The organism is Microbulbifer sp. CNSA002, from assembly GCF_047324085.1.
GTDB lineage: Bacteria > Pseudomonadota > Gammaproteobacteria > Pseudomonadales > Cellvibrionaceae > Microbulbifer.
The window spans coordinates 1,900,595-2,015,937 of record NZ_CP172449.1; the positions used below are offsets into that span (position 1 = coordinate 1,900,595).

At 47.1% G+C, this 115,343-nt stretch carries 104 protein-coding genes (2 of these 104 running past the window's edge); 48 read left to right on the forward strand and 56 right to left on the reverse strand.

The window, feature by feature from the left end; translation table 11 throughout:
- The 14 genes from ACG1BZ_RS08510 to ACG1BZ_RS08575 form a co-directional block, all read right to left on the reverse strand.
- A protein-coding gene (locus ACG1BZ_RS08510) for a hypothetical protein (protein WP_413665219.1) crosses the window boundary here: on the reverse strand, positions 1 to 591 show its 5' portion. Its footprint begins 483 nt before the window's first position; only the first 591 of its 1,074 coding nucleotides appear in the window; the start codon lies at positions 589 to 591; its stop codon lies off the left edge, out of view.
- Positions 588 to 1,289 (reverse strand): flagellar motor protein MotB, encoded by a 702-nt coding sequence (locus tag ACG1BZ_RS08515; protein WP_413665220.1) that lies wholly within the window; start codon positions 1,287 to 1,289, stop codon positions 588 to 590. Before ACG1BZ_RS08515 ends, ACG1BZ_RS08510 begins: the two co-directional genes overlap by 4 nt.
- Positions 1,282 to 2,592, reverse strand: a complete 1,311-nt coding sequence (locus ACG1BZ_RS08520; protein ID WP_413665221.1) for a MotA/TolQ/ExbB proton channel family protein — start codon at positions 2,590 to 2,592, stop codon at positions 1,282 to 1,284. Before ACG1BZ_RS08520 ends, ACG1BZ_RS08515 begins: the two co-directional genes overlap by 8 nt.
- Positions 2,592 to 3,824, reverse strand: a complete 1,233-nt coding sequence (locus ACG1BZ_RS08525; RefSeq protein WP_413665222.1) for a hypothetical protein — start codon at positions 3,822 to 3,824, stop codon at positions 2,592 to 2,594. The genes ACG1BZ_RS08520 and ACG1BZ_RS08525 overlap by 1 nt, the downstream gene beginning before the upstream one ends.
- Before the next feature lie 70 nt (positions 3,825 to 3,894).
- The gene (locus tag ACG1BZ_RS08530; protein WP_413665223.1) at positions 3,895 to 4,509 is read right to left on the reverse strand and encodes a bactofilin family protein; all 615 of its coding nucleotides are present in this window, start codon (positions 4,507 to 4,509) and stop codon (positions 3,895 to 3,897) included.
- A gap of 1,062 nt (positions 4,510 to 5,571) precedes the next feature.
- On the reverse strand, positions 5,572 to 5,871 hold the full coding sequence (locus ACG1BZ_RS08535; RefSeq protein WP_413665224.1) for a hypothetical protein: 300 nt from the start codon (positions 5,869 to 5,871) through the stop codon (positions 5,572 to 5,574).
- A gap of 302 nt (positions 5,872 to 6,173) precedes the next feature.
- Positions 6,174 to 6,446, reverse strand: coding sequence for a helix-turn-helix transcriptional regulator (locus ACG1BZ_RS08540; protein WP_413665225.1), 273 nt, complete (start codon positions 6,444 to 6,446; stop codon positions 6,174 to 6,176).
- Positions 6,447 to 6,929: 483 nt separating this feature from the next.
- A complete protein-coding gene (locus ACG1BZ_RS08545) occupies positions 6,930 to 7,715 on the reverse strand; it encodes a PhzF family phenazine biosynthesis protein (RefSeq protein WP_413665226.1) in 786 nt (261 codons plus the stop codon).
- A gap of 186 nt (positions 7,716 to 7,901) precedes the next feature.
- Positions 7,902 to 8,519 (reverse strand): hypothetical protein, encoded by a 618-nt coding sequence (locus tag ACG1BZ_RS08550; RefSeq protein ID WP_413665227.1) that lies wholly within the window; start codon positions 8,517 to 8,519, stop codon positions 7,902 to 7,904.
- Positions 8,520 to 9,164: 645 nt separating this feature from the next.
- The gene (locus ACG1BZ_RS08555; RefSeq protein WP_108732723.1) at positions 9,165 to 9,581 is read right to left on the reverse strand and encodes a YbaN family protein; all 417 of its coding nucleotides are present in this window, start codon (positions 9,579 to 9,581) and stop codon (positions 9,165 to 9,167) included.
- 239 nt (positions 9,582 to 9,820) lie between these two features.
- Complete coding sequence (locus ACG1BZ_RS08560; RefSeq protein WP_413665228.1) at positions 9,821 to 10,657, reverse strand: energy transducer TonB; 837 nt, start codon at positions 10,655 to 10,657, stop codon at positions 9,821 to 9,823.
- The gene (locus tag ACG1BZ_RS08565; protein ID WP_413665229.1) at positions 10,654 to 11,088 is read right to left on the reverse strand and encodes a biopolymer transporter ExbD; all 435 of its coding nucleotides are present in this window, start codon (positions 11,086 to 11,088) and stop codon (positions 10,654 to 10,656) included. The genes ACG1BZ_RS08560 and ACG1BZ_RS08565 overlap by 4 nt, the downstream gene beginning before the upstream one ends.
- Positions 11,088 to 12,041: a tonB-system energizer ExbB gene (exbB, locus tag ACG1BZ_RS08570; RefSeq protein WP_413665230.1), complete on the reverse strand. Its 954-nt coding sequence runs from the start codon at positions 12,039 to 12,041 to the stop codon at positions 11,088 to 11,090. The genes ACG1BZ_RS08565 and exbB overlap by 1 nt, the downstream gene beginning before the upstream one ends.
- Before the next feature lie 31 nt (positions 12,042 to 12,072).
- Positions 12,073 to 12,705: a biliverdin-producing heme oxygenase gene (locus tag ACG1BZ_RS08575; RefSeq protein ID WP_413665231.1), complete on the reverse strand. Its 633-nt coding sequence runs from the start codon at positions 12,703 to 12,705 to the stop codon at positions 12,073 to 12,075.
- 227 nt (positions 12,706 to 12,932) lie between these two features.
- Here ACG1BZ_RS08575 and ACG1BZ_RS08580 point away from each other — a divergent pair, with 227 nt between their 5' ends.
- From ACG1BZ_RS08580 to ACG1BZ_RS08595, 4 genes are all read left to right on the forward strand, one after another.
- Positions 12,933 to 13,448 carry a sigma-70 family RNA polymerase sigma factor gene (locus tag ACG1BZ_RS08580; protein ID WP_282933363.1) on the forward strand — a complete coding sequence of 172 codons (516 nt, stop codon included), beginning with the start codon at positions 12,933 to 12,935 and terminating at the stop codon, positions 13,446 to 13,448.
- A gap of 29 nt (positions 13,449 to 13,477) precedes the next feature.
- On the forward strand, positions 13,478 to 14,464 hold the full coding sequence (locus ACG1BZ_RS08585) for a FecR domain-containing protein (protein ID WP_413665232.1): 987 nt from the start codon (positions 13,478 to 13,480) through the stop codon (positions 14,462 to 14,464).
- A gap of 216 nt (positions 14,465 to 14,680) precedes the next feature.
- A complete protein-coding gene (locus ACG1BZ_RS08590; protein ID WP_413665233.1) occupies positions 14,681 to 17,398 on the forward strand; it encodes a TonB-dependent receptor domain-containing protein in 2,718 nt (905 codons plus the stop codon).
- An 18-nt stretch (positions 17,399 to 17,416) separates the two neighbouring features.
- Positions 17,417 to 19,843, forward strand: a complete 2,427-nt coding sequence (locus tag ACG1BZ_RS08595; RefSeq protein WP_413665234.1) for a PKD domain-containing protein — start codon at positions 17,417 to 17,419, stop codon at positions 19,841 to 19,843.
- Between the two features lie 114 nt (positions 19,844 to 19,957).
- On the opposite strand, the gene ACG1BZ_RS08600 is transcribed toward ACG1BZ_RS08595, so the two are convergent.
- From ACG1BZ_RS08600 to ACG1BZ_RS08615, 4 genes are all read right to left on the reverse strand, one after another.
- Complete coding sequence (locus tag ACG1BZ_RS08600; RefSeq protein WP_413665235.1) at positions 19,958 to 21,439, reverse strand: ricin-type beta-trefoil lectin domain protein; 1,482 nt, start codon at positions 21,437 to 21,439, stop codon at positions 19,958 to 19,960.
- A 295-nt stretch (positions 21,440 to 21,734) separates the two neighbouring features.
- Complete coding sequence (locus tag ACG1BZ_RS08605) at positions 21,735 to 22,016, reverse strand: 2TM domain-containing protein (protein WP_413665236.1); 282 nt, start codon at positions 22,014 to 22,016, stop codon at positions 21,735 to 21,737.
- A 165-nt stretch (positions 22,017 to 22,181) separates the two neighbouring features.
- Positions 22,182 to 22,811, reverse strand: coding sequence for a maleylacetoacetate isomerase (gene maiA / locus ACG1BZ_RS08610; protein WP_413665237.1), 630 nt, complete (start codon positions 22,809 to 22,811; stop codon positions 22,182 to 22,184).
- A 76-nt stretch (positions 22,812 to 22,887) separates the two neighbouring features.
- Positions 22,888 to 24,018: a homogentisate 1,2-dioxygenase gene (locus tag ACG1BZ_RS08615; RefSeq protein ID WP_413665238.1), complete on the reverse strand. Its 1,131-nt coding sequence runs from the start codon at positions 24,016 to 24,018 to the stop codon at positions 22,888 to 22,890.
- A 273-nt stretch (positions 24,019 to 24,291) separates the two neighbouring features.
- Between ACG1BZ_RS08615 and ACG1BZ_RS08620 the strand changes: the two genes are divergently transcribed.
- From ACG1BZ_RS08620 to ACG1BZ_RS08655, 8 genes are all read left to right on the forward strand, one after another.
- A complete protein-coding gene (locus ACG1BZ_RS08620) occupies positions 24,292 to 24,792 on the forward strand; it encodes a MarR family winged helix-turn-helix transcriptional regulator (protein WP_282933355.1) in 501 nt (166 codons plus the stop codon).
- A gap of 26 nt (positions 24,793 to 24,818) precedes the next feature.
- The gene (locus tag ACG1BZ_RS08625; RefSeq protein ID WP_413665239.1) at positions 24,819 to 26,009 is read left to right on the forward strand and encodes an aromatic amino acid transaminase; all 1,191 of its coding nucleotides are present in this window, start codon (positions 24,819 to 24,821) and stop codon (positions 26,007 to 26,009) included.
- A 69-nt stretch (positions 26,010 to 26,078) separates the two neighbouring features.
- On the forward strand, positions 26,079 to 27,470 hold the full coding sequence (locus ACG1BZ_RS08630; protein WP_413665240.1) for a class II 3-deoxy-7-phosphoheptulonate synthase: 1,392 nt from the start codon (positions 26,079 to 26,081) through the stop codon (positions 27,468 to 27,470).
- Between the two features lie 221 nt (positions 27,471 to 27,691).
- Positions 27,692 to 28,300, forward strand: a complete 609-nt coding sequence (locus tag ACG1BZ_RS08635; RefSeq protein WP_413665241.1) for a hypothetical protein — start codon at positions 27,692 to 27,694, stop codon at positions 28,298 to 28,300.
- An 87-nt stretch (positions 28,301 to 28,387) separates the two neighbouring features.
- Positions 28,388 to 28,612, forward strand: coding sequence for a hypothetical protein (locus ACG1BZ_RS08640; protein ID WP_413665242.1), 225 nt, complete (start codon positions 28,388 to 28,390; stop codon positions 28,610 to 28,612).
- 260 nt (positions 28,613 to 28,872) lie between these two features.
- Positions 28,873 to 29,235 (forward strand): hypothetical protein, encoded by a 363-nt coding sequence (locus ACG1BZ_RS08645; protein ID WP_413665243.1) that lies wholly within the window; start codon positions 28,873 to 28,875, stop codon positions 29,233 to 29,235.
- Positions 29,236 to 29,564: 329 nt separating this feature from the next.
- Positions 29,565 to 30,272 carry a hypothetical protein gene (locus tag ACG1BZ_RS08650; RefSeq protein ID WP_413665244.1) on the forward strand — a complete coding sequence of 236 codons (708 nt, stop codon included), beginning with the start codon at positions 29,565 to 29,567 and terminating at the stop codon, positions 30,270 to 30,272.
- 95 nt (positions 30,273 to 30,367) lie between these two features.
- A complete protein-coding gene (locus tag ACG1BZ_RS08655) occupies positions 30,368 to 31,183 on the forward strand; it encodes a DUF817 domain-containing protein (protein ID WP_413665245.1) in 816 nt (271 codons plus the stop codon).
- A 28-nt stretch (positions 31,184 to 31,211) separates the two neighbouring features.
- On the opposite strand, the gene ACG1BZ_RS08660 is transcribed toward ACG1BZ_RS08655, so the two are convergent.
- A complete protein-coding gene (locus ACG1BZ_RS08660; protein WP_413665246.1) occupies positions 31,212 to 32,282 on the reverse strand; it encodes an alkene reductase in 1,071 nt (356 codons plus the stop codon).
- Positions 32,283 to 32,377: 95 nt separating this feature from the next.
- On the opposite strand from ACG1BZ_RS08660, the gene ACG1BZ_RS08665 reads away from it, so the two are divergent.
- From ACG1BZ_RS08665 to ACG1BZ_RS08675, 3 genes are all read left to right on the forward strand, one after another.
- Complete coding sequence (locus ACG1BZ_RS08665) at positions 32,378 to 33,349, forward strand: LysR family transcriptional regulator (protein WP_413665247.1); 972 nt, start codon at positions 32,378 to 32,380, stop codon at positions 33,347 to 33,349.
- Positions 33,350 to 33,497: 148 nt separating this feature from the next.
- Entirely contained in the window at positions 33,498 to 33,866 is a 369-nt protein-coding gene (locus ACG1BZ_RS08670; protein WP_413665248.1) for a VOC family protein, read from the forward strand.
- A gap of 11 nt (positions 33,867 to 33,877) precedes the next feature.
- Positions 33,878 to 34,264, forward strand: coding sequence for a RidA family protein (locus tag ACG1BZ_RS08675; protein ID WP_413665249.1), 387 nt, complete (start codon positions 33,878 to 33,880; stop codon positions 34,262 to 34,264).
- Positions 34,265 to 34,373: 109 nt separating this feature from the next.
- On the opposite strand, the gene ACG1BZ_RS08680 is transcribed toward ACG1BZ_RS08675, so the two are convergent.
- Together ACG1BZ_RS08680 and ACG1BZ_RS08685 are read right to left on the reverse strand one after the other, a co-directional pair.
- On the reverse strand, positions 34,374 to 35,336 hold the full coding sequence (locus tag ACG1BZ_RS08680; protein WP_413665250.1) for a right-handed parallel beta-helix repeat-containing protein: 963 nt from the start codon (positions 35,334 to 35,336) through the stop codon (positions 34,374 to 34,376).
- Positions 35,337 to 35,643: 307 nt separating this feature from the next.
- Complete coding sequence (locus ACG1BZ_RS08685) at positions 35,644 to 36,594, reverse strand: right-handed parallel beta-helix repeat-containing protein (protein WP_413665251.1); 951 nt, start codon at positions 36,592 to 36,594, stop codon at positions 35,644 to 35,646.
- 885 nt (positions 36,595 to 37,479) lie between these two features.
- On the opposite strand from ACG1BZ_RS08685, the gene ACG1BZ_RS08690 reads away from it, so the two are divergent.
- Positions 37,480 to 39,696: a M3 family metallopeptidase gene (locus ACG1BZ_RS08690; protein WP_413665252.1), complete on the forward strand. Its 2,217-nt coding sequence runs from the start codon at positions 37,480 to 37,482 to the stop codon at positions 39,694 to 39,696.
- 325 nt (positions 39,697 to 40,021) lie between these two features.
- Here the strand turns inward: ACG1BZ_RS08690 and ACG1BZ_RS08695 are convergent, their stop codons facing one another.
- The 5 genes from ACG1BZ_RS08695 to ACG1BZ_RS08715 all read right to left on the reverse strand — a co-directional run bounded on the left by ACG1BZ_RS08695 (position 40,022) and on the right by ACG1BZ_RS08715 (position 45,564).
- Positions 40,022 to 40,654 carry a GyrI-like domain-containing protein gene (locus tag ACG1BZ_RS08695; protein ID WP_413665253.1) on the reverse strand — a complete coding sequence of 211 codons (633 nt, stop codon included), beginning with the start codon at positions 40,652 to 40,654 and terminating at the stop codon, positions 40,022 to 40,024.
- A 604-nt stretch (positions 40,655 to 41,258) separates the two neighbouring features.
- Complete coding sequence (locus ACG1BZ_RS08700; RefSeq protein WP_413665254.1) at positions 41,259 to 41,714, reverse strand: hypothetical protein; 456 nt, start codon at positions 41,712 to 41,714, stop codon at positions 41,259 to 41,261.
- 286 nt (positions 41,715 to 42,000) lie between these two features.
- On the reverse strand, positions 42,001 to 42,474 hold the full coding sequence (locus ACG1BZ_RS08705) for a GNAT family N-acetyltransferase (protein WP_413665255.1): 474 nt from the start codon (positions 42,472 to 42,474) through the stop codon (positions 42,001 to 42,003).
- Positions 42,475 to 42,677: 203 nt separating this feature from the next.
- On the reverse strand, positions 42,678 to 44,330 hold the full coding sequence (locus ACG1BZ_RS08710; RefSeq protein ID WP_413665256.1) for an amidohydrolase: 1,653 nt from the start codon (positions 44,328 to 44,330) through the stop codon (positions 42,678 to 42,680).
- A 67-nt stretch (positions 44,331 to 44,397) separates the two neighbouring features.
- Positions 44,398 to 45,564: a PQQ-dependent sugar dehydrogenase gene (locus ACG1BZ_RS08715; protein WP_413665257.1), complete on the reverse strand. Its 1,167-nt coding sequence runs from the start codon at positions 45,562 to 45,564 to the stop codon at positions 44,398 to 44,400.
- Positions 45,565 to 45,686: 122 nt separating this feature from the next.
- Between ACG1BZ_RS08715 and ACG1BZ_RS08720 the strand changes: the two genes are divergently transcribed.
- Entirely contained in the window at positions 45,687 to 45,893 is a 207-nt protein-coding gene (locus tag ACG1BZ_RS08720; RefSeq protein WP_282933328.1) for a DUF2905 domain-containing protein, read from the forward strand.
- 44 nt (positions 45,894 to 45,937) lie between these two features.
- On the opposite strand, the gene ACG1BZ_RS08725 is transcribed toward ACG1BZ_RS08720, so the two are convergent.
- Positions 45,938 to 47,044, reverse strand: coding sequence for an L-dopachrome tautomerase-related protein (locus ACG1BZ_RS08725; protein ID WP_413665258.1), 1,107 nt, complete (start codon positions 47,042 to 47,044; stop codon positions 45,938 to 45,940).
- 27 nt (positions 47,045 to 47,071) lie between these two features.
- The gene (locus ACG1BZ_RS08730) at positions 47,072 to 47,806 is read right to left on the reverse strand and encodes a glycine betaine ABC transporter substrate-binding protein (RefSeq protein ID WP_413665259.1); all 735 of its coding nucleotides are present in this window, start codon (positions 47,804 to 47,806) and stop codon (positions 47,072 to 47,074) included.
- A 123-nt stretch (positions 47,807 to 47,929) separates the two neighbouring features.
- Between ACG1BZ_RS08730 and ACG1BZ_RS08735 the strand changes: the two genes are divergently transcribed.
- Positions 47,930 to 48,841: a LysR family transcriptional regulator gene (locus ACG1BZ_RS08735; RefSeq protein WP_413665260.1), complete on the forward strand. Its 912-nt coding sequence runs from the start codon at positions 47,930 to 47,932 to the stop codon at positions 48,839 to 48,841.
- Between the two features lie 206 nt (positions 48,842 to 49,047).
- The gene (locus ACG1BZ_RS08740) at positions 49,048 to 49,581 is read left to right on the forward strand and encodes an SRPBCC family protein (protein WP_413665261.1); all 534 of its coding nucleotides are present in this window, start codon (positions 49,048 to 49,050) and stop codon (positions 49,579 to 49,581) included.
- Between the two features lie 96 nt (positions 49,582 to 49,677).
- Here the strand turns inward: ACG1BZ_RS08740 and ACG1BZ_RS08745 are convergent, their stop codons facing one another.
- Positions 49,678 to 51,849: a TonB-dependent hemoglobin/transferrin/lactoferrin family receptor gene (locus ACG1BZ_RS08745; RefSeq protein ID WP_413665262.1), complete on the reverse strand. Its 2,172-nt coding sequence runs from the start codon at positions 51,847 to 51,849 to the stop codon at positions 49,678 to 49,680.
- 229 nt (positions 51,850 to 52,078) lie between these two features.
- Between ACG1BZ_RS08745 and ACG1BZ_RS08750 the strand changes: the two genes are divergently transcribed.
- From ACG1BZ_RS08750 to ACG1BZ_RS08775, 6 genes are all read left to right on the forward strand, one after another.
- The gene (locus ACG1BZ_RS08750) at positions 52,079 to 52,609 is read left to right on the forward strand and encodes a MotA/TolQ/ExbB proton channel family protein (RefSeq protein WP_413665263.1); all 531 of its coding nucleotides are present in this window, start codon (positions 52,079 to 52,081) and stop codon (positions 52,607 to 52,609) included.
- Complete coding sequence (locus ACG1BZ_RS08755; protein ID WP_413665264.1) at positions 52,609 to 52,962, forward strand: DUF2149 domain-containing protein; 354 nt, start codon at positions 52,609 to 52,611, stop codon at positions 52,960 to 52,962. Before ACG1BZ_RS08750 ends, ACG1BZ_RS08755 begins: the two co-directional genes overlap by 1 nt.
- A 2-nt stretch (positions 52,963 to 52,964) precedes the next feature.
- A complete protein-coding gene (gene cobN, locus ACG1BZ_RS08760) occupies positions 52,965 to 56,906 on the forward strand; it encodes a cobaltochelatase subunit CobN (RefSeq protein WP_413665265.1) in 3,942 nt (1,313 codons plus the stop codon).
- A gap of 284 nt (positions 56,907 to 57,190) precedes the next feature.
- Positions 57,191 to 58,138 carry a hypothetical protein gene (locus ACG1BZ_RS08765; protein ID WP_413665266.1) on the forward strand — a complete coding sequence of 316 codons (948 nt, stop codon included), beginning with the start codon at positions 57,191 to 57,193 and terminating at the stop codon, positions 58,136 to 58,138.
- A 615-nt stretch (positions 58,139 to 58,753) separates the two neighbouring features.
- A complete protein-coding gene (locus ACG1BZ_RS08770; RefSeq protein ID WP_413665267.1) occupies positions 58,754 to 59,431 on the forward strand; it encodes a hypothetical protein in 678 nt (225 codons plus the stop codon).
- A gap of 232 nt (positions 59,432 to 59,663) precedes the next feature.
- The gene (locus ACG1BZ_RS08775) at positions 59,664 to 60,434 is read left to right on the forward strand and encodes a zinc-dependent metalloprotease family protein (protein WP_413665268.1); all 771 of its coding nucleotides are present in this window, start codon (positions 59,664 to 59,666) and stop codon (positions 60,432 to 60,434) included.
- A 105-nt stretch (positions 60,435 to 60,539) separates the two neighbouring features.
- Here the strand turns inward: ACG1BZ_RS08775 and ACG1BZ_RS08780 are convergent, their stop codons facing one another.
- The 4 genes from ACG1BZ_RS08780 to ACG1BZ_RS08795 form a co-directional block, all read right to left on the reverse strand.
- Positions 60,540 to 60,896 carry a DUF4870 domain-containing protein gene (locus ACG1BZ_RS08780; protein WP_413665269.1) on the reverse strand — a complete coding sequence of 119 codons (357 nt, stop codon included), beginning with the start codon at positions 60,894 to 60,896 and terminating at the stop codon, positions 60,540 to 60,542.
- 46 nt (positions 60,897 to 60,942) lie between these two features.
- Positions 60,943 to 61,689 carry a metallophosphoesterase family protein gene (locus ACG1BZ_RS08785; RefSeq protein WP_413665270.1) on the reverse strand — a complete coding sequence of 249 codons (747 nt, stop codon included), beginning with the start codon at positions 61,687 to 61,689 and terminating at the stop codon, positions 60,943 to 60,945.
- An 87-nt stretch (positions 61,690 to 61,776) separates the two neighbouring features.
- Positions 61,777 to 62,112, reverse strand: coding sequence for a LysE family translocator (locus ACG1BZ_RS08790; protein WP_413665271.1), 336 nt, complete (start codon positions 62,110 to 62,112; stop codon positions 61,777 to 61,779).
- Positions 62,061 to 62,414, reverse strand: a complete 354-nt coding sequence (locus ACG1BZ_RS08795; protein ID WP_413665272.1) for a LysE family translocator — start codon at positions 62,412 to 62,414, stop codon at positions 62,061 to 62,063. The genes ACG1BZ_RS08790 and ACG1BZ_RS08795 overlap by 52 nt, the downstream gene beginning before the upstream one ends.
- Before the next feature lie 126 nt (positions 62,415 to 62,540).
- On the opposite strand from ACG1BZ_RS08795, the gene ACG1BZ_RS08800 reads away from it, so the two are divergent.
- Positions 62,541 to 63,617: an FAD-dependent oxidoreductase gene (locus ACG1BZ_RS08800; protein WP_413665273.1), complete on the forward strand. Its 1,077-nt coding sequence runs from the start codon at positions 62,541 to 62,543 to the stop codon at positions 63,615 to 63,617.
- Between the two features lie 101 nt (positions 63,618 to 63,718).
- Here the strand turns inward: ACG1BZ_RS08800 and ACG1BZ_RS08805 are convergent, their stop codons facing one another.
- A complete protein-coding gene (locus tag ACG1BZ_RS08805; RefSeq protein ID WP_413665274.1) occupies positions 63,719 to 63,892 on the reverse strand; it encodes a phytanoyl-CoA dioxygenase family protein in 174 nt (57 codons plus the stop codon).
- A 146-nt stretch (positions 63,893 to 64,038) separates the two neighbouring features.
- Here ACG1BZ_RS08805 and tnpA point away from each other — a divergent pair, with 146 nt between their 5' ends.
- Positions 64,039 to 64,473, forward strand: coding sequence for an IS200/IS605 family transposase (tnpA, locus tag ACG1BZ_RS08810; RefSeq protein WP_413662175.1), 435 nt, complete (start codon positions 64,039 to 64,041; stop codon positions 64,471 to 64,473).
- 228 nt (positions 64,474 to 64,701) lie between these two features.
- On the opposite strand, the gene ACG1BZ_RS08815 is transcribed toward tnpA, so the two are convergent.
- The 6 genes from ACG1BZ_RS08815 to ACG1BZ_RS08840 form a co-directional block, all read right to left on the reverse strand.
- Positions 64,702 to 64,866, reverse strand: coding sequence for an NAD(P)-binding domain-containing protein (locus tag ACG1BZ_RS08815; protein WP_413665275.1), 165 nt, complete (start codon positions 64,864 to 64,866; stop codon positions 64,702 to 64,704).
- A 27-nt stretch (positions 64,867 to 64,893) separates the two neighbouring features.
- A complete protein-coding gene (locus ACG1BZ_RS08820; protein WP_413665276.1) occupies positions 64,894 to 65,976 on the reverse strand; it encodes a permease in 1,083 nt (360 codons plus the stop codon).
- Between the two features lie 134 nt (positions 65,977 to 66,110).
- Complete coding sequence (locus ACG1BZ_RS08825; protein ID WP_413665277.1) at positions 66,111 to 67,544, reverse strand: hypothetical protein; 1,434 nt, start codon at positions 67,542 to 67,544, stop codon at positions 66,111 to 66,113.
- Between the two features lie 284 nt (positions 67,545 to 67,828).
- A complete protein-coding gene (locus ACG1BZ_RS08830) occupies positions 67,829 to 68,173 on the reverse strand; it encodes an ArsR/SmtB family transcription factor (protein ID WP_413665278.1) in 345 nt (114 codons plus the stop codon).
- Between the two features lie 182 nt (positions 68,174 to 68,355).
- Complete coding sequence (locus ACG1BZ_RS08835) at positions 68,356 to 68,718, reverse strand: phytanoyl-CoA dioxygenase family protein (protein ID WP_413665279.1); 363 nt, start codon at positions 68,716 to 68,718, stop codon at positions 68,356 to 68,358.
- Positions 68,719 to 69,085: 367 nt separating this feature from the next.
- Complete coding sequence (locus ACG1BZ_RS08840) at positions 69,086 to 69,442, reverse strand: hypothetical protein (protein WP_413665280.1); 357 nt, start codon at positions 69,440 to 69,442, stop codon at positions 69,086 to 69,088.
- Positions 69,443 to 69,827: 385 nt separating this feature from the next.
- Between ACG1BZ_RS08840 and ACG1BZ_RS08845 the strand changes: the two genes are divergently transcribed.
- The 4 genes from ACG1BZ_RS08845 (at position 69,828) to ACG1BZ_RS08860 (ending at position 75,698) form a co-directional block, all read left to right on the forward strand.
- Positions 69,828 to 72,110: a TonB-dependent receptor gene (locus ACG1BZ_RS08845; RefSeq protein WP_413665281.1), complete on the forward strand. Its 2,283-nt coding sequence runs from the start codon at positions 69,828 to 69,830 to the stop codon at positions 72,108 to 72,110.
- Between the two features lie 468 nt (positions 72,111 to 72,578).
- The gene (locus tag ACG1BZ_RS08850) at positions 72,579 to 73,190 is read left to right on the forward strand and encodes a CHAP domain-containing protein (RefSeq protein ID WP_413665282.1); all 612 of its coding nucleotides are present in this window, start codon (positions 72,579 to 72,581) and stop codon (positions 73,188 to 73,190) included.
- A gap of 515 nt (positions 73,191 to 73,705) precedes the next feature.
- Positions 73,706 to 74,629 carry a haloalkane dehalogenase gene (locus ACG1BZ_RS08855; RefSeq protein WP_413665283.1) on the forward strand — a complete coding sequence of 308 codons (924 nt, stop codon included), beginning with the start codon at positions 73,706 to 73,708 and terminating at the stop codon, positions 74,627 to 74,629.
- A 145-nt stretch (positions 74,630 to 74,774) separates the two neighbouring features.
- On the forward strand, positions 74,775 to 75,698 hold the full coding sequence (locus ACG1BZ_RS08860) for a DMT family transporter (RefSeq protein ID WP_413665284.1): 924 nt from the start codon (positions 74,775 to 74,777) through the stop codon (positions 75,696 to 75,698).
- A 130-nt stretch (positions 75,699 to 75,828) separates the two neighbouring features.
- On the opposite strand, the gene ACG1BZ_RS08865 is transcribed toward ACG1BZ_RS08860, so the two are convergent.
- Positions 75,829 to 76,752: an alpha/beta fold hydrolase gene (locus tag ACG1BZ_RS08865; protein WP_413665285.1), complete on the reverse strand. Its 924-nt coding sequence runs from the start codon at positions 76,750 to 76,752 to the stop codon at positions 75,829 to 75,831.
- A gap of 182 nt (positions 76,753 to 76,934) precedes the next feature.
- On the opposite strand from ACG1BZ_RS08865, the gene ACG1BZ_RS08870 reads away from it, so the two are divergent.
- From ACG1BZ_RS08870 to ACG1BZ_RS08890, 5 genes are all read left to right on the forward strand, one after another.
- On the forward strand, positions 76,935 to 77,285 hold the full coding sequence (locus tag ACG1BZ_RS08870; RefSeq protein WP_282933302.1) for a winged helix-turn-helix transcriptional regulator: 351 nt from the start codon (positions 76,935 to 76,937) through the stop codon (positions 77,283 to 77,285).
- Between the two features lie 271 nt (positions 77,286 to 77,556).
- Positions 77,557 to 78,330, forward strand: a complete 774-nt coding sequence (locus ACG1BZ_RS08875; RefSeq protein ID WP_413665286.1) for a class I SAM-dependent methyltransferase — start codon at positions 77,557 to 77,559, stop codon at positions 78,328 to 78,330.
- A 313-nt stretch (positions 78,331 to 78,643) separates the two neighbouring features.
- Positions 78,644 to 79,438, forward strand: a complete 795-nt coding sequence (locus tag ACG1BZ_RS08880; RefSeq protein WP_413665287.1) for a right-handed parallel beta-helix repeat-containing protein — start codon at positions 78,644 to 78,646, stop codon at positions 79,436 to 79,438.
- Between the two features lie 170 nt (positions 79,439 to 79,608).
- Complete coding sequence (locus ACG1BZ_RS08885; RefSeq protein ID WP_413665288.1) at positions 79,609 to 80,067, forward strand: cupin domain-containing protein; 459 nt, start codon at positions 79,609 to 79,611, stop codon at positions 80,065 to 80,067.
- 661 nt (positions 80,068 to 80,728) lie between these two features.
- Positions 80,729 to 81,595, forward strand: a complete 867-nt coding sequence (locus tag ACG1BZ_RS08890; protein WP_413665289.1) for a NosD domain-containing protein — start codon at positions 80,729 to 80,731, stop codon at positions 81,593 to 81,595.
- 178 nt (positions 81,596 to 81,773) lie between these two features.
- On the opposite strand, the gene pgmB is transcribed toward ACG1BZ_RS08890, so the two are convergent.
- The 3 genes from pgmB to ACG1BZ_RS08905 all read right to left on the reverse strand — a co-directional run bounded on the left by pgmB (position 81,774) and on the right by ACG1BZ_RS08905 (position 85,150).
- Positions 81,774 to 82,472 carry a beta-phosphoglucomutase gene (pgmB, locus tag ACG1BZ_RS08895; RefSeq protein WP_413665290.1) on the reverse strand — a complete coding sequence of 233 codons (699 nt, stop codon included), beginning with the start codon at positions 82,470 to 82,472 and terminating at the stop codon, positions 81,774 to 81,776.
- Complete coding sequence (locus ACG1BZ_RS08900; RefSeq protein ID WP_413665291.1) at positions 82,472 to 84,889, reverse strand: glycoside hydrolase family 65 protein; 2,418 nt, start codon at positions 84,887 to 84,889, stop codon at positions 82,472 to 82,474. Before ACG1BZ_RS08900 ends, pgmB begins: the two co-directional genes overlap by 1 nt.
- Positions 84,890 to 84,997: 108 nt before the next feature.
- Positions 84,998 to 85,150: a hypothetical protein gene (locus ACG1BZ_RS08905; RefSeq protein ID WP_413665292.1), complete on the reverse strand. Its 153-nt coding sequence runs from the start codon at positions 85,148 to 85,150 to the stop codon at positions 84,998 to 85,000.
- A 101-nt stretch (positions 85,151 to 85,251) separates the two neighbouring features.
- On the opposite strand from ACG1BZ_RS08905, the gene ACG1BZ_RS08910 reads away from it, so the two are divergent.
- The 3 genes from ACG1BZ_RS08910 (at position 85,252) to ACG1BZ_RS08920 (ending at position 89,171) form a co-directional block, all read left to right on the forward strand.
- Positions 85,252 to 86,511, forward strand: coding sequence for an MFS transporter (locus tag ACG1BZ_RS08910; protein ID WP_413665293.1), 1,260 nt, complete (start codon positions 85,252 to 85,254; stop codon positions 86,509 to 86,511).
- Between the two features lie 71 nt (positions 86,512 to 86,582).
- Positions 86,583 to 87,662 carry a LacI family DNA-binding transcriptional regulator gene (locus ACG1BZ_RS08915; RefSeq protein WP_413665294.1) on the forward strand — a complete coding sequence of 360 codons (1,080 nt, stop codon included), beginning with the start codon at positions 86,583 to 86,585 and terminating at the stop codon, positions 87,660 to 87,662.
- Positions 87,663 to 87,773: 111 nt separating this feature from the next.
- On the forward strand, positions 87,774 to 89,171 hold the full coding sequence (locus ACG1BZ_RS08920) for an MFS transporter (RefSeq protein WP_413665295.1): 1,398 nt from the start codon (positions 87,774 to 87,776) through the stop codon (positions 89,169 to 89,171).
- A gap of 1 nt (position 89,172) precedes the next feature.
- Here the strand turns inward: ACG1BZ_RS08920 and ACG1BZ_RS08925 are convergent, their stop codons facing one another.
- From ACG1BZ_RS08925 to ACG1BZ_RS08955, 7 genes are all read right to left on the reverse strand, one after another.
- On the reverse strand, positions 89,173 to 89,829 hold the full coding sequence (locus ACG1BZ_RS08925; RefSeq protein WP_413665296.1) for a hypothetical protein: 657 nt from the start codon (positions 89,827 to 89,829) through the stop codon (positions 89,173 to 89,175).
- A gap of 194 nt (positions 89,830 to 90,023) precedes the next feature.
- Positions 90,024 to 90,785, reverse strand: coding sequence for an amidohydrolase family protein (locus ACG1BZ_RS08930; RefSeq protein WP_413665297.1), 762 nt, complete (start codon positions 90,783 to 90,785; stop codon positions 90,024 to 90,026).
- Between the two features lie 21 nt (positions 90,786 to 90,806).
- A complete protein-coding gene (locus tag ACG1BZ_RS08935; RefSeq protein ID WP_413665298.1) occupies positions 90,807 to 91,757 on the reverse strand; it encodes an alpha/beta hydrolase in 951 nt (316 codons plus the stop codon).
- 98 nt (positions 91,758 to 91,855) lie between these two features.
- Positions 91,856 to 92,578 (reverse strand): arsenical resistance protein ArsH, encoded by a 723-nt coding sequence (arsH, locus tag ACG1BZ_RS08940; RefSeq protein ID WP_413665299.1) that lies wholly within the window; start codon positions 92,576 to 92,578, stop codon positions 91,856 to 91,858.
- A gap of 254 nt (positions 92,579 to 92,832) precedes the next feature.
- On the reverse strand, positions 92,833 to 93,333 hold the full coding sequence (locus ACG1BZ_RS08945; RefSeq protein WP_413665300.1) for an AAA family ATPase: 501 nt from the start codon (positions 93,331 to 93,333) through the stop codon (positions 92,833 to 92,835).
- A 273-nt stretch (positions 93,334 to 93,606) separates the two neighbouring features.
- Positions 93,607 to 94,167, reverse strand: coding sequence for a hypothetical protein (locus tag ACG1BZ_RS08950; RefSeq protein ID WP_413665301.1), 561 nt, complete (start codon positions 94,165 to 94,167; stop codon positions 93,607 to 93,609).
- Positions 94,168 to 94,478: 311 nt separating this feature from the next.
- Entirely contained in the window at positions 94,479 to 95,162 is a 684-nt protein-coding gene (locus ACG1BZ_RS08955; RefSeq protein ID WP_413665302.1) for a hypothetical protein, read from the reverse strand.
- 755 nt (positions 95,163 to 95,917) lie between these two features.
- Between ACG1BZ_RS08955 and ACG1BZ_RS08960 the strand changes: the two genes are divergently transcribed.
- A complete protein-coding gene (locus ACG1BZ_RS08960; RefSeq protein ID WP_413665303.1) occupies positions 95,918 to 98,086 on the forward strand; it encodes a jacalin-like lectin in 2,169 nt (722 codons plus the stop codon).
- 146 nt (positions 98,087 to 98,232) lie between these two features.
- Positions 98,233 to 98,682, forward strand: a complete 450-nt coding sequence (locus ACG1BZ_RS08965) for a phosphate-starvation-inducible PsiE family protein (protein WP_413665304.1) — start codon at positions 98,233 to 98,235, stop codon at positions 98,680 to 98,682.
- Between the two features lie 125 nt (positions 98,683 to 98,807).
- On the opposite strand, the gene ACG1BZ_RS08970 is transcribed toward ACG1BZ_RS08965, so the two are convergent.
- On the reverse strand, positions 98,808 to 99,893 hold the full coding sequence (locus ACG1BZ_RS08970; RefSeq protein ID WP_413665305.1) for an NAD(P)/FAD-dependent oxidoreductase: 1,086 nt from the start codon (positions 99,891 to 99,893) through the stop codon (positions 98,808 to 98,810).
- A 135-nt stretch (positions 99,894 to 100,028) separates the two neighbouring features.
- Here ACG1BZ_RS08970 and ACG1BZ_RS08975 point away from each other — a divergent pair, with 135 nt between their 5' ends.
- Positions 100,029 to 100,889 carry a LysR family transcriptional regulator gene (locus tag ACG1BZ_RS08975; protein ID WP_413665306.1) on the forward strand — a complete coding sequence of 287 codons (861 nt, stop codon included), beginning with the start codon at positions 100,029 to 100,031 and terminating at the stop codon, positions 100,887 to 100,889.
- Here ACG1BZ_RS08975 and ACG1BZ_RS08980 read toward each other — a convergent pair.
- Positions 100,820 to 101,731 carry an EamA family transporter gene (locus tag ACG1BZ_RS08980; protein WP_413665307.1) on the reverse strand — a complete coding sequence of 304 codons (912 nt, stop codon included), beginning with the start codon at positions 101,729 to 101,731 and terminating at the stop codon, positions 100,820 to 100,822. The two genes, ACG1BZ_RS08975 and ACG1BZ_RS08980, sit on opposite strands and share 70 nt — an antisense overlap.
- 119 nt (positions 101,732 to 101,850) lie before the next feature.
- On the opposite strand from ACG1BZ_RS08980, the gene ACG1BZ_RS08985 reads away from it, so the two are divergent.
- Positions 101,851 to 103,251, forward strand: a complete 1,401-nt coding sequence (locus ACG1BZ_RS08985; protein ID WP_413665308.1) for a PLP-dependent aminotransferase family protein — start codon at positions 101,851 to 101,853, stop codon at positions 103,249 to 103,251.
- Between the two features lie 135 nt (positions 103,252 to 103,386).
- Positions 103,387 to 104,157, forward strand: a complete 771-nt coding sequence (locus ACG1BZ_RS08990) for a hypothetical protein (protein ID WP_413665309.1) — start codon at positions 103,387 to 103,389, stop codon at positions 104,155 to 104,157.
- Positions 104,158 to 104,222: 65 nt separating this feature from the next.
- On the opposite strand, the gene ACG1BZ_RS08995 is transcribed toward ACG1BZ_RS08990, so the two are convergent.
- Positions 104,223 to 104,603, reverse strand: coding sequence for a VOC family protein (locus ACG1BZ_RS08995; protein ID WP_413665310.1), 381 nt, complete (start codon positions 104,601 to 104,603; stop codon positions 104,223 to 104,225).
- 571 nt (positions 104,604 to 105,174) lie between these two features.
- Here ACG1BZ_RS08995 and ACG1BZ_RS09000 point away from each other — a divergent pair.
- Positions 105,175 to 107,043 (forward strand): carotenoid oxygenase family protein, encoded by a 1,869-nt coding sequence (locus ACG1BZ_RS09000; protein WP_413665311.1) that lies wholly within the window; start codon positions 105,175 to 105,177, stop codon positions 107,041 to 107,043.
- Positions 107,044 to 107,161: 118 nt separating this feature from the next.
- Positions 107,162 to 108,745, forward strand: coding sequence for a D-arabinono-1,4-lactone oxidase (locus tag ACG1BZ_RS09005; protein ID WP_413665312.1), 1,584 nt, complete (start codon positions 107,162 to 107,164; stop codon positions 108,743 to 108,745).
- Between the two features lie 157 nt (positions 108,746 to 108,902).
- Here the strand turns inward: ACG1BZ_RS09005 and ACG1BZ_RS09010 are convergent, their stop codons facing one another.
- Entirely contained in the window at positions 108,903 to 109,751 is an 849-nt protein-coding gene (locus tag ACG1BZ_RS09010; RefSeq protein ID WP_413665313.1) for an alpha/beta fold hydrolase, read from the reverse strand.
- A gap of 205 nt (positions 109,752 to 109,956) precedes the next feature.
- Here ACG1BZ_RS09010 and ACG1BZ_RS09015 point away from each other — a divergent pair, with 205 nt between their 5' ends.
- Positions 109,957 to 110,748, forward strand: coding sequence for a DNA polymerase beta superfamily protein (locus ACG1BZ_RS09015; RefSeq protein WP_413665314.1), 792 nt, complete (start codon positions 109,957 to 109,959; stop codon positions 110,746 to 110,748).
- A 139-nt stretch (positions 110,749 to 110,887) separates the two neighbouring features.
- On the opposite strand, the gene ACG1BZ_RS09020 is transcribed toward ACG1BZ_RS09015, so the two are convergent.
- Complete coding sequence (locus tag ACG1BZ_RS09020) at positions 110,888 to 111,376, reverse strand: Lrp/AsnC family transcriptional regulator (RefSeq protein ID WP_413665315.1); 489 nt, start codon at positions 111,374 to 111,376, stop codon at positions 110,888 to 110,890.
- A gap of 645 nt (positions 111,377 to 112,021) precedes the next feature.
- Between ACG1BZ_RS09020 and ACG1BZ_RS09025 the strand changes: the two genes are divergently transcribed.
- On the forward strand, positions 112,022 to 115,343 hold the 5' portion of the coding sequence (locus ACG1BZ_RS09025) for an indolepyruvate ferredoxin oxidoreductase family protein (RefSeq protein ID WP_413665316.1). 191 nt of this gene lie beyond the right edge of the window; only the first 3,322 of its 3,513 coding nucleotides appear in the window; the start codon lies at positions 112,022 to 112,024; the stop codon falls past the right edge of the window.

A 115,343-nucleotide genomic window follows, 5' to 3' on the forward strand; every position in this document is an offset into this window, starting at 1 on the left:
AGAACTAACTTTTTGGGGGCGTTCGCCATTTTTCCAGATGAGAGAGTGTCTTTTAAAAATATTGCTGGCAAAGTATCGGGTATAGGTCAGCCAGTCGATATTGGTCACATTGCCGAAACGGTCTTTGTGTACAACATCGGGAATATTGTGGCTGTAAAGGTGACGTAAGCAGTGAGGGCATGGCTTTAGTTGATCCTGGGGAAATGCCTTTCGCGCTTCGCTATAGTCACTGCTTATCCAAACCGGACCCTTATAGTTATTCACTATTGGGCACTTGGGGTAAATATGAACTTGACCAAAAGAGTCCGGGTTTTGTTCCAGGCCAAATAAAAAAACCGGTATACCCCGGTAGCGCCAAGCCACAGGTACGCTGTCCAGATCACTTGAATCGAGTTGCATTCCAGTACGGATGGCTTTGGCTAAGCTGTTTCGATCAGGCATTTCAGACAAGCGCTGTGCTAACGGACGTTTGCCGGCTGAGAATGAATCACCATCGTTAATGACATAAGGTACTGATAGTGCTCGTGTGGCGCTTGGGAATGCTGTGATAGCCTGACGGTTTTGAATGGGTTGAAATTTTGTGAGGTTCACAGAGCTTCCTCAAGGATTTGTAGGATATGGCTCTCAGAGTCTCTAACTACCCTGAATGCTACCCGGCGAGAACGATCTGGATCTTCTACCCCATTTTTATCCAAGACTGGGCGAGCTGAGGAGTAACCGACAGCTGCTACCTTGGCCCGTACCAGGACGGCTTGCTGCGAAGGCAGTAATGAATGGGCATATTGCATTACGGCTCGGGAGCGCTGTTGGGAAAGTCGCAGGTTGTGGAAATAACCCGCTTCCGGTGCGGATTGATCTCCCCATTCAGAACTTGTGTGCCCTTCGATTTGGATTGCGGCAATGGAATCCATATAGGGCGTGAGCGCTTCGATGTAGCGAGGTACAAAGGAGGACATAATCTCGCGGGCATTGTCGCTCAGGGTAAAATCACCGGTTTTAAATAAGGCATCACTGTTATTAAAGGAGATGGCCAGGGTTTGCTTATCCAGAGACGCTCCCCAACGAGTTAAGTCGTGGGCAAATTCCTGTTGCAGAGTTTGATAGATGGCCAACTGGGTGTCCCGGTAAGACTCTGCGAGTTCGCGGATCTTGGCGCGTTCGTCGATAAGAGAGCGCATTACAAAGACGGCAATACAGAGAAATACCATCATCAGGCCAGCCATCATGTCCGATAGGCTAATCCATTGACTATCGCTGGACTCACTACTGGCTTGCGTGCTTTCAAACATGCGCCTCTCCAGTGACTCTCTGAGCTTGCGCATCGATTCTCTTCATTTGCTGGATGAGCTGACGGAAGTCTCTGGAGAATTCACCGCTTAACGTGCCGAGGGCATCGCCCATCGCTGCCATAACACTCTCTACCTCATCGCGCAGACGTTCATCCAGAAGTTCATATTGACGCTTGATACTGACATCGGCATTACTAAGATCGCGAGTAATCACTTGTGACAATTCGGTAATCATCTGGTTGTGAGTTTTGGCGATCAGCTGAGCTAGCTCGGCCATGGATTCCCGGTGACTGGTAGCCTGCTCGTGAATTGCTTTAGAGAAGTGGTTGGGGTCCATACTGGTAACCACATCGGCCAGGGCTACGACCTTACTGGTTCTTTGGTCGAATACTTCCGCCTGGGTCCTACTCAGGGAGATCAGGTTGGAAACCTGGGCCCCCAGTTGCTGTTGAGCTTGGTCAATTCCTCGGGTGAGCGCTTCAAACTTGGGCGCAATATCGGGGATCGATTGCTGTAGAACTTCAATAGAAGCTTGTTGCTCATTCAGCATGATTGATATCTGCTCTGCGTGATTGCGCTGCTGCTCTACCAGGGTCGGAATCACGTTGAAAATTTCTGGCAGCTCAGTAATACGCTGGTGTAACAGCAGAAGGTTTTCCTGAGCACCATTAATTTCATTGAGAAGAGTTGCAGTTTGGTCGCGGTAAATAGTTGCGAGTTCTGCGTGCTGCTGATGCTGATCTATTAGGGCCTGCAGGGCAGGGGATACGGCCTCTAATTGCTGGGTAAACTGCTGTAGGTTCTCACCCATCTGGGCATTCAGGCCGCTATTAAACTTTTCTACAACCGCAGTGAGTGACTGTAGGACTTCATCACTAATCTGTCGCTGGAATTTTGCCAGATCTTCGCGCTGACCGTTAATAGCCTGCAGTATGTCATCTGCTGTCGCTTTAGGGGCTTGTTCTTTAGTGAATATTTGAAAAATAGTTCGCAATATCAGGGATAGGAAGAGTCCCAAGATACTGGTCATAAAGGCGGTTTCCAGACCTTGCATCAGTTCTGAAATTGAGGTGTCAATATCGTTTAGATCAAATCCATAGATACCGATAATGATACCGATAAAAGTACCTAAAATACCGAGGGCAGTCAGTAGTGACGGCGTTTCCTTTACAAAGCGGGGAAACTTGCCTAAAGGGTAGAGGATTATGGCTATAGCACCAATGGCAAGCATGACCATAAGAAAGGTGTCGGTAACCTGTTCCGCAGACAACTTGGTTAACCAGTGATAGAAAAACTGGGTCATTATTTATCCTTTACAACTTTTTGCATTGTTATTTCGTGATAAAAAGGTCCGTTGGGTATTCGCCCGGTTCCCTGGCTGAGTACTTTCATCTCTGGTAGAGATTTCACAACATCGGTGATAGTGCGGAGCTGGGGCTGCTTACTACCCGAAGCGTGAATATAGGTTCCAACCTGGCCCGACTTTTGAATTTCAAATACACCACAGTTGACGGGAAGCTTGTTTTGTTTGAATAGCAAAAAGTGCATCACGCCACCATCACTGAGATATTGATGCAGGGCTTTAGTGATCAATTGTATTTGCTCGGTGGAAAAGAAATTGAGAAGGTCCCAGAGGAGGATGCAATTGAGATCCTTTGGTAGGGTTGCCTGTCGCAACGCGGCCTGAACGGCTTCTTCAAATGGCACTTTTCTGCTGATTTGCCAAGCGAGCGATGAGTAAAAATCAGAAATAAACAGTTCGCCCACCTCCCTTTGGAGGTGTTCCATATTTCTCCCAGCCTTTTGCCCAATATCCAGAACTTTGCTGACCGGTGAGCGCTTGACGTGAGTCAGGGCGGTGTCGAGAGCGGTTAGCGAAATATTAGTAAGGCGGTTTTTTTGGAAAGCGGATACCGCTGCTGATGATCCACTGGCCATCACTGAAGTTGGCGATTTTACATTGCCATACTCAAACATTAATTCGATAAGGTCTTTACGCATCCCCTCTCTTTGTAGCAGGGAAGAGCGCAGGGAGAAGTTGCCCATAGTCTTCATTAAATTCAGGGATGAGTACCTATAGGTGGGCAGTGGTTCTTCCAGGTGGAGCGGTTCTGTATTGAAGGTAAAGCCAGAAAGGCGTTTAAAATCCGCGGGCCCCTTGGGCATAGTGCCGGTGTACAGCATTGTATGGAAAATGGTACGCGGCTTTAAGTGGGGTCGGATTTCCTCAATGAGCTTGGTAATAAGCTCAGGCTCCATAAAGTTGAATAGATCCCAGCAGAGCACCACATCAAGCTTGATTCGTTGGGGCTTTTTGGTGAGATATTCAGAAAGCTTAACGGCCCTGACTTCTTTATCGAGGGCAGAAGTATCCAATAGCAGACTGCGTAAATCTTCGATAAATGTCTGGCAGGAGCGCTCCAATAAAGGCTGTGTGGTGCCAAACGAAAGGCATCCCAAATCTAAAACTTTACTACTTGGTTGAATGACTTCATCCACCAAAGCAGCAATACCAAATGAATGATGCTGCAACATATTTCCCACACCAAAACTAAAGCCCCGGCATTAGCCGGGGCCCATATTGAGGATTAACTAAGAAGGTTTCCTAGCTTTCCTCAGCTTCTTCTTCGGTCTCTTTAGTGCCGAAGAGGTAGTCGCTGGTGTCGGACAGGCGAGAGGAATCGCTCGTGCTTGTGGTGCTGGAGGAGTAGGTAGAGCTGCCGCGAGTACGGGCTGCGGGCTTCTCTTCTGCTGCGGGCAGGTCTGGGTGTACCAGACGATCAGAGAACTCCTTGTGGCGCTCTTTCATTTCGGAATCGGTATCAACCATATCCATGGAGCCACGGAATTTACCGCCGTCGTCCAGCTTGATTCTCGGTGCAATCAGATTGCCATTAACTTGTGCGGTGTTGCGGATTTCGATCAACTCATCGGCAAGGGCATCGCCATCCAAGGTGCCTTCTACAACAATATTTTTTGCGTGGATATTGGCAGTAACTGCACCGCCAGTGCCAACAGAAAGATTGTGACCAACCATGATCACGGTACCATCAACAGTACCTTCCACGTGCAGATCTTCGGTGCCGATCAGCTCGCCACGAAAGTTAATACCTTCACCCAGCACTGACTTGGAGCCTGAGCCCGAAAGAGATGATTGCTGCTCAACAGCGCTCATGCCTGCTAAAAATGGTGTGGAGTCATTGCTTTTGTCAGTGCTCATAGAAATAAGTCTCTCTGTTTAGAAAAGTCAGCTGTTGCGTCGATTGCACCGATAACCGTGGTTACAGGGTTGTCGATACGTTGGGTTTTTGTCAAATCGGAAAATCAAAATTTTCAAAAGTGATAAGGCACTTCTAATGGCGGGTACGGATTATTTTGATACTGAATAAAACCTATCAAAACAAACGGCCCTACATTTATGTCAAATTTTTTTCTTTGCTGTGAGTGTTTTACTAAAAAAGAAAATTAGACTATCAGTGCTTTTGGTCACCTAAAATATCCCTGTCTCTGCCTTTTCCCTATTGTGCACATACCTTAAGAACGACTTCCTTTGTCCTTTTACAGTTTTCGTCTCTCTCGTAAAGTTGCAATGCCCGTTTTCTCGTGCTTGCATCAAGGTGAAGAAGAGGCTCTTCTGACCTTAAGCTACGATCGATTTTTGCGATTGCTGTTGATATCGCTATATTCTCGCTATTTACTTCAGGCTCGACCTGTAAGTAAATATTTACTTCCTTTTGTGGAGGGCATACTTCTAATTGTCTGCTGATGGGTATCGAGCCTATTGGCACAAAACAATATATGATTGGAATACTACCTACAGCGAGCTTACCAGCGTTTTCGGTCTGGCAATCAATCAAGCTGACCTCGACTTGAATGCGCTGAATTTAGCACGGATTGCATGCTAAAAGTGTGACTTGTAGCACCTTTTGGTCGTGATGATCGTCGTTTCCTGTTTTTTAATCCGCTAATGATTTGTGGATTAAAATATTGTTGCAATATGCGATGTATTCCTATGTAAAGAATTGTTTATGTTGGCATTTGGATTAATGTCTGAGCCTCGCATTCTTGCGCTTTCAAAATTCTATCCTAAATGTAAGTGTGCACTTATTTGCAATGACTATTGGGTGTCTTCAGGAAGGCTGTTTTCACAGGGTGGAGCTGCAGGCAGTTTTTGCTAGGATATATATCACTCACTGCATACCTCTCAGTCCCACCCACAAAAAGGTAGGCCCAAGAGATATTTTTGGTGGCGTTGGCAGGGGGGCCAGCCTTGCTGGGCTGGCTAAATTTCAGGGGTAATTTGGATTTTAAACGGAGTTCCGTTTGAAGTTTTAAACTCTACCTCTGCAGCTTGGTTGAACCCTGTCACCAGAATGGGACGTGCTATCTGCTTATAACCACTAGAAGCCCCAAATTCATATATTTTTGTCTGCAATCGAATTTGGTTTTCAGAAACTTGTTCGGCAGATACCTCGAACCTAAGTGTGTTTTCGATTTGGATTTCGCTTTCATCTCCTTCGTTATTGAGGAGGCGGACGGAGGCCAGGTTCTCGTTTCTGGTGCTAGCATCTACCTTAAGCATTATTGGAGAAGCTGACGATAAGGAGGTATACAAGAGCAAAGTCGTACCTAGGGAGTCTCTGAATAACTCCATAATGCCTCTGCGGGTCTTGAAGGCTGCAGATGTTAGGCGCAGCTCGCCGCGAATGGCCTAGTCCTTTGCAAGAGCTGCAACGCAGCAGCTGTGGCCTTCAAGGCCCGCCCTTCGGGGCTTGCAGAGCGATTCACACTCCGCGTTGCGACTTCTTGAAAGGTCTAGACATTCCTGCGAAGCCGCGCCTTGATTGTGAACCGCTCTGCATGCCAGAGGTATCACGGAGTTATTCAGAGGCTCCCTAGGGCCAATATTGCGGTGAGATATTTTCTGCCCTGCTTGGCCATCGATATTTTTGGGTTTTCCTGAAGGATTATATCTATGGGCTTCAGTGAAAATGCTGAAGATATTGCTTTTATTGAATCTTGAGAGGCATTTCCACTTTTTTCTATCCGTTGAATGGTTCTAAGGCTTAATGATGCAACATCGGCTAGTTGTTGTTGACTCCAAGCCCTAGTTGTTCTCAGTTTAATAATTTTCTTTGAGTTAACTTTCACTTCCATACTTCTGTCCTCTGAAACTTGAGCTCCATTTTCAGGGGGGCAGTCCTTATTGGTTACGATATTCTTGCGACACCTGTCTGACAGCTATATGACTTTGTCCAAACAATAGGCTATCTGTGCAAATTGCGGTCAATGGTGGGCGTGTTTGAAGGTTAGGTGATTCACTGATGTACTACAAGGGGCGCACAATCTTTAACTATTGCCCTGAATTCATATTCTGGGTCGGGAAGACATCTATAGGCTCTAAGTTCTCACTTTGAGATAAGTAAAAAGCTAGGGAGTTGAGTCAGGTTGTAACTGGAGGTTCGGATAGTAGCTTTTTGGGGGGGAAGGTTACCACTAAGCAAAGCCAAAGAGCTTTCAATGAGAATATGTAGCAAGATGACTTATGGAGCTTCTGAACAATTCCGTAATATCTCTGTGAGCCAGAAGCATCACGGATTTATTTAGAGGCTCCTTATATAAATTTAACTCTCCAAGCCATTAAATCTTAATACTACCGTGAAGATAATCTATAGCGCCTCCCTTGAGAGAGACTCTGTTACTATGCAGTTCGCAGTGAATTAGTCCAGTCCGCTTGGAGAGTTGCTTAGCTAAAAGTACATCCTTTTTAAATTGTTGGCTCCAATATGGTGCCAGTTGACAGTGCGCTGACCCTGTCACAGGATCTTCGTTTACCCTTAATTTTGGATAGAAGCATCGGCTAACGAAATCAACATCGTTACTTGCCCCAGGAGCGGTAATGACAACTCCTCGTTTATCCAGCTGGGAGAGTTTTATAAAATTTGGATTTACAGATTTTAGATCGGTTTCGCTACCCAACACAGCTATATAATCATATGCACACAGAACTTCTTGCGGAGTAATGCCGAGGCCATCAATAAGAGCATCAGGTGCTTCTGTGGATACCGGAATGCTAGCCGGAAAGTCCATGCTATAGACAACTCCCGATCTCTGGACTAACAGTGGGCCGCTTTTTGTATCAAACTGGATGGTTTGGCCTGAGTATCTTAAATGAGTAAATAGAACGTGGGCAGCTGCGAGTGTGGCGTGGCCACATAAATCTACTTCTGCCTCAGGAGTAAACCATCTCAGAGAAAAGGAATCTTCATTTTTAACAAAGAATGCGGTTTCAGAGAGATTGTTTTCCTCAGCTATCTTTTGCAGCGTATCATCCGCAAGCCAGTTATCAAGAGGGCATACAGCAGCGGGATTACCCTCAAATACCTCGGAGGCAAAGGCATCTACTTGATAAATTGCTAGTTCCATTAGTTTTTTCCTTGAGTAATAGATGCTATTTTGGGGCAGTATAAAATTATTGTGATAGTTGGCTTGTTTGTGCCAGTTTGTTTTTTGGTATACAAACTATCTAACGGCTGAGGGAAGCCAGGATGCTCATACCATCAGTGCTCCATGGGACGGGTCTTCAAAGTCTACAGAAATATAGCGAACTATTTACAGGCTCTCTAGTTGCGCAAAGCGACGTTCGAAATAAATCAAGCCGTTGGATATGCGCATAATCTCAAGAAGGTCTCCAGAAGAAAATCCAACAACAATCTTAATAGGTGCTTCTTCACTGTATTGGAGAAGCTGTTCGTTTTTGCAGAGTTCTCGCGCTAAGAGGGATGTATAGCATAAGCTGAAACCAATGTATCCGTCTCTATTTAGGTGTTTCGGCTTGTTAGCTCCTTTACACAAGGCTGCAATATTTCTCAAATATCTCGAGCCCAAATCAGATTTTGAATATACCCAATCCTCTCTGCTTTTAAATAGTTGAGGAAGTAGAGTTAAGCTGATATCCGGGAATTCCCGGCCGATACTATCTCTGAATTCACGCAGCTCGAAATATAGGACTGAAGGAGGAAGCGAGTCCCCAGCAGCTACCAGTTCTGTATCGAACCATGTTTGGGCTAGGTCAAGTTCATCCGTTCCTAGCATAGTGGGCAGCTTTAGCCATGCCAAATTGGGGGTTCGGCCATCAGCCCAAAAAGAAAGGTTTTCAAGGCCGTCTTGGATGGATTCGTTTTTTTCCAGCGTATCGAAAATCACTTCATAGTATTCAGCTATAGACAAACCCCGAACTCCTGTCATATCTCATTTTTGCTTAGTATATCGATCAAGCAAGTCAGTGGGGACGTTTTTGGCTTTTCCTTCTGATTCAGCAGTATGTGCGCTGGGGCGCAATCTAAAACAACCATCCCGTTCGAAATGAAATTCCAACAAAAGCAAAGAGAACGGACAGTACTGTAACTGGGATAATATGGTATGCCAGTGCAGTGAGATTTTTTTCAGAAAGATTTGGAATGATTCGCAGCCTTGCGTCAATTGCCAGTAAGAAAGTGCATGCCAAAAGAATCAGTTTGAAGGATATCAGGCGAGAAATTGGATTGGAGAAGTTGAACCACTGCGATAAGTCAGGCAGTAGGGTATATGAGAGATATAGCCCGGAGAGTATTTGAATGAGCAGGGCGGGGATGCCAATCTTTTCGTAGCTGCTTTCAAACCGGGAAAGAAAAGCTACATCCTTATCCCGTAAAACTTTGGGTAGTATTGTGCAGGCAAGTATCAGATGCCCACCGGTCCAAATTGTCGCACCTAGAAGGTGAAAAAAAAGTACTACGTTGTACATCCTGTCCCCCAGACAAATCCTTGTTGGGGGACTATAGCGCTAAAATCTACGGGTGTCTGCTGCCAAATAGGGGTAGAAAGTAGCGTTGTCTACTCCCTGGGTTCCGGCCGGGACCAAATCCAGTAGGCGCCGCAGCTGATGCCGCCAATGGTAAAGCAAAGAAGGTAAATATTACTGATATGAAGGATGGCAAAAGCTAGGGATATAGCCATTGTCAGGCTGGCCAGTAACTTGGTTCTGCGGCTTACATAACCACTGCGCCAAGTCCGCAATAGATGCCCAAAGAGATGGTGTTCTTCAATCCATTGGTGCAGGCGCTGGGAGCTGCGTGATGCGGCCCAGGCACCGAGGACAATAAATACAGCCGACGGCAGGCCAGGAAGAATGGCTCCGATAATGCCAAGGGCGATGAAAAAGCAAGCAGCGGCGCCCCACAGCCAGCGCATCCAGCCCTTTGCCAACGGCGGGGTGTAGGACATTACGCTGTCTTCAGTGGATTCTTTCATTCGGTACCTCTACCTTCTAGCTTATTGCAGTAGTTGTGCATCAAAAGTAACAATATTTGTCCGCTTGGTCTGCTTGCTCATAAGCAGTTTGCCCAGCACCTAGTCAATAGAGTCAGCAGGCCGATAGGTCGCTAGTGCAGGGTAACGGATTATGTGGATCATTTCCTCTGTCCAGGGAGGTGACTTTCTGGTTTATGTGAAGTCAGGCCTCCCAGTTCTGAGAAAGCAATTTATTTTGGTTAACGAATAAAAAATTCGACCGGAACGGCCATTGTCAGAGGATCACCGGGTACCTCTTCCGGTGGTCTAGGCAGTGGTTCTGCCCTGCGCACCAAGGCCACGACTTCTCGGTCGAGAGACGATATGCCACTGGCTCGATGCAACTCAACCTTCAGCACTTTGCCTTTTCTGTCCATCGTGAATTGTACCCAGGGAATACCTTGTTGGCGCCGTATTTGTGCGCTACGGGGGTAGCGTTTTCTCCGTTCGAGGTGGGCCTGTAATTGGTTCTGCCAGGTTAATCTGGCTTGTGATTCCCTCTGGTTCAAGGCGCCCACTTCCGGTGCCGCAGCTTGCTCTGCTTCTGCTACATCTGCCGCGAGAGGGGCTGATGTTTCTTCAACAACAGTTTCTCCAGTAGCCTCTCCACTGGAGTCTTGTTGCTGTGCGATTTCCTTCTCTTCCACTGGCTCAGGGGTCTCTTCCTTTTCCTCCGTGGGGGGCTCCTCTTCGGGCTTCTCAATGGCAATTTCCGAGGGGGCTTCTGGCAAAATAACAGGCTCTGACTGCGCAGAGGTTTTTTGTGGCTCGTTGCTCTGCTGGTTTGCGGGAGAGGATTCCTGTTGTTGAGGGCCTACCGGTAGCGACGTGGGTGGCGCCACTGGAGCGGCTACCATACTGACTTCAAATACCTGTGGTGCTGCAGCAGGCGGCAGCGCCAGTTCGGATTTGGGCTGCCATAAAAAATAGACGGCAATAAGTCCGTGAAGGGCTAGGGCGCAGCAAAAGGCGCAGAGCGATAGAAAAAATCGCGGACGCTTCGCAGATTTTACCTTCGGGCCGGCCAAGAGGCTCATTGGTTTACGGTCGCCGGTTTATCCAGACCTACCAGAGCGATTTTCTGGTATCCGGCACTGGCAAGGCGGTTCATCAGGTCCATCAAATCCCCATATTCCACTTTGCTGTCGGCACGCAGCAGGATTTGCTGTTCTGTGCCAATTTCATTTGCCTGGAGTTCAGCAGCCAAGTTCTCCCGCACAATAACTTTGTTCTCACCGAGAGTCAGGGTGAGGTCCTTTTGCAGGGTGAGATATTTCGGATCTTCTGCCTGGGGTTGTTGTGGAGCTGTCGCAGAGGGTAGATTGACGGGCACGCTTACAGTGGCCAACGGAGCCGCAACCATAAAAATAATTAGCAATACCAGCATCACATCGATAAAAGGTGTGACATTGATATCGTGCTGTTCTGGCAGTTCTTCGCTATTGCTGCTGTTGAGATGGAATGCCATTAGTTGACGCCCTGAACCTGCGGTACTGCGCGCTTTTTGTTCGCGCTAACCAGTTCGGCGAGCGGGCGCGCATTTGGATGATGGCGATCCAGGTCCCGACTAATCAGTACCATTAAGGCGGTGACATTATCGGCCAATACCGCGCGATAATTGCCGATAGCCCGGGAAAAGTAGTTGTAGATCACTACCGCCGGAATCGCAGCAACCAGGCCGATCGCAGTTGCCAGCAGGGCTTCCGCAATACCTGGAGCCACTACGGCCAGGTTTGTGGTTTGGGTTTTTGCGATTCCGATGAAACTGTTCATGATGCCCCAAACAGTTCCAAATAGACCGACAAAGGGGGCGACGGAACCGATGGTTGCCAGAATTCCGGTGCCACGGTTCATGTCGGTAGCGAGAGAAGCCTGGACTCTTTCCAGGCGAGCCAGAACACGTTCTTTTAAGCCGTCATCTAACACTGGGCCACCTGAAGATAAGTTGAGTTCGTGGCGACTCGCTTCTACCAATAACAGGGCACCGCCGGTTTGGCCTGAAAGCTTTGATTCGGCATTTGCGAATGTCTTGCTTTGGATCAGGGTTGCCAATAATTGTTTGGCCTTGCGACGTGTTATTACCAGCTGCACGGTTTTAAAAAGCCAAATCGCCCAGGTTAAAACAGAGGCCAAGAGTAGGCCGATCATTACGCTTTTAACGACGATATCCGCGGCGTGATACATTCCCATGGGAGATAAATCGTGTGCGCTGAAAGCGGTATCTCCAATGTTGGAGGTTGCAGTCGAGGTAGAGTTGTCTTGATTTTCTTGCAACCCCACGGAGGTTTCCACATCTCCCTCGAGAACTATTTCTGTATTGCTTTGTTCGCTTGAGTTGGAATTATTTTCCTGCGCTAAAGCCGGCAATGGGCCCAATGTGCTGCCTAGCAGGCACAATAAAATTACAGTCCAGATTTTCATTACCGACTCCTGGCTTCAGGTGAAAAATAAATTAGGGTGTAGCGGGCGCTAATAATTGTTCGACATTTTGTCGTGCAAAAGCAAAGGCTTGTTTGGCCCCATTGAGGGCTACTTCTTTTTGCTCTTGGTTGAGTTCAAGAGCATCTAACGCAGTTTTGAATTGGCGCCAGTGTAACCCGCGACCGTCTTCATGTCCTGCCAAGTGGCGTGCGCCGAACTCTTCTGATAAATCCAGATGTTTGCGCGCGTACTTGAGAAGGAATGCCGCTCCTAAGTTGGAGCCTTCAACTACGTAGAGCCAGCCCAGTGCAGAGTGGAAATCAGTAATTGTGACTTCTGCTGCGGCTTGTTGATCAGCTTTTAAATCGCTCTCGGGCATTTCGAAATCAGCACAGTCCTGGAGGACTGCTTCAGAGCGGTCTCTCTCTTTCAGGCCGGGCAAAAAATTATTTAATTCGTCACTTTGAAACCAATCAGACACCGCTTGATGCAGTCGCGACTGCGTGCGAACAAACAGTGCATATCGCTCGCGATTGGAAAATGGTGACAGGGACATAATGCGTTTATCTAGACTCTCGTGGGTCGTATTAGTGCCTTCTTTCAGCCAAGCGGAAAAGGTGGGCTCTGTCGGTTCAACGGATTGGCATTCTGCTGGGTTGCTCACGGGATTTTTCCAAAACAAATTAAACAATAACCGCCCGGTTATTCCGGTGGCTTTGTAATGGGTGACGGACCAAATTCAAATTAACCCATCCCGTTGATCAATATTTTTTGAAAAATTCACCGGGTTATTCCAAATTGATATAACATTCTCAGCTCAGCTACTTTAAATGAGAATAGATATCATTTACAGTCCCCGCCCTCAAAAGATTACAGCGCAAGGTCTGAGTTTTGGCCCCGGAAACCCCTTCAACCCCAGGATTTGATGAGCTTTACCAAGAGCACCACGAGTGGCTTGTCCGTTGGATAGCGCGCCGAACTTCCGGTGTTGATAATGCCCAGGATTTAGCTCAGGACACTTTTATTCGTCTGCTGGATAGGCCGAGCCTGCCTGCGGGAATTCGAAGTCCGAGGGCCTGGTTAACCAAAGTGGCCGGGAACCTGCTGATCGACCAAGCCCGTCGCCAAGTGCTGGAGAAAAATTATTTAGCGCTGCTGGAAAATTTGCCGGAACCGGAATGTCCTTCCCCAGAAGATAAGTGGGAGCTATTGGGGCTTTTGGAGCAAATCGATCAATTGCTCAGTGGTCTGCGCCCGATAGAGAAAACGGTATTTCTAATGGCGAGACTAGACGGCTTAACATACCGCCAGGTGGCTGAGCAGCAGGGGCTGAGCCTTTCCTCAGTAGAGAAATATATCGCAAAAGCCATGCTCAAGTGCTATGCCGCCGCGTACGATAACGAATAATTTTCTATGGACTTGGAACTTGCTTGCTGATGTCAAACGCCCCAGAAAAAAATAGAGAAAAAATTCCTGAAGCAGTACTGTTGCAAGCCGTTAGCTGGCGCGTTCGCCTGGGTTCCGGTGAGGCGCTTGACTCAGAGCGCGATGCTTGCAGTCAATGGCGTTCGGCGGACCCTCTGCATGAACTGGCGTGGCAGCGTTTTGAGCGGATGGAGTCACCTCTAGATACGGTGGCTCGCCGAGCGCCGCGTTTGGCCCATTCCACCCTCAATCAAACCGATGCAGAAATTCGCCGTTTAAATCGCAGGGCTGCTCTTAAAACCATGGGCGGTGGTGTCCTTGGGGCTTTTGCCGTTGGCGTGGTGGGATATGACACCGGTTTGCTGAAGTATATGTCTGCCGATTATTCCTCTGGTTCTAAGCCGGCCCAATATACTCTGGATGATAAGAGCCAAGTCTGGCTAAACACCGGTAGTGCCATTGAATGGGAGTCGGGCACAGCAATCCGTTCCCTTGTTCTGACTAAAGGTGAAATGCACTTGACCAGTGCCGCTGACCCGAGGCCAATGCAGGTATCGGTGCCTCAGGGGCAGCTGATTTCCCGTGACTCGCGCTTTTTTGTCCGCAATGGCGATGACCACACGATTTTGCAGGTTGTGGAAGGTGGGGTGCAGGTTCAGCCGAGCGCGGATATAGAGCCCTTTGCAGTTAAAGCGGGTGAGGCTTATCGCCTTACTGGAGCCGGTTCGCTCGCTCTGGACAGCAAGATGTTTGATTACAGCGGATGGATTGACGGGGTGCTTTCAGCTCGGAGCATGCCATTAGGGGCACTGCTTGAAGAGTTGTCTCGCTATCGTGTTGGTTTTTTACGCTGTGATCTGGCATTAAGAGATCATCAGGTTTCCGGGGTTTTCCAGCTTCACGATATCGACACCATCCTAAAAATATTGGCGCGTTCGGCGGGAGCTGAACTGAGCTATACCACGCGCTGGTGGGCAACGATTCAATTGCAGGGCTGACGGTTTTTTCGGAACGGGCAACCTTTAATTCCTGCTCTTATTGCCAGATGACCACAAAAAGTTATCAGAAGGTGTCATTTTTTATTTTTGATGACGCTTTTGATTGCTAGTTTTCCCTCCGAAGCAAAAAAAACAAAATAATTCTCATTTAGATTACGGGTTTTTGATTTTCGTTCGGCTTCCTAGTTATACACCTGAGAATAGGAAGCCGCTTAAATGCAGTCCCGCGCCCCAAAACATATTTTGCCCACCTTGTTGGCACTGTTGTTGGCCGTAGTTCCCGTATCGAGTTTTGCGCAAGCCCAGCAGGGCAATACAGCGTTGATCGAATTCAGTTTGCCTGCGGGTAATCTGGGAGATGTGCTCAACCTCTACTCGCGTCAGGCTGGGGTAACGCTCTCTTTCGACGAGAACCTGGTGGAAACTATTTCTGTTCCAGCACTATTTGGTAGCTACCGTGCAGAAGAAGCTCTGTTGAGCTTGCTGCGGGGCACCAACCTGCAAGCGGTTCCCGTTGGTAGCGGAGCCTGGTTGATCCAGTCCGCTGGCGAGCAGGATCTGATGGTGCTGGACAGCATTCAGGTTGAGACCCGTGATGGCGGTGAAAAAGACCAGGTATTTCGCGAGTCCGGTTCAGTAAATATTCTCACCCAGGAAAATATTGAGCGCTTTCGCGGTACCAGTGTTGGCGATATTTTTCAGGGCACCCCCGGTGTACTTATCAGTGAAAACCGCAATTCCGGTGGTCTGGATGTCAATATTCGCGGTATGCAAGGGCAGGGCAGGGTTCCTGTCTTAATCGATGGCAGTCGCCAGGAAACAACGATTTATCGTGGTTATGCCGGGGTTTCCAGTCGCAGTTATATTGACCCAGATCTGATTGGGTCCTTGCGTATTGATAAGGGGCCGGTAATGGGTGCCGAGGGCACTGGCGCTACCGGTGGCGTTGTCAGTGTAAATACCCTGAGAGCGGAAGATGTCGTAAAACCCGGCGAATTGTCGGGTTTCCGTGTTCGTGTCAGTGGTATTGGAAACAATAGCGAGGCTCCAGAGGCTGGTACTTACGCTGGTTACCACTTGCCGCGCCCTGTTTATCGCTCCGATTGCCGCTTTGTAAGTGATTGCACCGCTGACTATACAATGCCGGACAGCTTTGCGCCGGACCATGGAATGGATAGGCCCAGCCTGTTGGATTTTGAGGGTTACGCGGCGAGCTTTGCGGGCGCCCAGCGTTTTGAGTGGGGTGATCTGGTATTGGCTCACGCCCAGCGCGAACAGGGAAATTACTATGCGGGTACTGATGGCCCCGCGCCGGAAGTGGTTATTGGTGAGCCTCAAGAAATGGCTTGGTATACCGAGACTAAGGTTGAGCTGGAGAGTGAACTGGGAGAAAGCATCCCTTACCGCGCCGGGGAGCGGATTCCGAATACTAGTTTTTCTAGCGATTCCTGGTTGTTAAAAAGCAGTCTCCATTTGCCAAAAGACCAAAGTCTTGAGCTGGGCTATATCCGCTATAACAGTATCTTTGGTGAGATGATGCCCTCGCAAGTTCTTTCAAATTTCGGTCAGGCGCGCGAGTGGCTCGATAGTGAAGTGCTTAACCAAACCTACACTGCACGCTATCGTTGGCAGCCGGTGGAATATGATTGGGCCGACTTGCGTGTCAATTTTTGGCACACCGATGCGGTCACTGATCTGAACACACCGAATATATTCTCTATCGAGCTGGAGGATAATATTGCGCGAAATGACGATTATCAGCGCTTTGGCCTTGATATCACCAATAGTATGCGCTTCTACCCCATGGGTGAATTGCGCTGGGATTATGGTGTTTCTGCACAGTGGGAAGACTTGGATAGCGATACCCAGACCGCTGAAGGTATTTATGCCGGTTCCCGCAGTGGTGGGCGCGATGAGTACAGCTTGTTCACCGGTATTGAATGGCAACCGTGGCCGGAGTGGACGCTGGAGTCTGGAGTTCGTTATACCCATTTCTCTTCAAAAGACAATAATCCCCTCCCGTTGAGCATTGATTCCGATTTTTGTGTAGATAATGGGGAAGGGGGCTGTGAGGACGTTTACTACAGCAATAGTCGCTCCGGCACTGCACCTATTGTGGTTTTGACATGGGAGCCGATCAAGGGTTTGCAATTCTATGCCCGCCATGCGCAGGCTTTGCGTATGCCGAGCCTGTTTGAAGGTACCACTGGTTTCTCATCGAGCCCCGCACTGGATATCACCCTTAAGCCTGAGCATGCAAAAAATAATGAGGTTGGGATTAATTATCTTAACGGCCAGTTATTTGAAACTCATCATCAACTCCGAGCGAAAGTTGCTTACTTCGAAAACCATGTTGACGATTATTTGACTCGCACCGGGGTCAACGCCGATGAAGAAAAGCAAGGTAGCGGTATCTCCGATTTATTCCGTATGCGAAATATCGATAGCCTCGACCTTGAAGGTTTTGAGTTCAACCTTGGATACGATGCCCTCTGGTGGTTAGTTGAGCTGAGTGCTACCAAATACAGCCACATTGAAGTCTGTGATGTTGCCAGCTATGTGCGTACTTACTGCACGGATTGGGGTATAGAAAACAGTTATTTCAATAATATGGTCCCACCTAACTGGCATGCCAGTGCGCATATTGGCTTGCGTTTATTCCAGGAAAAATTGGAATTCGGGCTGCGCGGTACTTTTATGGGGGAGCGAAACCCTGTTCCTTATTACGGCGATCAAGCTGGATTTACTGAGCCGGTGCTGTGGCAGAGCTACGAACTGTTAGATTTTTATACCAGCTTCCAATTTAACGATAGTTTTTCGGTGGATTTCACCGTCGACAACGTAACCGATCAATATTACATCGATGCTTTGAGTCTTGGCTTGGTGCCTGCACCGGGACGTACGGCAAGACTCAGTCTCACTTATCAATATTAAACATTTGGAGTTCCACAGATGAAAAGAGCAGCAGCCCTTATCGGCATGCTATGTTTGTCTCTCGTGCTGGCCGCCTGTGGTGGCGGTGGTTCGGGCGACGGCTCAAATAATAAACCTACCGCCAGTATCAGTTTGTTGTCCCCTGTAGACACAACTTTCTCCTTGGCTGGCGGTGATGTCACTGTTCAATTGAGCGGTACTGACAGTAGCAGCTCGCGAGATGCAAGCCTGACTTATCGTTGGGAGCTGATTGAGTGGCCTGAGCTTAGCCTGGTAGAGTTGGCCAGTGCTGAGGATGCCTACACAGAGTTTACAGCTGATCTTCCAGGCGACTATGTTGTGAGCCTGATCGTGGATGACGGTACTGAAACCAGTGAAGCATCCCGTATAACGTTGACTGCAACCAGCCCGAATCCAGTGGCAATTACTGAGCCGGTGCACAGTGTTATCCTGGGTACTCAGACCCTGGGCCTTGATGGCAGCTTGAGTACTCCGCCAACGGGTGAGACTGGAGATCTGGAATATTTATGGGCCCTGGTTGAAAAGCCTCTCGACAGTGCTGCGTACCTGACTAACAGTGACTCTAGCCAAGCTACATTGCACTTGGATATCGAAGGTGACTACAAGCTTGAATTAGTTGTTACTTATAATGGAGTTGCCAGTGAACCTGCGGAAGTTCTGGTAACAGTTTCCGCCGGTGATGCTCCACCTGTTGCCGTAACAGAAGACCAGACGATTACTCTTGGAGAAGAAGTTGTACTGGATGCGAGCGAGAGTTATGACCCTGAAGGTAACTCTCTGCAATACCGCTGGAAGTGGGCTTATAGTCCAGTGGAAACTGATGGTGTTCCGGTTCCCGAGTTAGAGGGAGAGACAACCTCTACCGTTAAATTTACTCCCATTGCGGCAGATACTTACAATTTAATTTTGTTTGTTTTTGATGGCGCAAGAAAGAGTGAGGAGCGTGAAGTTACTATCGTAGTTGAAGCCGATTCCGAAGCGGAAGTCAATGATGCTCCAATTGGTGAAATCGAAGCGACTGGTTACTACCCGTCCTACAGTATTGGTGAGCAAGAGCTGGGGCTTCGCGCTGAATTTAATTTTGTTGGCTATGACCCTGAGGGTGATGCTCTGCAAATTATTGAAGCGGAGCTAATTGAAAAACCTGAAGGTAGTGTTGCCGAACTGGTTGATATTGGTTCTTGGAAACCGCTGGGTAAGAAAATCCAAGAGCTGGATGTGGTAGGTACCTATCGCGTAAGTATGACCGTATCTGACGGAACCAACCAGATAGACCTAGAAGCCACTATGGAAGCCAAGATTGGCAAGGTAAATGGTTATCCTTCTACCCGTAGTGTCGAAGCTCAGTCCAAGTCTGTGCTCGTTGGCGATGCTTTGGTGTTTGATGCCTCCAGTAGCGACCCTAATAATGATGAAATGACCTTCCACTGGGAGCTGGTTGACCGGCCCGATGGGAGTGATGCAGTGATTGAACCGGTTACCGAACCGGAGAGTGGGGAGCTTCGCCGTGCTCAGGTAGTTACCGATGTACCGGGTTCCTATACCGCTCGCCTGATCGTCAGTGATGATCGTGGTCTATATGCCAAAACCTACTCTGAAGACGATGGTCTTGCCAAAGTTTCCAACACGGCACCAGAAATCCGTTCTGTAGTTTGGGCGCGCAACTGGGGTAGCTTATCCACTGGTGAAGATTATTACCAAATCCTGCCCTGTATGTCCCTGCTGCATCGCCCTGTGGTGGTAGATGCCGACGGTGATGAAGTATTCACTTATGAAGAGCTGATCAGCGCGCCGGAAGGTGGTGAATTTACCAGCTATCCAGATAGTGAAGATTGTGAAAATACAACTGGTACCGTATTTTCGAAAGCGGGCACCTACGTATTCCGCTACTACGCTACAGATTTGATTGATGATGCGCCGGAATACGATTTTGTTGTAGAAGTTGAGCCCATGAGCGAAGCCAAGGGTGTGCGTCTGCGTAATATCAACTCCTGGGAAGAGAGCCTTTGGCTGCCCATGCCGTACGAAAATATTCCAAGCTACGGTACCCCGTCAGATTTACGGTGGGATACATCCCCTACCGAAGATGAATACCTACAATGGTCTCTGACTGCAGTTGATGCCGATTACACCATTGAGAATGTACAGGTGAAGCATATCAATGGCGATTTGGCTAGCCTTACACCATGGTTCGAGGGTGTTGCAGAGGGACAGGTTATTAGCGAGGGAGAGTCTCTGGACTTCAAGACATGGGTACCCTCTGTTCCCTGTATGCGCACAGATGAAAAAATAGAAGGCTTCCATTTCTCATTTAATATTAAAGAAATCCCGGAGTTGACCTTCACCTACGAAACCTGGGTAGCCATAGATGATGGTATCTTTAGCGAGGGCTGGAGACAGTGTGAAGCAGGGGAGTTAAATTAATCTTTCAGAGCTTACTTCTGCAATAACACATATTATTGCTGAGGTTCTATAACATTGTGACCTCTTTGAGAAAGGGCGCCTAATAGGGCGCCCTTTTTTAATCGTAATCAAACCTTAAAAGCTATTTTGTGCCCAATCATTGACTGCTTCTAAAACGAACTGTTGGCTTTTGTCATTCTTATCACACTTGTAAACCTGAAGACGCTCACCCTCTTCGGTTGAGCTACCCGGTGCGTCTATACAGTAGGTCCAGTTCTTATCGCGATTTTGGATGACCCCACTTTCCTGGATTTGCCATTTCTCCGAATTGCCGCCGTCACAATCCCACAGGTGCATTTTATCGCCGTTATCAGCAGAGCCAGTGTTGAAGTCAACACAGTATTTATTATTACCCTTAGGGCGGAGTTGGCCTTCAGCAGTATAAACAAACTGCTGTTCATTGCTGGAGCCACAGTTATTCATATTTAGGTTTGAGCCATTGCTATAGCCCTGGGAGACGGTCATGCACAAGTCAGCATTTGAGGCAGAACGGATTCTCAAATAGCCAGGAAGACTTCTCCTTACTCCGACAAAAGGAATTGCCGTGCCAGTATAATTGGGGGTGGTTGCGACTGTATCAGGATCCATCCCGATTGCAGTGGCACCATGTGCGATTGCTGTAAATATGTAGCCATAGTCGGTATTGCTAAAATCGCCAGAACTATCCCATAGGTGCATCAGCTGTTTGGTTTCAGCGGCTGCGTTGGCTGTTATCTGGTAATGATCGCCAGCCTGGACATTGCCGCAAAATATTCTTTGCGAACTACTGCTGTCTATTGAATCAATGGAGCCGGTAAATTCTTCTGGATCTGCGGTATCTATATCAGGACATAAAAATGCGCTCATCTCGTAGGAGTCTAATGCGGATTCCATTCGATTATTGACGTTGCCTGACTGTCCTCCGGTAAAAATAACGATTACTTTTTTGCCGTTATTTAATAAGTTGCCAACGCTAGGCCATCCCGTACTTGTAAGTGTGGTACGGTAATTTTCTGAGGAAGAAATTTGTTGTAAATATGCAAGCATATCCTGGTAGCTGTATTGGAGGTCGCCCAGCTCTTGTTGGATATACTGGTCAAGCAAATAAATTTCATCTGCATACCAGGCATTAAACCAATCTAAATTGGTTTTCATATCGATATACAGCATTATTGGCGCTTCAATAGTGTTAACGGAGAGCCAGGATTTTATATCGTCCAGACAGTGTTCCAGACGATCATCGTCTCCGTTGCTATTGCACATGTGATTACCGATGTCGTTTTGTCCATGAGCAACATGGGGTCCATGGCTGCTACCTTGCCAGGAACCGTGATCTACGACATCGATTTCCAGTGATCGAAAGCCTTTGTCGAGCCAGTCAGTCAGTGTTTCACCGTCTTCTAGCCGCTCATAGCTGTTATGGGGCTGTAAGTAATAAAGCTCATCAATACGATGCTCACTGGTGGCCGCTTCTGCTTGGTAATCGGGCCAGTGAAAAGTGTCAGCTTTACTGATGCTGGGTATAGATACCCAAAGTGATAGACATAGAGCGCCTGTAGAGACTTTGAGGAAGGACATTGGGGTTCCTGTTATCATTTTAATAGTATATTTATTATTTGTTATATAAAAAGTGTGTTAATACTTTGTTACCAGAACTGGATAATTTAAGCCTGTTAATTAACTGTTTTTTTTCAAACGGCATTGAGATGCGTAGATTTTTATTTAGATTACAGGTAATTGTTCGTAAGTAGGCAAGTGTTTGGAATTTTTGAGTTGACAGTGAGAGGCTAGGAGAAGAGTACTTTGGGAAAGTACTCTAACATCTAAAGCATATGCTTGTATTTGGCGATGGTCCATCGTGCACGTTTTATTGCTATTTACGTCCCATTCTCTTATCTACCTGCTTTCTCTCCCAATCTTCACCAAAGAAATTAAATAAATTGAAGGTGCTAATTGCATGGGAGGCGAGCCCTATACCCCATCCAAATGCCGCCCAGAGTGACCATAAGTATCCGGGAGCGAGTATTAAGTTGGCAATTACTAGCCCCGAGATAACTAATAAGTAGGTGATTAGGTGTTGGTAAAAGCTCTTCAGCTTCTTGACATGCTCAATGACTTTTCTTTCTTTGGCGGAGATCTGGTCTTGGGAGTTCATATTGATGACCTCGGCTGATTAGCTACAGCAGTGGGGAATATTATTATTCGAGTTATTTTCAAGTTTGGATAGAGATATTAACCACAGGCAATGAAATGTGGCAAGTAGTGAAATTTTCGAGTGTATGTAGGATGCCCGATGCGACCGGGCATCCATAAATGGGTACTACACAATACAGTCTGGTTGTTCTGAAGGGTGGGCTTTAATAAAGGCTGGCAGTTCATTGCAAGCGTCTGTGATTTTCTGGATTTTGGGGTATTGGGCCATATCCAGGCCAAAGCGTTCCGCACTGTATACTTGCGGGAGTAAGCAACACTCGAACAACCCAGGATTGTCTCCAGCGGCGAAAGGCGAGGGTCTTAATTGCTTCTCCAGCGCGGAGAAGCCCAAGTGTATCCAGTGCTGAATCCATTGAATTTTTTGCTCATCACTGACTTTGAGTTCAGCCTGGAGGTACTGCAGAACCCTGAGGTTCTGTATAGGTTGAATATCGCTGGCAATACTTTGCGCGAGCGCGCGGATATGTGCGCGGGCTTCAGGAGCTTTTGGAAGTAGCGCTGGTTGTGGATGGGTTTCATCCAGCCATTCCAAAATGGCGAGGGATTGGGTGAGACTGGTTTCGCCATCATTCAGGGTTGGCAGTAGCCCGTGTGGATTCAGCGTGCGGTAGTCGTCTCCGTGCTGATCTCCCTTGAGCAGGTTTACCGGGTGATACTCGTATTCCAGGCCTTTCAAATTGAGCCCGATACGCACTCGGTAGCTGGCGGATGAGCGAAAGTATCCGTAAAGGTCCATTCTCTTTCCTTTTCTTTGTTTTGGCGTTTGGCTGTTTGAATGTCAGCCTTCTTGGTGTTGTCTGGATGCGCTGTATTCACTTTGGCTTCCAGGAGTTTACATAATCTGTTAGCTCCACGGCATGGGCATCCGGGAGGATATCCCAGGGGGTGCGGCTGTCGATCATTACAGCAACTTCATCGGTTTCCTTGCGCGCATGCCGGGCCCCGGTAGCAAATGCCTTGGGGTGGGGGCCGTGGGTAAATCCCATGGGGTGGAGGGTAAGCATCCCCGGATGAATATTGTCGCGGCTAAAGAAGTCACCACGGTGATAGAAGATGAGTTCATCAAAGTCATCATTGTTGTGAAAGAAGGGGACTTTGAGTGCTCCCGGGTCACTCTCAATCGGGCGAGGAACAAAAGTCGCTACAACAAAACCTTGTGCGACAAAGGTGGTATGAGCCGAAGGGGGTAGATGGTAGCGGTGGCTCATCAGTGGGCGTATATCGCGCCAGTTGATGCGAACGGCCAGGTTGTCCCCAGTCCAACCACAGGCGTCCAGTGGGTTGAAGGGGTAGGTAATGGTCGACAGCTGTTGCCGGGCCTTAACCACAACCCGCCACTTATCATCGCCCTGTTGATCGAGGAAGGCTTTATCTATACGAGGCACATCCAGCATCGCTTGGTCAAAAATCGCATTGGGGCCAAGGATCCCTTTTTCGGGGAGCTGAAAATGGCTGCCTATCGCCTCCACCATCAATAGTTCCAGTGGCTCATCCTCGGTCGGCGTCAGGCGCCATAAGGTGCCGCGGGGCAGCAGGATATAGTCTCCATCGCGAATAGAGAGATGGCCAAAATCACAGAACAAGTCGCCGCTCCCATTGTGTATAAACAGGAGTTGGTCGCCGTCAGCGTTGCGCACCAGATGATCCATAGGCTCCCGGCAGGTCCAGAGGGCGACCTGGCTATCCTGGTTTCGCAGGATCGGCTTTTGATCCCAGGGGCTTGTTCCCTTGTGCTTCATTTGCGTGGCATCAAAAGCGTGGGGACGCAGTGGACCTTCGAACTGGCTCCAGCCGGTGGGGGGATGGCGGTGATAGAAGTGGGTGCAGGGCCCAAAAAAACCCTCTTTGCCCATTTCCCTTTCAAAGCTGTTAGGTGGGAAATCTGCATGGGCTTGGCGGCTTGTATTTCCTTCCGTTCGCGGAAAGCTGATCCACTGTTTCATGGCGTGGCCTCGCTTCTGTGCGGATGGTTCGAAGGTGTGGCGAAAAATTGAGCATCTCAGCGCCACTTACACGCAAATTTCTTGCGCCATAGACCCAATTAGTTCGCAAATATGGCGCAAAAAAACCTATACTGTCCGGCCATTTTTTCGTATGGCCCGGTAACTTTTCCAGAAAGTATTTGTGCCGATAGTGGTTACAATTGAAACCAATGTTAGTTAAATTGAGTATCAGGTACAACCGGGACACCCGAGCAGGCAGGTTTGAGGGCAGCTATGACAATCGAACAAAACACGCGACCCACAGTTGTTGAGAACGACGAGCTGCGCCTCGAAAAGTTCTTACCCTACCGCCTCTCGGTACTTTCCAACCGAGTGAGTAATGCTATTGCGCAAGCTTATGGTGCGCGCTTCCACCTCACCATTCCCGCTTGGCGGGTGATGGCAATTCTGGGCCGTTTTCCCGATTTATCTGCCGCCGAGCTGGTTGAGCAGACGGCGATGGACAAGGTGGCAATCAGTCGGGCCGTCTCTTCCCTGTTAAAGAATGACTACATTACACGCAGTGAAGATCCTGGTGACCGGCGCCGGCAAGTGCTGAACCTGTCGGAGCTGGGGCGTGATATTTATGCTCGCATAGTGCCGCTGGCCCATCAGTACGAGAATGACTTGATGGCATCCCTATCCACTGAGGAGCGGGAACAACTGGATAGCATTATTGATAAGTTAATGGTGCGCGCGAAGGAATGGTCTGAGCGCGGCCTCGTTGATGAATAAATGAGATAACTAAGAGGAGTTTTCAGATGTTTGAGCATTTAAACAGCCTTCCGCCAGATCCGATTTTGGGCCTTTTGGCCAGCTACCGCGCGGATGAAAACCCCAGCAAAATTGATCTCGGTGTGGGCGTCTACAAAGATGAGGCAGGCCATACCGCTGTCTTGCAAGCCGTCAAGGAAGCCGAAACCCGCTTATTACAGGGTGAGGAAACCAAGGCCTATATCGGCCCGGCCGGAACTCCGGGTTTCAACACCGCCATGCAGGAGCTGGTACTGGGTGCCGGGCACCCCGCGTTGGTGGGCGGTCGCGTTCGCTCAGCTCAAACTCCCGGTGGATGTGGTGCTTTAAGAGTTCTGGCGGAATTGATTAATCGCGCCAAAGCTGGGGCAACCGTGTGGGTGAGTGACCCCACTTGGGCTAACCATGTGCCGCTTCTGGGTAATGCGGGCTTGCAAATCAAGAGCTACCCCTACTATGACCGCGCTACCAGCAGTTTGCAGTTCGACAAAATGGTCGAGACTCTGAAGGATGTGGGTGAGGGCGATGTTGTTCTTTTCCACGCCTGCTGTCATAACCCCTGTGGCGCGGACCTGTCCCGTGAGCAGTGGAAAGTGTTGGCAGAAATGGCGCAAAAGCAGGGCTTCACGCCGTTTATCGATATGGCCTATCAGGGCTTTGGCGAGAGCCTGGAAGATGATGCCTACGGCCTGCGCTTGATGGCTGAATCTGTTCCAGAAATGCTGGTCGCGGCTTCCTGCTCAAAAAATTTTGGCCTCTATCGCGAACGTGTCGGCCTGGCTATGGTGATTTATGCGAATGGTGAAGCCGCCGATAAAGGCCATAGCCAGTTGCTGAGCGCTATTCGTGGCAACTATTCGATGCCACCTTCCCACGGTGCTGCCATTGTAGAATCTATTCTTACTGATGCGGGACTGAAAGCGAACTGGGAAGCTGAGCTGACCGAAATGCGCGAGCGTATTAACGGTTTGCGTGCTGGATTGGTAGAAGGGCTCGCCGCAGCGGGTGCTGCCGGTGAGTTTGGCTTTATCCGCCAGCAGAAAGGGATGTTCTCATTCCTGGGTATCAATCCCGAACAGGTACAACAGCTGCAAAAGGACTATTCCATTTATATGGTGGACTCGAGTCGCATCAGTATTGCCGGCCTGAGTTCCAATAATATGGAATACTTCTGTAAGGCTGTTGCCAGCGTGCTGTAAATTCGGCACATTTGGGGGTGAGCAATATGCTCACCCTTAAGATTTATCCTTTAGAAGTAAGAGTGAAAGATGGAAGTTGAGCTAGGAGTCCCAGTGCCCGAATCCCCCACCCAAATTTGGACCCCCCAGAGCTGGCGAAACTTCACCGCACATCAACAGCCCCAATACACGTCTGCCGAAGATGTTGCCCAGGTGGCTAAACAGCTCTCTGGTCATCCGCCCCTGGTTTTTGCGGCAGAGGCTCGCGAGCTGCGCCGTCAGCTGGCTCAGGTTGCCGAGGGGAAAGCCTTCCTTTTGCAGGGCGGTGATTGTGCTGAATCTTTTGCCGATTTTAATGCAAACCGCATTCGCGATACTTTCAAGGTATTGTTGCAGATGGCTGTCGTGCTCACCTTTGCCGGTAACCTGCCGGTGGTGAAAGTTGCGAGAATGGCCGGCCAATATGCCAAACCCCGTTCAGCAAATACCGAGATGGTGAACGGAGTAGAACTGCCCAGCTACCGTGGCGATATTATCAACGGCATTGATTTTACTGCTGAAGCGCGCATACCTGACCCTCAGCGGATGGTAACTGCTTATAACCAATCGGCAGCCACCCTGAACCTACTGCGAGCTTTCGCCCAGGGGGGATTGGCCGATCTGCATCAGGTGCACAAATGGAATCTCAGCTTCCTGAAGAATAATCCTCAGCGGGAAAAATATGCCCAGCTAGCGGAACGCCTTCAGGAAGCTTTAGAGTTTATGGCGGTATGTGGTGTTACCTCAGAGAACTCTCCCGCAATTCGTGAGACTTCACTCTATACCTCTCATGAGGCGCTATTACTTGAATACGAGCAAGCGCTGACAAGAACCGATAGCCTTACTGGCAAATGGTATGACTGCTCCGCACATATGCTGTGGATTGGTGAACGCACTCGGCAACTGGATGGCGCTCATGTGGAGTTTCTCTCCGGTGTTTGTAACCCGATTGGGGTGAAAGTTGGTCCAAAGATGCAACCGGATGAGCTACTGCGTTTGATCGATAAGCTCAACCCCGAGAACGATGCAGGTCGCCTTACACTGATTACCCGTATGGGCGCCGATACTTTGGGAGAAAAATTGCCTGCATTGGTGCGCGCCATTCAAGCGGAGGGGCGCTCGGTGGTATGGAGCACTGATCCCATGCATGGCAATACCGTTAAAGCGGGTAACGGCTATAAAACTCGCGATTTTGAAAAAATCCTGCGGGAAATTCGCGACTTTTTCTCGGTACACTGGGCCGAGGGAAGCCATCCCGGCGGTATCCATCTGGAAATGACCGGGCAGCATGTCACTGAGTGCACCGGTGGAGCTTGGAAAATTTCTGAAGCAGACCTCGCCAGTTGCTACCGCACCCAATGCGATCCGCGACTAAATGCCGATCAGGTGTTAGAACTGGCGTTTTGTGTTTCTGAATGGTTGCGCGCTGGTCGAATTGCTTAATTGGCTGTTCTCTTTAATTAAGAAATTCTGAATGCAAAACCTCTTATCTTGAGCCTTTGGTTTGAATAAGGGGTTTTGCATTTTTCCTATGTTAAATTCCCGCTAAATCTGCCTTCCTTGTATGTCTTCTTTATTGTAAAGAGTCGCACAGTTTGCATTTCAAAGGTTAATGCTGATAATTCCACAGGTTAACTAAGAACGGCAACCTTTAGAGATAATATATGAAGAAGATCAATACATTTATGTTATTAAAAGCGGATAGTATTGTAAGGCAGCTACTCTTACCATTCATTATGCTGATGATTGGATGCGCCTCGATAATTTTTGTTGGCGGCTACTTTGAAGTACCTTATTGGGGAGTGTTATTGTGTGTAGTTGGTTTTTGCTTTGCAACTAAACCTCTAGAAAAAACAATTCAACCTTTATTTATCCGTTTAAATCGACTGCCACAAGTTGCTGCTATTGAAGCTGTTGTCAGATATAAGGGAGGGAATATTAAGGGAGCTTTAGTTTCTGCAAGTATAGAGAGTGATAATTTGCTAATGGTGACTGAAGGACATAAAAAATCAGGGAAAATCAATCTGCCAATTAATGAGATTGGAGATAAGTTAGCTTCTTTTCTTGTTGATACTGTTAATGATTTGGAGAAAATAACTTCTCAAAACTTCGATGCTCGGATTAAAGAGGCGGGTGTGGATGTTCATAAGAAAGTTAGTCTTGAAAATGTAAGCCTTCTTCGGGTCGGTAATATGCCTCACTTTTTGACAGTTAAGCTAATTCTGATTCTTGTGGGTATTTCCTTGAATGTATGGATGTTGAGTTTTGTTTAATGCTATCTGGTATTTAACTAAGATAGAAAGATTGATAGCTTCACGTAAAATGTTCAATTATTGAGTTGCTAGCTAATTGGGGGGGGAATGATACGAGCTATAGAGTTTTTGTTGGGTTTATGTCTTGTTGGCCTTGGTATTTACCGGGGAATTACGGTAGAAATCGATGTTTACGCGATAATGCTAGTCGTATTTGGTATAGGTTTGATGGCACGATGGTTCGGTTCCTCCAGTAGCGATGAGGATGATGGTTGGTACGATAGTAATTCTGGCAGTAGTTCGAGTGGCAGTTCTTGCAGTAGCGATGATTAGTTTCTGTTTGATAAGCTATTCTTGGAGGCTGCTATATTAGCTGGTTGTGCGTGCGCTGACTCGCATTTATCGGGATGAGCTATTGCGCTGTTAATACCCGCCAATTAGAATTCATGGCCTGTGCAGGGGCCTTGAATAATCTGATGAGAGGCTGTCTCCCTCCTTTATTTGGGTGACTTTACCTTGCTGTATTTATTCTATTTATAAAGTGAAAGTTGGGGGAAGTTATGACCAATCCGTATGTGGCACCAACCTCGGATGTGAGTACTGATGCTGTTAATAATTCTGGACAGAAAAGCGACGTCATTCCAGAGGGAGTTAAAGGTTGGAGTTGGGGTGCTTTTCTCTTAAATTGGATATGGGCTATATTTAACAAAAGCTATATCGGTTTGCTGGCTTTTATTCCTTATATTGGGTTAATTGTTGCTATTTACCTGGGAATTAAGGGGCGCGAACTCGCCTGGAAAAATAAGCAATGGGAAAGCCTTGAGCATTTTAATTCTGTCCAGAAAAAGTGGTCTGTTTGGGGTGTTTGTTTGTTGATAATTCCTATTTTGGGTATTCTTGCTGCAGTCGCATTACCTGCATATATGGACTACCAGAGTGCGGTAGGGGCTCAGTAGATCGAGTTCTTTATTGACAAAGGGTTTGGCTTCCCGCCATTCCCTTTCTGGTGAATTTCCTGACTTTTCTCCTCACTATAACTAGTATGACTATATTTTCAATATAATTGAGTCATGTTCAAATTCCGAGAAGGGCGCTACAAGCTTGTTGAAGAGTGTGGTGTTTAAGTTTTGATCGATTATGCCAGGATAGGTTTAGAAATAAGGTGTAATCGATTTCGGTCTTTAAATCTGTATCATGTACCATTTTGCGCTGGCTTGAAGCTTAAGTGACTTGTCAGCAGTGCTAGCTAACCAGCTTGACGCTGGTTGTATAGGGATAAAGCAAAATGACAGATATGGTAAAGGGACATTACTCAGTTAGTCGCAGGAAGTTTTTTGCTGCAAAAATATTGGGCGTATTGTCGGCATTAGTAGCAGTGTTATGGGCACTTACCCAGTATCTATTTCCTGAGCCCATGATTTACCTATACGGCATATGGCGCCCTGAGTATTTTGTAGCCTTTATGGCTATTGTGGTTGTGTGCACTTCTCTATCTCTTTGTATTTGGAGCTACTTAAAAAATCGCTACCTATTTGGTGTGGTTGTGGTTTTGGCTTATTCGATCTCTTGTTTTTCATTTTTTATTCTGGGGAAGGAGTATCACAGTCCGGATTTTGTTGCGGGTCTTCCAAAAACGACTTCTGAAGGTGGTGCTGTTTACCTGCAAGGGGTCGAGATTCATCACAATAATTGTGTAAGGCAGGGCGGTACAGTGCAGTGCCGTATGACCGTGACTAATCGGAGAAGTCGGCAAAAAGTAAGGCTTTCCTCCTGGCGCCTGATTATGAAAGATGGCGCTGTCTTCAAGGAGTATGAGGCATTTAGGGGTGGGCAGGAAGTGAGGGGAATGGTATATCTGGAGCTTCCCCGCGGTTCTGAGGCCGAGCTGGAAATCGTGTTTTTTGAAGTCCCTGAGAACTATACTGAAATCTTGAATCTCGGCTTTAAGGCCGGGAGTAAAGAGTTTGGATTTAAAAACATAAATGTCAGATAGTTTTTTCTAAAGATAGAAAGGTATTGGAATCGGTAGGCTTGAAGCCACAGAAATTTTCCACTTAGGTGTTGTTTGCAGTGTTATCAAGTGTGGATTTGAAACGATATATTCGTGAGTTCTGGTTGTTTGGCTTGAGGCAGGCTTATGCCTGTATTTTCGGTGGCTTCTTGCTGGGAATTATGATTGTCACCAACTATTGGTATCCACTGGAATCGATTCACCGGTATGACTTTATCTTTCTGGCTGCTATAGCCTTTCAGGTCTTTCTTCTAGCTACAAAACTGGAAACATTCAGGGAGTCAATAGTTATTGTCGTATTTCATGTCGTTGCGACCGTCATGGAGATATTTAAGACATCTGACGCTATTGGCTCATGGAGTTACCCGGAAGAGTATTTCTTTGGGATTGGTAATGTGCCACTGTTTACAGGGTTCATGTATAGCGCAGTGGGCAGTTACATTGCTCGAGTGTGGCGAATTTTTGAATTTGAATATTCTCACTATCCATCGAAATTGCTGACAGTTGTTCTGGTTGTGTTTATCTATGTCAACTTCTTTACACATCACTATATCTGGGATTTCCGCTGGGCGTTACTAGCGGGAACAGTGTTATTGTTTTATCGAACCAATATTTACTTTAAGGTCGTTGAAAAGCATCGCTCTATGCCGCTTCTTTTGGGGTGGTTGCTGGTAGCACTGTTTATTTGGTTTGCTGAAAATATTGCTACTTTTGCAAATATATGGATTTACCCTAATCAATCCCATGAATGGCAAATGGTATCTCTGGCGAAGCTCAGTTCATGGTATCTACTGATGCTGCTGAGTTTTGTACTGGTCTCACTGATTAATAACGTGAAGATCCGCTCCGAGACTGCTGGTGCTCCGAGTACGGAAAGCAGGTCGCCCGCTTAAGGCGACCTAGCTGCTTACTCCTTAAAGGTTAGGGCATTGTGGGGTAATCGGTATATCCGTTTGCGCCACCGGTATAGAAGGTGTTTGGGTCTGCTTCATTTAAGCTCGCATCGGCTTTAAAACGCTTTAGCAGGTCCGGGTTCGCCAGGAATGGAACGCCGAAGGCAACCGCATCTACTTGCTGCTGCCCAATGGCTGTATTGGCCTCATCTCGCCCGTACCCCATATTGCCAATCAGATTGCCCTGATACAGTTCCCTTGCTGGAGTCAATACATCTCCGAGTTGCTCGCCGAGGAAGTCGGCTCGCATCAAGTGCCAGTAGGCCAAATTATATTCATTCAATTTTGATGCAAACCAGCGAGTGTGTCCCTCAGGATCGCTATCGCGCATGCTGTTGAATCCGTTTAGGGGAGAAGTTCGCAATCCAACTTTGCCGGAGCCCCAAACTTCGATAACGGCTTCCAGAACTTCAAACAGCAAGCGTGCACGATTCTCTAAAGACCCACCGTACTCGTCTGTTCTAAGGTTTGAGCCATCCCGCAAAAAACTGTCCAAGAGATAGCCGTTTGCACCATGAACCTCAACTCCATCGAAGCCAGCATCTCTAGCATTGATTGCTCCCTGTTTAAAAGCCGCGATAATTCCTGGGATCTCCACAGTTTCAAGGGGTCTTGGGGTGGTGTAAGGTTTTTTTCCGTCCGGTGTGTGAACCGTATCGTCAATGGCGATTGGGCTGGCTGCAACCGGCGTTGTGCCATTATTCAGATCGGGGTGACTGGCTCGCCCACCGTGCCAAAGTTGCAGGAATATCTTGCCGCCTCTCTCGTGAACGGCGTCAGTCACTTGTCTCCAGCCTTCGATCTGTTCCTGGGAGTAGATACCTGGCTCAGAAATAAAGGCTGAAGTTCCCTCTGCCACCATAGTTGCCTCGGCAATAATCAGGCCGGCGCCAGCCCTCTGTGCATAGTACTCAGCCATTAAAGGGGTAGGTACGTGGTTTTCAGCTCTTGCGCGGGTCAGGGGGGCCATCACCGCACGGTTGGCAAGCTTCACATCACCTAATTGAATACCTGTAAACAGATCCTGTGTCGCAGTCATCTTGTGTGCCTCAATGTTGTCACGAAAAGCAGTTGTCTATCGATGGCGCACAGACTAAGCTCACAGCTTATTGGAAACAATAAGGTGTTTGGAAATTGATTGTTCGCGATTTGGAAACTATAGACTTTCGAACTTTATCAATCTTTGTGACCACTTGCAGACTGCTGAGTCTCACCCAGTGTGCCGAGGAGCTGGGACTGCCCAAATCTACAGTGAGCAAAGCCATTTCGAAGCTGGAAGAGCAACTGCAAGCCAAGCTGCTGGAGCGCTCTACACGGAAAATTGAGATTACTGATGCGGGCCGGGTTACCCTTCGCCGGGCCTCTTTACTGGTGGAGGAGTTTAAATCCTTGCGCGAGGATGTGCGGGAGATAGAGCAGCAAGTACAGGGGTTGCTGCGTGTATCGGCCCCCCCGGCCATGGGGAGCTACCTGGCCCAGTATATTTTCCCTCCATTTCTCCAGCAGTGGCCGAAAGCCCAAATCTCGCTGGAGCTATCCAACACTTTTGATGACCTGTTTATTCAGGGTATAGACCTGGCAATTCGTGTCGGGCAGATCGCCGATGACCGTTTGGTGGCGAAAGAAATCGGGTATACGACTCAGGTTCTGGTAGCCAGTCCGGACTATTTAAGGGAGTACGGAATACCTGAGTCACCCCAGGAGCTCAGGCAGCACAATTGTATTACAGCCGGGACTGCCCCTGAGTCTGCTTTTTGGACTCTAGTATCCGAAAACAAAACGGAATCTATCGAAGTGCGAAGTAACTTCCATTGTGGCAATCCAGAAACGGCAAAAAGGGCTGCTGCTGGCGGGGTGGGAATAGCTCAAATTCCGGTTAACAGCATGATCTGTGAGTTGGAGAAGCAGGAGTTAATACGAATATTTCCCGAATGGCACGCGATATTTATGCCAATTTATGTAGTCTATCGGCCCGGAGTCAATAAGCCCAAGAGAGTCTCGGCACTGTTGGAGTATTTAAATGAAATTAAAGGCCGATTTGAGTTCGGTCCTGATCACCAGCTATGCCAATATGAGACCTGCCCGTTGACTACTGGGAATTTGTAGAATTTAGGTAGGGGCAATTATCTGGAGGTGCCGTTCTCACTAAATAGAGACCTGATCACGGATTGAAACCTTTGAAATACAGTAGTTGCTTTAGCGGTTAGACCATAAAATCTTAGGTTTTACTATTCCCAATAGGGTGCTTTACGACATGATTTCTCATATAACATTAGGTACAAATAACTTGCCTAGGGCGGGGCTGTTTTATTGCAAGATTTTAGCCCCTATTGCTGCGGAGGAAGTTTATCGCTCTGATACAGTTATTTTCTGGCAGTTTAAAGGCTCCTCCACAAAACTTGCTGTTACTGCTCCCTATGATGAAAAGCCGGCGAGTATTGGTAACGGTACAATGTTAGCCCTTAACGTTGGCAGTATTGATAAAGTCGATAAGATTTTTTCTATAGCGCTTGGACTTGGAGGGACATCTGAAGGTGATCCAGGCTATAGGAATTCGGAATCTTTTTATGGGGCCTATTTTAGGGATTTGGATGGAAATAAAATAGCCGTATTTACTCGTTAGAAGGAGTTAAAGTGAGAAAATTGGTAAGTTCCGGTTCATACCTTGAGAATCCCATAGGGTTTTCAAGAGCCTGTAGGATCGGGGGGCAAATCGCTATATCGGGGACCGCTCCTATATCAGAGGGCAAAACTGCCTTTATCGGTGATGTTTATGGCCAGACCAAACTCTGCTTGGATATTGCTGTCGCTGCTCTGAAGGAGGCTGGTGGACATCTGCCTGACGTTATTAGAACCCGGATTATGTTAGTTGATATAAAGCGCTGGGAAGATGCGGCCAGGGCACATGGGGAACTGTTTTCAGATATTCGCCCTGCCTGTACTTTTGTGGAGGTTAAGGGGTTTATTGACTCTAATTGGTTAGTGGAGATTGAGATGGATGCCGTTGTCTCTGAAAGTTAATTTGAAAAGGGGGTAATGCCGACCTGAAATAGTAGCATTGGCAGTAAAGGGGGGCGGGGTTATTGCCTTAGTTTAAAGGCTAATAACCCCGGCAGACGTAACTTAGGGTTTATTCAAGGCAGCTTGGCTCCGCGGATGTGAAGGTGTTGCCTGACCAAAGGTTATTGTTAACGCTACAATCCTCACTCTCAAAAAGATCTTCAAGGTCGAATAAGCCGTTTCCTGTGGCAGTGTTAAAGACAATGTTATTGCCAATGGCATTAACACCGATAACTAATATACCGTAAGCTCCATTGTCACTACTGGTATTTTGACTGATGCCATTGTTGGATGCGGAAAATTCTAATGAAATTCCAGAAGATCCATTTTCTACTATTGTGTTATTCGAAACGGTGCATGAGCTTCCTTCAATTTCAATACCTGTATTGTCATTGTCTTGTACAATGTTCGAAACAAAGATTGAAAAATCCCCATCTAATTCGACTCCATCACCGTCGGACCCAGTAATAGTATTGCCGATTATTGTATTGGAAGTGCCGTCAACTTCCATACCCTCGTCACCGGATAACTCAATAATGTTTTGGGAAATAAAATTAAGGTTACCATTGATATCGATTCCATCATCTGAGTCATTCCCGTCACCAAGTGTATAATTGCCTGTGACGATATTGCTATCACTGCTTACAACAATGGCATCATCTAGTGGAAGTAATATATTGATGCCGTATACGGTATGAAGCCCACCTTCTGATAGTACTACTGCGTCGTTACAGCCATTAATTGTGCCTGTGGATAGTTCACCGGATGAGCCTGTAAGGACTATCCCGTTTGACTGATCCAGTCCGGAACAGGTAAGTGAGAATCCTGCCATATATAGGCTGCCACTTGGTCCTTGAATAGTGAGAGCTGCGCTATTTGGGTCACTGATTGAACAGGTTAGATCTTCTGTTAGTGTTGCGGGCTCTGTAATGATATCGCCGCATTCTACAGCGTTTATGCTTGGTGATAGGGAAGCACCTAGAGAAAGTAGTGCCGCGGATAGAATTTGAAGGTAATGGTTGGGGTACAACATGTCTAACTCCTTTTAACAGATTTAATAAGTGTAGATATCTTTTTATTGAGAATATTTAGCGGAGTAATTTAAGGTGTCTGTATCTTTTAATCTGTCGGATATGGTCTCTTATTGTTGAGACGGATTTAAGTGTCTGCTAATGTCGACAGTAAAACTATTTATTAATGGTTGTGGGTGCGCAACATTTTAATTGAATAGCGATTCTCTTTTTGGGAAAGAGAATCGCCTTAAAGTTTAAAGTGGGTTGACAAGGAGGTTGGCTATTTATAAGTTCTTGAATTGCTTGCTTGTAAATTCCCTCAAGTATTTAATCTAAACAAGAGGGATCAGATGTGGTAAATGTATTGTTTTGCCAGGTATTACTGCCTGTGCAATCAAAGTCAACTGCATCAAATAAGTCGTAGGTTTGGCCCTCAGAGAAATTACCAGAAATCGTATTGTTGGTAGGTTCATCGTCCGAAATAAATATTCCATAAGTGCCATTATCAACAACGTTGTTATTGACAATACTATTGCTATCGCCTTGATCTAGGTCGATTCCCCCTTCCTCGTTATCAGTAACATTATTTAGAGAGATAGTGCCGTTGTCACTATCAATTTCAATACCGCTGCTACCATTGAAGGCGGATATGTTGTTGGTGATATTTGCAAAAATACCGTCAATTTCAATGCCATCGTTTCCTGAAAAATAGACCTCGTTAAAGGTAACCGTATTGTAGTCTCCTGCAACTTCAATACCTTCGTCACCAGCATTTTCAACTAGATTGTTGTTGACTAGATTGTTATTACCCTGGATATCGATACCTTCATCGGAATCCCACCCATCTCCAGTGATTGTCATGTTGCTGACCACATTGAAATCGCTTTCGACATATACAGCATCATCACCAAAATCAGTGATAGTGACACCTGTAACAAAATGGTTACCATCCCCTCCAACAGTCACAGCATCGCCGCAACCGATTACGCTACCCCCGCTAAGCCGGGCGCCACTTTCCAGTAAAATAATACCTGTGCCAAATTCATTGGTGGAACAGGTTAAACTGTAATCTCCCATTGAAAGGCTGCCAGATGGTCCCTCAATTGCTATTGCGACAGAAAATTCATCAGCAATAGTGCAGACTAAATCACTGTCGAGGGTGGTCGGAGAGGTTATTACGTCACCACAGCTAACCGCCTGAGCTTGTGAGCCTGAGGCAATACCCATTGATAAGACTGCTATAGCTGCGCTAAGTGGTAAAATGGATTTCTTTTGCATGAGTCTATCCCTAACTTTTAATCAGTTGAGCGAATGTATAAATAAAATAAAAAGCCAGATTTCCGGATTTGTTATTTGTGCCTGAAAAAGAGCACCTGCTTTTCGTTTAAATATTGCCCGATCTGTCTTGATTAGATAAATATTGTTTTGAAGTTTTAATAGTATTTTTTAATGGAAATAATTATAAAAAATTGCATAAGGTGGTTGGCTTTATTTCCGAATTTCATTGATATATGTGGTAAATATTCTGATAATTTTACGGATTGTCGCTAATTGCATTTTCTTATGGGGAAATATTTCCAGTAATCGTGACTTTTATGTTGAAGAGGATTTTGTGAGTAGAAGAAAAGTTTCCACCTAATTATGAATGGGAATAGGTTTTTCTAAATATATTTAAATGTGTTTGTTTGTGTTGAGTTTAGGTGCGGCTTTATAGGTCGTTTACTGTTGTAAGTGAATTTTTGATTGCTGTTCCAAAGCTCCTCTGATTTAAAGGCTCAATTTTAGCTGCAAGACAGCGAACTTTTATTTTCAAAAGGCAAACAAAGGTGTGGAGCTGTATTAGCTGGCTGCTGAAGGCTTTATTTATGTTGAGTTTTAAGTGAGATTCCGGCGGTGACGGAAATAAGCTGATTTTGACCGGGTAGGAGGTTCGGGTCGAATTTACTGAATTGGTTACTTCAGAAGGGATCGTTGAGTAGGAGAGGTGTGGGTAGCTGGGACGCCTAGACCATATGGTCAAAGCTAAAGGAGGTCGTCGTGTATTTCCTTCACTCTGTCGCAGCCTTGGCTGAGAATGGCGGTAGTATTGGCGGGCATAGGCCAACTGGGGTTAAACTCCCGCTCTTAAAACTATTACAAAGCTCTATCCTAGAGGAGATACCGATGCGTCAAACAATGATCGCACTATCCGTGGCCGCAGCTCTTGCGGTAGTGGGCGGTTGTGGTGAAAAGACACAACAGGCTGAGGTGGTCAAAGATACCGTGAATGCCGAGAAGTCCATGACTGTTAGTCCGGAGCACGCCAGCAACATGCTATTGGCGGAGTGGACAGGTCCTTTTGGTGGTGTTCCTGCGTTTGACAAGATGAATCTTGAAGATCTCAAGCCCGCAATTGAGAAGGGTATTGAGATGAATCTGGCGGAGCTGGACGCCATCGCCGCCGATCCTGCCAAGCCTACTTTCGCCAATACTTTTGTTCCGATGGAGCGCAGTGGTGCAGAGTTGGGTCGTGCATCTTCTTATTATGGAATCTGGGCCGGCAATATGTCCTCCCCGGAATTCCGTAAGGTCCAGCGTGAACTGGCACCTCTGTGGGCTGACTACGAGTCCAAAATTTACCAGAACAAGGCCCTCTTTAAGCGCATCAAGTCTATCTATGATCAGCGTGAGTCGATGGATCTGGACGCTGAGCAGAAGCGCGTAGTCGAGTTGGTATATACCCAGTTCGCAACCAATGGCGCCACCCTGGAAGGGGAAAAGAAAGAGCGCTATGCAGAAATCAACAAGCGCTTGGCGGAGCTCTATACAAAGTTCTCCAACAATGTACTGGCTGATGAGGAAGGTTACGATATCTTCCTGACAAAAGATCAGCTGGGCGGCCTACCGGATTCCTTTGTCGCCGCAGCGGCAGCAATGGCGGAAGAGAAGGGCGAAAAAGGTAAGTACGCGATTACCAATACCCGCTCCTCCATGGATCCCTTCCTGACTTACTCTGACAATCGCGAGTTGCGTAAGCAGATTTGGACCAATTACTACAGTCGTGGTGATAATGGTGATGAGCGCGATAACAACGCCATTATCGCTGAAATCCTGAAGCTGCGCGATGAGCGTGTCGGCCTACAAGGCTTTGACAACTACGCTCAGTGGCGCTTGCGTGATCGTATGGCCAAATCACCTGAGCGTGCCATGGAGTTGATGGAAGCGGTATGGCCGGCTGCAGTTGGTCGCGTGAAAGAAGAAGTGGCTGATATGCAGGCTGTGGCTGATGCTGAAAAAGCCAATATCACTATTGAGCCCTGGGACTACCGCTACTACGCAGAAAAAGTTCGCAAGGCCAAGTACGACCTGAACTCCGATGAAGTTAAACAGTACTTGCAGCTGGATAACCTGCGTGAAGCCATGTTCTATGTGGCTGGAGAGCTGTTCAATTTTGAGTTCACTCCAGTGAAGGAAGGCTCAGTACCGGTATTCCATGAAGATGTTAAGGTCTGGGAAGTTACCGATAAGACGAGCGGCGACCATATCGGCCTCTGGTACCTGGACCCATTTGCTCGCGCGGGTAAGCGTTCTGGAGCCTGGGCAACCATGTACCGCGACCACTCCACTTTCGATGGTAAGAAGAACGTTCTCTCTTCCAACAACTCCAACTTTATCAAGGGCGCTCCCGGTGAGCCTGTACTGGTAAGCTGGGATGATGCAGAGACTTTCTTCCACGAGTTTGGCCATGCGCTGCACTTCCTTGCGTCCAACGTTACTTATCCGACCTTAAATGGCGGTGTGCGTGACTACACTGAGTTTCAGTCTCAGCTGCTAGAGCGCTGGTTGTCTACCGATGCGGTAATCGATAACTATCTGGTGCACTACAAAACTGGTGAGCCGATCCCTGCGGATCTGGTGAAAAAGATCAAGAAAGCAGCCAAGTTCAACTCAGGCTTTAGCACTACTGAGTACCTGGCATCTGCACTGGTGGATATGAAGTTCCACACTGCTGATCCTGAAGGTATCGATCCAGACAAGTTTGAACGTGAAACTTTGAAGAAGTTGGGTATGCCGGATGAACTGGTGATGCGTCACCGCTCTCCTCATTTTGGTCATATCTTCTCCGGTGAAGGCTATGCGGCCAGCTACTACGGCTACATGTGGGCCGACGTACTGACCTCCGATGCCTCTGAGGCTTTCGCTGAGTCCAAAGGTGGCTTCTACGATAAGGAAGTAGCTGCGAGACTGGTGAAATACTTGTTCGCTCCTCGCAATGCGTTGGACCCGGCAGACGCTTACCGCTCTTTCCGTGGTCGCGATGCCAATATCGAAGCATTAATGCGCGATCGTGGCTTCCCGATCCCTGAAAAGAAAGCGAGCACGGTAGCTGTTAAGGACTAATTAGCAATAGTCCCCGTGACAAAAAAGCCGCATCCTTCGATGCGGCTTTTTTTATTGGTTTAACTTGGTCTGTGAGTATTTCAGCTGGTTTCTGATCTCACCCTCTGTGAAGTTCTTTTACTTGTTTAGCCGCAGGCGCTAATTAACTTAGCTGGAAACATTAACACCTTGAATATATTCCCGGTGTATAACTTAATAAATGGCTTTAAGAATTGGAGGGTTTCTTGATAAGAGTTAGTGTATAGCTGGTACTAAAATAGGGTTTGGGATACTGGGGGGGATCTGATGATAAAAGTTGGTTGTGGGGGTGAAAATAAGCCATTGTTTAGCTAACCCGAAACCTTAATACGGTTTTCAATTTTTCCGGTGCAACTTTTCTTGTGTCTGAAAGATAAATTTCCTTGTGTACCTTGGATAGGCGATTTAAGCCCTGATCTTTAGCAAAAGCTTCCATTTTCTCAAAGCTGATAGGCTCATCCTCAAATCTCCCTAAGTGGAGCATTTGTACACACTTCCCCTCTAAAATAGTCTCAAAGTTAACTTGATTCAGTAATGGATTTGGTTTTTTGTTCTTAACGTAGTTAAGTATTTCCTTGAAAAAGGGTAGCTCGACAAAATCAGGCTGACGTATCATCAGCTTATAGATTAAATCTTCTTTTTTGATCTCCCCAGAATAACTCTCTTTGGCCTTTTCATTGATGTCCCAGACTCCCTCTAATGGATAGACTGTAAAATCAAAGTATCCAGTCGGCTTCTCATCCGTTTTTTTGGGAAGCATCTTGATGGCATAAGCCAAGGAATATAGGGTACCGATACAGTTCGTGAATGCCTCCCCAGCAGGGCTGCCTTCTCCATGAATAGTAATGTAATTAAGTTTAGGAATATCGATAACTTCAGGTTGAGTTTTAGGGAGATAGAGAGATTTTTCTTTTTTTCGCCATTCATGCTTTACTGGCATAGTATTCCCTTGGTTTTTTCTAGGTCACTTTAAGTTTACTGTTTATAAATACAGTATTCAAGGTGAGTGGTTTAATGTTGATGTTTGGCAGGTAAAGTTAGATTAGATGAAAGGAAATTTTCACTTATAACTGAATGGCGTTACGACGACTTGGAGCCCGGTGTGCAGAGTGATGATTGAAAGGCGCACGTTTATTATTTAGGGTAGTTATTACACCGCCGATAGCTTTACTACCGTCTACTTGTAAGATCTAGTAAGAGTCGCAATATGTCTTTGTGTTGGACTCCGCCTTCAATAGTGGGGCGATACTATTACTAGTAACGTGGGTAGGTTATATCGAGGTGGTAAGGTTAGCTCCGTCGCCGATCGCATATGCATCGACTTGGAGCCTAGCGCTAGTATTCAACTTGGAGAGGATTACCTTGACAGGGGAGTAAAGTGGTTTTAACTAGAGTCATCTAGATCGTCACCGGAGGGGCGGATACACGATCGACATGCTGGCCCGTTAATATTGCCCTTATGTGATTATTAGATTTAGTTGTGGATCTCTGCTGAGCTTATGCTGTGAGTATTGATCTATAAGGCAGAACTAAATTTCTACAGGTTAATTGCGCTCCGCTTCTATTTTCTGTTTGAGAACCTTGATAGGGAGGCCCGACATGCCGCCAATTTTATCACCTGCATAGGAGCCAGCTATCACCATCTTAGCGGGGTTGCCAGCCATAAATATGATTTGCCCGCTAATTTTATTTTTTCGAATGCCGGCCTCGTTTTCTATTTTTTCATTGTACACATCACCCACTTTAAAATGTAAATCGACACCATCGTCCAATTTAAGTACTTCTGAGACTATTTCCGTCAAATTGCCATTTTCTCCCTCTTTAAATTCGGTGGCAATGATTGCTGTTGCGGCTTCTATACGTTTATCAATACCCATTTTCCAAAGAGGAGCTTTTCTCTCTGCGGCGAAAGCACTCAATGGAGTAGCAGTGCCAAGGCATGCTATGCTAAATCCTAACCCCAAAAATAGTCTATTTAAGAATTTTCTTAGTGCTTGCATATTTCCTATGCTCGATAATCGTTATATGAGGTGGGTTTCCTGTAATCTCTTAATAGTCTAGATTACTAAAAGATAATCTCAGTTCTTTTCAAAATTATCAAGTTAGAATGATGGTTTAGATTGATATCATTTTAATAATTTCAGGACAATTGCGACAATTAAGCTTTCCTGTAAAAATTCAAGGTTGGGGCTTTGGCCTTGGTGAAGATGTGAGTGGGAATCTTTTTTAGAAAGTAAGAATGTACCAATTTCACTGATAAATCTTAGTCAAAAGATTTGTTGTTTTTTAGTTTTGTTGATTTTTTGTATGTCTTGTAATTTCTAATAGTAGCCTTAAGGCATCTTTGTGTTGTACCCCATCTTCAATAATGGGCTGATCGTAATTATGTAAGAAATAATCTTTAATGACGGTTTCAACCCTGAACCCATGGCGTTGGTAGAACGTTAGTTGGTAACCAAATGTACCGGTGCTCAATTCAACTCTATGAACTCCCCTGGTGATGAGCTCTGATAGAGAGAACTTTAACAGTTTTGATCCAATCCCTTGCTGTCGCATTTCAGGAGAAACTGAGATATTGAAAATCTCAGCGATTGCGGTATCAATTTCTTTTACTACGCATATACCTTCCACAACGCCAGCATCAATTGCTGCGAAACACCAGGATTCAGGTAAATAGCTGTCTATTTTCTTCTTAGAGGGATCTGCTTCGAGTAGAAGATATAAAGGTGCATCGCTTACGGGTATTTGGATGTATTTCATAGCGCGGTCTATTTGTTTCTCTTTGAGGCATTAACCTATATGCGCTTTATCAATAATGTTTTCTTGTATTCACAAAAAGTAGTATAGCAATAGCGCAATACAAGGCTCTTAGTGAATTATGGGGCAGTCGTTGTTTCTGCGAATACCGATTTTCGCCGGTATTCGCGGTTTGAAGTGCGGGAAAAATGAAGGTCAGTGACTGGCTAAAGGGGTTTACGGTAGACCTGTTCTCCTTCAACCCAGGTCTCCAGAACTTGTACCTTCCAGATCTCCTGGGGAGCTATCGTAAAAATATCCTTATCCAGCAAAATAAAATCGGCGAACTTCCCGGCTTCAAGGTTGCCGATGACTTTCTCCTGATGGCTGGCATAGGCTGCATCCAGGGTAAAGGCGCGCAGGGCTTGCTCCAGAGTCATAGCTTCTTCTGCGCGCCAGCCTTTACTGGGGTCTCCCTGGCGGTCGCGGCGGGTAACTGCGGCGTGTAGACCGAAAAGCGGGTTTGCGGGTTCTACAGGGAAGTCGGAGCCTGCGGCGATGGGAGTGCCTTGTTCCAGCAGGGTCTGCCAAGCGTAGGCGCCGATCAGTCGTTCATTCCCCAGGCGGTCTCCGGCCATATTCTTATCGCTGGTAGCGTGAGTGGGCTGCATGGAGGCAATCAGGTTGAGCCGGGCGAAGCGCGGAATATCTTCCACCTCAATAACCTGGGCGTGCTCCACGCGATGACGATAGCTAGCCTGGCTCTCTGCCTTGTTTAGGGTTTCCAAATGGTTCAGTACGATATGGTTAGCCCTGTCGCCGATCGCATGTACGTTAACCTGGAAGTTATTGTCGGTAGCCAGCTTGAGCAAAGCCAACATTTTGTCTTCCGGGTAGAGCAGCAGCCCCTTTTCCTGAGGGCGGTCGTGGTAGGGCTCCAGCAGGGCAGCGCCTCGGCTTCCCAAGGCGCCATCGGCGGAAAGTTTGATGCTTCGCATATACAGCCTGTCCGAAGGCTCTCCAATATGCCCGGCCTGAAGTAACTGGGCATAGTTGTGGCTATCTACTGAAAGCATGGGGTAAATACGCAACGGGATGGCTTTCTTATTTGCCAGGTCTCTGTAGGCGTTCAGGGTCTGTTCGCTGATACCTGCATCATGCACACTGGTTAATCCCAGGGAGAGAGCGGTGGTAAATGCATTTTGTAGATTCTTTTTCTCCTGGGCTAAAGTAGGTGCGGGTATCGCCTTGTACATCAGGCTCATGGCGTTATCGATCAGGATGCCTGTCGGGTTGCCGTTTTCATCCCGTAGAATCTCACCGCCATCTGGTGATTGGGTTTCCTTGTTGATCCCCGCTAACTCCAGGGCCCTGGAATTGGCCCAACCTGCGTGGCCATCGACCCGGCGCAACCAAATTGGCTGCTTGATTTCCAATTTATCCAGTTGTTTACGGGTTGGGAAAGCTTTGTTGGGCCAGGTAACCTGGTTCCAGCCACGGCCCGATAGCCATTCGTCGGGCCCCAGATCCCGGGCGTACTTCTTGATGGCTGAGAGTGCTGCTGCAAGGGAGTGACCGCGTAAGTCCAATTCACCGGTGAGTTGGCCCAGGCCCAGCATATGGCCGTGGGCATCAATTAGGCCTGGGAGTAGGGTTTTACCCTGCGCATCAATTCTATCGGCTGTAGGAAATTGCTTTTCCAGCTGTTGATAGCTTCCAGTTGCCAGTACCTTACCTTGATCAAAGGCTAAAGCATCGAACGTGAGTAGTTGATCATCAGTAGTTTGGTAGCCGGAAACATTGTGAATCAGAGTGGTGGACTGAACACACAGTGAGGTGGCCATAAGTAGAGTGGCTGAAAGGGGGCGGAAAAAACGCATAGATAGCTTGCCTTATAGGGCGACTTTTGAACCTCGCCCCAACTAGTCGAATATCTTGAAGTTCGAGTTATTGTTTTGCTGGATCTATACGCAGTAAACGGCCTTTGGGGCCATCGGTCAATATGTAAAGACTGCCATCCTGGCCAACTTCTGCGTCGCGTACGCGCTCCCCAATAGGTATCCTTAGCTCGCCAATAGCGGCATCATCTTTTATCTGAATGACCCGTAAATCTTCGCTAACTAATCCGGCGGAAATAAGCCGTCCTTTCCATTCGGGGAAGGCATTGCCGGTATAGAATGCCAGTCCTCCAGGGGCGTGGGTATCGAGCCAGGCCAGTGCGGGCGAGGTAAATTCTGGATCCTCGATTTTGAAGGCTATATTGGAGCCATCTCGATAGTCCCGACCAAAAGTGACCCTTGGCCAGCCATAGTTACTGCCAGCTTTGAGGCGGTTCAATTCATCGCCTCCAGCGGGGCCGTGTTCGGAGGACCAGATCTCCCCACTTTGTTGATCGATCACCAATCCTTGGGGATTGCGGTGGCCAAAGCTCCAGATTTGCGGCAGGGCATCTGCTTGGTTTTTGAATGGGTTGTCGTCGGGAATTGAACCGTCCCCATTAATACGAATAATAGAGCCGAAGTGGGTTTGTAGGTTTTGGGCCTGTTCCCGGGCAAAAATATCGAGGAATTCTTGTGGGGGATTACCGCCATCGCCAATGGTAGCCAGCAACGTTTTATCGGGTAGGAAGGCGAGCCGGGAACCGAAGTGTGCGCCGTTATTTTTACCCTGCGCGGACTTGAATATCTCTTCAAAGTTTTCCAACTTGCCGTTATTCCATTTAGCCCGACCAATGGCAAGTCGGTTGTTGTCCATATTGCCAATGGCATAACTGAAGTAGAGCATCTGGTCTTGAGGGAAGGTGGGGCTCACAGCGATATCCAGTAGGCCCCCTTGGCCAAGAAACAAGATTTCTGCTGGAAACCCGATAGGGTCCGCCAATAATTTTCCATCTTTTACAATTCTGAGTTGTCCGCTGCGCTGGGTGATAAGAAAACTTCCATCGGGCAGGCTGGTTATACCCCAAGGGTATTCAAGTGGGCCGGCGACTGAAGTAAGGGTAACCTCTTCGGCGAGCGGGATAGTGCCTCGGGAAATCAAAGGATTATTCTGGCTATTGGCAGCAGTGCTAAAAAAGATGCAGATTGTGACAACTACACTAAGGAGGTATTTCACCACATGGCCTCTATCGATTTGTCTCGGGATTGAGCATAGATAGAGTAGTCACTGGGGAATGTCCAGGCAGTACGCCAGGGTAATTGTCAGGGCGTTAAATCACTCTGTAGGGAGGTGAATAGATGTCCCGCTGGTTGATTATCGCAGGAATAATTTTAGTGTTGGTTGGGGTGCTATTGCACTTTTCCCCAGGGTTATTCAGCTGGTTCGGGCGCTTGCCGGGAGATATTCGTGTGGAGTCGGGGCGCACCCGTTTTTACTTTCCAATTGTATCGATGATTATCGTTAGTTTGGTATTGAGTTTACTGGTAAATTTATTTCGACGTTAATAAAAAACCGCCAGGGCAACTATCTCCTGGCGGTGAGAGGGAGTTTATGGAGTGTAGCGGAAGCGCATCAGCTTGTAGGGTGGCTTGGCATTACCAAGGCCAGAACTGAAAGCAGGATGCTGGTGAAGCTGATCCTGGGTGATATATACCCAGCCATTGCTAATAGCGAGGCTGTCAGGCCAAGAGAGCTGTTTGTCCTGTAACAGGATTTGGTAATTGCCCTGGGTGGTCAGTCCAATGGCGTTATTCTGCAGGTCGGTAACCAGCACGCCACCTTCCGGTGCCATTGCAATGCCATCACTGGGGTTTTTGGGGCCAAATTCTTCAACTTGTGCGGTTAGTTTACTCTCGGAAATATCGGCGTCCGCCAACTGTGCCGCAGGAAGGCGGAAGATTTTATCGCCGCTGAGGCTGCCAAAGTAGAGCCATTCTGCCTTCTCGTCCAGGGCAATGGGATTGAGACCAAAGTGCAGGCTTTTATTCGTATCACCTGCAGTTTTAGCCGCTAGCAAAACTCCGCCGATGATGAGATCCTGCTTTGGCGGCATAAATTCATTAGCGCTTTCCAGTACGCGCCGGGAGTGACCGGTTTTCAGGTCGACGACAATAATTGCCGGTTTGGTCGCGCCGTTAAAATTACCGAAAGACATATCGGCGATGTAGATTTTTTGGCGCTTTTCATCCAGGGAAAAATCCTGCGGAAATGAATTTTCCACTAATGCGGACTTGGAGATTTCAATCTGTTGGTGCAGTTTATTATTGACGCTGTCCCAGGCGACAAGTTGGGCGGGTGTATTTTCACCGCCCATATCCAAGATCCAGACGATGCCTTTGCTATCAGAGTGAATGCCAATTACTGATCCAAAGCCCACTTCACCCTGTTCAGGCCCATCCGCCCAATCTCGATTGGGAAAGGGTTGCTTGGAGCCGTTGGCCATTACCTCGAGTACTTTTAGTTTTGGCGCATCCAGTGGGTGCATGCTGACCAGTACCCGACCATTGGGGGTGACAGTGACACCAGCAGCGCGGGATTCGCTGAATTCAGTGACTGTTTGCAGGGACTCCGCTTTAGCTGCGTGAGTGACGCTGGTGGCTAAGCTGCCAACACCTGCAAGAGCCAGTGCGGCAAATAGTATTTTCGGGGGCTTCATTGCGACTTCCTTAAATTTTACGGTGTTTTAGTTTTTGGCTTGTTTGCGCAGCGCATCTTCCAAGGCGCTGAGCTTTTTGTTGCCGATATAAAGCTGGGACAGCGCAGCCAGGGCGGCGCTGCCAATTTTCTGTTTGGCATCTTTGCGGACGATGAGCGTTGCTTTATCTTGAGTGCCGAGAAGGCCTTTGGGCTCTTTTAGTGCGCGGATGGTGTAGCGGTTGTGAAGAAATTGTGGGTGCCACAAGGGGATCACTACCCAGCGCTCCTGCGCTACGGCGTCTTCAAAACGGTTGAAGCAGTCCGCTTCTATTCCCGGTCGGAATTCGTAACCTGCCTTATCGAGGCCATAGGCCTGGATCATTTCAGCGGAAAAGCGGCTAATACCCGCACCGGGGTTGATTCCCTGGATCAGGCGATCCATACGGGTGAGGGCTGGTTCGCTGAGTAGGTCATCAACGCTGGCAATTGCTTTTTCGGGCACATAATCCGGCATACCCCAGATACAGTGGGGCTCATACAGCACGGTCACTTTTTCGACCTGGTCCAGTATGGGGTTCAGATAGACCTCGTGGCTGGAAGGCAGCCAGGCCGAAGTTAGAAGGTCGATTTCCCCGTTTTTTAGCAACTCGAAGGCCGCCTCATGGGGGGCGGACTTGAAGCTGGTTTGGTGGCCGTGAGCCTCGAGAACCTTGGCGACTTCCCGAGCGCTGGCCTCGTGGAAAGAGAGCGCAATGTGTCCGATGCGAATACTGTTATCCATACCGAAACTCCCTAGTGTAAGTTTGTGACTGTGCAGTATTTACTGCGATAGGGGTATTGTGGTTGCTTTGATTTACCGGATAAACTGCTATTAATAGAAATCAATATTCGATATTTCCGATCAATGCTGATAGATAATCTCAAGTTGTTCCTGCAAATTGTTGATAAAGGTAGTCTGGTCGCTGCAGCGCGGGACTCGGGCCTATCTTCCAGCAGGGTTTCCGAGCGCCTTGCGGCATTGGAGTCGCACTTCGGTGTGGTGTTACTGAATCGAACAACCCGGGCAATTAGCCTGACAGAGGAAGGGCGCACCCTGATTGAGGGTGCTAAACAGATTCTGGGTGAAGTGGATGACCTTGAAAGCCGTATTCGATCAGGAGCGCAGACCCTGTCAGGTGGCATTCGCGTAAGTGCCCCCTGTGACTTGGGGCGGGCGATTGTGGCCCCGGAAATTGACCGCTTCTTACTGGATCACCCGGCTATTTCTATTGAATTGCTGTTGTCGGATGGTTATGTGGACATTGTCGGTCAGGGTATTGATATTGCCTTGCGTTTCGGTGCAATCACCGACAGTTCACTTCGGGTCAGGACCCTGAGCCAAAAGCAGCGCATCCTCTGCGCTTCTCCCAGCTATTTACAAGAGCGTGGCACTCCACAAAGGCCCGAGGACCTGAAGGGTCACAACTGTCTGGTAATGCGTTTCGGTGAAAACCTGGATAGCCACTGGCGCTTTCTCGACAGCCGCGATGGATCGGGGAGTGAGCAAACTGTGGTGGTACGCGGCGACCGGGTGACCAATGACGGGGAACTGGCTCGCCAGTGGTGCCTGAAGGGAAGTGGCATTATTTTAAAATCGGAATTGGATGTAGGGTCGGATATCCAGGCGGGCAGGCTGGTTCGCCTGCTAGAAGAGTACACTCCACCGCCGGTACCGCTTCAAATGTTGTTCCCTCCAAGCCGGGCCCAGCCGCGCCGGGTGGCGGTATTTGCAGACCGTTTGGCCATGAAATTTATATCCACTTCTGCGAGGATTTAATCGCCCCTCTCAAATTGATTGTTATCTTTATTTATTTTGAATTCAGGCCGTAAAGCTCTGGCATTTTTTTATTCTTCTATAATTAGACTTGTGACTTTCTAGTTCATTTATATCAGTGCCGGTATTAAGTTTTTTAGTGGTGGAGGCAGTTGATGATACTAGACATCATATATGCGGTAATTATTCTGTATGTGTTGATTTGCCTGGTGCTGTATTTTAAAGACAAGTCCTACTTCTACAAAAATGCGGCCATTATACAAGCTCCACCCGAAGCCTTGTTTGATTATGTGGTAGACCTGCGAAATTGGGAAAGCAAATATCCGAACACTTTATTTGCGGAATACAATCTGGGGGGCGATAAGTCTACTGTAGGTAGCGTGGCGATCGAAAAATATTGGGGGATTACTGGCTACCACGTAATGAAGCATCAATTAATAAATTATGAGCGGCCCAACAAAATTTCCTGGGAGGGGAAGACGATTTACGGTGGTGCGCTGGTTCTATTATTTTTACCAATTACTAAACACATCACCGGCCATTTCAGTTACACCATTACCGAAATGAAGGGTGGGGCAAGTCACTGGGAGAGACAGTGTTATTTCAAAATGCACTCTGCGAACCCAATTTATCAGCTAGTGTACTTGCTTTATATGCCGCTGTTCAGACTTGAGCTGTTAAAAGCGTTGCGGCTATACCAGGCGGAAGTGAAAGAAATGATGGAGAAGATTTACACGGATTAATTGTATTTTTTGACGCCGCAAAATAAAAAAAGGCCGCATGGGAGTACGGCCATCAAGGGACTTATTTGCGAGATAGGAGAGTGTAAAACTCGTTAATTAAAAATCGTATCTGATTGACGCAGAGAAAGTACGTCCCGGCGCCGCATTGACAGAAAGATCGCTACCTTCATCCCAGCCTGCAACATTCAGGTAGGGAACGTAGTATTTATCCATCAGGTTGTTAACCGCCAAGTTCACAGACATGGAGTCCATTACCTGATAACCCAGGGTCCAGTCTACAGTGCCATAACCGGCAGTTTCAGTAGCGCCGTCGTTCACTTTTTCCATACGGTCTGCCCAGCGCACCAGTATCTGGCTGGAGAGTTTGGCTCCGCTGTAGCTTGCACCGACCACGCCAGAAAGTGGGCTGATGCTGGTTAGGTATTCACCGGTGGTGTCGTTTTCGCCGCGCTGGTAGCTGGCATTTGCAAACAACTCGATTGTTGGAGACAGGTACCAGCTGGCGCTCGCCTCTATACCTTTGATGGTGACAGATTCGATGTTCTGGTACTGGTACTGTTCAAATACATGGGAGAAACTGCCGTCATCACCATTTACAGATTCTTGGTGAATTAAAGTGGTTTCCAGGAAATCATCGTATTCGGTATAAAACGCTGCAGTACTGAAAGCTACAGGGCCCAGGTGTCCGCGCAGGCCGAGCTCGAAGGTGTCACTGGTTTCTGGTGACAAATCGTCGGCGGGCAGAACCTCGTAGATGTATTCGGAGGTAGGTTGCAGGTAATGCTCGATATAGGCTAAATCGTAGGCCGGCACTTTAAAGCCCTGTCCGTATTGGGCAAAGGCGGACAGTTTCGGATTGATTCGGTACAGCGTGCCCAGGTTGAAGGAAACATTGCTTTCTTCAATGGTGGCAAATGGAGTGTCATCAGACTTCAATGCACCGTTGGGGTCCATTTCGTACCAGTCGTAGCGCAGGCCCGGGGTAACGGTCAGCTGGCCATTGGCGAATGACATTTCGTCATTGATAAACAGGCCGGCGCGCGCCACTTCGTTTTCTGGGAATTTCTCGGTGGTGGAGTCCAGGGTGGAGCTACCCGCAACTTCACGGTATTGGTGAACGGTACGCTCGCTCTCCGTTTGCTCCAGGTCCAGACCGTAACCCAGGGTGTGGGTCTCATTCAGGGTTTTGCTGGCGTTGGACAGCAGGCCGATAGTGTCCTGGCGGTAGAGGCCGGTTTCCCACATGTCGCGGATTTCAATCACACCGAACATGGGGGCGTTGATGTCCAGTTGCCCGTACTGCTCGTCTTCCTGTTCAGACTTGTTGTTGTACAAGCTGATATTTACCTGATCGTAAATCGCAGTTGGAGTCTCGCTGTGGTAGCGGAGCTGGTATGCAGTGGTCTCTTTGTCGGAAACAGATTGTTCAGCGACGATGTTGTAGCCGTAGTCGGCCAGTCCGCGGAAGTAATACAGCAGGCCATCGGCACTGTCACCGACAGTTTCCTGGTTCCAGTGGTCGATGCTGAAACTGATAAAGTCTTCGCCACCCAGGTTGTACTTACCTTTGTACAGGATGCTCTTCGATTCAATCTCGAAGGGGTCCTGGGTTTCGTCGTAGTTCTGTTGTTCTTCACCATCGCGGAAGGTGGTGTGCAGCAGTTGCTCAAAATTGCCGGTGCGCAGGGCAAGGGTAGGGGAAACATTGTGCTGGCTGGTGATGCCGTTGTAGCCGGTCTTGATAGATCCGCCAAACTGCTCGCCATCTTCCAGGTAGTCGGAAGCATCTTTGGTGGTGAACACTACGATACCGGCAAGGGCGTCTGAACCGTATAGGGAGGAGGCTGCGCCTTTGGCAACTTCAACCTGCTTTAGGGTGTCCACTTCAATAAAGCCGCGACCAATAATGTCGTTTTGGCCATTGGCGCCATAACCCTCGTTCACCCGCATACCGTCTTTGATAATCAGTACACGGTCACCGCCCATGCCGCGCACCAGAATATTCTGCGCGCCGCCAGCCTCGCCGGTTACTTCAACGCCGGGCTCGTATTGGAACAGCTGGTTCATGTCGTTGAGCTGAAGCTGCTCAATTTCTTCATTGGTCACCACGGAAACGCTGCCCGCAACGTCTTTCAGGGGTTTTTCTGCGCGCCCGCTGACGACGATCAGCTCGAGTTCATTGCTGGACGGAGAGGTCGGGGTCTCTGCGTACAGGTTTGAGGCGGAGGCTAAGCCCAAAATGGCTGCTGCTAGTGGGCGACGTTTCATGGTGAATTCCTTGATGTCGTTGATTCGGTCTGCTCGTTAAGGGTCTCTGGTTGCCCTTTCGCTTGGTCTTGTCGACCAGTTCGGAGCGAGATTATATGGATACTTATTAAAATGTAAAGGTAAATGCGAATCAATATCAATTAGATTAAATTTGACCTTAAAAGTTTCTTTGGGTACTTTCCGCTCAAATTTGTGAACGGCATCAATAGTGGGGCTTGGGAGGCTTGCAGTGAATATTCAATCAATTGAGACCTTAATGGCGGATGTGGCCGACCTGTTTATGGCCCCAGTATTACTGGCGATTCTGGTACTTTTTATCTACTCGCTTTATGCCGCCGGGCGCTTTATTTCACTGTGGATGCTTCGCCGCAAAAATGCAGGAGCCTATCGGTTGGCATTGAAGCAAGGTCGGGTTGAGCGCCTGCCGGGCTACCAAGTACACAACTTTTACGTGAATAACCCTTTGGCATGTGACGACGAATTGGAAGTTTTTGCGTTGAGAAAACTGGAACTTCTTCGCATGGCTACCCGGATCGCGCCCATGTTGGGTTTGATTGCCACCATGATTCCTATGGGGCCGGCACTTCGCGCGCTGGCCGATGGCAATATCCAGGGAATTAGTGAAAACCTGATTATTGCTTTCGCCGCTGTGATCTGGGGCTTGGTAATCTCCACGATTACCTTCTGGCCCGCCTCAGTGAAAAAACGCTGGTTTGCCTCTGAGCTGATCAATATCCGCAAGCTGAAGGAGGCCGACTGATGCGCTTCCTCGACGAAGATGAAGAACTGAATCCTATTCTGAGTGCGGTGAACCTGATCGATGTGTTTCTGGTCATTATCGCCGCGCTGCTGATTGCCATTGCGCAAAACCCCTTGAACGTTTTTTCCAATGAAAAGGTTACGGTGATTAAAAATGCCGGCGAACCCAATATGGAAGTGATTGTTAAGGACGGTAAGGAAATCAAACAATACAAATCCACCGGGGAAATTGGCTCAGGGGAGGGCACCCGTGCAGGTGTGGCCTACCAGATGGCCGATGGCAGCCTGGTTTATGTACCGGAAGGGGAAGGTAAAGATGCTCCCGCCGGTGAAAAAGCTTCGGGGGGGAATTAGTGGTGCGTAATAAACTGTGGGCACGTTTTGTGTGCCTGTTGATGAGCTTGGCTTTTGCAACCTTTGCCCAGGCCAGCGATAAGCCCAAAGTACTCTTGATGATGTCGAGCCACACGGCTAAGGCGAAAGGTACATTGCTGACTGATCTCTCTGCAGACCAACCCTTTGAGCTGGAGATCTTTAACAGCAAAGGTAAGAGCGATGAGGAAATTGACCTGGCCTGGTCTTCCGCTGAACTGATAATGCTGGATGGCATCAACCCGGCGCTTTCTGCTTTTATGTTTGGCAAGTTCCAGCCAATGCTGGCCAAGCATCCGCAAGTTCCGGTGATTTCCCTGGGGGATGCAGATAATAAGTCCATGAACCAGGGGTTGGCAGAATTCGAGCATCGGGCGATTGCCGCTTATTTTAATAATGCGGGCCGCAAAAACTACCGTCATATGATGCAGTTTTTGTCGGCAGAGGTATTTGAATTTTCCAGTGGCTCAGTACCGGAACCGATAATTGTACCCAAGGTAGGTTTTTATCATCCCCGCTTGGAGCAGCTTGTCACCGATAAAGAGGAATTTTTCTTTGACTGGCTAAAGCCTGCTGAGAAGCAGCCAGTGATTGCCGTGGCTATCCATCGTTCCGTGGTGGATTACGAGCAGCAGCAGGTTGTCGACACCCTGTTGAATGGTCTTGAGGCTAAAGGTGCCAAGGCTTTCGCCTTCTTCTTTGAAGGCGAAGACTTGCCGCTTTCCTATCCAGAATTATTGCAAACCGAAAGCGGCAATACCCGTGTTGACTTGATGATTAATTACCGCTCCCTGCACTATGTCAGCAAGCGCCGCGCTGAATTTGAGAAGTTGGGAGTGCCGGTTATTCACGCGCTCAATTACACCGAGGGTAGTGAAGAAGAATATTTTGCTGATAATAGCGGTGTATCTCCATCCCTGACTCCATTCTTCCTGGTAATGCCTGAAGATACTGGCAGCATCGATCCGGTGATTATCGCTGCTAATAAAGACGGCAATAAAGTAGTGATGGATGTACAGATGCAGGCCTTGATAGAGCGCGCCTGGAATCACGCCTCCCTCGCTTATCAAAGCAACACCAATAAAAAGGTGGCAACGTTTATTTGGAACTACCCGCCCGGGGAAAAAAATATCGGTGCGGCTTTCCTGGATGTGCCCAGCTCAATTGAGTCGATTGCCCAGGCAATGCGCGAAAGAGGCTATGAGGTACATATCAGGGATTCAAAAACCCTTATCGATTGGGCCGGGCAGTTGTTGCGCCCCTATTATCGTCGCGAAGACAGCGTAGCCTTGATCGATAAAGGGCTGGCTGATTGGATGCCGCTGTCCACCTATCAAGCCTGGTTTGACCAACTGCCTGCAACTGTGCGGGATCCTATTGTAGAGCGTTGGGGCAAGCCAGAAGACAATGCCATGTTGGCCGAACATAACGGCGAGCCTGCATTTGTTATTCCCCGGATGACCCTCGGCAATTTGATTGTGTTGCCGCAAGGCGTTCGCGCGGACAATGCCAAGGATCACTCTTCCCTATACCACGATATGAAAACCCCGGTGAATCACGCCTACCTGGCGGTTTACCTCTATGCGCGGGAAACCTTTGGTGCCGATGCCTATATTCACCTGGGAACCCATGGCTCCCAGGAGTGGCTCAGTGGCAAAGAGCGGGGCCTGTCGGTTTACGATGCACCTAGTTTGGCCCTGGGAAATATCCCGGTGTTCTACCCCTACATTATCGATAATGTGGGAGAGGCCATGCAGGCCAAGCGCCGTGGCCGTGCCACCATGATCAGCCACTTGACCCCAGGCTTCGCGAAAGCGGGCTTGTATGCGGAAGTGGCTGAGTTGTCCGAGTTAATTGGCAATTACCTGGTATTGTCTGAGGGGCAGACCCGGGCCAATACCCAAGAGCGTATTATCAGTCTGGCCGAAGAGCTCAATATGCTCAAGGATCTGGAAATCAGTGCTGAAGCCTTAAGTGCGGATTTTGATGGCCAACTGAGCCGCTTGCAGGATCATTTGGGTCAACTGGCAGAGATGAGCCAGCCGCTGGGCATCCATCGTTTTGGTCAGCTGCCCAAAACCGAACACCTCACCAGCACCATGCTGCAAATGTTGGGTGAAGGGTTTATCACCGCAGCGGATAAATATGAGGCGGAGCACGGGTTGCGTTTGCCGGAAGAGCAAACCCGGGACGAGCGCAATGTTGTGGCTTTGGAAGCGCAGGAGGGGTTCCAGTTGCTGGATACCTTTCTAGAGGGCGGTGAGCTGGAGCAGGTTCCTGAGCCCTTGCAGGCCCAGTTGGACCAGGCCCGGGAATACTCCGATAACTTTGCCAAAATTGCCGAGCTGGAAAACCTGATGTCGGCACTCGATGGTAACTACATTCCTGTAAGCCATGGGGGTGACCCGATTCGCAACCCACAGGCGGTGCCCACCGGCCGTAACCTGATTGGCTTTAACCCGGCTAAGGTGCCGTCGAAGGAAGCCTATGAAGCTGGTGTACAGCTGATGGACCAGACCATTGCTGACTACCATGCAAAGCATGGCCGCTTCCCGGACAAGTTGGCATTTTCCCTGTGGTCCCTTGAAACCATGCGCCACCAGGGAGCCCTGGAAGCCCAGATCCTGCACGCCCTGGGCCTAAAACCCAAGTGGAACCAGCAGGGCAATGTTACCGGTACAGAAGTTATTCCCTATTCGGAATTAAAGCGCCCGCGTATTGATGTCGTAATCTCTGCGACAGGCCTTTATCGGGATGCCTTCCCTAACGTGATGCTGTGGCTGGCAGAAGCCATCGATAAAGTGGCGCAGATGAAAGAAGACAATAACTTTGTCTACCGCCACAGCCAGGCATTGCAACAGCAGCTGCTGGAAGACGGCAACAGTGAAGAGGATGCTCGCTATTTGTCATCGGTGCGCATCTTCTCCAATGAAAGCGGCAACTATGGAACGGGCCTTGCCGCCGCCAGTCTGGCCTCTGACAGTTGGGAGGGGGATGACAAGCTCGCTGACCTCTATATGCGCCGTATGGGCTTTGCCTATGGCAAAGATGAATCCCGCTGGAGCGAGGATCAGCGCAGTGTTGAGCTGTACGGCAAAGTGCTGTCTGGCACTGATGGGGTGATTTTTTCCCGCTCCACCAACCTCTACGCCATGATGACCAATGACGATCCCTTCCAATACTTTGGCGGTATCGGTCTGGCGGTTCGCAATCTGGATGGCGCCACGCCGGAAATGTATGTTTCCAATTTGCGTCGCAAAGATAACGTAAAAGCGCAAACCCTTGCGGAGTTCGTCAACCAGGAAATGCGCAGCCGTTACTTCCACCCCCGCTGGATTGAGGCGATGCAGGATTCCGGCTACGCAGGCGCTACCGCTATCCTGGATCGCGTCAACAATATGTGGGGCTGGGAAGTAATGACCCCGGAAACCATTCGCGACGACCAATGGCAGGAAATGTTTGAAGTCTACGTGGATGACAAATATGAAATGGACATGCGCGAATTCTTCGAAGAGCACAATGCCGAGGCCCTGGCCCAGATGTTGGAGCGAATGCTGGAAGCGGTGCGCAAGGGATATTGGGATGCGAAGCCTGAAACCCTGGAGAAAATGGTAGAGACCTACACCGAGCTGGCAAATCAGTTTGATGTGGCTACCGACAATGACAAGTTCAAGGAATTCGTCAATCAGCAGGCTCTAGGGTTCGGCCTCGCGGCCCTGGCCAATGCCCAGGCATTGGATAACCCTCAGGTTAGCAGCGCCAATGCCGCGCAACAGGTCAGTGGCCAGAAGCTGGAGCAGGTTGCAGAGCCGACGCCCAGTGATAAGCCGGAAAAGCTGATATGGCTACTGTTGATGGCTATTGTGTTGGCAGGCTTTGTCAGCGGTTTCTTTGATCATAAGTGGGTGCGAAGCAAGCCCGCTTAATGCCCGTCCTTAACGGCACCCGGTCTGCTTAAGACCGGGTGCCGTTAACCTCCCTCTGTTCCACCCCTTTCGTATAAATAATCTTAAAGCTGCCTCGGCTACAGGGTTAAGAATTGTTGACCCCGGCAACTATTACTCTCTTACTGTGTTAGCTTTCTATATAGAAGGTGAAAAGTGCATATTGATTACTTTGTAAATCATTAAGCTTGCAGCTTGTCAGGTTAATAGGGCTACAGCTTGGTGAGCTTCCGACTATAGCTGTCTCTCGAAAGGAGGTTGGAACGATGGGAAAACGATATCAGGCGGCCTTCCTGGGCCTTATATCGATTACGGCAAATGCCTGGTCTCTGGAAAACCCTTATTCGGGCAATGGGGCGGTGGCTGAGGGTTCTGCCAAAGTGGAAACGGAGAACCTGTTTTCCTGTGCTTCCGATCGCTCCCGGTTGTCGCCAATGGGGGAGAAGCAGGTAGAGGGCAAAGCCTTTACCGTTCCGGCTGAAGTGAATTACAGCAAGCGGTACTTTGCTACGGATCTCTATAACCAGTGCTCTGGGGTCACACCATCCTTATTGGAGGATATTGATCATACAAAGGTACCGGTGGTCGATATCGACAAAGAAGGTGAGGTGGTTACTGGTTATACCTTTGCCGACAATTATTTTGAGCTATATATCAATGGCAAGCTAGTTGCTGTTGATCCGGTTCCATTTACGCCGTTTAACTCTAGTGTGGTTAAGTTCAGGGTGAAGAGGCCCTACGATATCGCTGTAAAAGCGGTTGACTGGGAGGAGAACTTAGGGGAAGGCACAGAGAGTAACAGAGGTGTCCGCACCCACGCCGGTGACGGTGGCTTTATTGCCAGCTTTTCTGACGGTACCAAGACAAATTCAAAGTGGCATGCACAAACTTTTTATACAGCACCTATTTATAATTTGGGGTGCTTGAAAGAGCGGGGAGAAGAGCGAACCTCCTCGGACTGTGCTGAGAGGCCCCCAAAACCAGGTGCACAAGTCTATTCTCTGCACTGGGATATTCCGAAAAATTGGAAAGTCGACGATCGCTATCTTTCTTGGCCTTATGCGACAGAATACACGGAGCAGCAGATAGGTGTGGACAATAAAGCGGCGTATATGAATTTTCGGAAACAGTTTTATGGCAGTGGTGCTAAATTTATCTGGTCAAAAAACATAGTCCTGGATAATTTGGTGTTGTTGCGCTATCGAGTTGAGTAACGGTGTCACCTTTAGCCAATTAATTGCTGTACGCTGCAGTTATTGCGTACAGCTTTATCTCTCCCCAATCAAGAATAAACAGATTGTCTGAATTGCCTGCCTAGTTACGATTTTCCAGTTTGTCCTTATATTCACTTTTTTCTACCAGAAAATTCCATTCCAAAATTGAAGAGAAATTTTGAGCTCTCACTTTTTTCTTCTATTGTCTTTCGCACGCTGAAATTGTTGATTCTGCTTAAAAATCTATCAAATTTGTTTCTTGTGAAACTTATTTTTTTGGTTTTTTGCAGGTGATTCCTGCTCGTATTTGGGGGAATCTCACCACAGGTACTTGGCTTGAACTAATTTGGTGCAAAAAGGGTTTTCGTGAAGCATGTCTGCTTTAATTCCGACGTTCCCCACAGTTTTGAAAAATAATTTAGATTCTGTTCAGTTTTTATGAAAATTATGTGAAAAATTTCCCAAAAAAAAGCTGCGTGATAATTAGGATCGATCGTCTCAACTAAATATCGAATGTTAAGAATCGTAAAGATGCCAACATGAGGTAAGGCTGGTTAAGCTGTCGATAGGACGTGCTTTGCCGTTGCACGTAGCATTATTTTGAGAGAAAAGCTTGTGAGAAAAATAATTCCTCTCGTCGCCATTGCAGTGGCAGCAGGGTATTTCGTTTGGGCCAAAAGCCAATCTGAAGGTCAAAAACCAGTCGCTGAGCTAGAAAAACCCAAGCCAGCTATCAGTAAGTCTGCTCAAAAAGCAGAGCCGCTTAAACCTGAGGAGGTTCAGGTGGGTGAAGAAGAACTCCTCGAAAGTGATGAAGAAAAAGCACTTTGGGTTGAGTCAGAGCTGGCTAGGGAAGCTCTTCATGAAAATGGTCGCCTACCCGTAGATCTCAATGGTGAAACCTATCTCGAGCTGGATATTGATATGCTCCGGAATCTCACTGTTGGTGATTACGTCGACATTGACTTGCCAGGTATTGAAGGTGATTACGATGCTCAGGTTGGCAGTATCGAAGAGCATGCCAGTGGCAACAAAAGCGTACAATTAAATCTCCCGGGGATGACTCGCCTGCATGGCGTAACTTTTACTCTCGGAGCAAACTCTGTTTATGCACAGCTAAACTTACCTTCCGGGTCATACACTATGGAAGGTCAGGGTAGTTATGCGTGGATAGCGCCTAATGGTGCATTAATTAAAAACCACGTAGAGAAACACGATAAGGATATGTCCTCGGAAGCACCTCGTGAAAAGACCTGGTCGGATGACGATTTACCGCTAAACGACTTCAAATAAGAAGAAATTGATTCAAAGTAATTATGCTTTGAATTAATAATCAGGCAAAGGAAGGCCCAAGTAAATCCTGCAGATACCGGGGGCTCGTCTCCTCAGGCGGTTAAAAGACTAGGGATAGTTTTTTAATCGAGTCAGGGTATTAAAAGCGTATTGTTACTCCTTTGGGCAGCAATTTTAATTAATTGCTGGGGGAGGAGTGTGCACTACTTATTATAATAAAAGGAGTCTTATAATGAACCTGAAGAAAAGCCTGGCCGCTGCTATTGCAGCACTGACTGTTTCTGGCGCTGCGAGTGCCGATACCGTCGATATCGCTATTATGTACACTGCACCAGCTGCGGAGTATACCGGTGATATCTCAGCCAAGATCGATAGCTATATCAGCTATGCGAACAATTCCTTTTCAAGGAATGGTATTGATATCCAGTTGAACCTGGTAGACACCTGGCAAGCTACCAGCTCCGATCTCCGTGTTAACGAAGAAACCCTGGACCTGATTACCTTCCACGACACTGTGAATGACTGGCGTTCCTCTGAAAAGGCGGATATGGTGGTTTTCCTGGGTAAAGCTGAAGAAACTGTAATCGACGGCAACACCTACATCACCTGTGGTATTGCCTGGGTTGGACAGGGTAGCAATGGCACCATGTACTCCAGCGCAAAAGAGCGTGCTTACAGCGTAACTGGCGTTGACTGTGGTTATAACACCTTCGTTCACGAGCTGGGCCACAATATGGGTCTGCTTCACTCAACCAAGCAGGGTGATACCTCTGGTGGCGTTTACTCTTACGGTATGGGTCACGGTGTAGATAACAAGTTCTCTACCATCATGGCTTACCCTTGGAAATACGGCGAAAACGTTACCCAGTACGATTGGTTCTCTGATCCTGACTGGTACGAGTGTGGTGGCTTGGCCTGTGGTGAGCGCTCAAACGGCGTAGACATTTCTAACGCTTACCGTGCTCTCGGTCCTATCACCGATGATATCTCTGGTTACTACTAATCGGCGCTAATTTGCTGAAAGTAATTGTAGAGATTACTGGCTTATAGCCAAGGGAAATCGGGAGGTGCTCTCCCGATTTTCCATCTGAAAAAAACGGTTAACTATTTAACCAAAAAATCGAATGCTGAGTGGGTAGCGCCAAAATTGGCCTTCATTGGCCCGGATTGCTCCAATCACAATAAATATTACATTGATTATTGCTAGTGCAATCAGTCCAAAAATACCGATAATAAAAAATATCAGTATGGCGGAAATAATAGAATAGATAAGTAGGCTTAACATCCAGTTGAATATCATCTTGCCGTGTTTGTCAATTTCTTGAGAGCGGTCCCTTGTTGTCGCCCACATAATAATGGGTAAAACAAAACCAGCACCAGGAATCACGACCCAAGCCAATTGACTTAGATGAAGCAACATTAGGAAGGTATTTAGTTCCATATCCCAAGGGCGATAATCTTCCATTTGGCGACTTTCCTTTTGATTCAATGTCCTATGTAAGCTGACTTACCTAGCTAGCTCGTCCGGTTGACAGATAGAAACCCCAGTCATCTCTCCCTTGCGCAATAGCAGCTTGAACAGCTTTATCTGTATCATAACTTACCTTAAAAAATTCTGCGCTCCAGGCTCCATTTTTGCTTCTCTCTATCAGGGCGTAACTCGCATGGGGGCTAAAGGTTTCCATTATATGGGGTTGCGGTTCACTGTCAGTGTAAGCCGGTAGCCCAACGCTGCCTGGATTTACGACCAGCTGGCCACTACCGACAGAGACACAGCGAGGTTGATGTGTATGCCCACATAGAATGACTTTTGAGGAAATCTTTCCAAGGAGGTTAAGGATTTCATGGTTGGAACGTATCTGGGGGCGGCCGCTGCTGGTATCTTCCAGCAGATATATGAGGCCACTACTGGGTGTTCCATGGCAAAGAAAGACTTCATCGGTGATTTGTAAGCTGGGTGGTAACTGCTTCATCCATAATAGTGGTTTAACACCAAGGTCTTTCAGAATAAATTGCAGGGTTGGGTTGCTTTCTATTTCGGTAGATGTGGCTTCATATATTTGCCGGTCCTGATTACCGCGAATTGTCGTGTAACCTTGCTCCATTAAGCGTTCATAGGTGAGTCGTGGCGCAATAGGGCCATATAAAATATCACCCAGGTTCACCGTTAGATCGGCGCCTCTCTTTTTTAGATCAGCAACAATGGCATCGAGGGCATAAACATTGCTATGGATGTCAGACAGGACCGCTATTCGCATTGAGCTCTCCGCTGGACTGCTGAAAGTACTTTGACTGCTGCTATATTTTCACAGAAAGCTTCCTGTCGTCCATAAAACTATAAAAAATCAGCGGTCAAAAGCCAGGCGAGAGGCCAAGCCGAGGAAAATAACTCCAAGAAAACCATCCAGGTGCCGCTGAATATTGGCCTGTGTAGCAAGAGATTTTCCCAGCTTGCTAAACGATAGGGATACCAGGGTGTTAAAAGCCAACGCTGTAATGCTCAAGAGTATGCCCAATACAAGAATTTGGGGCGTGATTGCCTGGGATGACACGGTAAATTGAGGCAGGAAAAGGCTAAAGAAAAGTAGGGCTTTGGGGTTCATTAGGTTGTTGAGCAAGCCTCGGGCCATCAGCTGTGCTGCCGACAGTGCCACGGTATCTGGTTGGTTATTTTGTGCCACTTTATTTGAACGCCAATTGCGAAGGAGTGACAATCCAAGCCAAGCCAAGCTAAATATACGGCTCCCACCAGTTTTACTACCATTGCCACCAGAGGCATCGTCTGCATGATATGTCCGAGTCCGAGAGCAACTAGCGCCGTTTGCACTATCCCAGCAGTAAAAATGCCCAGCGAGATCATTACTCCAGCAGTAAATCCGCGAGCCGAAGAGTAAGCAGATATTAACAGTAAGTCAGGACCAGGGGAGGCCGCTAGAACAATCGCTGCGATCAAGAAGGCGGGTAAAATACTGAGGTCGATCATATGAGGGGTGCCCTGAAATTGCGATTTTATCACAGCAGGTGTGTTTACTTCTATGATGGCCGTGCCTTGCTTTTTCCCGGGCTTCTACAATAGAAGTGAGTTCAACGACAGAGTGCAACACTACCAGTGAGCCATATAGACCGGGTGTTAGTGGTTGGTGCGGGCCCAACGGGGTTGGCGGCAGCTTGTGCTTTGTCTTTCTATGGAATCAAATGCCGAATAGTTGAACGCCGAACCAAGCCCAGTGAACTCTCTCGGGCAGTCGGTATTTTTCCCTGCACCATCAGGCGCCTTCTTAAGGTGGGCGTTTCAGATAACTTGGTCTCTGAGGCGATGCGACTCTGCAAAGTTCAATATCTTCAAGCGGGTAGGCCGTTGTTATTTTTGGATAACCGGGGCGATGCGTATAAAGAGTATGTGGGCTTTGGGCTGCCGCAAAATCGCACCGAGGAAATTTTGCGAGATGCTTTACTTGAGCAAGGCGTTTCAGTTGAATATGGCGTGGCTGCTACTGAAGTGGATTCTAGTGATCACCGGGTGGTAGTTACCCTGTCTGACGGCAGTGTCGAATGCTTTGACTGGTTAATTGCTGCTGACGGAGTTCATTCAACAATTCGTGAGAAACTGAGTATTCCATTTTCTGGTACAGATTTGCCGGAACCTTGGGGAGTCGCTGATGTAGATATAGAAGGAGAGTGTGATCCCGATTTAGTTAGCGTGGATATTCAGCGGCCCGGCAATCAATTTACAATTACTTTACCTATGGGTAAACAGCGTTTAAGAGTAGTTGCTACCCAGCCAGATGCGTTGGGAGCACTAGATGTGCCGCTAAAAATTAAGAATATCCATCGCTCCGGTAGTTTTCAAATTTCAATTCGGCAGGCGAAGAGTTATCGCTCCCAGCGCGTACTTTTAGTCGGAGACGCCGCTCACTGCCATTCTCCCGTAGGTGGCAAGGGTATGAATCTGGGTATTGCCGATGCGATAGCTGCAGTTGATGCGATTATAAACGGCACAGTAGATAGTTATTCCGATGAAAGGCGTAAAATAGGCGCGGCGACGATTCGAAAGACAGAAATTGTTAGGCGGATTATAAGCTCAAATTCCTTGCTAAATAAAATATTGGTGCGGATGTTGGCAAAGCTCGCCGTATCTTTTCCGGTGGTACGACAAGCATATACCCAAAACCTGACAAAGCTTTAAATGAACGTTTATTCTTTAAGGATTTCGTTGTAACCGTAGGTATCATTGCCGAAAACCTGAAAAGTGTCGATTTTAGGGGTATCATATTCGACAAGTCCCTCTTAGGTTGAATATAAATCTTTTCCGTAGGGGGCTACCTTTATGTGGTTGGCAGTGCATCTTCCTACAAAGGAGAACCTTCTACTATTATCGCTGGTATTGGAATGGGAAGCATGTAAGTTCAATGAAGAAAAGATCAAACACTCCCCAGCTTTCATCTCTAAATCTATCACCATAAATTGATTAAGGAAATCATCTCCAATTAATTAATACATGGGTAAACCACCGCCTCTGGCGGTGAGACTTGACAAGGCTCTGCCGTTCCGGCGTGCAGAGTAAAAATATGGCGTCCATGAACCGGCAAGTTCTTTAAGGAGGCCATATGCGAGATTGGCAGTGCCAAGCTCACGTGAAACATTATTGCAGGTACCATGTGGTATTTGTGCCCAAGTATCGAAAGAAAGCGTTAGTTGGGGCATTGAGACGTGAGATTGGAGCAATATTCCGAGACTTGTGTCGTCAAAAAGGCATTGAGTTGGTCGAGGGGTACGCAATGAGGGATCACATTCATATGTTGTTAATGATTCCTCCCAGGTTAAGTGTTTCCAATACGGTTGGGTTTCTGAAAGGGAAATCTGCGATCCGGATATTTCGGAAGTACAAGCATGTACAGAGAAATTTCACAGGAAGACGTTTTTGGGCTCGGGGCTACTGCGTGAGTACAGTAGGGCTTGATGAGCAGATGATTCGAGAGTACATCAAGAATCAAGAGGTTGAAGAACGCCGGCAAGAGCAGATGCAATTGGCGGGATTGTAACAAGCCCCCTCTGGGGGCTTTCACCATACCACCCGCTATGCGGGTGGTTGCTGATTTTATGGAGCTAAATAAAATAAGAGTACTTTTATTAATTAGCTCCAAAGTTTTGGCTGATGGACCTAAATACTCGTCCACTATTTCACGGCCTGTAGGTAAGTATTCCCTATTTGGATATACCCAGCCATTCATATCAAGGAGGTTAGCAACTGCTTTATCAATGATATAAGGTCAGAGTGTAAAAACCCGAACATGGCCCCAATCCAGCATGGCGCTGCCGGCCGATATGCCTTTCTCTAAAACCAAGGGCTTCAGTTTTCTCGACAAGAGCTGTACAGCGGCAGCAATTCCAATAGGCCCTGCGCCAATGATAATCGCGTCGTGTATCTTGTTCATAAGTCTCTACCTCCAAAATACCTGGAATTAAAACAGAAGGGTGTACAGGTAACCCGCTGTGATAGCCATACCTAAAACAACCACTAAAAATGCTGCGATCATCTGGGTTTTAAAGATGGACCTTAATAGGATAACTTCTGTCAGGCTGGCGCCAGCACTGCCGATAATTAGTGCCATTACCGATCCGAGAGCCATGCCCTTTTGCACCAAACCAGCACTCAGAGGGATAACAGCAGAGGCACGTATATAGAGTGGAATACCGATTACAGCTGCAATTGGAATCGCGTACCACTTGTTTTCTCCTGCGTAGGTTACGATCAAATCAGTAGGAACAAATCCGTAAATGAATGATCCCAGAGAAATACCGAGCAGTAAATAGGGGAGTGTTTTTTTAAAATCTATCCAGGTGGAATTCCAAATAATGACCCAGCGATTTAGTTTCTGGGTTTCTACTCCCCCCTCAGAATCACAGCTATTTGCCGGAGTATTGATACAGCAGGATGTAGTTTCTCCAGTTTTTGCAGCTGATGATAGAGAAGATATTGTTGCTGTATTGGTTGCGCCAGTTGTAGCCAAGACTCCATTATTAAATGCCAAATTATTGGCTATCCCTTTGTTCTCACTGGGTGAAGGGGGATTTTTACTATTTGTGTCTCGGTAGACACCATCGCGGACAAAACGCTCGAATCCAAATTTTTCCAGTGCAAATCCCGCAGAAATTGACACAGTCATTGCTAGAGTGAAATAAAAAATCGCTACGTTGAGACCAAATGTAAAGATCAACAAGCCAATAACAATCGGATTAAGTAGAGGGCTGGAGAATAGGAACACCATCATTGGTCCGAAACCAGCGCGGGCGCGAAGTAGTCCCTTCAAAAATGGAATAGTAGAGCATGAACAGAAAGGTGTAATGGAGCCAAGTAATGCGGCTATTACGTAGCCTCGGCCATTGCGTGAGCTTAGGGTCGCTTGGATTTTTTCCGGTGTAATGTACTGCTGCAATACACCAACGAGGTAGCTGATAGCTAAAAATAATACTGTCAGCTCAACTGCAAGAAAAGCAAACATAGAGAGAGCTTCTTCTAGCATGGATACGAACTCTGGGGGCATTGTTTTAGCTCCTTAATTAAATTTGTTATTACTAGAAATATAGAAATAATGAATTTTGTCAGTGTGTTTTCATTAGCTTTGAAGTGTGATTTATGGTGCCAAGAGATCCTTTTTACGGATTGCTTGTGATGTTGTCAGGCGACATTGGATATCAGTGAATCTAAAACGCCCTTGCCGCTATGCACGCCACCCTCCATTTCCTGAGAGGATTTACTTCGAACTAAGTAGCCGGCAAAACCTTGTTCTGAAGTAGCTGGTTGACCATTGAAATGAACCGTAAACATACCTATTTCACTGATTAAATCGCCTACTAAATATAATTCAGAGTCTTTGACTACCAGGGCGGGATTGCTTCTAGGGGGCGGGCTCAAGCGTGGCATTAGTGCCCAGGCAGGGTATTCGTCTACTGAGAGCTGTTTGAGTTTCAGCTTGATATCCTGACCAAAGACACAGTGCCCGCCGCCTTCTCCCTGATTTTTGAGCACCCACTTAGAGGCGTTCTGCTGGCTGAACCATTCTATCGTCTCTGATGAAATTGGTTGCATCTCGCCAAGTAATGACTTGATTAAAACCGCTTCATCCTGGGATACATTGAATCCGGTTAGCATTTCTACTGACATGGACGAAAGGATCATTTGTACACGCTTGCTGGTAGCCAGTTGTTGGCTTACGGTTGCATTAATTGCGATCCGATGGCTCTCAAGCAAAATTCGCGATTGCATCAGTGTTTCACAGCAGCGCTCGCTATCCAGGTCTTTGGCGACATAATCACAGTAGTTGTAGCCGGCTCGTAAATACACGCAATCTACAGGGCCGATTCCTTGCAGCAGGAGCCTATTGTTGGGGCCTGTTACCAGGCCCGCTTTGAGTTCGCGAAAGGTCTGTCGTACCGTACGTATGCCTTTTTCAGCTAAGGCATATTCAAGAAGGTGTTGGTCGAAAACATTGTCTTCATATTCCTGTATCACCATTAGAAATGTTGGGTTGCCACCATCTCCAAATTCGCTTTTGATGGCTCTTGTCGCATCGGCAAGGCCTTGGGAGAGTCGCTCAATTGCTGGGTTCTCTATAGGTTGGCCGTTCGAAGTATTGGACCAATCGGAATAGGTCTCAGGACTTTGCGAGCGTATGAATTGGTGCAACTCATAAATACGCTGCCCGAAGGGCCCCATTCCTGCTGCGATTCCATTGAACTCAATGAGCTTTGGTCCTTGGCTCACATCGTCCATAAAGTCACTTCTCATAATCAGGAGGGGGAGGCGGGGCGCATTTTTTATTTGACCATGCATGGCGAGTAAGGCACCGAAAAACGGGTCTCCATGTGCAACAGGCCTGATAGCTTCGTGAAGAAATTGGTGATCTTCTGAGACTTGATGGATCAGCTTTCCCAATAGGGGTACTGCTTTCTTTAACGTCTCAAACCGTTCCAGGGCGATAGTACTTGGGGTAAGGCTAAAAGGCACATGGCTCGCTGAGCCACGACTAGATTTGAAAGCCAAGCCATGGGCAAGCCCCCACTCTACCGCTTCATTGGCTGCTTGAATGGCGTTTGGATGGCTCTTTTTCATGGTTTCCTCTGGCCTTTGTATGCTGGGGTACACAACTCAAATGATATGATATTTCTAGAATAATAGAAATATAGATGTTAAGTAAAGATGTATGTTCGAGTTATTTCCGAGGTATCTAAGAAAGGTATCAAGGGAAGGGAGCCAACTAAAGCTGGCTATTGCTGTGAATGGTCATTCTAGCGGTACTTAATGCAGAATTTAGGGCCTACATGTACCTATCGGGGTGAAGAGAGGAAAGTTTGGACGTCATCGATAGAGGTCGCCCAAAGCAGGAGCGACATTGTTCAGTGCTGATCCGGTACCGCACACTTGATATCAGGACACTTTATCGGTGTATTGAAATCATCGTGACAGCATTCATCTTGTAAAAACTGAATAACCTCAGTTAAATGCTGATATTCGGCTACGCAGAACAGGGTTCGGCTCTCACGCCGCTGGAAGATCAATCCTGCCGAAATCAGACTGGAAATATGGTGGGAAAGGGTTGATCCGGGGATATCCAACTGCTCCTGGATGTTGCCTACAGGAATACCCGGTAGGCCAGCTTTGACTACTTTTTTGTAGATCAACAAGCGGGTTGGGTGTCCCAGCTCTTTAAGCGATTTGGCTACTTCTTCGATTTCCATCATGATTTGGTCATAAGTTCTATATTCGTCGAAATATATACAGTTTAGTGCTAAAGATAAAGTGGCGTGTGGGGGTCTGCTCAAGCTAGTGCTGCCACTAATTTCTTAGGATATTGAGAGGAAGCTACATTACTTATATTTCTTTAAACTATATTACCAAACTTACCGAAATAACGCTTTTACTGCTAATTGCCCCATAGTAGAAGGTGTAACACCGATTCTGAAGTAGACTCATTATCATCCAGAATTTCATTGTAGCCGTAAGAATCTTTGCCAAACACCTGAAAATTACCTACTTTGGGCAATGTGAATTCCAGCAAGCCCACCATGGTTGAAATGTTGTCTTTGCCATAAGGAACAACTTTTATGTAGTTAGCTGTATACCTCCTGGCAAACGAAAATCGAGATTTATCTTTTGATGTGTTTGCATAGGATGTGTGCATATTTAGGGGTGAGAAAATAAGGCATTTACCGGCTTTCACTTCCAGGTCTTTTACCTCCAGATCAGCAAAGAGATCTTCTTTAATAATTCCCCTTGCGTTGAACAAAAGGATGGCCCCTTTTTGAAAGATCTCGCCAAAAAGGAATTGCTTGGCAACTCCTTTTCGTCTTCAGCGCTAGAAAACAGGTTGGCCAATGTACTTTGCTTTCTCTTCGGTGGGGCTTTCATTTAGGTTGCCCAGAGATTTTTATTTCAGGAGTTTTTAATGCAAAAGTCTTTAGTGTTAATGAGTTGATCTGAGTCTCAAATTCGAAGCAGTTGGATTAACGGCATAGGCATAGAGAGCAGCTAAAACGCGATCTGAACATGAAAGGGCGCCGTTAGTAGAAATAAAATCTCAGCTTATGTGATCGGCGCCCAGGTAACTTTGGATTGCTATAAATCTTGGCCTCGCCAAGTTTTGGCTAGCAGGCTTACTGATGTTTAGCCAATTCGACCGGTCCATGGTCATCACAGTGATCACCATGAACATGGTGAAGTCGCCCGTTAACCAGGTAGTCAACATGATCTCCGTGGGGAACCTGCTCATGGCCACAGTTTTTGCCGTGGACATGGGAGCTGTCGTAGCCCCCTGTAACAGGGTGGCAACCCTCCGGGTTTTGGATGCTTACTTCCAAGACGTGCTCGTCGTAGTGGTCTTTGTGGGGATGGTGTAGGTGGCCGTCATGGAGGTAGCAGATATGGTCCCCGTGGCGAATGGCTGTGTGGCCACAGTGGCTATTATGTGTATGTGAATGATGCTCCGCCTGTTGGCACTTGCCTTTTTCCACGATAACTCTCCCGGCCGCTTGGCACTTGCATGGAACCACTCGTCGCCGAATGCTTCTAGAATCAATAATTTGGCGCCACATTTGGACAGCCTTACATACTAAATCTAAGAACATCCGGGTGTAGTTTCCAAATATGATCTTCTATCAATGGCAGAAAATCTGCCCCTACCCCTCAAATCTTGATCTGCGATGGCCTTACGGATGACTAGTCACTCAAATCTAGCCATTAATTCAATTTGCAATCGATTGCATTTGCGCATTATAGTTAAAGCACGGTGCATCAAGTGCGTTTAGCAACTCTTTATGCAATCGATTGCATAAAGCTTTATAAAAATAGCACCGCAGTATCAGAACAGATAAGAATGACGACGAGAGGGAAGAGTTGATGAGCAAGAAACCATTGGCGCAGGCCGTATCCATGGCCGCGCTCTCCGTTGGTCTTTGCGGCTATGCCGCAGCCCAAGAAATTAGCCCTGAAAACGATATGGTGATGGAGGAAGTCATCACAACAGGCACCCCTGGCGGTGCAGGCATGCGTAAGCTGGATGCCAGCTTTTCTATCACAACTTTAAGTGATGATGAGATTAGCAAAGCCTCTCCTTCAAGTACTGCAGATCTGTTGAAGTCCGTTCCAGGCCTGTGGGTTGAGAGCTCTGGCGGTGTTTCTGGGGCAAATATCGATGTTCGCGGTTTCCCCGGCGGTAGTGATGCACCCTTTGTCACGGTATCCATGAATGGATTGCCTCTGTATCCAGCGCCAACACTCTCATTTTTAGAAAACTCTTCTCTATTTCGTGTCGATGAAACTATTCAACGAGTGGAAGCTCTGCGCGGTGGACCCAATCCGGTTTTCTCCAATGGCCAGCCAGGTCTGACTACCAACTTTATCTTAAAAGAAGGTACTGAAGAGACTGAGGGGCGATTTAAGTACACTTTATCTGACTATGATCTGCAGCGAACAGATGCCGTGATGACCGGTAAGGTTTCGGATGATGTGTACTACATGGTTGGAGGCTACGTATCTTCCTCCCCTGGCATTCGTGATGCGGGTTTTGATGCGGAAGAAGGGCATCAATTTACCCTGCATATCACCAAAGAGATGGATAACGGCAAAGCGGGTTTTTACATCCGGGATACAAAAGATACTGGTACCTGGTATTTGCCCAATGCTGCATTTCTGGAAACAGATTACACCCAGGTAGGCCCCAGTAATCGCAAGGTTTCTGTACCTATTACTCAGGCCGACGGTAATGGCGGCTCAGAAACTACCTGGGAAACTTTCGATATGGGCGAAGGGCGCGGGTGGAATGGTAATGTAGTCGGTGCTTATCTGGAGCTAGACTTGGGGGATGGTTGGAGTCTCACCGAACGCTTTGGAGTTACTGCGGGTAATGCTGACACTTTGGGTTTCGTTCCTAATGGCTCGCCTGTATCGCTGAACGCCCTAACGGATCAAACTGTAGTTACCGCTTCTGGAAACGAACTCAGTAGTGACACCGTGGTACAGCAGTTTGGCGCCTGGGTAGTACGCAAAGATATCGAGGCTACGACAAATGACATTAGCCTGGCAAAAGAGTGGGATAACTTTAAAGTAACAGCCGGTTATTACACCTCAAGCTGGGAAGTTGATGAATGGTGGTCCCTGGGTAACCAGAAATACTACGTACTGGGTCAAGATGGGGAGCTGATCACAGGAACTGCTGATGGCTCTGAGCTAACTGGTGATCTCGCTTGTAATACATCCGCAGATATTTCCACTTGTGATTGGAAATATGATGTGGATGCCGTGGGTGATGCCCGTGAAAACGCGCTTTATGTCGCCGGTGAGTTCTACTTAGGGGACTTTACCTTCGATCTGGGCGTGCGTTCCGCAAACCGCAAAACCAATTACTCCGTGGATCATGGCGAACGTGACGGTAATTTTACCACTTATAAAGCAGACGAAGATGGTACTGCCTACACTGCCGCAGTGGACTGGGCCTTTGCCGAAAATATGGGCACCTTCTTCCGCATAAATTCCGGCTTTAAATTCGCAGACTTTGACAACTATCGTGAGTTTGGTGACAGCTTCATTGCTGGGTCTGACCTTGTAATAGACATTGACCAATACGAACTGGGTTATAAATTGCAGGAGCAAGATTATTCCCTCTTTGCGACTCTGTTCTACAACGAAACCCAGGGCATGCCAGACTGTATCATTGGCAGCAGTACCTGTACTCGTTTAGAGACTGAGGCGCTTGGTCTCGAATTGGACGGTAAAGTTCACTGGGGAGATTTCACCTTTGGGTTAAATACTACCCTGCAAAAGCCAGAAATCACGAGTGGTGAATATGAAGGCAACCAGGTTATGCGTCAGCCTGAATACCAGGTGCGCCTGAGCCAGAATTATGATTTCACACTGAATAACATTGATATGGCTGTGTATACCGATATCAGTCGGGTAGGTGATCGCTTTAATGGAAGCAACAATGAAGTAACTTTGCCAGCCTATACAAAAGTTGACCTGGGTGCGGTGGCTTATATCAATGATATTACTGTCCAGTTGGCTGTGGACAACTTAACTGATGAAGATGGTATCACCGAAGGTGATCCCCGCGATCCGCTAGCGTCTAATGTCCGCTACATCTTACCGCGCAATATCAAGCTTAGCTTCGCGTACGATTTTTAACCTCATGCCTCTCCCATAGGCTTCCAAGCTTTGCCGCACACTTCTCCAGCGTGCGGCTTTTTTATTGCCTGAAAAATTTAACTACAATCCATTTTCAAATCCATACAAATAATGAAGCTTAGATCTTTGTGGTCTAACCCAAATCCTTCCGGAGGCTCCCCAATAAAGTATGTGGTTAAACTGCTTTCATGAAGCGAAATTAGAGTCGAGGTGGAGAGCCCTAAGGTCATTTCAGGTGTGAAACCTTAACGTTCGTATACAAATTTAAATTGGCAGTGGGAGATATTTCTACTAGGTTATGAGCAGTTACTCCAATTCCTATTGCTAGCTGTATGTTGACGTTCGGACTAAAAAGTGGCATTAAAGTGGCGTAAGGGTTTGTTAGCTGTACTCTTTTCCCCTACTTTTCATTAGTTTAGTAATGTTTCATATGTATTGGTGATTTTGGGTTGGTACATTTTTGGTAATATGAAAAAATTTATTGGCTTTCTTGTTATTGTTTTGGCAATACCACTGCTCGTCTATTTTTCTACCTATAAGGGGGAGAGAAGTTTTACCAATCATCATGGCCTTCCAAATGTTAATCTGGTTGTCGATAATGCATATTCTCTTTGGTTTACGCCTTATGATCCACTGATGGGGATGTATAATAATATAGGAGGGAAACTTGGATTTATTGTCTGTAGTGATGTACCTAATATCGCTTACGGAATGGCTGGATATTCATTTCAGGTCTTATTGAGAGATAGTTTTGTAAAAAATCCAAATTTTTATGATGCTCGAAATGGTAATAACCCAGAGAACCCATTTTTCCATCGCCGTGCAAGAAATCTATATTCCTATTTCCAGTCTATTCAATCTTTGAAGCCAGCATCTTATAAGCCGAAGTTGGGGGATCTGGCTTTTTATAGAAAGACTGAAAAAGGATATATTGCCCATGTTGCTTTAGTCACTTATGTTGATGATGGGGGATATAAAATCATGGAGTCAGCACCCAAAACCCTGTTCGCCAGGGAAGTAGAAATGGATTCTCCAGTGAAAAGGGGCTGGATCTTGGCGGGCTTTGGTAAAGTGTATTGAGGTGTTGTCCATGATTCATAGTCATGAAAGATATTGTTCTTCTAGTGATATATGCCTCCCGGTGATTTTTGTAGCCTAATTTTTCCTAGGCTCCAATTCCAGTTCACTGATAATTGAGATGTATTGCTGGTAGACAGCTTACATCCAGATGGGTATCTCAATACATCTAACATGTTTTTAATGGTAAGAAGTTTGATTAATCGGCTTTGATAGGGTCAGTTGTACTTAGCCCAATGGTTTCAGACTTGCCAGGCTTGCCAGATTGGCATTATTGGGTAATTTAAGTGATCTGGCGCCTAATAAGGTTTCTAAATGTAAAAATTAGAGATCGTGCCATGTTTTAGGAGCATATTTATCCTTATTATCTAGTAGGATAATAGGTATTTTTCTACAGTTATCTTTTCAGATATGAAGCACCGATAAAAGCGCCACAATGGATGATCTCTGGATTCCAACTGATCTAGCTTTTCAGAAGCAAGGCGCTAACTTAACTTTCAACTAAAAGAGGGTTGCCGATGTCTATTGAACGATTGAGAACTCCTGAGGAGCGCTTTTCCCTACTACCGGGTTTTCCGTATACTCCTAACTATATTGATAGCCTGGAAGGCTATGATTCTATGCGTATGGCATATATCGATGAGGGGGAGCAGGATGCGGATACTACCTTTCTTTGCCTCCATGGGGAGCCCAGTTGGGGTTACTTATATCGAAAAATGATCCCAGTTTTTGTTGAGGCAGGACACCGGGTAATTGCTCCAGATTTGTTTGGGTTTGGTCGCTCAGATAAGCCCGTCAATGAAGATGTGTACACTTTTAACTTCCATCGTAACAGCCTGATGCGTTTGATTGAGCATTTGGACCTTAAGAATATTACGCTGGTTTGTCAGGATTGGGGTGGACTTCTGGGATTGACACTTCCAATGGATATGCCGGATAGATTTACCCGATTACTGGTAATGAATACGGCTATCGCAGCAGGGGATGGTGCATCTGAGGGGTTCTACCACTGGCGGAATTTCTCTGTCAATGTGCCTGAAATCCCTGTGGGAGGGCTCATTGCCAATGATGCTCAATCTGAGGTCAATTTATTCGATATAGTAGCCTATGATGCGCCTTTTCCAGACAACCGCTATAAGGCTGGCGTTCGTCGATTCCCGTCAATTGTACCGGTTGATCCAGGTATGGAGGGAGCAGAGCTAGGGGTAAGGGCTCGAGAATTCTGGTCTAGGAGCTGGGGTGGTGAGAGCTTTATGGCGATTGGAATGAGGGACTTTGTACTTGGTGAGAAAGTGATGGAGTTGCTGAGGGGAACCATCAAAAACTGCCCCGAGCCTCTCAAATTAGCGGAGGCGGGCCACTTTGTGCAGGAATATGGTAAAGAAATTGCTGAAAAGGCTCTCAGCCACTTTAAGCTTTCCTCAACAGTAACTGAAAATTAAGAGCGTACTAGTGCCGGGATAAGTTATATTCCGGCATTCTTTTCTCAGGTAGTCCAAGGCATTCAGACTGCTCTAACATTTCATAACTAATTTATAATCGGTGGCTCTGTTTATAGAATCTGTAGTCTTTATTAGAGAGTTTAAAGTGAAGTTTAAAGACAGTCGTGGAATTATTCTAACTATTTTGGCAATGGTCTGTTTGGCCGGTATGGATGCAACAGGTAAGCTACTCGTTCAGAATTATTCTATCGTTCAAATAATGGCGATTCGCTTCGCGATATTTTTCTTAATCGTTATAAGTTTGGCGAGACTCAAAGGGAGCTTGGAGTTAGTGCGAAGTAAAATATTTGGCACTCAATTAGCCCGCTCTATTGTTCTCGCCCTTGAGGTGTCAGTATTTGTTTTTGCTTTTAGTATGATGTCTTTGGCTGATGTGCATGCTATAGCTGCGACAGCCCCATTATTCGCAATATTAATGGCTGGATGGTTTTTAGGGGAGAGGATAGATAAAAGGAGCTGGGTAAGTGTTGCGGCTGGATTTATAGGTGCCCTTATTATCATTAGGCCTGGAATGGGAATGATGGGTTGGCAAACCTTGATCCCCATCTTGGGAGCTATCCTATGGGCCGCATATCAAGTGCTTTCACGCCGTGTTTCACACTTTGATAGTGCCGATACAACCGTTTTCTATACCGCGACCATGGGTCTTATTATTTTTGGAAGCTTAGCACCATTTTATTGGGTAGAGCCGACAGTATCAGGGTGGCAATTGTTGATTTTAAATGGGCTCTTAGGTGCAATGGGCCACTATTTACTGATTAAGGCATTGGCACTTACTCCAGCTTCTATTTTGCAGCCCTTTAGTTACGCTTTACTATTTTGGGCTATTGTTATTGGCTTTGTAATCTTCGGAGATCTGCCTGATGGAATTACATTATTTGGCGCCTTCGTAATATTGGCTGCGGGATTTTATGCCTCAGACCTAGGCCGCGCATTGATTGGTGTTTCACAGATTAAGGCCAAAAAGGGGAAGGATGATGCTGAATCAGAGTCAAAGTTAATGAGTTAAAAAACCAATTTGATAAAGGGCGCTCTAATGATGGTAGTTGAGCCCCATTAATATATCGGTGGCGAAATTGTTTAACGCCACCTTGAATTCAGTTAGTGATTAGGTATCTGTTCTTAGAATATTTAAAAACTCATACGTCACGATGCTCAAGGAAGCCGCCATCTACCCAATTGATTATCAAGTCAACATACTCTTGTCCAGCATCTTCCGATGAGAAGTGAGATGCGTTGTCAAATATAACTAGCTTGCTATTGGGGATATGCTTGGATAAGGCAGTCGCATTATCCACTAAAACAAATGGATCTCTCTTGCCCCAAGTGATCAATGTCGGAACTTTAATACCATTTAGTTTTCTCTCAATCCACGGAAGCTCTTTCGAATAGCTTCCAAAGAAACTGATGGCGCACTTGTGACTATCACTATTAAAGGCTATGTCATAGTACTCTTGGATAGCTCGTTTGCTGGGTTTGTAGTTGTGATAGCCGTCTTTGACGGCAGTCAGGAAGTTGGTTTTCATTACTGACTTCTTGTTTAAGCCTTTTGCTATCCAGCGAACCATTCGGGATCTGACAACGGCCATAAGAATAGGAGAGAGTTTTGGAGGGAAGGTGCCTGGGCCGTCAAAGATATTGAGACTCAAGAATCGTTGAGGGTGGTTAATAACGGCTGCTAAAGCAATAGGCACACCCACATCCGGCCCTACTAGGTGGGCCTGATTGATGCCAAAATGGTTCATTATTTGAACAAGGGCTTCGCTCAGGCTGCTTGGAGACATATCTCCTTCCTCTGCTTTTGATAAGCCAAATCCTGGGATATCAAAGGCTAACACATCAAACTTTTCACTAAATGCTTCAATAGATGACTCCCACATACGAATACTTTGGGGTAGACCATTCAGCAGTAAGAGGCTGGGAGCCTGAGGTTTTTCCTTGCGTAGAAAGCGAATGTTAAATTTCCCTACAGAGACAAACTGCGGTGTAAATATATCGTCAGCGGTTGAGGGTCTATTGGAGGCGTATTGGGTGAGGGCCTTGTCTAAGATAGCTTGGGTCATAACAGGGTATATATCTATATGGGTCTATAGGTGATTTCGGGTTAAGTTACTTATTTATACTAGGTTACTCACTTGAGAGTTGGTTGCCAATAAGGCACTATTAAGTGGTTAAGTTACTTTTTGATAACCTATGGAGTGGAAGGGTGGGGACGCAGAATAAAAATAGTGAGAGGCGCGTGTTTGTGAATGATGATGAATGTCCCGTTCGCAATGTGGTAGCTCAAATTGGTGACAAGTGGTCCATCCTGATATTGTTTGCCCTTGTTGATGGTCCAGATCGCTTCAACTCCCTGAAGTCGCGCATTGAAGGGATTTCACAGCGAATGTTGACGCAAACCCTACGTGACTTAGAGCGCGATGGTTTTGTACTCCGTACTGTCTTTGCGCAGGTTCCAGTTAAAGTGGAGTATGAATTAACTGACCTGGGAAGGGGGTTATCTGCAGCTGTGTGGAAGTTAGTCTCTTGGGCAGATGAACATCATCCCGAGATTCGTAAAGCGCGCCTAAGATATGATGAGGATAATCAATCGTAGATTAAGGATTCTACCTTCTATTGTCCCCATTTAGGGCTTCTCTCAAAAATTATCAGCCTGCTTTGTAGTAAATCATGATCTGTACTTGCAATTTAGTTCAATAGGGCGTTTTGTGGCTGGAGCATTGCTGTAAATATATAGTTAGAATGATTGGCGATTTTAGTTTTCTTGAACTCAAGGTATAACGGAATAGGGCTTACAAGTAGATTTAAATTTCTTACCCTTAATAATTAAATATAATTGATAAATATAAGTGACTAGAAGGTGAGTTATGGATTTTTTTGAAATTAACCGACACTCCTGGGACAGCCGCACCCGTATTCATGTGAAGTCTGAATTTTATAATGTTGATGGATTTCTAAGCGGAAAATCTACTTTAAATGAAGTTGAGCTTTCAGATATAGGTAATGTGTCTGGAAAAAGTTTACTTCACTTACAGTGTCACTTTGGCTTGGATACCTTATCTTGGGCTCGATTGGGGGCGAAGGTGACGGGAGTTGATATTTCTTCTGTAGCCATTACTGAAGCACAGGCTCTTTCTGACCGTTCAGGTTTACATGGAGAGTTTATCTGCAACGATATCTACAGTTTTGGAGAGTCAAATAATAAAGAATTTGATATCGTCTTTACTTCCTACGGTGCACTCTGTTGGTTGCCGGATATCGAGCGGTGGGCATCAGTTGTTGCTCAATGCTTAAAGCCGGGGGGGACTTTCTACATCGCGGAATTTCATCCATTTTATGATATTTTCTCTGGTTACACATACTTTCATCGAGCCGATCCAGATATTGAAGAGCAGGGTACCTATACAGAGAATGAACGGGGTGACAAGTCTACCTTAGCCACCTGGTCACATCCGATTAGCGATGTTGTGAGTGCGTTATTAAAATATGGTATTCAAATCACTCAACTAAAAGAATACCCGTATAGCCCTTACAACTGTTTTGATGGCATGGAGGAGCGTGAGAAGGGGAAATACTACCTGTCTTTTAAAGGACATGAGATTCCGCTAATTTATACTATTAAAGGTGTCAAAGTTACTTGAGATAAAGAGCAATAAGAGTAATCAGGCTGGCGGTAGATTTGTGCAGATTTTTTTAAAGGGAGGGAGAAGGAGGGTAATGAGTACCGCCCCTTAAACTTCCCATGTAAAGGCCCACTGGCTTCATATCCAACACTGCTTTCTTGCGTTTTGTCTAATTGGCATAGATAGCCACTATTTACCATTCACAGATGTTTAGATTCCGTACTTAGTTGCCATTTCTTTAAGAGAAATTTCTTATAGCCCTTTTAGCAAGCTGGATCACACTCTGTTCAGGAGAAGGTCATTATTAACTGATTTTATAGAGGGTAGTAAGATGGCTATATGGCAATTACAAGGTTTATCTATCTTTGCAGGTGCTTTTTGCTTGCTAATATCCGGGCTTGCATCGGCGGTTGATTGTGGTGATACCATTAACACCCGAGAAGTTTTGGATGATGATTTGGTATGTACAGATAATATCGCGATAACCATTGTTGGCCCAACTGGTGGCCTGGATATGAATGGTCATACCATTACTTGTGACAATAATTCTGCAATAGGCATAGATGTTGTCGGTCTTGTGGGGTATTTGGAGGGCGCAGGTACTATATCATTCTGCCAGACAGGGGTTAGATTGGCTGGTGACGGATTTCATAATGTAACCAATATTTCTGCTAACAATAATGACTTTGTAGGGTTGGCGGTATCGAGCGACTTTAATCTAATTACTAATTCAAGTGCTAATGGTAATGGTAATACTGGTATATTAGTTACGGGGCTAAGAAATACTTTGATCTCAAATATTATCGAAAGTAACTTACTAGATGGGATTCAGTTGGATGGTGATGCCCCAAATTTAACCCAAAATTATATATATGATAATAATCGATATGGAATTTATATTGCTGATTCCAGCTTCGGGAACTATAGCCAGAACACCTCTGAGATGAATGGTTCAGTGGGTATCTATATGGAAGCGGATAATCAGTTTTTTAATTATATTCTCAACAATACATCTGAGAGTAACACGGATTTTGACTTGGAAGAACTAAATGCAAATGCGTGTAGTAACACCAATGTTTGGCTTGGAAATACTTTTACTACTGCTAACCCCAGCTGCTTAAATTAGAGCTGCCTGCAAGGCTCATCCTAAAGTAATCTGGGTGAGCCTGTGTTCAATTCGTATCCGCTCAACCATTTTGCTTGTTGTTCTATAAGGATTAAATTTCACTGATGCATTATGTGGTAATGTAATATCAGACATATTTATAACTCTGATTACAAGGTGCTGATTAATCCATGAAGCCTGATAACTTAATTAATCACCCTGAAGGCGGGAAGTTTCTTCAGGTGTTTAAGTCGAACTCAATAGTAACAAGAGAGGATGGGCAGAGGCGAAGCGCATTGACGCATATTTACTTCTCCCTACAGAAAGGTGAAGTGTCGAAATTTCACCGGGTCGAATCTGATGAAATTTGGAACTTATATCAGGGGGACGGCTTGTTTCTCTATATTTGGACTGAGGGGGATAGCTGTTTGCAAAAGATTGAAATTTCTGCAGAGAATAATACATTTTGCTGTGTTGTTCCTGCTGGCGCTTGGCAGGCTGCAGAGCCAATTTCAGGCCCTGTGCTTGTGGGTTGTTCGGTGGGGCCTGGGTTCGAATTTTGTGACTTTAAATTGATTGATGTTGGAGATCCAATAACAGATTGTATCTGCAAGATAGATCCCTCCCTGATAAGATTTATTGAACAATAGGATTTTATCGATCTGCCACTAGATTATCTAATAGTATCGAGTGGCAATGTTATTTTAGCTTGGAGTTGTTTTCTGCTGATGTCTAGGGCATGAAAACAACCTTCTTGTCTAAATTCTGGTTTCAAAATATAGCTGGCACTTATGATGAAAGTTGTGCTGTTTCATTGAGCCAAGTATTGCCGTGATAGCAATGTATTTAAGGTGCCTCTGAATAACTCCGTGATACCTCTGGCATGCAGAGCGGTTCACAATCAAGGCGCGGCTTCGCAGGAATGTCTAGACCTTTCAAGAAGTCGCAACGCGGAGTGTGAATCGCTCTGCAAGCCCCGAAGGGCGGGCCTTGAAGGCCACAGCTGCTGCGTTGCAGCTCTTGCAAAGGGCTACGGCCATTCGCGGCGAGCTGCGCCTAACATCTGCAGCCTTCAAGACCCGCAGAGGCATTACGGAGTTATTCAGAGGCTCCTTAATAGTTGTTGGTATTGCTGATTCCCTGGTAACTAAAGAATACCCCCCCCCCCGTTTTATCAAGCGAAGTAAGGCCCCTTAAGATGATAACTTTTTCGTTGAGAAGAATTTCTCATGGTTGATTCTCAAATCTAGACCAATATGGGTTAGGTCTACTTTATAAGTGGGCGTTTATAATTTCGGTTGAGGAGATTTTATGAAAGGTAGATACATCAAACGGCCTTCAGGTTTGACTCGTATGTTGTTTACAGGATGTGTATTGATTACATCCTACGGCGCAAAGGCTGATGTCTCCTGTGGTGATGTCATTACTACAGCTGAAGTTCTCACGGAGGATTTGTCTTGTTCATCAGCGTTTGACCTTGCACTGACGGTCGTCGGACCTGGTGGTTATCTTGATTTAAATGGATTTACTATTGAGTGTGATTTTGATGTTGATGGGATATTTCTAGATGGCACTGGAGCTGTTGTCACTGGGGGAGCTTTATCAAATGGCAAGGTGCAAGGTTGTGGGTTCGGTGTAGAGGCAATAGGAAGCGGGGCGCATACGGTGACAGGTATAGCCTTTGAGGGCAATGCCGTTTCAGTGGCTTTTGTGTCAGACAATAATACATTGTCTAACTCGGTAATCTCTGAAACTACGGAAATTGGAGTAGCTATAAACGGCAGTAATTCTACACTTATTGCAAATGAAGTATCTACATCTACCAGTGCTAGTGGAGCCTGGGGGGTAATTCTTCAAGTTGGTGCGGACAGCTCTTATATTTTGTCGAATATGGTATCTGGTTTTGATCAGTATGGAGTGATTGTTTGTAGTGACAGGAATGTTATCTCGAAAAATGTTGTAGAAGGCAATGGAGTGGAAATTACTAATACTGCAACTGGTGTTTATTTGCCGGGAGATACTTTTGTTTGCGATGACGGTCAAGAAGGTAATACCATCGTTAGTAATGAAGCGACTAACAATAATAATGCGGACCTTGGCGATAACAACTTCCCATGTGTGAACTCTTGGGTTGGAAATACGGCTGATGTTGTCGAGGGCGCTTGCTTTGAAAATTAGAGGTTGAATGTCTCTAATCGGTATGGCTGCTACTTTTTACATCTCCATAGCAACATGTAAGTTGTAGAAAGGTAGCAGCCTTTAGCTATTAATAATGGAATAGCAATTTGGTAGAAAGACTCTATGGGGCTAAATGCTTGCTCTATAAATAGGCTTTCACTCTTGTGCTTATCTCACTTTATTCGTTAACAGCCAAGTCTTTATTTTGGCGCATACCCGATTCTGCTAGTACTGATAGAAAGAAATCATTTGGCACAAATTGTTCCAGACTGTCCAACATATAGTCAGCATCTTTTAACGAATCTGGATTACCTATGCCTACAGCAGTCATACCATCTGCGGACTTAATTGCACTGACTCCAGCGGGGGCATCCTCAAAAGCAATACAAAACTCTGGATCAATTCCGAGCCCTTTGGCGGCGGCTAGGAATATATCTGGTGCAGGTTTAGGTGCAGATTTTTCTGGGTCTGCAATAACAGAAAAGCAACGGGATATTCCCAGGGCTTCCAGTACCGCCGGCGCGTTTTTACTCGCTGAGGCGAGGCCAACCGGAATATGCTGAGAATTTAACCATGCGAGCAGTTCACCGGCGCCCGGTAACAAGTCTGCGGGAGAGAGGCTGCGAATTAATTCCTGGTAGCGGCTGTTTTTTCTAGCAGCCAGTGCGATTTTTGCTTCTTCAGTGTAATTGCTGCTTTTTTCCCCGAGAATCACCTCAAGGGAAGCCATTCTTTCCAGGCCCTTTAAGCGCTCTTCAGTATCCGCTGTCCAGGGAAGGTTGAGCCCTTCAGCCAGCTGTTGCCATGCGATCAGGTGGAGACGTGCGGTGTCTGCAATAACGCCGTCGAGATCAAAAATTGCTGCACGATAGATCATCAGGATACCTCCTCCATCGGTGCTATTTGAATGGTTTCTGTTTGCCCTGGTGTCTCCAGGAATAGAATTTGCTTGCCGTGATGAAGACTGAGTGCTTCACCTTTCACCAAGGTGTACCTGGCGCTGTAAGAATCGACATCGACTGCGATCGTGCGGCCACGGAATTGCAACCGGAAACGATAGCCGTCCATTCCATTGGGCAGGTATGGATTGAAGTTGAGTTCATTGCCGTGCAGGCGCATTCCTGCAAATCCCTGGACCATACACATCCAGGTACCCCCCATGCAGGCAGTGTGTATGCCGTGCTGGGTATTGTTGTGGTGGTTATCCAGATCCATTCGCGCAACTTGCTGGAAGTAGTTCAGCGCTTTATCCGGATACCCAACTTCACTGGCAATAATGCTGTGAATACAAGCGGATAAAGTGGAATCGTGCGTGGTGAGCGGTTCATAGAAGTCGAAATCCCGACGCTTCTGCTCAATTGAAAATTCTGAACTTTCCAGTAACAGGCCAAGAATGACATCCGCCTGCTTACAAACTTGGTGTCGATAGATCACCAGGGGATGATAGTGAAGTAACAGCGGGAATTGATCGGCAGGCGTTTCGGCAATATTCCAGCGGGGTTTGTTTAGAAAACTATCGTCTTGAGAATGTATACCCTGCTTTTCATCGTAGGGCAGATACATGCTTTCTGCGGCCTTGGCCCAGTTATCAATTTCCTGTTTGCCGAGTTGAATACGCTGGGTTAACTCATCGCACGCTGCAGGATCGAATGATTTTAACCACTGTAATACTTCAACAGCATATTCAAGATGGGCCTTGGCCATCAGGTTTGTGTAGAAATTATTGTCAACCAGGGCGGTGTATTCGTCTGGTCCGGTAACCTCATTGATACAGAACTGGTTGTCGCGAAGTGCGTTGAAGTGGCCAATCTCCAACCACATACGAGCGCCTTCTATCACGACTTCTGCGCCCTTGTTGCGCAGAAAATCGACATCACCGGTAACCCGGCAGTAATGTCGTACGGCGTAGGCAATATCCGCATTGATATGGTATTGCGCAGTGCCTGCCGGGTAATAGGCTGAGCACTCCTCACCGCCGATGGTGCGCCAGGGAAACAGTGCTCCCTTTTGAATCGACATCTCCCTCGCTCTTTTTCGTGCGGCATCGAGGATTGAGTAGCGGTATTCCAGTAGGCCGCGCGCTAATTCGGGTTGGGTGTAGAGGAAAAACGGTAGTACATAGATTTCTGTATCCCAGAAATAGTGGCCGTCATAGCCGTCACCGGAAAGTCCTTTGGCTGCAATATTGGTATTGCCATCCCGACCTAGGGATTGGAACAAGTGGTACTGGTTGAAACGTATTCCCTGCTGCAGGGCATCATTTCCACTGACCTGAATATCGGACTCAAGCCAGAAATTGTCCATTTGTATACGCTGGGTTTCGATATGGTCCGCAAAACTTTTAGCCGCACAGCGCTCCAGGTAATAATGCAATTCGCCTGCTGATATCGGCTCAGCATTTTGCTGTGCAAAGTAAGCGACGTACTTGGTTAGGCGAATAGGGGTGTTGCGGCGGGCAGCAAAGCGATAGTCAACCGAGACGCAGTCTTCACTGCGGAGATTATTGGACGTGTAATCGCTGTCACTCTCACAAAGGTGCAGGGCTGCGCATCGTATAGAGAAGCCACTGCTCTTAACGGATAGAGGCAGGGCCAAATAACCATCTTCAGCTGTATTTTCCAGCCATTCGATATCTCCCCGGTCAATAGGGGAGGCTAGGCGTGGGTCCTCACTGCGTTCTGCTTGGGCAAGGTCACCATCAAGGCAGGATTGCAGGTGTACCTCTCCGTCAAAATTGATGGGTGTGAGTTCCAGTTGCTGAGCTAACAGGTTTTTCTCACTGAGGGAAACCAGGCGTTGCACTTTGAGTTCAATGGTTTTTCCTTTTGGGGAGCGCCAAGTGAGTTTTCTCTCGCTGATCCCCGCGGCCATGTCCAGGCGACGCTCGTAGTTGAGCAGCTCGCCTTGGGCGAGATTAAAGCGTTCTCCATCCAAGCTGATATAAATGGTCTTACCGTCGGGAACCGTCAACATCCTCTGGTTGTTGCGCGCGTAGCCATAAGCAGACTCACCATAGGTGATAGGTTCGCTGGCGTAGACTCCATTAAGGTAGCAACCATCTGTAAAGGGTTCTGGATCGAAACCCTCCTCAAAGGTACCGCGTAAGCCGATATAGCCATTACCGAGGGAGAATAGGGTGGCATTGAGGCTGTAATCTTCGGGCTGGAAGGTGTCCTCCACCAAGTCCCAGGGGTGGATCTTGTGTTTGATTTGTTGTTTTTGCTTCATACCACTTTCACTGGATTGGAGATTGGGTCCTAGGGCCGGGCCTACTGGGCCTTCGGCAACTGGCATTCAGTCTATCCGTAGTTGATGTCTTTTTGCAATCGATTGCAGAATTGAGATTAAGCCTGGCTGTTACTAGAAGATAGATCTGATTTTCATCTCCGAAAAGTCTGTAACCTACTGAAAAATAATGGTTATTTTCTTTTCCTGGGTCAATTGCCAGTTGTTTTGTGACTGATCGGCATAAGGCATTCCCAAATTTTTATTGGTTTTTATGCAAACGATTGCAAATTTTTGTCTGACTGATACATACTGGGTCCCTTCAGGCATTGGGGCGAAGTCGCCTTTCTCCACAAAGTCTGGGTAAAAAATGTACAATAACAGGTTGGTACGGCTGACTGCCTAAACCACAGAGCCAGATAGAATCCACTATGAAGAATCAGCGCATACTCTTATCTCTATTCGCTATCTACTTTGTCTTTGCCATTTTGTTGAACAGCGTAGGCACGGTGATCCTGCAGGTAATCAATACCTATGGGGTAAGTAAATCTGCTGCGAGTGTGCTGGAGGGGTTCAAGGATATCCCCATCGGGATAGTGTCTTTCCTGATTGCTTCCCAGCTTCCCCGGCTGGGGTTTAAGCGGGCGATGCTGACGGGATTGGCAATCGTCACCCTGGCTTGTACAGCTATGCCCCTGTTACCCGGGTTTTGGACGGCGAAGTTACTGTTCTTGTCCGTGGGTGTTGCGTTCGCATTGGTAAAGGTTGCCGCATACTCCACCGTGGGATTGTTAGCGCAGGGCCGCAGCGCACATGCGAGCCTTCTAAACACCCTGGAGGGGGTGTTTATGGTGGGAGTTCTCAGTGGCTACTGGCTGTTTAGCGCTTTTATTGATTCATCGAACCAAGGGTCGACTGCCTGGCTCAATGTGTATTGGGTGCTGGCGGTGGTCTGTGTGATTGCATTTGTATTGCTTTGGTGCACAGAGCTGGATGAATCCGGGGCGCGAATCGAAGAGGCTAGCCCGAAACAGGACTTTATCGCGATGATAAAGTTGATGGCCAAACCTCTGGTATACATCTACGTGATCTCCGTATTTTTCTATGTATTGATTGAGCAGGGGATAGGAAGTTGGTTGCCGACTTTTAATAATGAAATTCTTAAGCTGCCCGCTGCGATGAGTGTTCAGGCTGCAAGTATCTTTGCCGCAGGGCTGGCGTTGGGGCGACTTGGTGCCGGTGTGATGATGCGCAAAGTACACTGGTACCCGATGCTGAATGTCTGCTTAGTTGCGATGGGATTACTGGTGGTCGTTAGCTTGCCCCTGGCGAGTAATATTGTGGCGAATCCCGATGTAAACTGGCTTAGTGCCCCAGTGGCAGCTTTTGTTTTACCGCTGATTGGCTTGTTTATGGCACCTGTGTATCCAGCTATCAATTCTGTGATGCTCAGTTCATTGCCCACCCACCAGCACTCTGCAATGACAGGTTTACTGGTGATTTTTTCTGCGCTGGGCGGTACAACTGGCTCACTGATTACCGGGTCGGTTTTCGAGGCCTTTGATGGCCAGGTGGCTTTCTACTTATCCTTGGTACCCATCACAGTGATTCTGATTACCCTGTTCTTTTTCCGTCGCGCCGTAGAGCGGGGGGATGAGACGCTTGAGGCCTCAGCCCCCCTGGCTGGGTAGCAGGGTGGTTTTACAAACTTGGGCGACGGGCCTAAGATGGCATTTTTCCCGCGAACAAGGTGAAGTACGCCATGCCCAAGGGGTCCTCCTCTCCCGTTTCCATGTCCGATATTGCTCGGTTGGCGGGAGTTTCTGAATCTACTGTTTCGCGAGCGCTGAACGATAATCCATTGATTAACGAAAAGACTCGCGAACGTATTCAAAAAATCGCGAGCTCCATGAATTACAAAATCAATGAGAGCGCGCGAAACTTACGCCTGCAACGCAGCCATACAATTTCGGTTGTGATTAATACGGGGCGCAGTGGCGGCCAGACATTTTCTGATCCATTTATGATTGATATGATTGGTTCAATTGCTGATCGCCTCGCAGTGCATAAATACGATTTACTGTTTTCCAGCAGTATCGCCAGCCGCTCGGATTGGCATTCTTATCTGATGAGTTCCAGGCGGGCTGATGGCGTTATTGTGATTGGCCAGGGGGTGGACGATACCCCACTTCGTGATCTGCAGCAGCAGGGGGACCCTCTTGTTGTCTGGGGAGGGACCTCAAGGCAGGGGGCCGAATATTGCATCGTCAGTAGTGACAATCAAATGGGCGGGCGTCAGGCCACCGAGCACTTAATGAACTTGGGGCGGCGGCGAATTCTCTTTCTCGGCGACACAGCTCACCCGGAGGTTAATGGGCGCTTTGAAGGTTACTGTGCTGCGCTCAATGAAGCTGATCTGTCTGGCACTACCAGGCAGTTGACCGCCGGCTTCTCCAGTGAAAGTGGTTATCAATCCATTATCGACCTGGTTGCGCAGGAAGGGCTTAGTTTTGATGGCATTTTCGCCGCCAGTGACAGTATCGCTATGGGGGCGATAAAAGCGCTACAGGCCCGTGGCTATAAGGTGCCGGAAGATGTCGGCATAGTGGGTTTTGACGATATCCCAATCGCGCCGTTTTTTACCCCTCCTCTGACAACCGTTCGCCAGAACATCCACCGAGGTGGTGAATTGATGGTGGAGAAAATGATGGAACTTCTCTCTGGAAAATCGGCGATGTCAGATGTACTACCTACCGAGCTGGTAGTGCGGGGTTCTTGTGGTGCCAATCCGGATTACCAGCCTGTAGAGGAGTTCTTTCAAGACACTTCAGGTGAGCGTTAGTCGCAGGCCCTCGCCATTTTGTTTGCCAGCAGGGGCCATAGTTAGTGTCCCTGCCGTTTCCCGAGTTTGAGCCACACTTGTAAAACCGAACTCTGTGGCTGGACTCGAAACATGACAGATGAGAAAACTAAACTGACCAGAATTCAGGTACTGGGACTGTTTGCCCTAAGCTTGGCAATTTTTCTGATCGGAAATGACCTCACTGCGTTTTCCGTAGCAATTCCAGCCATCGAAAAAGACTTCAACTCCAATATCACTACCACCCAATGGATTATCAACGGCTATACACTGGCTTTTGGGGTGCTGCTGATCTCGGGCGGGCGTTTGGCGGATATGTTTGGCCGGCGCAAAATCTTTTTCCTCGGCATGGCCGCCTTTGCATTTTTCTCCCTCCTCGGCGGCATAGCTACCAATATTCCAATGCTGTTGGCGGCGCGGGGATTGATGGGGATCGGTAGTGCCCTTATGTGGCCGGCAATCCTCGGGCTGATCTACGGGATGTTACCGGAGGATCGCTCGGGCTTTGCCGGGGGCTTGGTGATGGGCATGTGTGCCGCTGCGAATGCAATTGGTCCGGTATTGGGGGGCATTCTTACAGACTTACTGAGCTGGCGCTGGATTTTCTTTATCAACTTGCCGGTGGCCGCATTGGCATTTTGGGTCTGCTGGAAGGTTATCCCGGATGACACACCGGAAAATGTCACTGAGCGTATTGATTACGGTGGTGTAATCACCCTGACCACATCGCTGTTTTGCCTTCTACTGGCGCTGGATTTAGTCGTGGATATCGGCTTTAAGAGCCCGGTGATTATTGTCTTGGCACTAGCCACCTTGCTGTTTATGGGGGCGTTTATCCTGGTTGAGCGCCATGTGGGCAGAGATGCGTTAATTCCCGTAGATGTAGCAACGAATCACGGTTTCTTTGCCGCAGGTATAGCTACCTTGTTGTTATCTGTGGTGTTCTTTGCAGCCCTTGTATACGTTCCCCAATACTTGAGTAAGGTCCATAATCACTCGGCGATGTACTCGGGAATGGGGCTACTTCCTATGATGGTCTCATTTGGTTTGGTGTCTTTTATTGCCGGTGGGCTCTACGAAACGCTCGGTGCAAAAACGATTGTCTCAGCGGGCACCATTGCCATGTGTATCGGTATGTTTATGCTTTCTCATTTACATAAGGAAACAACTTTTTTGCAAATGGTACCGGGACTGGTGGTTCTCGGGGCGGGTATTGGCCTGTTTTATTCTGCTATTACCACTGCCGCAATTACGGTTGTAGCGCCGGAGCGAGCGAGCTTGGCGGGAGCAATTCTCTATATGTTTCAGATTGGTGGGGGAGCAATAGGCTTGGGTATGAATACCACAATTGTGGCAATGGCTCCTGATATCTCTACGGGGATTGATCGCGCTTTTACGGTTAATGCCTATCTGGCGATGGTGGGGCTGGTAGTGTGCCTTTTGTTTGTTTCAGGGAAGCCAGCGGATAGGGCTCCCCTGTCTGAGAAATGATTTATTGCTCGCTTAAATTTCTATTGCCTAATTCTGCAAAATTTACGTTCGTGATGATGCCATCAGTATTGTAACTGAGAATCAATACTTTTTGATAAGAGACCGGTTGGAAAATAGCCTTATTGGTTTGGCTATACATATACACTTTGGCTTTCTCGGATTTATTGCTGATCAGTGGGTACTGATATTCGCCAGAGGGTTTGCCCAATAAATCCAGAGCTTCGAGAATACTGGTTTGGCCTTCGCTGATAAGTGGTACTTTTGACTCATCAAAATCGGTGGAATCTTCAGCGAGAGAGCTGACAAAATCCTGCCCAACCAATTTATCGTTATAAAAGTAGAAACCCTGGTTACGGGTACCGCTAATATTTTCGCTAACCGCCTTTTTGCCAGTAGTGGGGTAAGCATAAGCGAGTGTTAAAATTTGTTGGTTGTTTTTTACAAACATGCCTTTTTCATAAGGCTTACCGAGCTTCTCTTTAATGGATTGCTCAGTATCCACGCCTAACGCTACCTCTTTTTCTCCCAGGGGTTTTGTGCCAATGCCGGTACATCCGGATAGCACAAATAGGGAAAAAATAACCGTTACCAGTCCTTTCACTACAACCTCCTGCACTGTATCTTCCAGGTTCCCTGTGGCCTGAAATATTCGGCGCATCCTACAATTCGCATGTTTTAATTGCCAGTGATTTATAAAGGTGATCGATGACCCGAGATTACACTGCTGTAGCATGAATTGAGTGGGTATAGAGAAGTGCACGAATTTAGGCATATCGTGCGCTTTTAGAAAATACAGCGTAGTGAATGACAGCAGAAGAAGAACTCAGTTCCTGATACTGCCCCATCATTCCATTATTTTTTTAAATAAAATTGATAGGCATTTTTTACCAGGACATTTTCTGCTTGTGCTTCATCGAGGGTGTCGCGAATTAACAAAATATCTTCAGGTTTGAAGGGGCGCGGTGCCCTGGTAGAGGGAAGATCGGAGCCAAACATCAGGCAATTAGGGTTGGCCTGGTAGAGGTCGACAATTGCCGCTGCGGGGTCGAAATCCAGGCGGCCAAAGCCGCTCGCTTTTACCTTTACCCCTTTTTCTGCCAGTTTGAGCAAGATGGGAAAACCCTGCTTGGTGATTCCCATGTGATCAATGGAGGCGGCTGGTAACGCGATCAATTTATTATAGAGAGGGGTCAATGCAGAGGCTTCAACGTATAGTTCGACATGCCAGCCTGCCAAGTCAAAAACTCGCCGGGCAAGGGTATCGATAAAACCGATCTGTTCCGAGCCACCCCGTACCAAATTAAAGCGCAGGGCTCTGACTCCATGCTTGTGGAGTGACAAAATGGTGGTGTCGGGAGTATTGGCGGATAGCTGTGTAACCCCAACATAGCTTTTGCCCAGCTTTTCCAGGGCATCAATAAGGTAGGTTTGATCCAGCTTCTGGAATGAGCCGGAAACTACAGCGCCTCCCACTAGCTGGTAGTTTTGTAACTTGAGTTGATAGTCGTCCACGGTAAATGTTGGCGGCAAATAGCCGTGATTTGGGAATAGGGGGAACTTGGGATTTATGATGTGGAAGTGACTATCAAATAGTCTCTGTTTTTGCTGTTCCATAGTCAGGTGCACCGTGCTCGCTTAGATTTCCTGGATGACTCTCACTCGATCTGCAAGAGCGCGCTGTGAGACGGGAATGTCCGGGGCGAATAGCTCCCAAGAGTGAATCACGCCAGGTCGAACGTGGAGCTCCGTGCTAACACCGGCATCGGTGAGTAATTGGGCGTATTGAATGTCCTCATCGCGAAAAATATCTAGTTCGCCAACATCGATAAATGCTGGCGGTAGACCCTTGGCATCTTGCAGGCGGGCAGGGGCAGCATGAGGACTGACCGCAGGGCTGCCCACTTGGTTGCCCAGGTAAGCGGTCCAGCCGGTGAGATTATCTTCATAGGTCCAGATAATAAATGGCAATAATTCGGGATCGGGAGTAACCGTCCTGTCGTCCAGCATTGGGTATAACAATATCTGCCGTGCCAGGGACGGGCCTTTTTTGTCGCGAGCGACAATTGTCAGGGCTGCAGCCAGCCCACCTCCGGCACTATCTCCCATGATGCCAATTCGCGTGGGGTCAATGGAGAGTTCCTGTGAGTGTTGTACCAGCCAAACAAATGCCCGATAGCAATCATCAATCGGTATAGGGTAGGGGAACTCCGGAGCCTTTCGGTAATTTACTGATAAAAATGGCACGCCGCTGGCAGCTACATATTTGGCGATGACCAAGTCGTACCGTGAGATATCGTGGCAGATGAGCCCACCGCCATGAATGTAGAGAATAGCGGAGCCTGGCTTGCTATTCTCCTTTTGGTACCAGCGTAACTGGATCTCCTCTTGGTCTGAACTCTTTAGGGTAAAGTCCCGAAAAGAAACATCTGATGGAAAACTGCGACCCTGAAATAGTGCTTGGGTGACCACGGCTCCATTCTTACGGCGAGTATTCACGTCCCCAATAGGCGCTTCTGCCAAGGTATCCAGCAAGTCGCCAAACTTGCCAAGGGCGCTTGAAAAGTCCGGGTCCAGGGAAAAGCTCATTGACGAGATCCTTATCGGAGTTCCTATCATCTAGTGGTCCATAGCTAGATATGGACCTTTGCTAAATGTGGACCTTCGGCAGCGAAATGCCAGTACTTTTAGCTGGGTTCTGCGACACCGCTTTCAGCCACCAAGGTCTGAATAGATGTTGTCGAAGCTGACTGCACCTCTGATTTGTTCTCGCTGTACCGCTCGGTCAGATAGTTACCCTGGCCACGCAATAAAATAGTGGTTTTTACCAGCTCTTCCAGAACGTCAATCACCCGGTCCCGAAATGGGGAATCTTTGAGGTGCCCTTGTTCATCGAATTCCTGCCAGGCCTTGGCAATAGAGGATTGGTTGGGAATCGTAAACATGCGCATCCAGCGGCCGAGAACCCTCAAATTGTTGACGGTATTGAATGACTGTGAGCCACCGGAAATCTGCATGACCGCCAGGGTTTTTCCCTGGGTTGCCCGGCTTGCAGATTGGTCCAGTGGTAGCCAGTCGATCTGATTCTTGAAAACAGCCGAGACATTTCCGTGTATTTCCGGGCTAATCCACACTTGACCCTGGCTCCAGGCAGACCACTCGCGCAGTTGCTGCACCTTGGGGTGATCCTGGCTGGTGCCGTCGTAAAGAGGGAGGTCGACAGGGTCAAACAAGCGAACCTCGGCACCAAAATGCTGCAATATTTCAACAACCTGGTTGGCCAATAGACGCGAAAAGGAGTTGGGTCTCAGGGATCCGTACAACACCAGAATTCTGGTAGGGTCACCATTGGGAGGGGAGTCCACCAGGCGATTAAGAATATTGATAGGGGTGTGGTTCGGTAGCATCATGAGTTACCTCCAAATTTCTATATTTCTATAATAATCGAAATATTAGGCAAAGCAAAGGTACATCAGTCTCAGTCGGGCCTTTCTGAATCCGCTTGGAACCGGCTAGTCGAATAACGGGTGCACAGGGAGTCAAAATACTGAGCCAGCATCGAGACTTAGGCTTCCTTTAGTTTCTCCAACACTGGAGGAGATAGCGCAAACGGAAAGAGAGTCCAGCAGAGGTTGCTCCCAATTATTAGAGGGAGTGGGTACGTTTAAATGCCTCCCTGATGGACTACTTCAATATTGAATCCCTCTGATTGGCTAGGTTCTTCAAAGTACTTATTAACTTGTTTGAAGGTCTCAGGGGTATCAAAGGCGGCTCGTTCCGGATGTGATTTTTGCCTTTGGGCAATTTGCTGTAAACATAATTTATCATCGGCTTTAAGATAGATTAATTGATGGGGAAAGAGGTTATCCAGAAATATCTCTTTGAACCAAGATCTTTGTTTTCTTGTATTGCCGGGAAAATCCAGTACTACCGAGATGCCACTCCTCAAGATATCCTGGGTATGTGACTTGATCATTGGTTTTAATCTTGCAGAATACTCTATGTAAGTGGAGAGTGAGCAGATCTCATGGGGATATAAATTAGACAGCCACTCATCTTCGGAAATAAGAATAGCTCCTGTAGTTTGTGCTATCTCCGCAGCTTTTGTACTTTTTCCTGCGCCCATCTTTCCACAAAATAAAAAGAGCATTCCGTTTTCTTTCACAGTTCTTCCCATTAATCTGATTAGAGAAAATTTTGACTATGGGAAAATAATGCCTGAAACTTTATGCTTGGTAAATAGTGACAAAGGGAGCTCATGAAGTGGCGATTTAGCTAAGCATCAGGGAAATACCAGACTTGCGGTGGCCGAATATGCTTGAGGCCATCTAGATGGCTAGTATTTAAGTCGTGGGAATATTTACTGCCTTAGATGCTTATATTCAGCCCAAAGGTGAGCCTGATATAGGTATTTCGTCTCTATGCAACAAGATACCGATTAACTGCGGCATTTGACAAACACCATTGAGTTTAACCAGCTTTGATCCGCATCAAAATCTTTTATCAGGGGGGCTTCAGTAACGCCTGTAAATTTTCTTAACCCATGGGAAATCATATAGCTTGGTATATAGGATGGCGGCTTTGAGGCTGTCAAATAGTTACAAACTTCCAGCTTCCTTGCGCCGCCCTGATCAAGAGAGTTAATGCTGGCGAATAGTTTTTTTCGATCTCCCTCTGGCATCGAATTAAATTTTTTATTGAAAATTACTCTTAATACATTGTGCCCGGTTTTGTCGCTAACCCTCTGTGTGTCGAAATAAGCAAAGGCACTGGCAACCATTAACAACTCAGCTGCCTCATCAAATTTGGATTGTTCGGTACATGTTTTGGCGGCAGCAGTAATATCTGTCGGTGTATGGGTAGATAGTACTGATGTGGCACTGATACATCCGAGAGGCGAAGTGGCTTGACTGTCCTTACTGACATAGTTGTTGGCCTGCGCGCCTAAAACAAATGCGGCGAGTAGAAGAGCAAGAATTGGAGGCAGGATTTTGCTCATGATTCAAATTTCCTTTCCTAAGTGCCTCCTTAATCATAGACGCCGAAGTACCAGTATTATCTCAAGTACCTGAGAAATTTATTCGCCAGTTGGAGTGGGTTTTAGTGAGATTTGTTTAAAAATCTGAATTGGAGATGTCTAGGGCTAATCTCCTGCCAATGGGGGAAGAAGTGTGCTTTCATGCCGTTGAAGTACAGGAGACTTCAGTTAAAGCGTGCCGCTTGCAATTCTCTGGTGCTAAGCGGCACCTAGTAGCCATCAGCTCTTACAGAGTCGGATTTGTCGCAATTGCTATTAAGTTAGTTGAGAAATTACTCTGTGTTGGGTTGTGATTCTTGAGAAGCTTGGAATAGTGATTTTATCAGATTCTTGGTGATTTCTTTTTGGTGTTCAGCTCTCAGGTTCTTCATGTACGCAGACTCGTCGGGAACAACTATTTCAGGCAGTATTTCTTTCACTGCTGAGTCGCCATTCCATTCTACGGTCGCTCTGCTGTCGAAGCTGGTTCTGAACTTTATATATTTATCCTTATCGACAAATACATAGCTATTTGAGAAGTATTCAGCATCGTTTCTGTTGGTAAGTGTGAAAGATGACTTTTTTCCAGAATATAGCTTTTCACCGATTTTAAAACTGAAGTTTTCAATAGTCTCTGGTGATCTTGACTTGTAATGCCCTTGCTCTATAGCAAAGTCAACTTCATCTATAATATCGCCCATTTCAGTGGAGATGATTTCATCTGTATTTTCCCATGTGATGCTATCGATAGGGTATACATAGACATTGATAATATCGGTAGGATACTGCTTATTATCGTACTTTAGGGCAATTCCCAGCATGGGTTCATCGAAGGTGCTGCTTTCGGTGAGCACAAAGTTATCTGTTTCTTCTGGGGTGATCAGGTCTTGCTGATAATTGCTTGCATTTTGCGGTCGCATAGATCCACATGAGGCGATAAGAATACTACTCAGTATGATAAGTGCCTTGATTTTCATTCTCTCTCCTTGATAAGGCTGCTTTCCTGGGGCGGAAATTATAAGTTTCTATTTGTTCTATGAATGTAATATTTCAATAAGCCTACCACTCCTTGGGTGCTCAATTCATTGTTTGGTAAGTATAAATATTTAAGTTGTACTCTTCTTATATCCTGAATCCGGCTTAGCTTTAAATCAACTCTACGCCTTAAGGAGAAGATTTCTTGTCGTCTATTTTTTTATCGATGTTAGCTGAAGAGTGTGATGCCGACTCTTTTAAGGTTTGTCCCAATTATATTTTGAAACTATCAATAATCTAAAAAGATGAATTAGATGCCCAAGCTCTGCTCCCAAACCAGAAGATTTAACGTGCGTGATATTACTTCCAAGGTTGTGATTGAACCCTAAATACTGGAGGGACATTTGGTCTGTCATTTATGTTGGCCCTGTTACAAATGGCAGAAGTTTACATAACTACCTTAAGCTCGTAACTGATTGGTCATGCTCTGTAGCTACTATTTTGCGCCCCCCGCTAGCGGATAGTTTTATGAATGTTTAATTCGGAGATGGATGTTTGTCAGTACTGAAAAGTGCGCAAATTATGAAAATGTAAAGTAGGGTAAATGACTAAAATTGACCAGTCAGTACTGTTGTAATTTAGCGGTTCACGACAGGTGTGTACGCTTGTTCCAATTGGTCAATTCAACTGAGGGGAAATACTTACTGGGATTTTTATTTTAGCGGTAACTATCAGGATACTTATCAGGAAAAGAATAATGCATAAAACAATTGGTTTGGTATCAAGTTTGCTTTTGAGTTTTTCGATGTCTGTTGTCGGCGAAATTGATGCTAGCGATGATAAAGTGAAGCGCCTGGATTTACAGGGGCAGATTGATACAAAGGCTCCCTTATCAAAGACCTTGTGGGCGGGAGCGCATAATGCCTATGCATCCTATCAGTGGGATCAGGGTGTATATACCGATGTAAACCAGTGGTACGCGCCGGAGAAATTATTCAGTCGGGGAATACGTCTGGTCGAATATGATACTTACCCTGCTTCCAATTTCAGCTCAACACCGCACCTGTGTCATATGGGCCTGGAAGAGGCCACTATGTGTATTTATATGTTTGGTACAGCTGCAACGCTGGGGGATGGGCTGGATGAGATTAAGGATTTTCTTGAAGATAATAACGATGAAGTCATATTCCTAAAGTTTGAGGCTTACGATTCTGATTACCACCAGAACTTCCGCAATAAGATTGGTGAGAAAATTGAAAGCAGGTTGGGGGATCTGGTATTTAAGCCTACCGACTGGGGCTATACAGAAGATGATTGCGCCTCCCTACCGGCGCAAACACTGACTAAACAGGATGTGTTGGATGCGGGACGCAACGTTATCCTATTTATTCAGGTGCCCAGAGAGTATCCGCACACTGGTGATAACAATCTGTGTGATTACCATGACGAGTCAAACACATCGAAATTCAGACGCAATGTCTGGATCGGTGTGGATGAGATGGATGCATCTGGAAACCTCACTTCCAATGAGCCACTTGCACAAAATTCCAGCCAGTTAACAGCAGATATCGACGGTAATGCCAGCGCAACCAGCCACTACAACAATGGGAATTTAAGTGTCGCCTTGGATGCAACAACCGAATATAGCAAGGATGACATCAAGTATTCCGGCAGTGAGATCCTGGAGAAAGCAGTATCTGGGTATAACATGCTTGAGTTGGCGCTGGTGGAGGCCAATGCGACCACTATAGGTGCTTCTAAAGCACCCCAGATTGAAGATTTTACGTGGTCTTGGCGGAATGACTCTCCCAGTGGTAACAATAGTTGCGCCTGGTTAAGTAATGACGGTGAAATTCGCGACTATAGCTGTAGTACGGAGCGAGTGTTTGCCTGTGTAGACGATGAGCGAAACTGGCACATCAGCAGTGCATCGGGAGCCTGGAGTGAAGGTTATTCCGCCTGTGAAGCCGATGGCTATCGCTATGGAATGCCTTATAACGCTTTGGAAAATGCCGCTCTCTATGCCAAGAGGAATTCGGAAGGTGTAACTACCTCGGTGTGGGTGAATTACTACGAACCATTTGATGGGTTCTGGATCGCCAACCAAGACAGCTACTCGGATTTTGGTTATATCAAAAAAGATGTTGTGGGTGGTACCGGAGGTGATGCGTTTGATTCAATCGACCTGGTAAAACGTAAGCTACTCGGCAGCGGTACTATGAATCTGAAATCTGTCCAGATTCGTTCCGGTGGCCGAATTGATGGTTTTAAAGCTTGCTATGAATTTAAGCAATCCCTAAGCCATGCCACAGCCAGTGATCATGAATACTGTATTGAATATGGTGATGGAGATGGGGGCTCGATGGGGAGTGTACTGAGTTTCAACTCCGCCAGCAGCGAGTATTTGGATGACGTTAAAATTTGTGTCGACGATGAAAAGCATGAAACAGGTAGTGTTTACTACCTTAAATTGACGTCGAGCAATGGCTCATCTATTTCCGGAGGCACTCAGCAGGGGACTTGTACAACTTATTCTTCCACTTCATCCCAGCAAATTTTTGCTTTCCACGGGCGCCACGGTGATGAAATCAATGCTTTGGGCGTGCACAAGTTGTCCAACAGCTTGGTAAATCCAGGGTACTACGCAACCGAGTGGCTGGACCTGGATGATCCCTCCTCAGGTGGCATTGATTATGAGAGCTTTAACGAACACAAGTCAGCGGGAAATATAAGCAATAGCTGTGCTGTCAGTGATGTTGCTGGTATTGAGGCAAGGGTTGTTGATACGAAGTTGGATTATTCCTTAACCGGCGAAAGCATGCATATAGGCGATATCGGCACTAATTACCGCTTCTTCTGTGCAACAGAGGATTGTAGTGACTACGAAGTAAAGTATTTCTTCTCTAACGCAGCCTGCCTACCTTAACGACTCACAATATCCCGGCGGTGAATATGCTGCCGGGATTCCTCTTACTACTCGCTCACTAAAGGAAGCTCTCTCGGCTGAATACGGGGATTTCGCCTATAGTCGAACTCAAGCAATGTGCGGTATCAATCGGCAGAGCGAAGCCCATGAAATATGACGAGATACATGAGGATCATGCTGATCCCCTGATCAACCAATTACATCGAGCAATAAAATATGCCGTTAAATTTCTCGCCATTCTTATGGTGTTGGTTATATTCTGGACCATTGCGGATGTCGTCTATGTACTTTATGAAAGGCTAATGGAGACGCCATTCCTATTGCTGGATATGGAAGATATCCTCGAGACTTTTGGGGCCTTTCTCGCCGTTCTTATTGCCATTGAAATTTTCACTAATATCCGACTCTACCTGGGTACAAATGTGATACCGGTGCAATTGGTATTGGCTACAGCCTTAATGGCTGTAGCTCGGAAGGTTATTGTGCTCGACTTAAAATTTGTTAATGCGGAGCAAATAGTCGGTATTGCCCTGGTGACTATCGCCCTGGGAGTTTCCTACTGGCTGGTGAGGGAAAAAAGTAATAAACCTGGTTAGTACTTGTGATTTTTTGTCCTTGATAATGCTCACTTTATGATTTTATTTCTTGTATTTATACAGTTGACCAAAATAGAATCATATCGTTAACTGCATTAATAGCTACTTACAATAGTTAGCCCGAACTAAGAGAGCCGGGCATTTGGCTGAGTGCCAAATCCACGATAAACCTTATTAATGAATAGGTCTTTCTGCTTTAACCGAACGAGGCGGTTGCAGGTTGTTACTGCGAAAGGTAACTGTACTAATCCTTGCTTCTGGCCAATGGGAACTAGTGCCATTAGTGGGTTTCGTTTATAGCTTTTGGTACTTTTTCCTTTTCTATTTCTGGCGATGGCCTTTGCCAGGTATTCACCTTGCTGAGAGGCGAGGTAGCCCAGTTTGGCCTCACCAATATCTGCAATGTCTCCGAGTGCATACAAGCTTGGTTCGTCAATAACTTGAAGTCTGTTATCGACTTTCACAAATCCCCGCTCATTAAGGATATGCGCTAAGTGCGGTTTAAGGTAATCATTGTTGGGTAGCACACCAGTCGCTTCAAAAACCAGGTCTGCATCGCTGGCTTGGCCGCTGTTGAGATCGATATAGCAGCCATTCTGATATTGGTAGCGGCTGTTAAACTGAATTTCTACACCTAAATTCTCTAATTGTTTCTGGGCTTTGATCTGTGCTTTAGGCTTGAAGTTGTCCAATAAGACCTCTTTATTGTGTGCCAGAATTACTTGAGTTCTCGGTATAGCGTGTGCGATCTCTCCCGCCAATTCGACTCCAACGACCCCTCCACCTATCACCATGACTTTCCTTGCTTGTTTCAGTCGCTGATGCTCGTTCAACAGTTCTTGGTTTCTGGATTGAATATCCATTGCGCAAAGGGATTTGGCCATTGGCATACTCGGATATCGGGTGCCGGAGGCGAGTATGGCACTGTTGAAATGTAACTCTGTTCCATCTGCCAAACGCGCTGATTTCACAGACATTTCCATTACATCTCCCTGAATGAAGCGGCCATAGAAAAAGTCCCTGTAGTACTTGCGCGCTTGATTCCCGGTACTGGATGGATCGGTTACATTGCGCAAGGTGGCAAAAGTGACTTCAAAATAATCTTTTTTGTCTACCAGAATGGTATGGAGCCCATGTCTTTCCAGTGCTTGCGCGACAGACACACCGGCGAAACCACCGCCTACTATCAATACTTCCGCTTTAATTACCATATTTTTCAACCATTAGAGGGTGTACAGGTCATTTGAATCCATTTTATGGTGTAGCGAATATGCTGTGAATGTGTGATTATGAGACTCTGATGTGCATATTTGCACATGCTGAGCATTGGGGGCTTGAGGTAAATAATGGATAAATGGACTGAGTTAAGGACCGCTTATAAGCTGGCCAAGCTGGGCACTCTGAGTGCAACGGCCCAAGAGATTGGTATTCATAGGTCCACCGTGATGCGCCATATTAATGTATTGGAGGAGAGCCTTGGGGTTGTACTATTTCAGCGCAATGACAAAGGCTATATTCCAACGGAGGCGGGGCTGGAGGTTATGCGACTGGGAGCGGTGACGGACAGCCATTTTTCTCAGTTGTCCTCGCGGTTACAAAGCAAAGAGCAGAATTTGCAAGGCAACCTCACCATCACCTCTGTCGGCGAAATGGTAGACCTGTTGATGCCGCTCATTAGGCAGTACCAGGCCCAGCACCCAGGCATGCTTGTCAATTTAATCGGGGACCTGCGCAATTTTAACCTAGAGTACGGTGAAGCTGATATTGCGATTCGTGTCGGCGAGAAACCAACGACACCCGATAATATCGTGCTGCCATTTTTCACTACAGAATTCGTTTTCTATGCACACAAATCCTATATTGAAGAGTATGGGCTTCCCGATAAAAGTAATCTCCAAGAGCACAGGTTTCTGGCTCTAGGTGATCGCCCGTTACACTTTGGCTGGAATGAATGGATTTATAATCATATTCACGATCAAAATATTGTGCTGACCGCCTCCAGTCAGCAAATTCTTAACCAGGCAATGCTTTCTGGCTGTGGCATTGGCGCCATGCCGAGAATCCTGGCTGAAAAATTTGAAGATATTATTGAGATTCCTACGCCTGAAAATTGGCAAATCTCAACTTGGATACTTGTTCATCGCGATATGTTTAATATGCCAAAAATCCGTGAATTTCTTAGCATCTTAAAGCTCTGGCGAAAATGAACAATACCAAGTGCCAGCCCAGAGAAAATCATAATAGCGGCCATTAACTTTTCTGAACCAATCGATTCGCCAGTTAATAGCCAACTGAAAAAGAGTCCAAAAACGGGGCAGAGTAAACCTAAAGGCGCAACAGTAGACAGCGGGTACTTAACGATTAACCGGTTCCAGAACCAGTATCCCAGCAGAGTGGTTGGGTAGGCCTGAAACAATATGGAGAAAATCAACTTTCCACTAAGGTTGTTTTGAATTTCATAAAATACAGCCACACCATTCTGAATATAGGTAGCAGCGAACAGTGGTAACGGTGCAAAAAATAACCCCCAGACAATAAAGCTAAATACTTGCTGTGTGCCACTGGCCTTTACAATGAGCCCACTGATGCTCCAGCTGGTAGCCGCTATTAGGATAAGTGCAATACTGATAAGGGGCACAGTGCCATCTTCAACCATCAAACTTAGTAACAGCCCTCCCAAGGCAAGTAGAGCCCCAAGAGCTTTCTGCGGGATAATCTTTTCTTTCAGGAATACCCAGCCGAATAGTAAGCTAATCGCAACATTTACTTGCAAAAGAAGTGAGGCCATTCCCGCAGAGAGTCCGCTAGAAATTGCCCAGGTGGCCATCCCCCAAACCCCACAGCCAAAAGTCAGGCTGTAGGCCAGAACGTACTTCCAGCTGACTGTCGGCCTGGAAACGAAAAGCACTGCCGGAAAGGCTGCCAAAGAAAAGCGTAAAGCCACCAGAAGGAGTGGGTCCAGATCTTCCGCTCCCATCTGAATAACAATGAAGTTGAAGCCCCACATTGCCATTAGTAGCACACCAAGTAATAAATCCGAGTACCGCATCAGCCCCTCCAATTTGTCTCGGGGCTAACTATCCAAGAAATGAAAAAAGGTATACAGATGCAATTTTTGTATAAAATAGGTATACAGTTTGGGCGGAGACGGAATCGGAGAGGGGATAGGTGCGGTATAAAGAGCTTGCCGAACGCTGTATAGAGGATATTCAGTCAGGGAGAATACCAAGCGGTCATAAACTGCCGTCCCTCAGGCGGTTCGCTGCACAAAACGAAGTGAGCCTGACAACAGCCCAAAGCACCTATTACTTGCTGGAGGAACTCGGCTGGGCGAAGGTTCGACCGCAATCTGGATTCTTTGCCTCAGTTCCTCCCAGCAGTAACCCGCCTCCCATAATGCCCGCATTCACCTGCCGAACAACAGATCCAGTAAATCACGATTGCTATTTCCGTGGGTTGGGAACAGGGCCATTGGGTGTTGCGTCTTTATCCCCAGATCTATTGCCGTTAGATTCCCTGGAGCGCAGTATGCGGCGGGCAACCCGAGAAGCTGGAGCCAGTATGCATGGCTATCCGGTTTCCTCAGGGGAGCCGCTTTTGCGCAGTGCGCTTAGCGCACACTTTGCCAGTTATGATTTGCATTTCTCTGCCAATGAATTAGTAGTGACGAATGGTTGTATGGATGCCGTCCGCACGGCGATTGCCATTACGACTAGGCCCGGTGATGCGGTTGCGATCAGTTCTCCTTGTTACAACGGTCTTCTTAATCTGTTGGCGTTGATGGGACGAAAAGTTGTTGAGATACCGACTGTTGAAAACGGCTTAGACCTCGCACAGCTAGAGCGCTATATGCAACAGGGATTGGTCCAAGCGGGTCTTTTTAGCAGCAGTCATATGAATCCTACGGGCGTGTCCCTGAGCTCGGAGCAGAAAGAGAACCTGGCCGTACTGGCTGGTAAATATCGGGTTCCAATAGTCGAGGATGATGTGTATTTGGAACTCGGATTTCAAAGAAGTCTGCCCATGCCTGTGCGCTACTGGGACCGGAGCGGGTATGTGCTTTGGTGTGGCTCTATCTCCAAGACATTGAGCGCAGGCTATCGCCTGGGGTGGTGCTTACCGGGAAGGTATCGAAAACAATATGAACGCTATCGATTTACCGAAAGTTTCGGTGTGAACTTGCCCGTCCAATTAGCGGTAGCCGATTTCATCGGTACTACTCAATACTCCCGTCATGTGCAGGGGCTCAGGCAAAAGCTTGCCTTCCAGGTCGCATCCTATCGCAACTACTTAAGTTCAAACTTGCCCGATGAATCGCGCATCAGTGATCCCCATGGAGGAATGGTGATTTGGTTGCAGATCCCAGGGTTGGATAGCCGGAGTCTTTGCCGTATGGCTTCCGAAGAAAATATAGCCTTGTTGGGCGGTGTAGATTTCAGCACGCTTGATCTCTACGGTGATTGTGTGCGGGTGAATTGTGGTTGGCCGCTTGAAAGTAAAGATGGAGGGAAGACTGAGGCCGGATTTCAGCTGGAACGTTTTATCGAGTTAACTCACTCATGCCGTTAATTAATATTATTCAGATATTCACAACCTTGGAAGAAGGTACCTGAACTTTCATATCGTTACACTGCTTTTGATAGTTTTTTTTCCTCTGCTAGAATCCGCGTCCCTTTTAGGATGATTGTTCACGGAGGACATCTCATGAAAACTCTTGCCACTTTTACAGCAGCGATTGCTATTGCCGGTGCGGTTCCCGGTCAAGCAGAACAGACTTTTGAACTGCCTAAGTTTAGTCAGTGTTCTGTAGCAGCTTCTGCAAGCAATACTAATGATCGCGAGGTTTATCGCATCTTTTCAGACTTCTATTATGAAATAGAAGACTCTCGAGAGTATGCAGTTAAGGCTGTGCAATACTGGGCTGAAAGCTTTGCAGAAGACTGTGCCGGGGAGACAACTCAAGTCAACCTGGATATGGTTCAGTGTGATAATTTTATTGGCGGTGCGCCGGTTTGCAGAATAGAAAGTGATGAAGGTGATTACGTCATTGTGAAAGACTATGTTGATTCAACCAACGTAGTACTCTCTCAACATGATCAACAGAACTGGCCAGGAATACATTCTTCGAATGATCAGGAAACTCTGTGGATGGCCAGACCTGAACTCTGCTATAGCGAGCTTCTGGAAGGGGGTATTGATTCCCAGGCATATTACCTGGATGCCTATAACTATCGCTACTTTGGTGATTACCGCTATGTATTGGCAAGGAGCAGCCGCGATTTAGTGCAAACTCTTGACAGCCAATACAGTCAGTGTGAATACGATACTTCGGGAATTGAAGCCTACAAAATGCAGTGTTCTGAGACTTCCCAGGGGACGAAGGTGTGCGCAACTGCACATACTGGCGCCGGCTATTTTGTATTCGTGAGTGACGATCATCACGGCATGCACGTTATTTTCAACCGCTGGGACTGATTGCTCTATTAGTCCACTTATAAAGCGCCTCCCTGTAAGGGGAGGCGCCTGATTGCGAACCCTAATTAGCTTGCTCTATACAGTGCGCAGAGCTTATTGCCAGCAGGGTCTCGTAAGTAGGCGAGGTAGATTGGGCCTACGGCGCTATCCCTTACGCCTGGGGGCTCTTCGCAGCTGGTACCACCGTTGGCAATACCTGCAGCATGCCAGGCATCAACCTCTTCAGAACTGTTTACTGTAAAGCCAATAGTGCTGCCGTTGCCATGGCTTGCGGGCTCCCCATTGATGGGTTTGGTGATGGCAAAAATACCGTTGTCATTAAAATAGAAGCAGCGGCCACGATCATCAATAGTGCCGGGTTTGTAACCCAATATTCCAAAAGTGGAATCGTAAAATACCTTTGATTCCTCGATATCGTTGGCCCCGACCATAATATGACTAAACATTGATGTCACCTTAAATTAATTTTAGGGTAGTTGTGCGTGAAAGATTGTATACCAATACTATTAAACATCAATGAATAATCATTCACTCATTGCCTAATAGAATTGTTCGTATATCCGTTACCTCCAGGCTGTACCTCTCAGGGTGTGTGGATTGGTGCAGCTTTCTATCTATTGCGGTTTATATATGAGATGCCTCACAGATATATTAAATATTGTGCGATTCAATGATCATTAATATTTATTTTAAATTCTGTTGTTGATAATAATGTGGTGGCTAATTCTGGTGATATCGGATTTCTTATCGATATTTTTTTGCTTGACTGGCTGGTATTTGTTTTTTTGTTCTGTTTGATAGGTTTTATTTTCTGGTTTGGTTTATTTTTATTGTGGTGTATAGGTTGATAGTGTGAATTTTAAGGGGTTAAAATTCTGGAGGTTTGATTTGATAAAAAATAATAAATGGTTTTCGCTTAAAGGTTTACTTTGGGTGTAAATTGCGCCAATTATTTCATTAAAAAATTTAATTTTATGGTCAGGTTAAGCTGTCGGCCGTATTTTTTAGGGATAAAAAATGAAGCGTCGAGATCTATTGAAGGCTGCAGGTGTAATGTCTGCATCACCGCTTATGGGAGTGGCATCAGCTAAGGCTGGAACAAGTAATGTTTTGGATGGCTCTAGTTTCCCAGAGTCAATAATGGTTGGTGATCTATCAGATTCCTCCGGAGTGCTCAGTGTAATACAGGGAATCTTACCTGATGATGTTATTGGCCATCTTCTTATGGCTGAGGGTATTCCACTGGCGTCTAACCATCTTACACCAAATGGAAAGGGAGCTTTGACCCGGCTCGACTTTACTGGGCGGAGCAATAACAGTGAAGTTCCCTATACCCGAAAAATGATACGTACCGCGTCTGCGATAATGCAGGAGCAGGATTTAACAGGTTTTGATAAATTTAATTTGTTAGGTGGGACAATATACTCAAGCCCGAATCTGGGATTTATGAACTACTGCAATACGGCCCCCAACTATATGGGAGATAACCGTTTTGCAATGAGTTATGAAGGGGGTATGCCCTATGAGTTTGATGCTACAACTCTAGAGATGGTAACCCCTATTGGAGAAGTGGATGAATGGAAATCGAGCTTACCTCCGCTGCTTGAAAATCTAACCCCAGAAAAGTGGCTATTTCCCCAGGTTCGGACCACCGGTCACCCTTTCTTTGATCTGGAAACAGGTAACTGTATCACCATCAACTATGGTGGAAATATTGGTGATTCTGGTAGCTCAGGATTTATTCGATTAATTCGCTGGGATCGAGAGGGTGCATTTGAAAGTTGGAACATTCGGGATCGTCAGGGTAACAACGCCTATATTGCTGCAAGCTCACACTCTCTTGGAGTAACGCGAAATCATATCATTGTCTTTGAAACTGCAGCGAGAGTTGAATCTACCCGAATTATTGGAACAAGAATAGTTCTGCCTCAAGAACACCGGACCCGGTGTTGGGTTATTCGGAAGGCCGATATGGTGCCGGGTGCTGATACTATTATCGCAGATTACCTGAAGCTCGGCTTTGATACTTCGGACATTGTCTGCAACTACGATGACAATGCGGGTGAGATTACCCTGTATGGCCAATATATGGGGGCAATGGATAAATCTGAGCAGTTATTCCGCTTTGAAATCCTGCAGAAGGGAGGTTTGGTACCCAAGTGGTTGTCCGGATACCCTGCAGCACCGCTGGATGTTGGAGGTTTGGTACGTGCCCGGATTCGAGTTAACTCAAATTCAGCTATTGAGATAAAAGAAGATTACCGGGTTATTCGGGATGATGCGCTTTCCTGGGATATGAATGATCCGGCTTACCGTGGGCACTTCCAGTTCCCTGAAACCTTTGAGCACCTTTATTGGGCTGCTGTGGGTTACAGGCCTGACCATATATCTATGCGGGTTTCCTGGGCATATCGCGATTATCCTGAGCGCCACTACGGCTATTGGAATATGCCTGAAGAAAGTCGCCCTTCCGCCTTGATTCATATGGACTGCGTCAATATGAAGATTGCGGATGCCTTTCAGTTCCCAGAAGATTGCGTAATGCGTACCCCGCAATTTATGGCCCGCCCGGGCTCCACGGCCCAGAACGACGGTTATGTGATTGCAGCAGTTGTACGCAAATATCCAACGACATCCGATTCCAATGGTAAAGAGTTTTGGATTTTTGATGCGGCACGTCTCAGCGGTGGGCCAATTTGTATCCTAGCTAACCGATCACTGGAATTTGCAACCACGAATCATGCACTGTGGGTGCCATCCATTGGTCGTCGCCCTTTATCAGCCTACCGGTCAAATTATGCTGATTTTCTTCGCAGTAAAGCGCCTGATCACAGCAGTAATGTTCGGGACATTATCGATGGGGAGCTGCTTCCCCGTTTTGGTTGATTTATCCAGTCTACGTTAATGCAATAAAGGGAGTTTAGGTATGTGTGCAGAAATAATAACCAAATCCAAACATTTATTGAGGTGGTGTAGAAAAGCTCTTTGTATAGCGGGCGTTTTCATGGCTGCTACAAGTGTTGCAGAGCAGCTACCGCCGCCAATTGAAGTGCCTGAGGTATTAAAAAACTACCAGGATACTCAGGATTGTTTCCCTGGTGTTATCCATGATCCGACCAGTATTGATGAAGTTCAGCAGATAGTACGTGATGCAGCGGATCAAGGCCGTAAAGTGATGACAGGGAGTCGCCGATTCAATAGTCAGATTGATGCGGCCTGTGCAGGTAATGGAGAGGTGCAAATCACTCTGGAAAATATGGATCAGGTCGTTAGCCTGGACAAAGATAACCTGTTGGTTACTGTCCAGGCCGGTATGAGATTCCGGGATTTGACCGCCTATCTTCGAGAGCATGAACTAAGTGTGCCGATGGTGACAGAGCTGGCCATATTCACGATAGGCGGTATGCTGGGAAGCGGTACTCACGGTTCAACTTTTACACAAAAAAGCAGCATGATCTCTGATTATGTCACCGAATTGAAGTTGGTTGATGGCAATGGGGACTTACGAGTAATCAATGGTGAGATGCTCAATGCCGCCAGGGTAAACCTAGGTGTTTTAGGCGTAGTTGTTGAAGTGACCATAGAGGTTGAACCTGGCTATAAAGTACAAGCAAAAGTAAAGGGGTATCACAACGATGATGAGCTGGAGGATGTTGTTCTTGATTTGGCTCGAGATAATCATTCAGCTAATGTTGCCTGGTTCCCGGGATTAGGGCGCTATACCGTAACAACTTACAACAAGGTACCTTTGTCGACTAAGGGTAATGCCTACAATGCCCAGGCAGATGTATCAGACTTCTCCGAATATTTATTTGGACTGATATTTGATAGCCTTCATGAAGCCGATAGTGCCGCATTGCAGTGTTTTGCAGCTTCTCTTCGCCATACTGCTCGCTCCAGTTCCTATTTCAGGGATGTTGATTCAGGCTTGAAGAAGTTTATTAAGCCCACTGGACACGCGGACCTGATGCAACATTTCGTATGTAAAGAGCCAGACAAATGTGTCTGGGATAACCTTCCAATTGCACTTCAGGAAGTCGCGATTCCATTTGAAGAGTTGCCAAACTGGATTGCGGATGTCCGCCAGATTATTGCAAATAGTGAAAAAACCTGTTTTCCGCTGAATGGTATTTATTTCCGTTTTGGCAAGGCTTCCGACAGCTATTTAGGGATGACAGCAGGCCGTGACACAGCGTTTGTAGGGATTGAATATACCCTTCGTCAACGAGGTGAAGCTGTGCCAAAGAACTACTTTGTCAATTTGGAAATTGAGCAAATGTCCCTCCGGAAGTATGGGGCCAGGCCTCACTGGGGTAAGAATTCAGTCGCTATTTTTGAGGACATGGCAGAGCGATTCCCCAAATGGTCCCAGTTTATGGATGTTAAAGAAGAGTTGGACCCAAACAATATATTTTCCAACCCCTTTTGGAATCGGGTAAGTGGAGCTGATCCTTTGGAAAACTATTTAACTCCTGGCTGCAATCCCGATGGTCAGTGCTATTGTCAAACAGATGAACACTGTGAAGAGGGTTCCAGCTGCCAAGCGGGAGTTTGGTATTCAGACGCAAGGATTTGTAAAGCTGACTAGAGCTCTTTGGGGGGGAGGATATTTCCACCCCCTGCGTTTAATTTGTAGTGAATAGCAATAAGAGGCTTTTAACTGCTGAGCGGGAAAGAATACTCGAGAGACTAAGCCTACAATCGGTTTTCATGCCTTATAGGTATTCTTTCCCTGCTCTTTATTATTAAGTTACAGGTTGCTGGTCACAGCAATTAGCAATGCTTTCTCTCACAAGTTGGCAGAAGTGTGCAGGATCTTCCAGAGGCAGCATATGATTTGCTGAGCTTACCTCTTGTGGATGAGTATCTGGAATCAATGTACCTGCCGCAAGCGATACAGTTCTAAATAGCTGGCGAGTATTGCTGCCGTAGGCCACGGAAACTGGAATAGATATGCCTGAAAGACTAGTTGGGTTCAGTGCGGGTTGTTCAGTTTGATTAAGCTGCAGAGGTAGGGTGTAGGCATTATCCAGCTGCTGTACACGATATTTAAGGGGCTGCTGAGAGAAGTAGCCTGCTTGATTCCCAGAGCCGTCGATTAGTAGCTTAACGGCAGTATCCAGCTCACCTTCAGCTGTTGTTTTAAAAATTTCTGCAAACATAGATTCAGCATCTTGGCGATACTCTTCCATGTCATTGTTTTCAATGTATCCCGGATATCCAGGCTCATAAAGGTACAGACTTTTGATTAATTTAGGTGCCTTTATGGCAGCATTTAAGCTCACATCGGCACCATAGGACCATCCTACTAGGTGGACAGGGCCTATATCTAGGGCCTCAATCAGCCCTGCTAGGTCTGCTGCATGGGTATCAATTCCAAAGGGGCCTTCCGAAGGATTACCCGGATTACCGAAATGCCTTTGGGTGAATGAAATCGCTCTAAATTCATTTGATAGAATTTTGCAGTGTTCTTGCCACATGCGAGCATCGGCCAGTGCGCCATGTACAAGAACAATGGGTTCTCCCTGTCCCTTCTGGAAATAAGAGATAGAGTGGTTGTTTACAGTGATAGAGTCTTTTGGATTTCTGTCCATGGGGCTAGCTTCCTGGGAGCCACTTTTTAGCGCTTATCATAGTCTATAGGAGCTTTATGCTTAACATTTTCTAGTTCAGTTGTTAGGAGAGAGAGACAGCTGCCCTAATGGCTCTCTTATGAGAGTAAACCGATAGGTCTCCTAAGGGTAATCAACGAGTTTTTCGGGTATAGTTGATTTGTTTTGACGTAGCAGGTGGATGTATATGGAATCGTTGATAAAGGACCGTCTGAAATCACTGGAAGTAGAGCGAGATATTGAAATTATCTATGCCTGTGAGTCAGGAAGCCGCGCATGGGGATTTGAATCCCCTGATAGTGACTGGGATGTAAGGTTTATCTACAAGCGTAATATTCAGCAATATCTCACTATAGGTACTCCCAGAGATGTTGTTGAGGTTCCATTTGATAAGAAACTTGGCGATGAACTGGACTTGGTCGGCTGGGATATCAAGAAGACTTTAACTTTAATGAGGGCAAGTAACCCCACTTTAATTGAGTGGCTATTTTCGCCAAAGGTCTATTTTAGAAATGAAGATGTTTTGAAGTCATTGCAGGATTTGGCTTTAAAATGTTGGCAGCCGCGAGCATTAGCTCATCACTATGTCAGCATGGGATTTAATAATTATTCCAGGTTTATTCGCGAGGATGATCGAGGCTTTAAAGAGATTAAGGTCAAGAAGTTACTTTATGTTCTGCGTTCACTGCTTAATGCTCTGTATATAAAAGAGTTTACAAAAATTCCTCCTGTGGACTTTAGTCATATGTATAACGAGTTGTTGCCTTCCTCAGGAAGTGAGTGGCTTCTGGATATTCTTTCCAGTTTGATTTTGAAAAAGAAGGAGCTTGAAGAGGGCGATTTGATAGCCGTTGATGGCAAACTGGATGGCTGGATACAGGAAAATATGGATAGATCTGGTGCCAATTCTATAGAGGAAAGGCCAAAATTGGATCTTCCAGAGTTTGACAGGCTTTTTCGTAAAGTGGTTGGTTTATAGTCTTTTAAATCAGGCGGATAGGGCGTCACTTAACACGCGAGTAGACAGCCCAAAAAGCGCTGAGTGACTTGTAATACTTTCCAGTGAATAAACTCAAAGCTGTATAGACGCCCACAAGAATGCAGGCGTCAAAAAAGGCTCAGCTTTGGTTTTCCAGCAACTGATCCAGCGGCAACTCAGTGCGGTAACGCACCTGCTTCAAAGAGAAACTGCTTTTAATATGATCGATGCCAGGGAGCTCAGTGAGTTTTTTATCCAGGAATTCCTGGTAAGCCTGCAAATTGGGTACAACAACACGCAGCAGGTAGTCGAAATCACCGGTCATCAGGTAGCACTCCATCACTTCCGGCCATTGGCCGATAACCGATTCGAAGTCCTGCAACTCTTTTTTCACTTGGTGGTTAAGAGTAACCTGGATAAATACACTTACCGGCAACCCAACCTTTTCCGGTTCAAGCAGGGTAACTGCGCGTTTTATAAACCCTTGCTCGTTTAGATTTTTAACCCGCCGTGAACAGGGGGAGGGTGAGAGGCAGACTTTTTCTGCAAGCTCAATATTTGGAATGGTGGCATCCTGTTGAAGGATTTCCAGAATTTTCTTGTCGATGGCATCCAGTAAATAGGCCATGGTTATATTCCGTATCTCATCTCTCTGAACGTACGCCGGTATCGCCGGCTGCTAATCATCAACCTGCCAGTGAATCTTTGCTTCCCAGCGTTCTCCGGTAAATTGTGTGCATTGCGTACATGGTTTTTTTTGGTTTGTTATGGCAGTAGCTTCCTATACTGCGCATCTTTTGTGAGACCTTCTCGTTTTTTATTAATTTCCCGCTAATGGGTACGTTGCCCAACCGGTTGATACTGGTTAGCTGTAAACGGGCGGAAACTAATATCCCCTGATCAGTTCCAGGCTATGCCTCTCAAAAAGCTGAACCTTTGGCGCTTATTTAGTCACACAGAGTGTGAAGGCCAGAGGCGAGCACCATAAGAGGGCATCTCCTTTCCGTTGTATCCCCCAAAATACTTCATTTTGAGTGATTTGTTGCCAGTAGCTGGTCATCTTTAGCGAGTTATGGCGGCATTATGCCTGAGTTGGGCCAATTTTGGTATGACCTGCTCTGCCGGGCAGTGTTAATTTTAGCGCTATTAAACAGCTCTGGTCTGTTCTGCTGTAACTCGGGAGATGCCGCGAATATTTTCGCGACATGTTACTGGCGTCGAGAACTGGAGTGATGAAAGCAATAAAGCAATAAAGATAAAATAGGTGGTACCCATGGCAATGGTCGAAGGCGATCAGGAATTGGGCTTTGATAGCGAGTATTCGCTGAAAGCGGCTTTTACCCGTGAATCCGGCCGTGTATTCCTAACCGGAATTGACGCCCTGGTTCGTTTGCCCTTAATGCAAAAGCGCATGGATGAGCTGGCGGGCCTCAATACAGCTGGCTTTGTTTCCGGTTATCGCGGTTCCCCATTGGGCGGTTACGACCAGGCCTTGTGGCGGCACAAGAAGCTGTTGGCCGAGCGGGAAATCCATTTTGAGCCGGGGATTAATGAAGACCTGGGGGCGACCAATATTTGGGGCACCCAGTTGCTGGATCACTATCGCCAGCAGGCAACGAAAGACGGCGTCTTTTCTATTTGGTATGGCAAGGGCCACGGTGTAGATCGCACCGCAGATGTTTTCCGCCAAGCCAATATTCAGGGCACCTCAAAACTAGGTGGTGTTTTGGCGTTGTGTGGGGATGACCATACTGCAGAATCCTCCATGTTTTCCCACAATACCGACCAGATTTTTGAGTCGGTAATGATGCCGCTGATATTTCCGTCCTCCATTGATGAGTACCTGACCCTGGGCCTCGCGGGTATTGCCTTATCCCGTTTTTCGGGCTTGTGGGTGGGTTTTAAGGCAATTACTGAAACTGTAGAGGCCGGTGCTTCCTTGATTGTGCCGGAGTTGCCCCAGTTTACAATTCCAGCTGACTTCCCAATCCCGCCACACGGCCTGAACTACGATCCCCACCTGAATTGGCCTGCCGAGCGCCTCGAGTACGAGCGCCGTATGCTGGAGGAGCGTTTGCCCGCAGCCAAGGCATTCGCCTATGCCAACCGCCTGGATAAAACCACCCACAGTGCGGAGCGAAAACGCTTCGGGATTGTAACGGTGGGTAAGGCCCACGGTGATTTGCTTGAGGCTTTGAAACTGCTCAACTTATCAGAGGCAGATCTGAACTCAGCAGGCATCTCCATCTATAAAGTGGCGATGTCCTGGCCGCTGGAGCCTAGGGGCATCAGTGAGTTCGCCAAGGGCATGGAGCGCTTGCTAGTAGTCGAGGAGAAGCGTCCCCTGGTGGAGGATCAGCTGAAAAACCTGCTCTACGGTTGGGAAGATAGCTATCGTCCGAAGGTAGTCGGCAAGAAAGACCTGGATGGCAAGGACCTGTTGCCGGCAGTGTGGGGCTTTGGCCCGGATCAGGTGGCCAAGGCCATTGCCCGCTGGCTGGTGGATACTGAACTGGCGGCACAGCTGATTCCCCTGGCAGAAAAACTGGGGGGCAATGTCGCTGCAAAGGCTCAGGGCTTGTTGGCTCGTGAACCCATTTTCTGTGCAGGTTGTCCTCATAACACTTCCACCAAATTGCCAGAAGGCAGTTTGGGGAGTGCCGGTATTGGCTGTCATATTATGGCTTTGGGTAAAGGCCTGCGCACCGATACCTATTCCCATATGGGAGGCGAGGGTGCCCAATGGGTGGGCCTGCACCGTTTCTCCAGCGCCGAGCATATTTTCCAGAATATGGGCGATGGAACCTACAACCACTCTGGGCTATTGGCCATTCGCCAGGCCGTGGCGAGCCAGGTGAATATCACCTACAAAATTCTTCTGAACGATGCGGTGGCCATGACCGGTGGCCAACCCGCCGATGGCGAAGTTAATGCTCCGTCCCTGGCTGCACAGTTGCTGGCCGAGGGAGTTGGCACAGTCGTTCTTTTGACTGAGAACCCCGACCACTGGCGTGAACACCGCAGCCAACTGCCCACTGCCGTAGAAGTTCTTCCCCGCTCTGAGCTGGACGCCGTGCAGCGTCGCCTGCGGGAAACTGCCGGTGTGACGGCGATTATTTATGAGCAGGTCTGTGCGGCCGAGAAACGCCGCCGCCGCAAGAAAAAACAGATGGTCGATCCATCCCAGCGACTGCTGATTAACCACCGGGTCTGCGAAGGCTGTGGCGATTGCAGTGTTCAGTCCAGCTGTATTGCCGTGGAGCCGCTGGAAACCCCGTTGGGGCGCAAGCGTCAGATCAATCAGTCCAGCTGCAACAAGGATATGCGCTGTGCCGATGGTTTCTGCCCGAGCTTTGTCACTGTAGAAGGGGGAGAACTGAAAAAGCCCCCGGTGCAGTCCCTGGCGGATGCCTTAGACGTGGCTATTGCCGGATTACCTTCTGCGCCGGTCGCGACTCTGGCCCAGCCACTCAGTATTTTGGTGGCCGGCATTGGTGGCAGTGGTGTACTTACCGTGGCGGCACTGCTGGGTATGGCGGCGCACCTGGAAGAGAAGGGCAGTACAACTTTGTACTTTACCGGACTCTCACAAAAAAATGGCGCCGTAGTGGCTCATGTGAAAGTGGGAGAAAACCCCGAGGCGATTACCACCGCTCGTATTCGCGATGGCGCGGCGCAGTTGTTACTGGGTTGCGATATGGTCACCGCCGCTGGCCAGCGAACCAAATTTGCCACCGGCGAAATGCGTGCCCTGGTAAATACTGCTGAAGTACCGGTAGCGGCCTTTGTTCGCGACAACGAGCTGGCATTCCCTGCCGATGCGACCCAACAGAGTATTGAGTCTCTGTGTGCAGAATATTTTGCCTTTGATGCGAATAAATATGCCCAGGCACTGTTTGGCGATACCGTAGCCAGTAACTTGATGATTATGGGTTTTGCCTGCCAGAAAGGACTGCTGCCAATCGGTGAAGCGGCCCTGGAGCGGGCCATCGAACTCAATGGCGTGGCGGTAGAGAACAACCTGCGCGCTTTCCGCGCTGGCCGTTTGCTGGCGGAGAATCCTAAAGCGATCGAGCAATTGGCAGTGCCGGCCAAGCCGGTGAAATTGGTGGAGCCTGAGGAGTCGGTGGAGCAGTTGCTGGAGCGATTGGCAGCAGAGCTTCGCGACTATCAAAGCCCGGCCTATGCGGCAGAATTCCTTCGCCATATAGAGGCGCTGCGCAAAGCAGAATCCTCACTGCCAGCTGCTCGGGGCGATCTTACCCGTATGGGTGCGCGCAGCCTTTATAAAGCGATGGCTTATAAAGATGAGTACGAAGTGGCGCGCCTCTACACCGGTGAAGATTTCAAGCGACAGCTACGTGAGACATTCAGCGGCGACTACACCCTGAAATTCCATATGGCGCCGCCGCTTCTTGCTCGCCCCGATAGCAGTGGTCGCGTACGCAAAATGCAGTTTGGCCCCTGGATGGGCAAGCTGATGCCGCTGTTGGCTAAGGGTAAAGTGCTTCGCGGTACTGCACTGGATGTCTTCGGTTACACCCAGGAGCGCCGTGCTGAACGGCGCTGGGCCCAACAGGTGGCCAAAGCAGTTG

Excerpts from the sequence above, each read along its gene's own strand:
- ACG1BZ_RS08515 (WP_413665220.1), bottom strand. The coding sequence starts at position 1,289 with ATGTTTGAAAGCACGCAAGCCAGTAGTGAGTCCAGCGATAGTCAATGG.
- ACG1BZ_RS08520 (WP_413665221.1), bottom strand. The coding sequence starts at position 2,592 with ATGACCCAGTTTTTCTATCACTGGTTAACCAAGTTGTCTGCGGAACAG.
- ACG1BZ_RS08525 (WP_413665222.1), bottom strand. The coding sequence starts at position 3,824 with ATGTTGCAGCATCATTCATTTGGTATTGCTGCTTTGGTGGATGAAGTC.
- ACG1BZ_RS08530 (WP_413665223.1), bottom strand. The coding sequence starts at position 4,509 with ATGAGCACTGACAAAAGCAATGACTCCACACCATTTTTAGCAGGCATG.
- ACG1BZ_RS08535 (WP_413665224.1), bottom strand. The coding sequence starts at position 5,871 with ATGCTTAAGGTAGATGCTAGCACCAGAAACGAGAACCTGGCCTCCGTC.
- ACG1BZ_RS08540 (WP_413665225.1), bottom strand. The coding sequence starts at position 6,446 with ATGGAAGTGAAAGTTAACTCAAAGAAAATTATTAAACTGAGAACAACT.
- ACG1BZ_RS08545 (WP_413665226.1), bottom strand. The coding sequence starts at position 7,715 with ATGGAACTAGCAATTTATCAAGTAGATGCCTTTGCCTCCGAGGTATTT.
- ACG1BZ_RS08555 (WP_108732723.1), bottom strand. The coding sequence starts at position 9,581 with ATGAAAGAATCCACTGAAGACAGCGTAATGTCCTACACCCCGCCGTTG.
- ACG1BZ_RS08560 (WP_413665228.1), bottom strand. The coding sequence starts at position 10,657 with ATGAGCCTCTTGGCCGGCCCGAAGGTAAAATCTGCGAAGCGTCCGCGA.
- ACG1BZ_RS08565 (WP_413665229.1), bottom strand. The coding sequence starts at position 11,088 with ATGGCATTCCATCTCAACAGCAGCAATAGCGAAGAACTGCCAGAACAG.
- exbB (WP_413665230.1), bottom strand. The coding sequence starts at position 12,041 with ATGAAAATCTGGACTGTAATTTTATTGTGCCTGCTAGGCAGCACATTG.
- ACG1BZ_RS08585 (WP_413665232.1), top strand. The coding sequence starts at position 13,478 with ATGTCAAACGCCCCAGAAAAAAATAGAGAAAAAATTCCTGAAGCAGTA.
- ACG1BZ_RS08590 (WP_413665233.1), top strand. The coding sequence starts at position 14,681 with ATGCAGTCCCGCGCCCCAAAACATATTTTGCCCACCTTGTTGGCACTG.
- ACG1BZ_RS08595 (WP_413665234.1), top strand. The coding sequence starts at position 17,417 with ATGAAAAGAGCAGCAGCCCTTATCGGCATGCTATGTTTGTCTCTCGTG.
- ACG1BZ_RS08600 (WP_413665235.1), bottom strand. The coding sequence starts at position 21,439 with ATGTCCTTCCTCAAAGTCTCTACAGGCGCTCTATGTCTATCACTTTGG.
- ACG1BZ_RS08605 (WP_413665236.1), bottom strand. The coding sequence starts at position 22,016 with ATGAACTCCCAAGACCAGATCTCCGCCAAAGAAAGAAAAGTCATTGAG.
- maiA (WP_413665237.1), bottom strand. The coding sequence starts at position 22,811 with ATGGACCTTTACGGATACTTTCGCTCATCCGCCAGCTACCGAGTGCGT.
- ACG1BZ_RS08615 (WP_413665238.1), bottom strand. The coding sequence starts at position 24,018 with ATGAAACAGTGGATCAGCTTTCCGCGAACGGAAGGAAATACAAGCCGC.
- ACG1BZ_RS08620 (WP_282933355.1), top strand. The coding sequence starts at position 24,292 with ATGACAATCGAACAAAACACGCGACCCACAGTTGTTGAGAACGACGAG.
- ACG1BZ_RS08625 (WP_413665239.1), top strand. The coding sequence starts at position 24,819 with ATGTTTGAGCATTTAAACAGCCTTCCGCCAGATCCGATTTTGGGCCTT.
- ACG1BZ_RS08630 (WP_413665240.1), top strand. The coding sequence starts at position 26,079 with ATGGAAGTTGAGCTAGGAGTCCCAGTGCCCGAATCCCCCACCCAAATT.
- ACG1BZ_RS08635 (WP_413665241.1), top strand. The coding sequence starts at position 27,692 with ATGAAGAAGATCAATACATTTATGTTATTAAAAGCGGATAGTATTGTA.
- ACG1BZ_RS08640 (WP_413665242.1), top strand. The coding sequence starts at position 28,388 with ATGATACGAGCTATAGAGTTTTTGTTGGGTTTATGTCTTGTTGGCCTT.
- ACG1BZ_RS08650 (WP_413665244.1), top strand. The coding sequence starts at position 29,565 with ATGACAGATATGGTAAAGGGACATTACTCAGTTAGTCGCAGGAAGTTT.
- ACG1BZ_RS08660 (WP_413665246.1), bottom strand. The coding sequence starts at position 32,282 with ATGACTGCGACACAGGATCTGTTTACAGGTATTCAATTAGGTGATGTG.
- ACG1BZ_RS08670 (WP_413665248.1), top strand. The coding sequence starts at position 33,498 with ATGATTTCTCATATAACATTAGGTACAAATAACTTGCCTAGGGCGGGG.
- ACG1BZ_RS08680 (WP_413665250.1), bottom strand. The coding sequence starts at position 35,336 with ATGTTGTACCCCAACCATTACCTTCAAATTCTATCCGCGGCACTACTT.
- ACG1BZ_RS08685 (WP_413665251.1), bottom strand. The coding sequence starts at position 36,594 with ATGCAAAAGAAATCCATTTTACCACTTAGCGCAGCTATAGCAGTCTTA.
- ACG1BZ_RS08690 (WP_413665252.1), top strand. The coding sequence starts at position 37,480 with ATGCGTCAAACAATGATCGCACTATCCGTGGCCGCAGCTCTTGCGGTA.
- ACG1BZ_RS08695 (WP_413665253.1), bottom strand. The coding sequence starts at position 40,654 with ATGCCAGTAAAGCATGAATGGCGAAAAAAAGAAAAATCTCTCTATCTC.
- ACG1BZ_RS08700 (WP_413665254.1), bottom strand. The coding sequence starts at position 41,714 with ATGCAAGCACTAAGAAAATTCTTAAATAGACTATTTTTGGGGTTAGGA.
- ACG1BZ_RS08705 (WP_413665255.1), bottom strand. The coding sequence starts at position 42,474 with ATGAAATACATCCAAATACCCGTAAGCGATGCACCTTTATATCTTCTA.
- ACG1BZ_RS08710 (WP_413665256.1), bottom strand. The coding sequence starts at position 44,330 with ATGCGTTTTTTCCGCCCCCTTTCAGCCACTCTACTTATGGCCACCTCA.
- ACG1BZ_RS08720 (WP_282933328.1), top strand. The coding sequence starts at position 45,687 with ATGTCCCGCTGGTTGATTATCGCAGGAATAATTTTAGTGTTGGTTGGG.
- ACG1BZ_RS08725 (WP_413665258.1), bottom strand. The coding sequence starts at position 47,044 with ATGAAGCCCCCGAAAATACTATTTGCCGCACTGGCTCTTGCAGGTGTT.
- ACG1BZ_RS08730 (WP_413665259.1), bottom strand. The coding sequence starts at position 47,806 with ATGGATAACAGTATTCGCATCGGACACATTGCGCTCTCTTTCCACGAG.
- ACG1BZ_RS08735 (WP_413665260.1), top strand. The coding sequence starts at position 47,930 with ATGCTGATAGATAATCTCAAGTTGTTCCTGCAAATTGTTGATAAAGGT.
- ACG1BZ_RS08745 (WP_413665262.1), bottom strand. The coding sequence starts at position 51,849 with ATGAAACGTCGCCCACTAGCAGCAGCCATTTTGGGCTTAGCCTCCGCC.
- ACG1BZ_RS08755 (WP_413665264.1), top strand. The coding sequence starts at position 52,609 with ATGCGCTTCCTCGACGAAGATGAAGAACTGAATCCTATTCTGAGTGCG.
- ACG1BZ_RS08765 (WP_413665266.1), top strand. The coding sequence starts at position 57,191 with ATGGGAAAACGATATCAGGCGGCCTTCCTGGGCCTTATATCGATTACG.
- ACG1BZ_RS08775 (WP_413665268.1), top strand. The coding sequence starts at position 59,664 with ATGAACCTGAAGAAAAGCCTGGCCGCTGCTATTGCAGCACTGACTGTT.
- ACG1BZ_RS08780 (WP_413665269.1), bottom strand. The coding sequence starts at position 60,896 with ATGGAAGATTATCGCCCTTGGGATATGGAACTAAATACCTTCCTAATG.
- ACG1BZ_RS08785 (WP_413665270.1), bottom strand. The coding sequence starts at position 61,689 with ATGCGAATAGCGGTCCTGTCTGACATCCATAGCAATGTTTATGCCCTC.
- ACG1BZ_RS08795 (WP_413665272.1), bottom strand. The coding sequence starts at position 62,414 with ATGATCGACCTCAGTATTTTACCCGCCTTCTTGATCGCAGCGATTGTT.
- ACG1BZ_RS08805 (WP_413665274.1), bottom strand. The coding sequence starts at position 63,892 with ATGGTGATAGATTTAGAGATGAAAGCTGGGGAGTGTTTGATCTTTTCT.
- tnpA (WP_413662175.1), top strand. The coding sequence starts at position 64,039 with ATGCGAGATTGGCAGTGCCAAGCTCACGTGAAACATTATTGCAGGTAC.
- ACG1BZ_RS08815 (WP_413665275.1), bottom strand. The coding sequence starts at position 64,866 with ATGAACAAGATACACGACGCGATTATCATTGGCGCAGGGCCTATTGGA.
- ACG1BZ_RS08820 (WP_413665276.1), bottom strand. The coding sequence starts at position 65,976 with ATGCCCCCAGAGTTCGTATCCATGCTAGAAGAAGCTCTCTCTATGTTT.
- ACG1BZ_RS08825 (WP_413665277.1), bottom strand. The coding sequence starts at position 67,544 with ATGAAAAAGAGCCATCCAAACGCCATTCAAGCAGCCAATGAAGCGGTA.
- ACG1BZ_RS08830 (WP_413665278.1), bottom strand. The coding sequence starts at position 68,173 with ATGATGGAAATCGAAGAAGTAGCCAAATCGCTTAAAGAGCTGGGACAC.
- ACG1BZ_RS08845 (WP_413665281.1), top strand. The coding sequence starts at position 69,828 with ATGAGCAAGAAACCATTGGCGCAGGCCGTATCCATGGCCGCGCTCTCC.
- ACG1BZ_RS08850 (WP_413665282.1), top strand. The coding sequence starts at position 72,579 with ATGAAAAAATTTATTGGCTTTCTTGTTATTGTTTTGGCAATACCACTG.
- ACG1BZ_RS08855 (WP_413665283.1), top strand. The coding sequence starts at position 73,706 with ATGTCTATTGAACGATTGAGAACTCCTGAGGAGCGCTTTTCCCTACTA.
- ACG1BZ_RS08865 (WP_413665285.1), bottom strand. The coding sequence starts at position 76,752 with ATGACCCAAGCTATCTTAGACAAGGCCCTCACCCAATACGCCTCCAAT.
- ACG1BZ_RS08875 (WP_413665286.1), top strand. The coding sequence starts at position 77,557 with ATGGATTTTTTTGAAATTAACCGACACTCCTGGGACAGCCGCACCCGT.
- ACG1BZ_RS08880 (WP_413665287.1), top strand. The coding sequence starts at position 78,644 with ATGGCTATATGGCAATTACAAGGTTTATCTATCTTTGCAGGTGCTTTT.
- ACG1BZ_RS08885 (WP_413665288.1), top strand. The coding sequence starts at position 79,609 with ATGAAGCCTGATAACTTAATTAATCACCCTGAAGGCGGGAAGTTTCTT.
- ACG1BZ_RS08890 (WP_413665289.1), top strand. The coding sequence starts at position 80,729 with ATGAAAGGTAGATACATCAAACGGCCTTCAGGTTTGACTCGTATGTTG.
- pgmB (WP_413665290.1), bottom strand. The coding sequence starts at position 82,472 with ATGATCTATCGTGCAGCAATTTTTGATCTCGACGGCGTTATTGCAGAC.
- ACG1BZ_RS08900 (WP_413665291.1), bottom strand. The coding sequence starts at position 84,889 with ATGCCAGTTGCCGAAGGCCCAGTAGGCCCGGCCCTAGGACCCAATCTC.
- ACG1BZ_RS08905 (WP_413665292.1), bottom strand. The coding sequence starts at position 85,150 with ATGCCTGAAGGGACCCAGTATGTATCAGTCAGACAAAAATTTGCAATC.
- ACG1BZ_RS08910 (WP_413665293.1), top strand. The coding sequence starts at position 85,252 with ATGAAGAATCAGCGCATACTCTTATCTCTATTCGCTATCTACTTTGTC.
- ACG1BZ_RS08915 (WP_413665294.1), top strand. The coding sequence starts at position 86,583 with ATGCCCAAGGGGTCCTCCTCTCCCGTTTCCATGTCCGATATTGCTCGG.
- ACG1BZ_RS08920 (WP_413665295.1), top strand. The coding sequence starts at position 87,774 with ATGACAGATGAGAAAACTAAACTGACCAGAATTCAGGTACTGGGACTG.
- ACG1BZ_RS08925 (WP_413665296.1), bottom strand. The coding sequence starts at position 89,829 with ATGCGCCGAATATTTCAGGCCACAGGGAACCTGGAAGATACAGTGCAG.
- ACG1BZ_RS08930 (WP_413665297.1), bottom strand. The coding sequence starts at position 90,785 with ATGGAACAGCAAAAACAGAGACTATTTGATAGTCACTTCCACATCATA.
- ACG1BZ_RS08935 (WP_413665298.1), bottom strand. The coding sequence starts at position 91,757 with ATGAGCTTTTCCCTGGACCCGGACTTTTCAAGCGCCCTTGGCAAGTTT.
- arsH (WP_413665299.1), bottom strand. The coding sequence starts at position 92,578 with ATGATGCTACCGAACCACACCCCTATCAATATTCTTAATCGCCTGGTG.
- ACG1BZ_RS08950 (WP_413665301.1), bottom strand. The coding sequence starts at position 94,167 with ATGAGCAAAATCCTGCCTCCAATTCTTGCTCTTCTACTCGCCGCATTT.
- ACG1BZ_RS08955 (WP_413665302.1), bottom strand. The coding sequence starts at position 95,162 with ATGAAAATCAAGGCACTTATCATACTGAGTAGTATTCTTATCGCCTCA.
- ACG1BZ_RS08960 (WP_413665303.1), top strand. The coding sequence starts at position 95,918 with ATGCATAAAACAATTGGTTTGGTATCAAGTTTGCTTTTGAGTTTTTCG.
- ACG1BZ_RS08965 (WP_413665304.1), top strand. The coding sequence starts at position 98,233 with ATGAAATATGACGAGATACATGAGGATCATGCTGATCCCCTGATCAAC.
- ACG1BZ_RS08970 (WP_413665305.1), bottom strand. The coding sequence starts at position 99,893 with ATGGTAATTAAAGCGGAAGTATTGATAGTAGGCGGTGGTTTCGCCGGT.
- ACG1BZ_RS08975 (WP_413665306.1), top strand. The coding sequence starts at position 100,029 with ATGGATAAATGGACTGAGTTAAGGACCGCTTATAAGCTGGCCAAGCTG.
- ACG1BZ_RS08980 (WP_413665307.1), bottom strand. The coding sequence starts at position 101,731 with ATGCGGTACTCGGATTTATTACTTGGTGTGCTACTAATGGCAATGTGG.
- ACG1BZ_RS08990 (WP_413665309.1), top strand. The coding sequence starts at position 103,387 with ATGAAAACTCTTGCCACTTTTACAGCAGCGATTGCTATTGCCGGTGCG.
- ACG1BZ_RS08995 (WP_413665310.1), bottom strand. The coding sequence starts at position 104,603 with ATGTTTAGTCATATTATGGTCGGGGCCAACGATATCGAGGAATCAAAG.
- ACG1BZ_RS09000 (WP_413665311.1), top strand. The coding sequence starts at position 105,175 with ATGAAGCGTCGAGATCTATTGAAGGCTGCAGGTGTAATGTCTGCATCA.
- ACG1BZ_RS09005 (WP_413665312.1), top strand. The coding sequence starts at position 107,162 with ATGGCTGCTACAAGTGTTGCAGAGCAGCTACCGCCGCCAATTGAAGTG.
- ACG1BZ_RS09010 (WP_413665313.1), bottom strand. The coding sequence starts at position 109,751 with ATGGACAGAAATCCAAAAGACTCTATCACTGTAAACAACCACTCTATC.
- ACG1BZ_RS09015 (WP_413665314.1), top strand. The coding sequence starts at position 109,957 with ATGGAATCGTTGATAAAGGACCGTCTGAAATCACTGGAAGTAGAGCGA.
- ACG1BZ_RS09020 (WP_413665315.1), bottom strand. The coding sequence starts at position 111,376 with ATGGCCTATTTACTGGATGCCATCGACAAGAAAATTCTGGAAATCCTT.